Origin of the sequence: Candidatus Nitrospira nitrosa, assembly GCF_001458735.1 — a bacterium.
Classification (GTDB): Bacteria; Nitrospirota; Nitrospiria; order Nitrospirales; family Nitrospiraceae; genus Nitrospira_D; species Nitrospira_D nitrosa.
This window is the reverse complement of sequence record NZ_CZQA01000012.1, coordinates 1-115343: the sequence shown is the minus strand read 5'-3', so window position 1 is coordinate 115343 and position 115343 is coordinate 1. Positions and strand designations below refer to the sequence as shown.

Here is a 115343-nt window from a genome sequence, read left to right as displayed (position 1 = left end):
GAACCGACCGACTTCTGCCCCCACGAGCATGGCCGGGCGTTTGGCCGATGCCAGCATGATCCGGACTTCGCTGAGCGCTTCCTCCAGCGCGGCGGGGTCACTTGGTGTATCCTCGATACACATCGGTCTCATGCCGCCGGCCAGTGGACAATGGACCATGTCCCTTGGAATCTCGATATAAATGGGACGGCGATAGCGTAGGAGGGCGGCGAAGGCCTGGTCCATTTCGCGCTCGGCGGTCAAGGGATCATCCAGGGTGACCGCGGCAACGGTCATCCGCTCAAAGACCTCTCGTTGCGTTCCGAAGTCGCGGACCATATGATGCAGATAGGGGGTACGGGTACGTTCGGAGAGACCGGGCGAGCCGGTCAGGAGCACCACCGGCGACCGTTCCGCATAGGCGCAGGCAATGGCATTGACGGTATTGAGACCGCCGACGCAATAGGTGACACAGACGGCTCCGATCCCGTTGATGCGGGCGTAGGCGTCTGCCGCAAAGCCGGCGCAGTCTTCCCGCGTGGTGCCGACGTGTTTGATGGGCGAGGCTTCGATCAGTTGGTAGAGCGAGAGCACGTAGTCGCCGGGAATGCCGAAGATATGCCGGACACCAAGATGATGTAATCGATCTAAGACAGCTGATCCAATCGTTGGTTTGTGGCCCATAAAGTCGCTTTCTATAGAGAGTTGAAAGAGCTAGGAGCCTGTTCGACATTGCCTTCGTCGCGAGGCGAAGGAGAGACGGCGAGCTGCAAGGCCGCAGGCCATGAAAAACCGGAAGTGTATTCGCTGGAATACATTGAGGATTTTTCGAGGCCGAGAACGTTGCAGATGACCGTCGATCATTTGCCGCAGTAGAAAGGTCAATGTCGGACAGGCTCCTTATTCAAGAAAACATACTGATGTCCATTCGTCAAGAACAACCGGACGACCAGTGATGCATTGTGGTCGGTATGTGACCACCCACGTCCCAGCTTAGAGGTAACCATCGTTATGAAACATGATATGACACCGACGGCTCACGTTCGCCTCACGCCTGCACGCGGTTCAGAGAGTCGGCATCTGTGGCTCTATGCCGGGCATGTCGGACCGCTTGTCGGTGAGGCAATCGCCGGGGATTTGGTCGATGTCCTGACCCCCAGCGGACAATTCTACGGACGTGGCCTCTATAATCCTGCGTCCAAAATTCGTGTCCGCCTCCTGACATTCGAGGATGAATCTATCGATGAGACGTTCTGGCGAGGAAGAATCCAGCAAGCCATCCGCCTGCGGCAGCGAGTCGTCTCGCAGTCCAATGCTTATCGGCTTATTTATGCCGAAGGCGATCGACTGCCCGGGTTGATCGTGGATCGGTACGATCAGCTGCTGGTGATGCAGTGTCTCTCGTTTGGGATGGATAGCCGCAAGGAACTCATAGCGGACGTGCTGATGAAGGAATTGGGTCTGACACGAGTCTATCTACGGAACGAAGCCAAAAGTCGCCAACTTGAAGGGTTGCCACTCGAACGAGGATTTCTTCGAGGCAGTGGCCCGACGCAAGTTGAGATTCAGGAGGGGGGCGCGAAGTTTCTCGTCGATGTGGAGAAGGGGCAGAAGACCGGTTGGTTTTGCGATCAACGAGAGAACCGGCTGGCAGCAGCCAAGCTCACGGCAGGGGCCGATGTGCTGGAGGTGTTCTGCCATACCGGCGCATTTGGCATTCATGCCGCGCTCGCCGGAGCGGTATCAGTGGAGGGCCTCGATGTCAGTCAAGACACACTGGCCATGGCCCGAGCACATGCCGCAATGAACAAGGTGGAGGATCGATGCACTTATCGCCAAGCCGATGCCTTCGAGGAGATGCGTAAGCTGGTGAAAGCAGGGAAGCGTTACGATGTGGTGATGCTGGATCCCCCGGCATTTGCTCGCAGTCAACAGGCCCTGGCCGGCGCCTTGACCGGGTATAAAGACGTCAACCTCTTGGGAATGAAGCTGCTCAAGCCAGAAGGGTTTCTCGTCACCAGTTCCTGCTCCCATCCCGTCTCGGAAGAAGATCTCTGGAAGAGCATTCGCCTTGCCGCCCGCGACGCAAAACGCGATATTCGACTCATCGAACAGCGAGGCCAGAGCCCTGACCATCCCATCCTCGGCAGCATGCCGGAAACGCGGTATTTGAAGTGCTTCATTGTGCAGGTGTTGTAGTGGGTCTCGCTGCACTATCGGTTGAAGCCTGGGTCATCTTTCCCACTCCCACCAAGGCTACGAATTCTTGCATTCCTATGCAAAAGGGGGTATGCCTTTCCCCTGATTCTACTGTTTTGAGAGTAGGAGAGATTCTACGAATGTTTCAGATGAGCGACTAAAGATAGAATAGTGACGCAAATGTGGACTGGAGGCCGCGTTGTGACAAGTTGAAGCATTGACGCTGAGCATATCAGCGTTGCCACGCGGCAATTCTGAAGCTTCTCCCACTTTGTAGTGCGTAGCTATCGAAGTGTGTCTCAGGTGAGGTGCAGAGGTCTGTTTCTGAGGTAGTGAATGCTCAGTGCTTTACTTGCTTACGGGTACCTACCCCGGGAGTTGCCACCACTCTTTGGATCACAATCATTAGCAGGGCTTGGGAAAGTTTCTAGCAATCTACCCGTAAGCATGACAAAGGAAAAGGCAGATTGGACACAGCCAGCCTACCATAACCTAGCACGGGTTGGAGGCTTGAGACGACGATTGACCGTTCCAAATCCAGCAAACTTCTTCCGGCTGGGCAAAGTTTTTGACAGGTATAGTGATTTGCTGATGGCCGAATGGGAGAAGTCTCCATTCTCAAAGACTTTGCCAAGAATATCGCCGCAAGGCCCTCGTGGTATAGCTAATGAGCCAACTGATCGTGCCATTGCAAAAGCTAGTGCGAGAATCGGTGCTCGCTACCTGTTACGTGCTGATATCTCACAGTTTTACCCTTCTATTTACACGCATAGCATTTCTTGGGCGCTTCATACCAAAAAGGTAGCTAAGACTGCTTTCAATGATATGAGTCTTGCGGGAAATGTCTTGGATAAGGAACTGCAAGCCTGTCAATTTGGTCAGACAAAAGGCGTGGCTATAGGACCTGACACCTCGTTGGGTGTGGCAGAGCTTCTTCTTGCGCCGATTGATAGGCGTCTGGACGATGAGTGTCAGATCATGGGGGGTGCGAGGTTTATCGATGATATGGAATTCAGCTTTCAAAAGTTGGCGGATGCCGAAGCCACGCTAGCGCGACTTGAATCAATGCTTTATGAGTATGAATTGCAGCTCAATGGGAACAAAACGGAAATCCTTGAACTGCCTGAAACGCTTGAAAGTAAGTACGTAACAAAGCTTCGGTGCCATATCCCAACTTTAACTAGAGGGACTAAATCTCAGTGGATCGATTACTTCAATCATGCCTTTATGCTCGCTAAGGAACACCAATCCGATGGCGTACTTAGATATGCAATTGCTGCTCTTCAAGGTATCACGGCTACAGAGAAGTGCTGGTCTCTTGTTCAAACTCTCTTATGGCAAAGTGTTGCGCTTGATCCCGGCTGTCTAAGATTTGTGATTGATGTCTTATTGCTACACAAACATCGCGTGTCGTATGTGCCAGATGGTGAAATCGCAAGTTTGGCTATCGAATCCTTGATCATAAACAGTGCTCCAGTTGGGCATGGCAGTGAAATACTTTGGAGTATTTGGGCGGCAATGCAGCTGGGGATAACATTATCTCAGGATGCACAGCAGGCAATCGCGGGAATGGATGATGCCTTTGTTGCGGTAGCGGCTATGGTAGCAAAAAGGCGTAACGTTTTTGTGGGAGATTTTTCGTCTCCTATTTGGGAATCATGGTTAATTGAAGATTGCTTCCGACAGGAGCATTGGTTGTTTGGCTATGAGGCAAATAGGCGAGGCTGGTGTACAGATAGGGTTCGAGCAGCGAAACTCCATAATGAGCCAACCGTACAGGCTCTAACAGAGGCAGACGTCACCTTTCTCATAGACGATAAGGTAGACGGCTATGTGCCGAACAAGTTGAGAACTTATGATAGAGGTGGAGGCGGGTACCACTAGATTAGATTAAAGAAGGTCTGATTTATTCTCCATGTGCTATGAAAATATAAGGTGGCTGGAAGTATTGTTGACGTCCGCGCCTCGCTTTTGATTTGATACTCCTTACCCATGCCGTTTCTGGTTGGTTGATCAGAGGTAGGAGATGCGTTGGGAGTCTGTTATGGAGCTTACCGTGAAAGTTGCTTGTGTGCCACTGCGGTTCAGTCTTCCACACCCATACCGATCACAATGAGCACCGTATACTCCTGATTCCGCAGCCTTCCACCGGAGGCCTGGCTCCGCTTGGTGCAACCGGAACGGCAGGCCAGATGGGTCACGTCGTAGAGTATAGCGTGTTGGCAATAAAGAAAGACTCCCGATAATCATCTCGAAGGCTCCTCTCTTGAAGAGTAGAGTCGTTGCTAACGCGACGGGCTCATCCACTTTAACCGAGGAGGTTGCGATGATGTGTTATGCGGGCATTGATCTCCATGCCACGAATAGTGTGCTGGTCGTGATTGATGAAGCGGATCGAGTGCTGTATCAGAAACGCCTCCGCAATGACCTGGCCGTGATCTTCACGGCCTTAACACCGTATCAGACCACGCTGCAGGGCGTGGTCGTTGAGTCCACCTATAATTGGTACTGGTTAGTCGACGGGCTCATGGAAGCAGGGTACCGGGTCCACCTCGCTCATGCACCAGCCCTGCCGCAGTATAGTGGGCTCAAGCATGTTGACGATCAACACGATGCGCAGTGGTTAGCCCATTTACTCCGGCTAGGTTTGCTCCCTACCGGGTACATTTACCCCAAAGCGGAACGGGCCGTGCGGGACTTGTTGCGGAAGCGCAGTCAGTTGGTTCGGCACAAGACCATGGTCGTGCTGAGCCTACAAAGCCTGCTGACACGACTGACTGGCAATCGGCTCTCCCTCCCTCGGCTTCGACAGCTCACCCCAGAGGGCATTCAGGCACTTGTGCCATTTCCCGAACATGTGCAATCGGTCAGCAGTTCGTTGGCTGTGCTGCAATGTCTGGAGCACGAGATTCACACGATTGAGGGCACGGTTCGGGAAGCGGGGCGGACTCAGCCGGGCTATGTGCTCTTACAGACCGTCCCCGGCATCGGGCCGATCTTGGCGGGCACCATTCTCCTGGAAGCCGGTGACCTGCGGCGGTTTGCGACCGTGGGACACTTCGCCTCCTACTGTCGCTGTGTCGGCAGCGAACATGTGAGTAACGGCAAACGCAAAGGGGCTGGCAACACGAAGAACGGCAACAAGTATTTAAGCTGGGCGTTCATCGAGGCGGCGCACTTCGCCATTCGCTATGAGGCCGTGATTCGCACGTATTATCAGCGCAAGCAGGCACGGACGCATCCCCTTGTGGCGCTGAAGGCCGTGGCCCATAAATTGGCGCGGGCCTGCTATCACATGCTCCGTGCGCAGGTGCCATTCGATCTGTCCCGCGCTTTTGGCTAGGCGCGGCAGAGCTGGGGGGAGCTGGGAGCTCGCAAAGGGGTTGAGGCCACACCTCGCACTCCCGATTAGCCCCGGTCTTCCCCCTTCAACTCCCTCGCCACTGGCGTGGGGACTGAGACGCCTCGACCGTGAGCCATGATGGGGTTGGCGCCAGCCCGCTGGTAGCCAGACGTCCTGTGCGTAGGTATGCTGGACACGGCCGGGAACCGACGGTTGTCTGGGGCACGAGGTGCCAGGGGCTGGAGTGGATCCCCGACGGGGCTCGCTCCCACGCCTTGATCCTGATGGGTGACTGGTGCGGCTCAAATCCGAGCTGACACTGCTGACGACGACAACCGGGATGCGACGGAGTCACGCGACCACCATGGCGAGGGAAGACGTCGTCGGAGACCTCGCCCCGTTTGTAGGATACGGAGGGCATGATCGGCTGTGCCCTCTTGACCGGAGCCTTCGAGATGGGCGACCCCTTTGATTCAACTTCTCCAATTACGGATATGGCACGCTGACGCCACGGCGCACCGCCGTGGCGTCAGCAATCTGTCAGGCGTCAGGTTAGGAATGGCCTACATTGGCCAACCAACCGGAGCCATCTCTATCCTGCCCTTAATCATTTTCCTACTTTCAAGAGCCATCCGTCGCCGCGCTCACAGAGATTGGGGCCTTTCGCCGTAATAGCAACTCTGATGAAGGTGTCTTTGGCCGAGGCGGGGATCTTGCCGCTGACTAAAAACCCATCGAAGTGAGGCGTCACAGTGACCGGGACGATTTCGTCCTTGATCATCACTGTAATGGTTTTGGGAAACGTCCCCTTGGATGCCACAAACGAAAATGCCGATTGCGGCGCGACTTCTGTATTATTGTCTGTTTGTGAGTAGGGCTTCGGCATGAACGTGGAAAACGATACAACGCCGCAACCACCCGAGCTGCTGGAGCCGGGAGGGGGTGAATCATAGCCGGCCCCGACCTCGCCGATGTTGCCGAAGGCACTCAGTACCATAACGATCGCTAGGGCATATCGAATATTCACGATGACACCTCGTTGTTGATTGTTGATAGTGGCCGGGATGGCGGAGGCCAAGGAGTATGACTTATTGTGTAGTCCCGGAGAGACAAAAAGCAAACCTCTGATGACTCGCAAGGACCAGGGTGAGCGGCTTGCTCGTTGGGGTGGAGACCTCGCACGTGGCTGACGGGAGCATCGCGGGTCTGGCTGACTGTTTCCCTCGAACCAAGCCCCGACGGTGGCCAAGCTGCTGGCGAATGAAGCCGTGCCAGAGGATGCGACCTGTAGCTTCAGATGGATAAATATAGCGGGAGTCTTTTATTGCAGTCGCCGCGCAAGCTGTCGAGGCGCCACCGCAGTTCAGTTTTCCACGCCCATGCCGATCACGATGAGGACCGCATAGTCTTGCTTTGTGCAGCCCTCGACCGGAGGCATGGCACCTCCTGGCGCGACGGGAAAGGCCGACTGCTTCGCACTGGCCGGGGAGCAGGAGCCACCTGCTGCTTCCGGTGTATAGCGCGCGGAACGGCAGGCGAGGTGGGTGACATCATAGAGTGTCGCGCCTTGATTGAGCTCCCAGCGCCGGTCGCCATGGCTGTCGGCGGGATGAATCGTCAGCACGGCTGTCACCTTGCGGGCGCCCGTGACCACATATTTCCCGGGAGGGAGCGGAACGGTCGGTTGCTCCATGATCAACCCATGTTCTTCGAGCCACCAGTCTGTCTCGTCGAATTTCCAGCGTGCTGGTGCGATGCCACCGGCCTCCTTCAACGAGTGATAGCGGTTTAGCTTCACGCCTCGAGGCCCTGGATCCAGTGGCCACAGCCCCCACAATTGCGCGCCATTTCCGGAGGTCGCACTCGGGTCTCCCAATGCGGCGATGTACTGTGTCGGTATTCGCTTGAACTTCGTCTGGTTTCCATCCGCGGCGTGCACCGCCGGCGCCACGACCACGATCGTCAGCAGTAATGCCAGTACCAAACATGCGCGGCGGATTCCGATTGTGCTGAGGGTTGACATCATTGTGCGACATTCCTTTCAGGACGGTTCAGCAACAGTCCGATCACTCTTATCTTTTAGCAGGGCAGCTATCCCGATATCCAGGACGAGCTCACCTTCGTGATGTGGACCGATACTTCAGCGAGGACTTCTTGGAAAGCATGTAGAAATATTGTGTCACGGTAGAGGAAAGGGGTTTCAGCCCCGGTCTTCTGCTCACGGGGCTCACAGTTCTATCCATTCTTGACAGTCTGCCGAAATGCTGTGGTAAGGTGAATGACTTGTTACAGCCATTTACGGTCACGCAGGCCTAACTTATAGGAGGGGAACGATGATGATCAGCAAAATCTCTCGTGGTGTCCTTATGCTCGGTGCGCTTGGGATGTTGGTGAGTGTTCCGGTGCTCAATGCGCAGCCATCCCCAGCCGGGAACGTGTTAGATTCCATTGCGCACGCGAAGGAGGCGGTGGAGCATGGCAAACAGGGGCACGCTGATGCCGTAGTGGCCCATGCGGAAAAGTCACGGAATCATGCCGAGCGGGGAGGGAAAAATCCCCATTTGGGCGAAGGGATCAAGCATCTGACTGAAGCCATCGAGCATGGAAAGGCTGGTCATGCCGACGTCGCCACGCAGCATGCCGAAGCAGCTCTGACGCATTTGAACGAGGCGAAGTAAGCCTCCACGCGATTCGGTGAGGGTGAGTTGATGATGAACGGGCAGGGGAGCAGTCTCCTGCCCGTTTCTGTTTGAGGAGGATTGTGGCGAAGGCGTGATGGGGTAGATTCCAGGTCGGCTATTGTTAGGAAGAATCATTCAGCAACGCATTGTCGTTGGGGGAACAGGGCATGATTAAGGTGGTGGATGGTAAAGCTGAACGGTGTTTCCTTACAGGAGGGGGTGGGCGTGCCATTTTTCAGGGTTCTGCGATAGGGTTTCGATCACGCACCTCATCTTTAACAAAAGGAACCGAACATGAACCAGATTGAAAAACGAGGCCGAACCTTCGACGCCTTATTCAATCCAAAACACTACGCGCCGTTTCTTGGTATTGGTGATGCTGACAAGTTTCGAGCGGTGTGGGAAAACCATCCCGATTATGTTTTTGCGAACATGGCGCATGCCGCATATGTCGATGATGATTATAATCAGGCCCTGTTCGCAAAATTAGGGGTGACAGTTAAGTCCTACGCAAGCGGGCCAAATTCTTTCGGCATCATCAGAGGCCGGCAGGCGATACTGGCACATTGGGATAGGGTTGCGGTCTTGTCATTTCGTGGAACCGAAGGGTCGGAACCGCTCGCCGTTCGAACTCCGGAGTTTTTGCGAAGAGTGGCTGATGCCGTCGGTATCGAACTCCCAGAGAAGTTCAATACGTTTTTGGCGACGGACATTCTTGACGATCTGAACTTCCCTCAAGTCCCATACAATGGCGCCGAGGTTCACGGAGGCTTTCTTGCCGCGACGACGGAGTTGTGGCCGAAGATTGAAGCCGATCTGAAGTCATCGCCAATCGCAGATTGTGTGGAATTCTATGTCACGGGGCATAGCTTGGGGGCGGCCATGGCTCTCATTGCAGGGATGACCCACCAATTTACCCGTATTGTGACCTTTGGCGAGCCGCGTGTGGGAAGACACATCGACAAGAATGGCCTCGCCGCCTCAACCCCCCACATTCGCTATGTCAATGGCCGTGATCCTGTGACGGCAATTGTACCGACCGTGCCTCCTTTCTCCTTTGAACATCATGGTGAAGAGCGATGCATTTCAGACTCGAAGAAGGATGACGACAACAGGCTCTTTGATCATTCGATCATTAACTATGCGGAGATTCTCGGGGATAGAGTGATAGGGTAGCGGCGATTGGAACGCGTGAAACGGGCGAGACTCTCTTCCTGTTGCAATGTCTTGACAATAGATTCATAAATAGATTTGGAGCAGGGTTGCGAGACCACGCATTTTTTGCAAGCGGGGAGCAGGTCTCTCTAGGATGAATGCAAATAGTTCAGGGCTGGGTGGAGGAGAACGAGCGATGCGAGTGATTGTGGTCGGAGGAGCCGGCACGATTGGATCAGCCGTGGTGGTGGCGTTGTCGGCCCGGCATGAGGTGGTCGTCGTTGGACGGACATCAGGAACTGTGCATGTGGATGTAGCCTCGCCGGAGTCGATTCGCGCGATGTTTCAGTCGGTGGGAACATTTGATGCGGTAATCAGCGCAGCGGGGCAGGCGAAGTTTGGAAGTCTTGATGAGCTGACGGATGCTGACTATCTGTTCAGCTTCTCGAATAAGCTAATGGGACAAGCCAATCTCGTGCGGATCGGTCGACAGTTCATTGCCGACGGCGGGTCGTTTACACTGACGACCGGTGTGTTGAGTCAGGAGCCAATCAAGGGGAGTGCCTCTATCAGCATGGTGAATGCCGGCCTTGAAGGCTTTGTTCGAGCGGCCGCGCTGGAGCTGCCGCGTGGGATACGAGTCAATGTCGTGAGTCCACCCTGGGTGACGGAAACTCTCGTGGCACGAAAGATGGACCCAGCGCCGGGCATGCCGGCTGCGCGTGTGGCGCAAGCCTACCTCGCAAGCGTCGAAGGGACGATAACGGGACAGACGCTTGATCCGCGAAGACTCCCCGGTACATAAATCCCATCAGCAAACAGTGGGTGAGGAGTGTATGGGTAACCGTTCAAACGCCGGAGGTTCCAATCTGTTTTCAGCAGAATCCCGCCGGACGTTTTATGAAGCCCATCCTTCGATAGCCTTGTTCATGCTCTTAGTCGTGTTGGCGGCGCCGTTTGCGGGACTCTATGTGGCGGGGCTGCTGGGTGTGGTGATTGGGGTGTTGGTTTCTGCCGCAGCCTATGTCCTGACGCCATGTCTCTGGAAGTGGATCGGCGGCTGACTCTGTGAGTCAGCCGCCTTCTTGAGTCGATTATTGCTGCTGGATGGCCGACAAGAGCCAGTGACCATCACGCACACGCATGAAGGTCCAGACTTCGACGGATTCCGTTACCGTGTCTTCACTTCCCTCAACCAGATAGCCGGGTTCTCCACGTGGGATTGTTGTGGAGACGGTGTAGTCACGGGCATTCCAGCGGAGGTCCACCGTGGCATAGTCGGTCGTGTCTTCCGACCAGGCTTCGCGGACGTCTCCCTTGAGTAACACGACGTCTTCCACATGGTTCCGGACCCCTTGACGATTATCCTCGGCCAGTGCCTCGCTGAAATAGCTGAACATTTCAGGCGTCACACGCTGCTGTAGCCCTGCCAAATCCTGTGAGCTCCAGGCGGATTGAATATTGGTGAGGAGTTGCTGAAAGGTGGACTTATCGTCTGTCGTCACGCTGTAGGCCTTCGTGTCTGGCTCATTCGTCGTGCTGTTGGCCGAAACGTCGAGGAGGCTCCCTCGGGCTGATGTGCTACGTGAGAGTCCGGTAAAGACCGGTGCCGGTGTCTGTTTGGACCGTCTGAAGAAATAGAATGCGCCTGCTCCAAGAGCCATCAGGAGGAGGATGAACCCAAAGGAGTTCCCTGATGTGGGTGCTGATGCTGATCCTGATTCCGCATCCGTGGTCTTGGCGCTGCTCTCCGTCGCGCCGAAGAGCATATGGCCGAGCCAGGTTCCAGCTAGCCCGCCGGCGATCCCGGCAAGTAAGGGATTGCGTTGGAACCACGAAGGGGATGTAGCCGGGGTGGGTTGAGCCATCGGACTGTTCGCGGTCTGTGGTGGCGGTGTCGCTGAAGGTCTGGGAGCGGTGGATTGCTCAATGGGCTTGGCGCCGTTCTCCTGATAGGTTCGTGATCCACGGCTTCCAAAGCCCATTGAGGAGTTTCCGCCGCGAGCCCCACTCGAAAATCCTCCGCCACCTCCTCGTGCCTTGGCGAATGACAGGGTCGGTAGGCCGATAAGCGAGGCGATGATGCAGACGACTATAAGCTTTGAACTGGTTTGCATAGATGTCCTTTCGAAAGAGGGTGCCACGTTCTGACAGGCCGAACCCTATCCTAGCAGTTTTAGGAGAAGAAAACCCAATATTTGAGCCGTGACTTGACGGGATCCCTGAATCTCAGCAACTCGGTGTCGGCGTCCGGTGGAACTCGGCGACGGTAGGAAACACGAGTGCCGCAAAATCCCAGTAGCGCATTCGGATCGCTTCGGAGTGGGTTCCCCCCTCGAAGAGAATTTCTTCGTCCCCTATGAGCGATTGGTCGACATAGACGGGAAGGCCATAGAGTGTCCCGAGCGGCGGCATGGCCCCGACTTCGCAGTCAGGAAAGAGTTGGGCTAGTTCTTCCTCGGTCGCAAGTCGGACGCGGTGGGTTCCGAAAATCCCGCGCAGGCGTTGAAAATCGATCTTCGCCGTGGCCGGCAGAACCATGGTGACGAATCGCTCCTGTACTTTCACGATGACCACCTTGGCCATGGATTGTTCCGGGAGATGAAGGCTTTCGGCAACTGCGCGCGCGCGATTTGTGTGAGAGTGAGCCAAGATATCGTAATGGACATGTTCGCGATCAAGGCGTGACTTCACGGTGCGTGGAATAGGCATGGCCATACCTCCTGTGGTGGCCGATTTCCAGGAGGAAGTCGGCTGGTGGACAAGACAATACGGACGAGGAAACTGCAGGAAGAGAAAAACTGATAGTCGGGATCATTCTCATGACTACGACTCCACGTAGCTCATGACAACCGGTAGGTATAATCTGAGTATAGTCTTTTTAACGTTTTTAGTAAATCCTCTGTAGGCCAATTACGCCAACTTCTCCTCAGGCGATTCCGTCTCGTGGGATACCATTGTCTCCGGCCTGGTTCGAATTCTAATGAGATGGCGGGTGGTGCAGTTGGTTGAGTCCGTCCAGGGCTGCGGTACGATAGCACTCGGCCATGGTGGGGTAATTGAAGACGTTATGGACGAAGTACTCCACCGTTCCTCCATAGGTCAGGACTGATTGTCCGATGTGAATCAACTCCGTGGCTCCGGCTCCAATGATGTGGACGCCCAGCAACGCATGCGTCTCGCGGTGAAAGATCACCTTTAAGAGCCCGTGGAGATCGCCGCTGATGTGGCCACGCGCCATTTCTCGGAAAAAGGCTCTCCCGGTGGCGTACGGAACATGGGCGGCAGCGAGCTCCTCCTCATGAAGGCCCACCATCGAGACTTCAGGAATGCTGTAGATGCCATACGGAATTACTTTGGGTTTATGCATGTCCGGTAGCTGAAACGCATGGCAGGCCGCGAGTCGCCCCTGTTCCATTGCGGTTGCGGCAAGCGCGGGAAACCCAATGACATCACCCACGGCATAGATGTGCGGAATGGCTGTTTGGTAATGGGCGTTCACGGATAGCTGCCCCTGTTGGTCTGTCATCAGGCCGATTGTCGATAAATTCAGGGTTTCGGTGTTCCCGATCCGCCCCATGGTGTAAAGCAGCATGTCGGCGGTTGCGGTCTCTCCATTTTGAAGGTGGACTGTCGGGCGGCCGCTGGCGTTGACGGATATGTCCAAGTATTCCTGGCCGAGTCGCATCGTCACCCGGTTGTGCTGCATCTGCGCCTCAAGTGCCTGCGCGATTTCCAGGTCCAAGAACCGCAAAATCTGCGTCCGCCGATCGATCAGGGTGACATTGATCCCGAATGCAGCCAACATTGAGGCGTACTCAGCTCCGATGACACCCCCTCCGATCACGATGATGCTGGTCGGGTTCATGGTCGTACGGAGGAAGGAGTCAGAGTCGCAAATGATCAGATCGTCAAACGGAATGTCCGAGGGACGGCGGGGTCGTGAGCCTGTGGCCAGTACGATGGCAGAGGCCTGGACCTGATCGACAGATCCATCCGATCGCGTCACATTCAGGGTATGTGGGTCGAGAAAAGCAGCTGTGCCTGGAATGATGTCGATATGGTTACGTTGTAATTGATGAGTGATCACAACGACTTCGGTCTCGATGACCTGAGCTTTGCGGGTCATCAGGTCGGGGAGGGTCAGTTGCCTGGTGAGTGCTGTACCCAACTGGGCCAGCCCTCGTCGATGTAGGCCATGGATGTACTCAATGGTATCTTTGAGGGTTTTGCTGGGCAACGTGCCGGTATTGAGCGAGGCGCCACCAAGTTGCCGGGCCTTCTCAATGATGGCCACGCGCTTGGAAAGTTTCGCCGCTTGGACCGCCGCTTTCTGGCCTGCTGGTCCACTGCCGACGACCACCATGTCATAGAAACGCATAAAGATGGACCTGCATGAGTTCCGTAAGTCTGTCGCAGGTACGATATCGTGGACGCTTGTTCTCGCCAAGAAAATAAAGAAGATGTATGAACCCTATCCCTGAACGACCGTTTTACGAAGTTAACCCAAGAGGTCGTTGACGATTTTAGCGGGTGTCTGGGAGGGAGCGAAGGGTGCTGATGAAACACCATCGGCTGATTGCGAGACGCAGTAGAAAATAGGTTTCGCGACAGGGGCACCTTTGTCCCAATTGGTGCGATCCGTAATCATGAACAGGCGTTGTATGGCTTACGCGAGGCGACGGTTGCGCATCGCATCTGAGAGGCTGATCCGTTTCATGAAGCGGTCGGGTATTGGTTGTAGCACCCCGATGCTCGGCAGGTGCTGCGCTGTTTCAGCGTGCCACGTGGGGTGGCCGTGATGGCTGGCGGCACAGTGGAGCCGACAGCTACATCCGTTACACGTGTGGCGGAGGGCGGATCGGAGACCAACAGGATTTGTTCGAATCGGTTTCTCAAGAGGGAGTTCAAGACGGTACCCGATGAACCGACGGTGACGATTTGTGATCAGAATCGATTTCGCTATGCAGAGGATACGCAACTTCGTATGCCGGGTCGTCCGGATCTCCTCCACCACACGGATGAGAATACGCTCCTATGTGTCTCGACGTAATGTGGCTGCAAGGTGGGTATGGTGCCTCAATCCATGGTCTTGCAGTGTGACTTGCCGACCTCTTGCATGAAGGTCTGGCAGATTGTATGGTGAAACTTATGTTGCCGGTTCGTTTGATCAGAGGGGCTTCCGGAGTGGGCATCATGATCGCGTTGAGTCTGTGGGGGACGCTCTCCTATGCAGACACCACGAAACACGGATCCACTCCAATAGGACCAGCGCACGCTGGTCTAGAGGGACCATCTGCTCCTGCAAAGACAGGAGAAGTCGAATTGAGGCAGACCCCATCCGGTTCACTGGTAGGGGAGAGTGGCATGGCATTGCGGACAACCCCGGCCCTTTCGACAGAAATTTCGGTGAGTGGTCTGACGTTGGTTCCCTATGTCGCAGCAGGGTTTGGCGGCGGCTATGTCACGGAGCGTGATCGCGTGCTCCACACCGTACCGTCGGCCTCATCACTTTCCAGTCCAGCCACTGTAGGCGTGAGAAGCCTGTTCGGGCCGCACCTCGTTCCAAACGAAGTCCACCTCGGCATTCGCTTTCCATTTTGATCCAGCCCTAAGTCGGCGGCTCTTTGCCAGAAGTCCTTTTGATCTGACCCATTCAGAAGAAAGGTGTTTCATGAAACAGGGGTATCGTCTCGTTCTAGTCGATAAAGACGGTGTGCTCGTCAGTGAATTTCAATTGACGGAGAGTGCTCTCAGTCAGCCGGAGGTCTTTGTGGGGAAGTTGCGGGAGGCGATTGAGTCGGTCGAAGAGGAGGAGCCGTAAGGCTGGTCTTGGCAGACGGCAACCCACATGACGATGGGCAGGACAGCTGCCTGCCCACCGTGACCTAGATCACTTCGCAACTTTTAAGAGCCACCCGTCCGCACGCTGACAGAGGGTAAGCCCTTCAGCAAAAATGTCGACCCGGACATAAGATCCCGTCGCGCTGGCAGGCAGCTTCCCTTTGACCAGATACCCATTCCCTTGCGGTGTTATCGTGATCGGGACCTTTTCATCCTTGACAGTGACCTTCAGGCTGTCGATACGGGTTGCCTTCGATGCCAGGAACGAAAAGTCTGATTTTGGCGCCGTCTCGTTACCCTTCTCATAGGAGTATGGAGCTGGCGTAAAGGCAGAAAAGATCACATCCGCACAGGAGCCCTCTGCGGTGCCGATGTTCGGACTGGCATCGTACGCGAAGACCTGGCTCCCAATACCACTGAGACTTACGACCAACACGAACTGTACAAGATTACGCAGAGTCACGATTATGCCTCTCTAATAAGTAATGTGGATGGTTAGGCCTATAGTGATAGAGTCCCAGTATTTTCCACGTCTGAAAGGGAAAAAACAACCCCCTTCCTCTCGGCTTGGTCCGGAGGTTTGGTGGAGATGGGGAACCCATCTGCAGTGTTCAGAGAGGATGTGGATGGTGAGTTTACTGATGTCCTACTGGTCTTGGAAAAGGCTGCCTGGTCCATGAGAGAAAAGAAGGCTGTTTGTGGGACGGAAATGGGACAATGGTGACAGGAGGTTATATTGGTCCTCACCAGTGAGATCGATGAAACCGGCAAGACTTCGTTCCGAGGCCTCACCAAGTCCTGACGTGACTCGATAGGTGTCACGCCCGCCTTCGTCCACAAATACTGCCCAGCCGCTGTGGTCAGCTTTCCCAAGACCGGTTGTGCGATCGAAGGCATAGACGTCATGACTGGTTCCCGCGTCGATGGTCAGACTGATGCCATGGTCCCAGGCCACTCCCGCATTGTAATAAGGCCCGGTGGATCCATATCGATCATCTCCCTTCTGATCGATGAACAGTGCCACGCCATAATGGGCGGAGGCACCATGGCCGTAGCGGGCGGCTTGATACTCGTCCTCGCCATTGAGGTCGAGCAAGATTCCTGCGCCAAAAAAATATCCCATTCCCTGTGAAAAGTTTGCGCTTTGATATCGATCATGCCCGGTTAGATCTATCAACAGACCCATGCCACCGGCTAAGCTTTGGTCAACCCATTGAGAGTGTGTGGTCAGGACGCGTGAGCCGGCGCCTGTGCCGAGGCCAAAGCAGTCGTATTGAAACTCCTGATCGCCGGGTTTCGACTCCGGAGCCTCGTGGGCGTTGTAGGCGCTGGGAATGACCTCACCGCATTGGTACTGATCATCGCCTTCAGTATCAATGACGGCACCGAGCCCAAGAGGTCCTCCAAACCCGATGGCAAACCCATGGCTCCTATAGTGATCGCTGCCTGCCGTATCGATCAAGAGTCCCCATCCCCCAATCGCCGCTCCCTGCGTCAGTCGGTTGCCGTGGTACTGGTCATGTCCCTTAATATCGACCAAGATGCCTAGTCCGCCCAAGCCCACTCCACCTGATCCTAGAGAAAGTTCATAGTGGTCGTCACCGGATTGGTCGAATAGAAGTCCGACACCGAGTCGGCCTGTGGCTATTCCCAACGGAGATCCGGTGTAACGGTCATTGCCTGCAAGATCGATGACCACGGCATTCCCATAGCGGACGTCGTACGATGCACCGATGACACCGCGATATGAATCGTCCCCGCCAAGATCAACAATGAGCGCAACGGGCTCCTCCAATTGATAGCTGTTTGGACCTGGGCCTCCAATGACGATGAGCCCTTCGGATGTATCCTGCACCAATCTGACGTCGCCGGTGATGCCAGGGGGAATCTCTGTCGGAGAGACCGGCTCCGAGAATGCTACGGCCAGTTGTTCGAGCCACCGCGCATTGGTCAACTGTGCCAGTATTTGGCCTGCGGCAAGGAGGTGCTCGGACTTCACTCGCTCTTTCAAAAGCTCTGCAAACCGAGTGTTCGCGAGGACTTGAGGCATAGTGACGTCGGAGAGTACAGAGATTTGCGGCGTATAGGATTCTGCCAGTGTTCGTCCGTGTTCGAAGAGGAAGGTACGTTCCGGATCGGAAAGCCCAGCCAGTGCAATCTCCCGATGGAGCGCGGCTTGGTGAAAGGTTTCCAGAATGAAGTCCATTGTGTCACGACGATGTGAGCCGGTAGGGATGGGGAGCGGTGTCATCGGTGCAGAGGGCTGATGCATGCCGGTCGCGAGCCTATCGAGGAGGGCAGGAAGGTCAAGCGGACTAGTGGCTGCAAGTTCCGCGACGAGGAGTCCATGGTGTTCCAAATGCCTCATGCCTTTCCAGGGGTTTTTCAACGTGTCCGTGACCGCCTGCTGCTTGTACTTGGCTGATCGTGCGTCCACCGTTTGATGGGAGGCGGTGATGGTGTGGTGAGCCTCACGAGATGTGGATTGGAGGAGGTCTTGGACAACGGGACCAACTCGATCAATCACCGGCTCTCTGATGGCGGGTGAGGAGGTGGACAGGGAAAGGAGAGAAGAGGAGACTTGATTACTGCTGTTGCATCCGACCATGAAGAGCGGCAGGATCAGTATGAAGCACCTACGCATCAAATCCTCAATGCCGGATCATGTCTAAGTTTAACCAATACTGTCATGGCTGGAGTGTATCAATAGGGATTGCATAGGAACAGTTTGTTTCACGAAATGGATATGGCGCCTGGTTTCGGCTATCCGATTTCTCTCCGAGGTCTGAGAGTCGGTGTCGTCTTGGACTCTGAGTGGAGTGGGGATGGCTTGATCTGTCCGACCAATCCGATTAGTCGCTCGGTGGTTCGAAGTGGCCCGAAGGGCGTTGTTGCCAGGGGACGGTAGCTTGCCGCGATTGTTTGACGAGACTCCGGAGGCTCATCTCGGCCGCCCGCAACAATTTGGGATCGCCTGATTGCATGAGCGTTGTGAGGAGAATATAGAGTGACCGGTCTGCTCGTGAACCACACAGGATTCGATCTGTCACCGGATCACGCTGACTACGGTCAGGTTCCTCTCCCTCATCGTGGTCTGTGAATAGATGCTCAAAGGATCTGGGGCTGTCAAATAGCCAGGACGGGGGAACGCGGAGAGCACAGGCCAGTGCTTCGATCATACAGGTCGTCGGGTCCGCTTGATCCGCTTCGATCTGTTCCAGAAGGCTGGGAAAAATGCCGGCCGCGTCTGCGAGAGATTCGATCGACAGCTTTCGTTTGAGCCTCCAACCCTGAATGCATGGCCCTATCGGCATGGGGTGATAATACACAACCGAGCAAATCGCTTCAAGGAAGCGCTCAGGATACGGATTGATTAGCGTTTAAAAACAATGCCTTATAAGGCATTCCAGATTGGCTATGAGATCGGGTATAATGCGCGCTCTCGTTCCAGAGTATCTGTAAGGAGGTTGGATCCATGTTAGGAACCGATATTCGCGGGATCATGGCTGAGGAGGAAGAGGTGCAGCGTCGTCAAGAGGCGCTCAAATCACTCATGACGATGAGAGCCAGGCAGCTTCGAGAATCGCTAGATGATCGAATCAAGCGAGCCAGGAGCAGTGGGGATTGGACACAGTTGTCCAAACCAGAATGCGCGAGTCTGCATAAACAAGAGAAGGCACACCTGAAGTCTCAGCTTGAACAGCTTCAGTTTGAGCAGACTCGGACCAGGGGAAAACTCACGGCTCTGAAGCGTGCCAAGGCGAGGGCTCAGCGTATTCGTGCGGCGGAAGCGGCGTCTGAACGAAGGCGCCGGTGAGTGACGACCTCATCTGGTTAGGTCGGTTCCCTTTCGGCGCGCAGTCGGGGTCATCATAGTGGATACTGGGCCACACCCCAGGCCCTTGTCTCGTGCACAGGGCTCTTTCATCCGGCAGCTGCTGCGAGAAAAACAAGTCCGATCAACCGAGGGCGTCTTCGTGGTGGAAGGCGCCAAGCCGTGTTATGATCTGATCTCCCAACATCCCCAGGCGATACAGAGTCTCCTCGTATCGCCTCGTTACCTTCGTACTGAGACCGACGGGGATCGGAGCAGGCGCTCCAGCTTAGGGGCGCGACAGTTCGTGTGCTCGGATCCTGCCTTTGAAAAACTGACAGATGTGGAGATGCCTCAAGGGATCCTGGCCGTGGTCCGGCAACCTCAGTGGAACGAGGCGCAGGTACTTGGGCGATCACGCGTTCTGGGTATCTATGGAGATCACCTGCAAGATCCGGCGAACGTGGGAACGATTATCAGGACAGCCGCCGCGCTGAATCTATCCGGCGTCTGGTTGAGCCATGACTCCGCCGATCATTTCAGCCCCAAGGTTGTCCGTGCCACAGCTGGTACGCTCCTGAGGCTGCCCGTTTTTCGGACAGCGGATCTTCAGGCAGTGAGGTTGTCTGAATGTAGAATTTATTCAGCGGTCCTGTCGTCGGCTGATAAAGTTCCCATTAGGGAGATTCAAACCATACCCAGCCGACTCCTGGTCGCTGTTGGCAATGAGGGCGCGGGGCTATCATCCGAAATCATGAAGGCGTCTCAGGTCAGATTTTCCATTCCATTGGCCGAGGGGGTCGAGTCATTGAACGTGGCGGCGACCGTGGCGATCTCCGCTTTCTACTTCAGTGGATTGCCGACTGACTCCGGTGTACACCAAGAGAAGTCGCCACCGTCGGCGTAGACATTTGAAAGTCAGATACATTCAGCCTAGGATAGTGTGAGAAGGGGCGGGGGATGCTGAGACAAGGAATGAGAATGGCAAGAGGGTTTGCCCTAGTGGTTCTTTGTGCGGTGAATGTTGGATTGATTGCGACTTCGGTGTCTGCGGAATCCGGGAACCAGGTGTACGGTCTTGAGACAATTGTTGATCTGGCTTTGACGAAGAATCCGGTGGTCTCCATCGCGGAAGGCACGATTGAACAGCAAAAGGGTCAGCAGACAGCTGCCGGTGCCTATCCCAATCCGACTGTGTCCAGCAATGGCGGTCGTGGGAGGCTTAGAGACACGACCGTGGGACCCCCGGAGAATATTCAGTCGCTCACTGAATATAGCGTGACGGTCGGGCAGCCGGTCGAATGGCCGGCATTGCGTGCGGCACGGCAACGAGTGGCGGATCTTGGTTTGGCCACAGCCAGCGTCGGGATGTTGGAAACCCGGTTGAATCTGGCCTCGCAGGTCAAAGTCGCATTCTATGATCTGCTGTTGGCTCAACAGGAGGCTGATCTGGCTCGGCAGAATCTCGATACCGTTGAAGGTGTGGCCCGAATCGTCAAGGCACGCGTCAAATCCGGCGAAGCTCCACAGTTTGAGTCCATCAAAGCAGAGGTTGAAGTCCTAAAGGCCCGTCAACAACTCGCTCGTGCTGACAATTTCGTTCGGATCAACCGGGTTGCTGTTGATACCTTGACCGGCGGTGTGCTCGGCCCGGCGTATTCGGTCTATGGCGAGTTCAGAAACATTCCTCGAGAGTTGCAGATTGAAGGTCTCATGACTCGAATGATGGATCAACACCCCACGATCCAGCGCTTGTTGAAGTCTGTCGAGCAATCGGATTGGAAGATTCAATTTGAACGGCAGGCACGGGTACCAACCATCACGGTCAATGGGAGCTATTGGCGTGAAATCGGCCGGGAGGCGTTTCAAGGAGGTCTCTCGATACCGATGCCGCTATGGTATCGGCGTCAGGGAGAGATTGCCGCGTCATTAGGAGTGAAACGTCGGGATGAGGCAGAGCTGCTTCGGATGCGCAATGAGCTCGGGCGAGCCGTCTATCAGCATTATCAAGATGTCCAAACGACGGCCGAGTTGATCGATGTGTTTGACAAGGGCCTCTTGAAGCAAGCACAGGAAGCCTTGCGGCTCGCACGGTTTAGTTTTCAACAGGGGGCCTCAAGTCTCTTGGAAGTGCTTGACGCTCAGCGGGTCCAGCGACAAATTTTACTCGACTATGCCCTGGCGCGGCATGACCTTTCCGTCTCGTTGGCCAGGCTGGAACAAGCTGTAGGGGGAACGTTGTGAACGCTCGGTTTCATGCTATCCAACCTCGGTCGTCGTATCTCAATCGAGGACTATGGAGTGTGTTGTTCAGCGTGATGATACTGGATGCAGGCTGTGATGGAACACCGAGTGATGTGGTGGCCAGTAAAGAGCCGGCTGCCGTTTCCACGCCAGGGCGCATCACGTTGTCAGCGGAAGAATCGTTACGGGTGGGGGTAGTGGTTCAGCCGGTTGTCCGCAGTGACTTCCGGACACACCGAGACTTTCCAGCGATCGTGCAGCCTAATCAGCGGAACATGGCGGAGATCACCACCTTGGTCCGTGGTAGAGTGGTCGAAGTGTACGCTGACCTTGGGCAGGAAGTGAAAGCGAACGCGCCGCTGGCGATCTTGTACAGCAGCGAGCTGGGGCTGGCGCAGTCTTCGTATCTCAAGGCCAAGGCCAAGCTCCATGTTGCTGAGCAAGCCTTCAATCGTGCGCAATTTCTCTTGCAGGAGCAGGTGATCGGTGAGGCCGAGCTGCAACGGCGTCAAGCGGAATTGTTGAGCGCTCAAGCCGAGGGCAATGAATCGCATGACCGGCTTAAGTTGCTCGGCATGAACGAGGAAGAATTTAACCGGCTTGATCGTAGCCGGAAGATCCGCTCGGTCGTTCCGATTGTGGCGCCGTTCGGCGGTCGGATCATCGGGCGCAAGTTGACACGTGGTGAGGTCGTTGAGACAACGGAGAACTTGTTCGTGATCGCGGATCTCTCGGAGGTCTGGGTGCTCGCGAACATTCCGGAAAAAGACATTCCATTCGTCCATTCCGTCCATGCTTCCGGTGGCACCCAGGTTGACGTCCGGATCAATGCCTATCCGAAAGAGGTGTTCAAAGGGATGATTACGTATGTCGGCGATGTGTTGGATCCGATCACACGGACCATGCAACTGAGGATTGAATTGCCGAACCAAGATGGGAGGCTCAAGCCGGAAATGTTCTCCACCATTCGCCTCTTTTCCGAGTCACAGCCGGATCGCTTGGCAGTGCCGGAGGCGGCGTTGCAACGAGATCAGGGCCGGACCTTCGTCTTTGTGCAACGCGGGGCGAATGAGTATGAAATGCGAGAGGTGCACATCGGTGAGTCGAATGGTACGCTGACGTCCATTCTTAGCGGACTGAACGAAGGAGAGCCGGTGGTGACGCACGGTGCCTTTATCTTAAAGTCTGAGTTGTTGAAGAAACCCGTCTGATGGTCTCACGCCTCCTTGACATTTCTCTCCGTCAACGCCTCCTCATCATTATTTGCGCGGTCTTGCTCGGAGCGGGCGGGGTCTATGCCTTTCGGACAATTCCGATCGATGCCTTTCCGGACGTCACCAGTGTTTTAGTGCAGGTCGTGACCAAGGCGCCAGGTCTTTCGCCGACGGAAGTCGAGCGTCTCGTGACCTATCCGATCGAGTTGCAACTCACGGGTGTCCCCTCCCTCACGGAGATGCGTTCTCTGACAAAGGTAGGGCTGTCGCTCATTACGATCGTGTTTGACGACTCCATGGATATCAACTTGGCACGGCAATTGGTGTTGGAACGATTGCTTGAAGTGGAGGAACAACTTCCTCCCGGTGCTGAACCGATGCTGGTGCCGAACAGCACTGGCTTGGGTGAGGTGTTTCAGTATTACTTGGACTCGCCTCGAGGGGCTACAGCCGATGCCGAAGCGGAACATCAAAACTTAATCGCGCAGCGTACGATCCAAGACTGGGTCATTCGCCCCATTCTGAAAAGTACGCCGGAGGTGATCGACGTCAACTCGATGGGTGGGTACGTCAAGCAGTATCAGGTGTTGGTTGAGCCTGGGCTCTTGCGAAAATATAACTTGACGCTCCGAGACGTCTTTGATGCCGTGGCAAAGAATAATGCGAACGCCGGTGGAAATATTCTGGAGAAACACGCGGAAAAATACATTGTGCGGGGGACTGGGCTGATTCGCTCAATTGAAGATATCGAGCGCATCGTGGTGCGGGAAACCGGAGGGACTCCGGTCTATGTCTCGGATGTAGCGCAAGTGGTGATTAACCATGCGGTTCGGCACGGTGCCACGGTGCTGAATGGGGACCGTGAGGTGGTGAGCGGCATCGTCCTCATGCTGAGGGGCGGGAATGCTCGGGATGTCGTCCAAGGCTTGAAGGCTCGTGTGGAGGAGATTCATTCAAAAGGTCTGTTGCCGAATGGATTGCGGATTGTTCCGTTCTACGATCGGATTGAACTGATTACCGAAGCGTTGAACACCGTCTATAAATCACTGGCGGAAGGGGTTGTGCTGGTTGTTGTCGTTTTATTCCTCTTTCTTGGCAATATCCGTAGTGCGCTCATCGTTGTCGGAACGCTCGTCTTGGCGCCGCTTGCCACATTTATCGTCATGGGACAGATTGGGCTGACTGCCAATCTGATGTCGCTCGGAGGACTCGCGATTGCGATCGGAATGATTGTCGACGGCTCGGTCGTCGTCGTGGAAAACGTCTACCGCCACCTCTCGCACCATTCGGCCGCCACAATGCCGAGGTTGCAGCTTGTCACCAGTGCTGTGAAGGAAGTCGGGCAACCGGTTGTGTTCGGCATTCTGATCATTATCCTGGTGTTTCTCCCGCTCCTGTCGCTCCACGGCATGGAAGGCAAGATGTTCAAGCCGCTGGCCTATACTATTATGATCGCGCTCCTAGTATCCCTTCTCCTCTCGCTCACGCTGTCGCCGGTCCTCTGTTCGCTCGCCTTGAGGCATGGCAGTGAAGAGGATCCGTGGATTGTGAGAATGGCGAAGGCGATCTATGCGCCTGCTCTTCATTGGGCGCTTGGACATCGAGTAGCTGTGTTGGCGATGGCCATTGGGGCTCTCATCGGTGCTTTGTCGTTGGTGCCGTCACTTGGAACGGAATTTATCCCAACTCTGAACGAGGGATCGGTGGCGCCACAGACGATTCGGCTTCCCAGTGTATCGCTACCCGCCTCCATCGAAATCGAGAAACGGATGCAGCAGGCGATCATGGAGTTTCCGGAAGTGGAGATGGTCGTCTCCAAGATCGGTCGAACGGAACTGGGCAACGACCCGCAAGAACCGAATGAGAGCGATCCCGTCGTTCGGCTCAAGCCATTGGATCAATGGACGACGGCCAGGACCATGCCTGAGCTCATGCAGAAGTTCCGTGAACGGTTGACATCGGTCTCCGGGGCGACATTTTTGATCAGTCAGCCGATCCAGCAGCGAGTCGATGAATTGATTTCTGGCGTGCGTACGGAAGCCACAGTGAAGCTGTTTGGCGACGATCTGGAAACCCTTCGGAATAAAGCGCAAGAGATTGCCGAAGTACTTGAAGCCGTCCGAGGTGTACGAGACATCAAGGTGGAGCAGTTGTACGGACAACCTTATCTCACCATCGATATCGACCGCAGCAAGATTGCCCGCCATGGAATCAATGTCGCCGATGTGCGGGAAATCATCTCCACAGCCATTGGGGGAGACGTTGCGACCCGCGTCTATGAAGGCCAGCAACGGTTCGATCTTGTCGTGCGGTTTCCAAAAGCGTACCGAGATAGCGTCGAAACGATCAGTAATATTAAAGTGAGCGACCGGGCCGGTGCACTCATTCCCCTGGCCGATCTTGGCACTGTCCAGTTGGGAGAGGGACCTGGCCGCATCAGCCGAGAGCAGCTGCAACGGTACGTCTCGATCGGATTCAATACCCTTGGACGGGACATCGGGAGTCTTGTAGCCGAAGCGCAACAAAAGATTGATGAGCGCGTGACGCTGCCGACTGGGTATCGAGTGACGTGGGGCGGATCATTTGAAAATATGGAGCGGGCGATGGCGAAGCTACGAGTCATCGTGCCGATCACTATCGTACTGATTTTCTTTCTCTTGTATTCCACCTTCAACTCTCTTCGGCAAGCGACGCTGATCATCTTGAACCTGCCCTTTGCCTTGATCGGTGGGATTGTGGCACTCTGGCTGACAAAAGAATATCTTAGCGTGCCGGCCTCTATCGGATTCATTAATCTGTTCGGTGTGGCTGTGCTGAACGGCATCGTGCTTGTCTCGTATATGAATAAGCTGCGGGAAGATGGGCACAGTCTTGATGAAGCCGTGACATCTGGGGCGTTGCTCCGATTGCGCCCGGTCTTAATGACTGCGCTGGTTGCGCTATTGGGGCTTGTCCCGCTCGCATTTGCACGAGGAATTGGGTCAGAGGTTCAGCGTCCATTGGCGATCGTCGTTATCGGCGGACTTGTGAGTTCAACCCTGCTGACTTTGATCATGTTGCCGGTTCTCTATCGGTGGCTGGAAGGTCGAGTACAGGATCCGAGGCAGGCGGGAGGGCCACCGACCGGATCGGGGGGTGAGCTGTCCCATACAGTGGGTGACCAGCACCATGGAAACGGCGAACCAGGGTTCACGCGCCCTCCTGGTGAGATCTCATCGGCGTGATGGATAACTCATCAGAAAAGGTCGGTCTTGCTATGTGGAAGGTACTCATTCAAATGGTTGCTGCGGTAGGAGCCATCATCGTGGGCAGCCAGCTCGCGATAGCAGCGCCGAAGGAGACGAGCCAGCCGAATGTTGATCAGATCAACGGGAGAAAGATTTTCTCCAAACATTGTGCTGGTTGCCATGGGCCAGAGGGAAAAGGCGACGGATACCTGTTACTGGGGCCTGACCCAGCCAATCTGACGAGACCTGCCACTAAGAACAAGTCTGATGCGCTATTACTGGAGACAATTCATGAAGGCAAACCTAATATGCCATCATGGAAAGGCCGCTTGTCTGAAAACGAGAGTCGAGCAGTCCTGGCTTACCTCCGGGCGTTGAAGAAATAATCCTCAAAGCAGTTTCCGTACAGCTCGCAAGAGTTCTTTCAACCGCCTCAGATTCATGCGACGTGGTGAGGAGCTGCGAGTTTCCTGCAAGTGCCGCCGCCACATGGATTGTGATATGCCAATAAAAATGATTCTAGCGGGTAGGCGGAATGTGGTGCCGAGGGACAGAATCGAACTGTCGACACCAGCCTTTTCAGGGCTGTGCTCTGCCAACTGAGCTACCTCGGCACGGTACAGATGATGAACGCGACGGCATCATACCAAGGTCACACCCCAGACTTCCACATCTTTTGTAAGCCATCATGTTCAGGCCGGTAAGGCGCTGCTACAGCTGACTACGGGCCCGCTGTTACGAGCAAGACTCTGTTGAACGGACTGATGAAGTGATAGCGGGCTGTTAGATGGGAGAGATGTGAAGCTGATGAGCGTGTGCCATGAGTTTCTGGCGATTTGGGACACCCACCTTGTCAAAAATGTTTGTCAGATGGTGTCGGACGGTGCTGTCGGAAATAGATAACTGGTGGGCAATATCCTTGTTAGATAGACCTTGTTTAACAAGTCCGATCACTTCTCGTTCGCGCTCCGTCAATGCATCAGGCCAACCTGTTTGCCGTAGGATTGGTTTTAACGGCGCCTCAAAAGGATTTGGGGAATCTCGATAGGTTGTCGTATGGTCTTCAGTGTCAGGAGAGCGATGTGATGGTGGGAAGAGCGCCTGGATTGCGGCAATAATAACAGCGGGTGGGTGGATCTTGAGGATCACTCCGTCAATGCCGTATTCAAGTGCTTCGCGTACCGGATCTTTTTGTTCAAATCCGCTCAATAGCATTATCTTGCTGTGGGGGATGGAATCGCGGAGCTGTTTGATTCCATCTATGGCATCCCGCTCAGTTTCCGTGTCGACAATGATGACATCTGGTTGACAGTCGGCAATAATCTCAGGGGCAGTCAGGCGTTGAATGGGTGTTCCTACGATCCGGAAGTTGTGGGTGCTCTCGAGAATCGTCCGCAATCCTACCCAGATAAGCGACTGACCGCTGAGAATGGCGACCTTCGTGAAAGAACCAGCGCTTATGGCCATGATACATCCCTCCCGACTCTGGTCAACCGCTTGGTGCCCCATGCGGACCTAGATTAAATACCTATATCATGTCGGTAGCAGATATTGCCGTATGTGCCACTGTTGATGGTCGGCATTTACAAATTCTTCAGAAAAACGTTGAGATGCTAGCTAAGGGCCCTCTTGCTCTGTACGCGCGCAGATTTGCAAGATACGGAGCATCTGCCAGTTGAGCAAGCCGAGAACCTTGTGACAATTGAAATTGAGCCGCGCGTGATCCGAAGCCGTTCGAATTCCACATCTGAGCTCCTTGCTTTGTCACTAGGAGCTAGAGTGGAGCATTTTGCTTTTTATCATAATGCCTGCCAGATAGCCAGATCCAAAGTACTAGATCGCTAGATCTAAATTACTAGATAGCCAGATCTGAATTACTAGATAGCAGAATCTAAGTTGCGTACAAACGGATCTAATTAAATATTTACTTGATAGGTATTTGAATTTAAAAATAAAAATATTTCATTGAAGAGGATCGGCAATTTCAGAAGTCGAGAGAGGCACGTGTCATAAGTGTTTCACAATGAAACACTTATTGGCGTATAGCAATCACGTTCTGATCCAATTCAGGTGATAGAAGTCCTTGTTTCTTGAGGTTTAGAGAGTCGAGTGAGCAGATGAAGAGATGTCCTCCATCCCATGAGTGTTAGTTATCTCCCACCGCTCAGCGAGGCATTAGGCTTAGTAGGACAAACGTGCTAGCGGGAAGTATGTGATCGCACATAAACCAGACATATGTCCGATGGTCATGAGGCAGATGCCCCTGTATAGCTGTCAAATTGGTTTGGGGTGGATGGGACTCACAGGGCGAAGCTATGTCCGCATTCAATTCGCGACAGGAATCGATGAAACAAGAAGAAGGGGTCATCCCAAGGGACGAGTCTCTCTGGTATGCCCTTCAAACCCGCGCTCGTCATGAAAAACAGGTTCGCGACCGGTTAGCGGCAGCTGGGATGGAGCCATTGCTGCCGTTGAGTCGGCAATACCGTCAGTGGTCTGATCGGAAAATGTTGACGACTGTGCCGCTCTTCGGCGGGTACTGTTTCGCAAATTTTTCAGTAGCCAGGATTCGGAATGTCCTTCAGATACCCGGTGTGTCCAGAATAGTTGGCCCCACAAAACCAGAGCCTATCCCTGATGAGGAAATTGCTGCTTTCCAGCGGCTCTCCTGTGTCGATCGGATGGTAGAACCCTGTGACTACTTGATTGAAGGTGCATGGGTAGAAGTTGTGCGAGGGCCGCTCACCGGACTTCGTGGCCAATTTGTCAGACCAAATAAGCATCATGGGTTGGTGATTCGCGCCACACTCATTCAGCAAGCTGCGCTGATTCACATAGAAGCTGATGAGGTTGTGCCGATGCGGTGAGTTTCTTACCCCCGTAGCGAACTATTAGCTAGCACTAGAACAGACCCTGGTGGTGGCCGAGATGGCCAAGTGCACATTGACTCGAGAGCAGAAGAAGGAAGCACTACTCAAGCTTGATGCCGGGTGCAAGGCCAGAGATGTCTCTCGTGAGCATGGGGTATCCGTGCGGACGCTGTATCGGTGGCGTGCGAATGTGATGCGGAACCGGCAACGCGTCGATGGTAATGAACGGTTGCGGACGCTGGAAATCGAACATCGACGATTACGACAGCGATTTGCCGAACTGACGCTCGATTACGCCACGCTCAGGGCGGCATTGATGAAAGATGTCAAAGGAGACTGTTAGCGTATGAAAACTGCGGATGGGATCTATCACATACAGGGGAACGTCATTGGGATCATGAAATCTATGAGGCATTTGGTGGTCCTCGTGATGGCCTTGGAGCTTGTTGCTTGTGCTGGATCACTGCCATCGTCGGATATTGTTACTGAGGCCAATAGTGCGACCATGAAACAATTTCTCTTGGGGCCTGAGGATATCCTCGAAATTGCGGTGTGGAAAAGCGAGGAACTGACCCAAAAGGAAGTGGTGGTGAGGCCTGATGGAAAGATTGGAATTCCGTTGATCGGAGATGTGGATGCCAGCGGTCGGACGGCCGATGAACTTGCAAGTCATATTGCAGGATTGCTCAAGAAGTTTAAGGAAAATCCGTCGGTCTCGGTGAAGGTCAGAGAGGTCAATAGCTACTATGTATATGTCCTGGGAGATGTGGCAAAGCCGGGCAAGTATCAGCTGAAGTCTCAGGCAACCGTATTGCAAGCTCTCGCAATGGCGGGGGGGTTCACACTCTATGCAGCAAAGAACAAGATGCAAGTCCGGCGCACGATCGTTGGTCAAGATGGTGTCTCCAAAGATTTCACGATTCCTGCCCGGTATGATGACTTGATGTCAGGAAATGGAGTGATCAAAGACTTTGTCCTGAAGACAGGAGATCTTGTGGTGGTACCGACTAGAGCGTGGTAACGAGGCATGGGATGGACACGAGACGCGCTCAAAAGTTGCTTCACTCTGGCTACTGCCTGTGGAATGGTGCTGGTGGGTTTCTCTCTGGGGTATGCACAACACTCTCCCGTACCGGCTGCAGAGACGCGCGCGATCGCGGAGCCTGAGGGAAGAACGACGGGTGAATCGGCGACGACAATTATTCCGTCGCTTCGATTGGCCGAGCGGTACGATAGCAATGTCTTTTTCGTGAAAGGACAGAGTCTTGAAGACTACGTGACGACGGTTTCGCCTCAGCTAACGGTAGCTCATCAAAACCCATGGGTGGAGGTGAGGGTCAGAGGAGGAGCGACGGGTGAAGTCTATGCCAAGAACCCTGGGCTGAATTATGTGGGTGCGAATGGGATGGTCGATCTCAACTTAGATAATGCAATGAATGCACTGTTGCCTGGGTTGGGGTTGCATATCTCTAACGGCATATTTTACACACCACAGCCACCAGCATTTGCCGCCCCAACAAGCGGCAATCAAATCTCCGACACGTTTGTGCAGGGGCTTCAGGCCAGACGTGCGAATTCTTTTTCAAACATGGCCAGCGTAGAGGCATCGTATTTCTTTCTTCCACATATCGGAGTTTCCTCAACGTATACGGATAGTCGATTGCGATTCGGGAAAGCATTTGCTGCGCCAACGGGACTCGTGCAAAGCGGGGAGTTTATCAATACGAATTTTCAAACGTTGACTTCGGGGTTCGTTGTGAGACCGTCGCCGGCTGATACGATTTCGCTTTCTCATCAGTACAGAAGGGCAACCTTTTCTGATCCTGATAGACCAGATAGAGGTTTCTCGACCCAGGGAGCGATTGCGAGCTGGTCCAAATCCATTACTCCAGAGCTAAAGGTGATTGGTCATGGAGGGTTTTCCATGTTGAGCCAACGCAACGGCATATACCCAGTAGGTGGAGCGTCGTTGGAGTGGCAGGGGGTGTATACGACCGTACGAGTGTCCTATTCGAGGGCCATCAGCCCCAGCTTTTTGTTTGTATCCGGAGCATTGGTAAGCGAAGTGGTAACAGGGGCGGTGACACGTCAGATGGCTGAGCCCTTTACATTGTCGCTGAGTGCCAACTATGCCATCAATCGATCCATACCGGACAGTTCGGCTGTGCGGTTTGAGTCCTATTCGGTGACACCGAGTGTTACCTATAAAATCGGACCAAGCCTCACGGCATCGCTCAGCTACACGCATAGCGAGTTTCAACGAGCATTCTCGGGACAAGCCATCGAGTTTAACCGAAACATGGTCATGCTTAATTTGCTGGCCGAATGGAGATGAGTATGTACAAAACCATCCAACCTGCGAGATCGGGTGCGCAGGCTGAACCGATTTCCGTGAAGATGCAGGAATATTGGGGAATCATCGTTCGAAGGAAATGGATAGTGATCGTCTCCATTCTTGCTGGCATTGCCGTTGGTGTGGGGCTTTGCCTCATACTACCGAAGAGTTATCGTTCGAGTACGGAAATTTTGATTGAGAATCAAAAGATTCCCGATGAGTATGTCAAAGGTATTGGGGTGGGTAACATTGAAGCGCGACTGGTGATGATTCAGCAACAGGTGATGAGTCGTGGGCTTCTCGGCCAGATTCTCGAGGAGCACAGCCTGTATGAAGGGCTCATTCAACGTGACGGCCTTGAATCAGCCATTGAGAAGTTGCGTAAGGGTATCAAGGTAGAAATGGTTCGATCTCCAGACCTCAGAAAACAGACAGTTGAGGCGGTCAACATATCCTTTGCGGACGAAAATCCGATGACGGCCATGAAGGTGACCGCAAAGTTGGCGTCATTGTTCATCGAGGAGAATCTCAAGAACAAGGAACAGCTTGTGACAGGCGTTTCCGCGTTTCTGGAGCAAGAATTGGAAGATGCCAAGAAGGCTTTGGAGGGGCAAGAACAAGCCATTAGTCAGTATAAAACCAAATATGCGGGACTTCTGCCCGAACAGATTGAAGGCAATCTGAGAGCGCTCGATCGCCTTCAGATGGAATTGAGTGCGGCGACTGATTTGCTTCATTCCCGGACCGACAAGGTCAGTTCACTGGAACGGTCGATTGCTGAATATCAGGCCAGCGTCGCGCCGGGTGTGGAATCCGATGGTCCTAAGTTTATTCGAAAAGATCTCGATCCTCTGATCACGAGGCTGCGTCAACTTGAGCAACGGCTGACCACGCTCCGAGCCGAATGGAAGGAGACGTATCCCGACATTACGGACACAAAACAGGAAATCCTCAGTTTAAAAGAACAACTCGGGGAAAAGTACGGAACTGCATTCGTGGATGATGCTGCCGTGGTGAATCAGGACAGTGAGCCGACGGGACGGAAGGACTTACCCCCGGACTTCTATATCTATCTCAGGGAACTGAAGACACAACGCAATGATCTGCTGACGGAGCTTTCCTCGCTCAAGAGTCGCCGCGAGAGACTGTTGCAGCTCATTAAGGAAACGGAGCGACGTGTTGAGCAGACGCCGGTACGTGAGCAAGAGCTCATGATTCTTGTCCGAGACTATGAAAATAGACGAAAAAACTATCAAGCATTGCTGGATAAACGACTCAACGCCCATGTGGCCGTCAATATGGAGAAGCGACAGAAGGGAGAGCAGTTTCGGATCCTCGACCCGGCAAATCTTCCCAGTAAACCAGAGAGCCCCAATCATCTGCAGATTATGATGGCGGGGTTGTTGGGAGGATGTGGGTTGGGTACCGTGTTAGCGTTTGGACTTGACCATGTGAATCCGACGTTTCGGCGTCGGGAGGATCTGGAGCAGATTCCTGGCGTACGGGTATTGGCGACGGTGCCGTTGTTCACGGCAACGTCTGATCATGTTCCGGTGAAGAGACGTGCCGAATTGTCGGCAAGCAAGAACGATAGTGTGGTTCGTACGTCGTCCACTAAATCTGTTCCACACGGGGGGCTGGTTGCGAAGTGGCAGCCAGGGTCAATTGCGGCCGAGCAATATCGTATGGCTGCGACGAGAATGGTCCTGTCGATCGAGAAACGTCTGTCGACCGTCATTGAAATCACCAGTGCATTGGAAGGTGAAGGCAAGACAACAACGGTTGTAAATTTGGGATATACGATCGCTCGGGACCTTGGAAGACAAACGCTGTTGATCGACTGTGATTTTCGCCGCCCAGCACTTCACCATTATGTCAGTCTATCGGCCCGTGCGGGACTGTTGGATCTGTTGGATGGAGGAGCGGCTATCGAGGAGTGTGTCTCGATGGTCGACGAAGCGTCGTGTTCCATTATGACGGTGGGTCGGTCAAGAGGCGAGTTGAATGAGTTGGGGAGAATTGAGCAGCTCAGGGAGCTCTTGCCCGAGCTACGTACCCGGTTTCAGTATATCATCATCAATACTCCCCCGGTCCTGGCCAGTGCCACAATGGGGAGTCTGGTGAGCTTGGCCGATGAGGTGGTGATGGTCATCAAAGCGGGCTCGTCTCCGCAGCACGTCGTACAGAAAGCGTTTGCACTGCTTGGACTGACGGGAGAGAAGTACGCGGTGCTGAACGGAGTCGATGAGCATAGCCTTCCCCACTACTTATATGGGTACAGCATGCCATATGGTGGCGACCCAGTCGTTGAAGAGACGGTAGCGAGGTAGTTTGTGCGTAGATCGATGTATGTCTGGCCTGTTCTGGTGAGTGTGTTGCCGGTTCGGCTCCGGACCGGTGCGATTTCAATTTATCCCCTTGAGTCTCTCCTGGTTGTCCCGTAAAGCAATCAGGCCTGCAAGACGACCATAACAGTGTTTCACGAACCATCCTCTTCCACAACGGTCATTGCGAAATCATAGTCGGCTCATGTCGAGGGTTGTAGAATCGTGGTCGTTCCACAGCGCCGTATCGTTCCTTGTCTGGGCGTGTCAGGGGTTTGACGTTGTAAGTGGTCCATGGCCGAAGGACTTACGCAGGAGCACGAATGATGGATGCGATTGTTGATACCAGACCGTCAGCCGCACCGCCTCGAGTCACGCTGCATCCCGTCACCGCAGAGGAGTTGAAAAGTCGGCGGCAAGTATTAATCCTGGGTCAGGGAGAATTCGCACTGACTTGTCAGCAAGTACTCATGAGCGAATCGCGCATGGCTGGACGGGTCATTGGATTTGTCAATCATTCTGACAGTGAACCCACCGGATATCCTGTGCTTGGAACCTTTGCCGATCTTCCTGAACTGGTTGAGCGATATAAAGTTGGACTTATCGTCGTCTGCCTGGATGATCAACGGGCTACTCTTCCAGTGGATCTTCTACTTGATCTCAAGGTTGCCGGGATTGAGGTCATTGATGGCCATCGCTTATTTGAAAAAGTGACGGGTCGACTCTCCATTGATTCTCTCAGGCCCAGTGCGTTGATTTTCTCTCCTGGCTTTAAGCGTCATGCAGCCACTGCAGCGGCGAAACGTGTGGTGGACGTTATGATTGCCTCAGTGAGTCTGCTGACGATGGCCCCATTCTTGCTGATTGTGGCCATGCTTATCAAACTGGACTCTCCTGGACCGATCTTTTACCGTCAAAAACGAGTCGGATTCCACTCCCGTCCATTCATGATTATCAAATTTCGATCAATGGTGGATGGCGCAGAGACGTCAGGACCTCGTTGGGCGCAGGAAAACGACCATCGAGTGTCGCGCGTAGGGCGCTGGTTGAGAAAAGCGAGGATCGATGAAATCCCACAATTCATCAACGTGCTGAAGGGAGAGATGAGTGTCATCGGGCCTCGGCCTGAGCGTCCAATCTTCGTAGAGGAATTGCGTACGCAAATTCCCTATTACGACATTCGACATACCGTGAGGCCTGGCATTACGGGATGGGCTCAGGTCATGTTCGGCTATGCCGCCTCGCAAGAAGACTCGCATCTCAAGTTTCAATACGATTTATATTACATCAAGAACCGGTCGTTTTGGTTGGACCTCAAGACGTTGGGAAAAACCGTGCGGGTTCTCATGAAGGGCGAGGGAGCCCGGTAACGAAGTGATAGTCCTGAGGCAGCACTGTGAGCGACTCGGTTAGGCCATGAAGGAGCGTATTGCGAAGTCAGTATTTTGGATTGTCTGGACCCGCGGCGGCGTACAGGTGTTGTCCTTCCTGAGTACCCTTCTCGTGATTCGCCTATTAAGCCCGTCTGACTATGGGCTGATGGCGTTAGCGGGTATGTGGACGGCAACATTATCCCTCCTAACCGAAATGGGCCTGGGCGCCGCTATCATACAATTTAGAGAAATAGACGATCGCGATCTCAATGCGTGTTTTTGGATCACGCTTGGACTGGGAGTGTTCGGCTACGGAATACTTTATGCGATCGCGCCGCTAAGTGCTGAATGGTTTAAGAGCCCGGAGTTGACGGCGGTCCTGCGGGTCAGTGGTTTGTCATTGCCATTAATTGCGTTACGAACTGTACCGGATAGCCTTCTGCGCAAGCGATTGTTGCTGGATAAAATCTCGATAGCTGAGTTGATTGCCATGATCGCGACGTTTCCGTTGGTTCTGGGGTTAGCCTGGCAAGGGGCGGGGGTCTGGGCACTTGTGGCAGGCTCGTTGGTGACGCCTCTCATGCAGATGATGGTCACGGGATGGTATGTGCGGTGGTGGCCGGGGTTGCACATCGGGGGAGGCGCACAATTGAAGGAGATGGTGCGGTATAGCTTGGCCACGTTAGGCTCTCGGTTATCGTGGGCGTTGTATCAACAAGCTGATGTATTCGTACTTGGACGATTGGGCGGAGACTATGTACTGGGGCTCTATACGATGGCAAAACAGTTGGCCACACTGCCTGTGAGCAAAATAACTCCGATGGTCAATCAACTTGCGTTTCCCGTCATGGCCGAGCTGCAAGGCAATGATTACGCATTACGATCAGGTTTCTTGAAAGGTGTGCGATTGGTCAGCGCAGTAGTGTTCCCTATCAGTATGGGGCTGATGATGGTCTCTGATTACATTGTGATGTTGGTGCTTGACGTCAAGTGGGCAGCGATTACGCCGATGTTCAAAATATTATGCGGCTACGCCATGGCTTCTGCGATCGCCACTCTGTTGTTCCCACCGTTGATGGTGAAACGACGTCTTGATCTGCAACTGACTTATACAACAGCTCAACTCGTCATTATGCCACTAGGATTTTGGGCCGGGGCATCTGCTGCCGCAGGGATCGGAGTGTCGCTCGTGTGGGTCATCCTGTATCCGTTGCAGTTGCTGTGGCTGACTAAGTGGGCTTTGAGAGAGTTGGGAGTCAGTTGGTGCGAATTTGGACGGCAGCTATGGCCCCAAACCCTCGCAGCGGGAGTCATGACGGCAGTCGCTGCCTTGATACAGCAGATACCTACCATGACTGCTGCATCGGCTTGGATGCAAATGATCCTCATTGTTCTGATGGGGATAAGCATATATGTAGCCGTGTTAAGAACCTCTGGACCCCAATTATTTTCGGAACTAACCGAGATTGCATCCTGGGTACTGGGGTACAAGCCGGTACTGACTCCCCGCCCAAATCCTATTTAGCACACGCGCAGGCTCTGTAGGAGCGAAAGGAGTTGCTGAGAGGCACAGGATGCCTTGTCCGCAACGTGGGAAGTTGATCACGGTGCGTGGTCATGGCGAAGGACGGTTGTGAATGATAGCGCAAAATCAACTCAGCCAATATGAATTTCTGCAGATCGATGAAGAGCCATATTTCCTGGCCAACTTCCAGGACGATAGGGTGGTATCTCGAGGGATATCGCAAGTGATGCTTGGTCATAAGATCAACACCCCCGGATCGCCTGGCCAAGATGGGGTGTTTGTGGAGTGGCAATGGGATGGGAATACACTAGTCGTACGAAATGATGTCAGTGGTATGTATCCCTGCTACTACGCCACATGGGATAACACCATTGCAATTTCTCCCTCTATTCCACGGCTCCTTCTCCTCGGTGCGCCGTCAGAACTTGATGGAGCTGCACTAGCGGTCTTTTTCAGGCTTGGGAATTTTGTTGGCGAAGACACACCCTTCCGCGCCATTCGTGCCTTACCACCCAATGCGGTCCTTGAATGGAAAGACAAGCGGCTCTCGGTTCGTGGCCGGCGCAGTATTGGTGTTGAGGCAAAGATATCACGATCGGCGGCGATCGATGGGTATGTGTCGTGCTTTCGCGATGCGGTTCGGAGGCGAATTCCTGAAGGAACGGCAGCCGTCACCCTGAGCGGTGGGAGGGACTCACGACATATTTTGCTAGAACTCTGTGAGGCAGGGCATCCTCCCGCGTTGGGTGTCACGGTAGGCGAATACTTGTACAACCATAGCAATGAGGCTGAAATTGCCGCGCAACTGGCACAACTGGTAGGCGTTTCCCATGTGATTGTGTCTCAAACTGAGTCGCCGTTTCTGCTGGAACTCAAAAAGAATGTCTTGACCAACTTCTGCAGCGATGAGCATGCATGGTTTTTCTCCGTAGCTGATTATCTGAGAGGTAAGGTAGAGGTTGTCTACGATGGGTTAGGGGGGAGCCTGTTTTGCGACGGATTCGCATTGACGGAGGAACGTCTGCATCTGTGTCGTGCGGGAAAGTGGCGAGCGTTGGGGGAAGATCTCTTAGGCTCGGATGTCACCATGCACTTCCTGAACGAGGACGTGCGCCGGCAATGGTCTCGTGAGTTGGCTGTAGAACGGCTGCTTGAGGAGCTTGAACAACACGGTAGTGCCCCCAACCCAGTCAGCTCGTTCTACTATTGGAATCGGAGTCGGAGAGAAGTGGCGTTAAGCCCGTATCGATTGTTGAGAGGGTTTAATGCCGTCGTAAGCCCTTTCTGCGACTATGGCGTGTATCAGCACCTCGCCAGTTTGCCGGCCGCTATGGTGCTCGACCATACGTTTCACAACGACACGATCTCGAAGGCGTTCCCAGCGGCGGGAGCAATACCATATGCGTACAAGCCGAAGTTTCGAGAGAATGACGGCAAGGAACTCGTCCAATTATCGCATGAGCTCCTGACGTATTGTTATCGTCAGTGGCAGTCATCACTGGTATCGTTTTCTTATGTTGTGCCAAGAGCGATGCGTTGCCTGATTGATCGCGCGTACTCTTCGACCATGCTGTGGTTAGCTCCTCCGGCAATCTACCTCCTACAACTCGAGTCCGTGATACGCCGTGCAAAACGCGTCTCCATCGTCCCCTGACGAGCAGCGTCTCATCCTGTTTATGGTCTCCCAATATCGACAGAAAAGGTAAGGATTGACCGGGGTATGTGCCAGAAGCTTCTGATGGTCACTCACAGTTGGCCGCCGGATGCCTGTGTCGGAGCAGTGCGTCCCGTGAATATTGTGCGTGCAACGAAGGCCCATGGTTGGCAAGCAACAATTCTCACCGTGCAAGCCAGATACTATCACTATCGCCAGCAACAGGATGACACTGAGTCTGCCTTGGCTCAGGTGACCAGGACTCGTTGTGTTCCTCATCCATTGGAACTGTACCGGGCGGTGAAGAAATGGATACCGGGTGCTTCACGTTCGGCACCCCCTACGCATGTATGCCAGGAAGGCGGCCCTAGATCTCCGTCCATTTCGCGAACGGATGTGCAATCGATCACGAGTCGTATTCGGCAAATGATTGTATCCATGTTGAATGTGCCGGACGAGCAACTGGGGTGGCTACCCTTTGCGGTCTGGAGAGGCCGTCGATTGATTCTACGACAGCACATCCCTTGCATGATTACGACGGGGCCTCCGTTTTCCGCCCATCTTGTTGGTTTGTGTCTACGGCTGGTATGTCCGGTTCGCTGGATCGCAGAGTTTCGGGACCCTTGGGTGGGAAATGTCCAAAAAGATCTATCCATGAGATCTGCGTTGGCAGATCGCTGTGACCAATGGCTGGAAGCATTGGTCATTCGACATGCAGATCGTGTGTTCTGTGTGACGGAATCAATGACCAAGCTGCTCCAGCAACGATACCCGGGGGAACCGAGAAGCAAGTGGGTGACGATGCCCAATGGTTTCGATGAAGAGGAGTTCAAGACACTCGGCCCTATTATCCGGGAGGAGCGCTTTACCATTACGTATGTGGGAGGATTTAACTATACAAGAAGTCCTCGAACGTTGCTGCTGGCGCTCCAACAGGTGCTGAGTGGCGGGGCGATTAGCAGAATCGATCTGCGGGTGCGATTCATCGGGGTGTGCCGGTCTGCCGGTGGTCGTTCCGTGGAGGAGATGATCAAAGAGTCCGGGTTATCGGGTCTGATCGAAATTGTGGATCTCTTGCCGAGGAAGAAGGCGCTCAAGGCCATGCAGGAGGCCCATGTGTTGCTATTGTTGGCGAACGAGCAGCCGTTGCAGATTCCTGGCAAGGCATACGAGTATCTTGCAGCCGGACGATGGATATTGGCTGAGGCGGAAGAAAAAAGTGCTACAGCGGACTTGATCCGGGATACGCAGTGTGGAGAGGTTGTCGAGCCGGGTGATGTCGAGCGGATGGCTCAAGCGGTTGTCCGGGCGTATAAGGTCGCTCGTGCGTATGACTCGGCGGGGTCTATGGAGATGACGGACAGACGGCCACTGTATTCGTGGGAGACACTTGGGGCAAGGTATGCGGAATACTTGGAACAATTGGTGGGAGCACCGGTCTCATGAGTTTTTCTTCTGAACAGACGGCGCCCGTGGCGTCGCTCCGTGAAGCCCTGTGTCTTGTGCATAGTGAGAAATCGATGAAACTGGCGGTTTTGGCACTGCTACGAGGCCCTGGTGGGTGTGTCCGGCCGGAAACTCTTGAGAGCCAGTCCGTTGTAGAGCCCTATTATGAGCGACTGGCTGAGGCTGGTTTAGTGGCCTCTCATGGAGAGGGAGGATGGGTCCTTACCGCGAGTGGTCGTCAAGTAGGGACGTACCTAGCCCAGTGTGAGGCTGATGACGAACTTGATCTCATGTTTGACCGGCTCAACTGTCAGGATACGTCAGTCTTTCTGGATTTGGGTTGCGGAGCTGGTCCGGCGTTAATCAAAGCGTCTGAGTTGCCTAGTCCGCCCAAACTACTGATCGGGATCGATATCGATCGGTCGTCCTTGACGGCTGCGGGTGCCGCATTAGGACAGCATCGATCACGATGCCTATTGATCCAGGCTGATCTGTCTGCCTTACCTATTCAGGATGAGGCGGTGACCCATGTGTCATCGAGATTGTCCTTGCCGTATGTGGATCAGCGGGCATCACTGGCCGAGTTGGGGCGTGTTATGGCGTCAGATAGCAGGCTATTCCTTCAAGTGCATTCTGTTGGATTTTATCTCCGGTTATTGTGGGATGAGCGATACCAGTGGAAGCGTGTGGTGATGAATGGGTTTTGTCTGGTGAACGGCTTCATGTTTGCATTATTCGGAGTGCAACTCAAGATTCCTAGTCGTCATGGCCTGTATCAGGAACTGTATCAGACTCACGCTGGGATGGCCAAAATTCTCCGGCAACAGGGCATTACAATTCTGTGGTCTGAATGCGATCGGTTATTTCGAATATTCGGGAAGAAAAAGGGAGCATGAGCGGAGCCACGGCTGAACTTCAGGATAATCTTGGCTTGTCGGAGCGAGTGCTGGAATCCTCGGATGCGATTGAGCCGATCACCGTTCGCGAGATTACGGGATGGGAGGCGCTCCAGCATGCCCTCACCGATGATCAGTTGGAAGCGCGATGGGAAGAATTACTGGCAAAGGATCAGACGGCATCCTTTTATCAGACTCCCTTGTGGTGCCTGACGTGGTATCGCTGCTATCAAGATGAATACGAGCCGGTCGTGCTCACCGTGTGGAACGGGAATCAGCTTCGCGGTGTTGCGCCGTGCGCCCAGGCAAGGATGAGCGGACAGCTGATCTTTGCCGGAGCAGGGATGGCCGATTACCGGGATGTCATCAGTGCGTGGGCCGATCGGGCCGCAGTTCTCGACGTGATCATTCCCCGGATGCTGGTGTACGCAGGAAGGCATCCCATCGCGTTCGGCCAGACACAACCAGACTCACCGACTCCGACCCTCGTTGAAGCGTGGTCACGACGGCATGCCGGACACGGAATCATGCACGTGAGCCATCCGTGCTATCGGTTTGAGTTTGGTCAGCACTGCTCTCAGCAGATAGAGGAATTACACAAGAAGAAAACCATTCGCCAGGCCTTTGCCTACTATCAGCGGCGTGACGGGTTGCATCTGCAGATCGTCGATACCGTTGCGGACTGGGTCAGGCTCAGCGCGGAATATTTTACACAGCATGGCTTACGGCAGGTTGGTTCTGATCGGGCAGAGGCCTTTGAGGATCCTCGAAAGCAGCAGTTATATGCGGAACTCTTTGCCAGTGGTTCTCCCGCGATTCACTTTTCATGTTTGTGGACCGGAGGCAAACCTCTGGCATTTGCCTTCTGCTTTATCTTCCGCAAAGTCCTGTACTATGGCGCCCCATCTTTTGACATTCTCGAAACCAAGCATTCGCCGGGGATGTTACACATCATTGAATTAGTAAAGTCCTGTCATCGTGAACAGTATGCTGAAGTGGATCTAACCATTGGGTCTGCCGCATTCAAGGGGCGGATCGGGAATCGATGTGTGCAATTACCAACAGTGTACCTCTATCAGGAGAAGAGAGGCTATTGGAAAGCAAGAGCGCGTGGAGTTGTAATCGATCGGTTCAAATGGGCGCTCAGAGCAATTGCCCCAGAAAGAGATATCTGGGGGAAATTAAAAGAATATGCAGACCACATCACCTGGTATCGAGTGCGATATCGACAGTCAACATGGCGTCGAATGTTACGGTTCGGAGTAGAGCGGGCAACAAAGCTCGTTTATTGGAACTATTGTGCCGATGTCTATGCGTTATCCCCTGATAGGTTTCAGTGTACGAGTAGGCCTGATCTAGCAGATTCCATGGTTCTGTTTCATACGAATCGATTAGCCGATTTCCTTGCATTGGATGGGCCGGAGCGTCGTGACCGAGCATTTTATGTTCAAGATGCGGTGCGGCAGCTTGGTCAAGGACGGACCTTGCATACGGTCATGGTAGACGGAAAACTTGCGCAGTTTGGGTGGTCGTTCAGGCCAGTGGGAGTCGTGGCGATGCCGGAGACTGAATCGGAGATCATCGTGCCGGAGCAGACTGTCTCGCTGTATCAGTTTTATACCTGTGAAGCGTTTCGTGGGAGGAAATTGTACCAGGCGAATCTTGCGAAGATTGTGAGCCAAGAATTTGCCGACGGCGCGATGATGGCGGTGATTGTCTGTGAACGTCGAAATGTCACCTCGAGGTCGGGGATTCTTAAGTTGGGATTCGTACTGCGCGAAACGCACCGGCTTATTCGATGGGGGTGGTGGGAGCGGAAGGGTATCGACCAAAGAGAAAAAGGCCGGTCGTAGTTCGGATGGCCGTGGTGCGGAGAAGATCCAGAGGGTGAGTTTGATGGCGATTGCTGCCTTGTTGATAACCATGGTGGGGTTGGTGGTGGGGGTGATCTTCCGCGAGTTGCGGAAAAAACACGTGCATCTCTGGATTGGTTCGTATTGCACGCAACGTCTTGCAGGATGGCGAGCACGACGGGAAGCAGAACGTCAACCACTGATTCATGTCCTGTTCTGCATGGTGGATCATTTTGAGCCGATTTCGGCTGGCTCCACGCCGGAAGTGGAACGTGACCGTATGAAGGATTGGTTGGTTCGCTATCCTGCTCTTGCCCGCCGTCATCGAGACTCCAATGGTCGTCCGGTGCAACACTCGTGGTTTTATCCCGGCGAGGCATATCATCAGGAATATCTGGATAACTTGACGGACTTATGCAGGCAGGGCTTCGGCGAGATTGAGCTGCATCTGCACCATGGCCATGACAACGAAGAGACCCTGGCGAGAAAAATCACCCATGCGGTGGAGTTATTCGGCCAACATGGCGCATTGCGGACGCAGTGGGGGCAGGGCCGCCCTGTCTATGGATTTATTCATGGCAACATGGCTCTGGATAATTCTCGACATGATCCTCAGTATTGTGGGGTCAATGGGGAACTCACGGTATTACGGGACACCGGATGCTATGCAGATTTTAGCCTGCCGACGGCCCCGTGTGACAGCCAGTCGTCCATGGTGAATACGATATTTTATGCCACGGATGATCCCCACAAGGCCAAGTCGTTTGATTGTGGTGAGGAAGTCGTTGTCAATGGAGAGAGTTCTGGTGATCTCATGATCGTGCCTGGTCCGTTGACATTCAATTGGGCTAGCCGAAAATGGGGACTCATTCCCCGAATCGAGAACGGTGAGATTCAGGGTTCGAATCCGCCGACCCGTGGTCGTGTGCGTCTTTGGGTAGAGACGCATATACATGTAAAAGGACGGCCTGAATGGGTCTTTGTCAAAGTCTCCTGCCATGGAGCCGAAGACCGAAGCCGTGATGCTCTACTGGGCGAGGCTGCCGACGTCATGTATGAGGAGTTAGAATGCCGCTATCGTGAAGGACGGTATCGGTTGCACTACGTCACGTCTCGAGAGATGTACAACATTATCAAATCGGCGGAAGCTGGAAAAACTGGGGATCCCCGACAGTACTACGACTTTGAGATTGCACCGTACAGGACGCATCGTCTCGCAGTTCCAAAAGAGGTCTCAGGGCTCTAGAATCCCATGGCGACGGCTTCTTCAAATCTCTGGGCCTTGTCCGAGCCTCACGGAGAGGTTTCAAGGAATGCTTTCGAACCTGAGTTTGAAGATGAAGGTTCTCCGCTGGCGTTCGGAGCTCTGTTGCTGCTGATATTCGTTATTTATATAGCCCCACAAGTAATCTTTCCAGTCCTTGAGCCGCTCCATCTCGCAAAGGTTTCAGCCGCTTTGGCCGTGGTCGCGTATGTGACCTGGGTGTGGCGAAACGGCGCCGGGTGGACGTTCATGAGTCGGGAAGTGCGCTTGATGCTGATTCTCATCGGCATTGCCTTAATCTCTATCCCGTTCTCACTGTGGCCCGGGGGAAGCCTGCAGTATTTAATCGATCAATATTCCAAGTCCATTATCATCTTCTTCTTGGTCGCAAACGTGCTGACGTCTTTTCGACGTTATCGAATCCTTGTCTGGGCGATGTCAGTCTTCGCGGCCTTTAACGCCTTCCAAGGGACGAAGCATTATGTCGCTGGCGAGGTCTGGAAGTATGGGCGGGTGTTGGGCGGTGCGTCCAGCATCGCCGGAAATCCAAATGATCTCGCTCTCGTCCTCAACCTTTCCCTTCCATTTCTCTTCTACCTCTACGAGACAGCGAGGAGCATGAGACAGCGCGTACTGGTTGTTCTGTTGATCGGCATCGACCTGGGTGGAATTATCACTAGTTTTTCTCGTGGCGGATTTCTGACTCTGGTCGCCATTGTGTTGTGGACCGCTTGGGTCGTCGGAAAGCGCAAGGGGACGGGAGTGTTCGTGAAGACCTGTGCGGTGGTGCTGGTATGTGGACTGGTATTAGCTGTTGCGGGGCCTAGCGGGTATGGGGATAGAGTGGCATCCATCGGGGACATGTCAAAAGATCAGACGGGATCTTCGAATGCACGATGGAATCTGATGGTTGGGACGGCTCAGGGCATGTTGCTGCATCCGCTTGGGGTTGGGCTGCACATGAATAATGTCTTGCTTCACGAGACAGGCTATGGGTGGGAAGGGGTCCACAATGTCTACCTCGAGTTGGGAACGGAGATCGGGATTCCGGGGCTTGCTGTATTGCTCTGGTTGCTCTATCGCTTGATCAGTTCCATGAAGGAGATACGGCTCGGATATGAGCAGGTGCCGGAGCTTTCAGCTCTCGCGCAAGCCGCCGGAGGGGCGATGGTGGCGTTTGTCACGGCGGGGATGTTCCATCCTGTGGCGTTCCATTTTTACTTGTACATCGTTGCCGGATTAGTTATCGCGTGCCAGCAGCTGGCACTTCGAGTTGACCGTGCCATGGAACTGGAAGCTGGCCGCGCCGAGTTCGGTTGATTGTCCTCGGATACCCACCCTGTGAGTTGCTGTCCGAAGACAGCATCGTTTCCATCCATTCGCTGCCTGTCACGCCTGTCCAGCAACCGGAATACACTTTCAGCAGGTCATTGCCGGTGGTTTGACCAAGAGAGAATCGGTCGAGATTGTCTTAGGAAACTGTGACCATGTGTGGAATTGTCGGATACAGCCATGTGAGTCCATCAGAGCACGCGGATCCCGTTATTCTGGCGGATATGTGCGGGACGATTATTCATAGAGGGCCGGACGACCAGGGAATTTACACGCATGGTCAGACTGGTTTGGCAATGCGTCGCCTCAGCATCATCGACCTCCATACAGGTCACCAGCCGATCGCCAATGAGACGGAAACGGTGTGGATCGTCCAGAACGGAGAGATCTACAACTATCAAGAACTAGCTCAATGGCTTCTGCAGCGCGGCCACCGATTGAGAACCGCTTCCGACACTGAAGTCATCGTCCATCTCTACGAGGAGCTCGGAGAACGGTGTCTTGATCGGTTGAGAGGGATGTTTGCCTTTGCTATTTGGGATCAAGTTCAGTCTTCCCTTTTTCTTGCTCGGGACCGTCTTGGTGTGAAACCGCTCTATTACTATTGGGATGAAGCGCGACTCGTCTTTGGGTCTGAGCTGAAGACGTTGTTGGCCCACCCTGAGGTGGATGCCTCCGTCGACGTCACCGCGATAGAGACGTTTCTACGGTATTCCTACATTCCAGACCCACAGACAATTTTCACACGTATCAAGAAGTTGCCACCCGCGCACTATTTGGTCCTCAAAAACGGGACTCTTTCTCTTGAGTGCTACTGGCATGGATTGAGACCTCACCCAGCTGAACCGACGGCATTGCCGGAGCCTGAAGCGCTTGCCAGGCTCGAACAGTTGCTGGAAGAGGCCGTGAAATTACGCATGGTCAGTGATGTGCCGGTGGGGGCGTTTCTCAGTGGGGGGCTAGACTCCAGTCTCGTTGCCGCATTGATGGCGCGTCACACCTCCCGTCCGGTGAAAACCTTTTCCATCGGTTTTTCTGAATCGGCGTATAACGAACTGCCCTTTGCGAGGCAGATGGCAATGCATCTGGGGACCGACCATCAAGAATTCGTCGTCGAGCCTCAAAACTGTGACGTGATTGAGCGCTTGGTCTCGCATTTTGATGAGCCGTTTGGCGATGTGTCCGCTCTTCCCATGTACTTCCTCTGTCAGATGGCGGCGCAATCAGTCAAGGTTGCATTAAGCGGTGATGGCGGTGATGAGCTGTTCGCGGGGTACGACAGGTATCACGTGGCCTTGCGGCAACAGCGTCGAGCACGGATTCCCACTGTTTTGCGCCAAGCTTGCGGTTGGGTTGGCACGCAGCTCCAGGATGGCGCAACAGGAAAGCGGTTTCTTCAGAACATGGCTCTTTCAGGACCCGATCAATATCGAGAGGCTGTGACGTATACGCCCGAGACGCTTGCCTACAGACTTCTGGCGCCGGATATCGTCGAAACCCTCAGAGTGTCGTCCGGCGGTGATCAATTGTTCCACCACTTTGCGATGGTTGCAAACCAGCCGTGGCTTGCTCAACTGCAGTATGTCGATGGGCAGTGCTACTTACCCGCCGACATCATGACGAAGGTGGACCGGATGAGTATGGCGCACTCCATTGAGGCCCGAGAGCCGCTGCTTGACCATAAGCTCGTCGAGTTCGCAATGCGCCTCCCGATGGAGTTTCGAATTCGGAACGGCTCAGGGAAATATCTCCTGAAACGAGTGGCGGAGCGCTATCTTCCTAAGGCCATTATCTATCGTAAGAAGCAAGGGTTTGGGGTTCCACTTGCGTATTGGTTTAAAGGTGACCTGCGTGACTATGTGAGAAGCGTGTTGTTCGATCACCAAGCGAAACAACGGGGGCTTTTTAATTTCAATGGGCTCGAGGATCTCGTGGCGCGGTACGAGTCAGGTCGTTCCGAGTATGCGCACACCATTTGGCTGCTGCTGATACTCGAAGTGTGGTGCCGACTCTATCTCACGCGTTCGAACGTTCAACCCGTTGGCTAGCGTCTCAGTGACGATTGGAGACCGTAGGATAGGGTATGGGACGATTGCGAGTGCTTGTCTTCGCCAACAGTTTTCGGCGAGGAGGATCAGAGCGTCAGGCATTGGAACTGTTCAGAAACCTGGACCGTTCGAAATACGATGCTCGCTTAGCGACTGCGAGCACGGATGGGCCGCTCCAGGCGCTGTTGCCCTGTCACGTGGAGGATGTACAGGTCTATCCCCTCGTGAGCTTTAAGGATGCATCCTTTGTGGAGTCTGCGGTTCGGTTCTATCGGTATCTTCGGCGCGAGCAGATTGATGTGGTGCAATGTTTTGATTTCTATTCAAATCTCTTCGCTATCCCCGTGGCACGGATGGCGCAAGTGCCGATTGTTCTTGGTGCACGGCGTGAAGAATCAACGCTTAAGACTCCCATGCAGCGGCGGATTCAGCGATGGGTGTACCGATTGGCGAAGGGAGTCGTCGCCAATGCAGGCTCAATCCGAGACCTACTGATCAAGGATGAACAGCTTCCGCCTCCTTCTGTGTGGGCAATCCCGAATGGCTTGGATCTAGAAGTCTTTGACAACGCTGTTACGCAATCACGGTGCCAACGAAATGAGAAGCTTGTTCAGTTCGCAGTCATCGCTAATCTTCGACCTGAAAAGGGGCATCAGATATTTCTTGAGGCGGTTGCGAGGATAGCCGCACAGCACCCTGAGTCTCGGTTCCTCATTGCCGGTGAAGGTCCGATGAGAGGAGCGATTGAAACGACCATCAGACGATTGCGTTTGGAGCAAACAGTTGAATTGGTTGGAGAGGTTCAAAACGTTCCGGCGTTCTTGACCGCAATCGATGGGGTGGTTCTGCCGTCGATCTCAAATGAAGGTTTTCCAAATGCGGTGATGGAGGCGATGGCCGCGTCCTTGCCCGTCGTGGCGACTGATAGTGGTGGAACTCGTGACTTGGTGGTTGAGGGGGAAACCGGATTTGTTGTGCCGACGAACAACGTCGGGGCGCTCGCGTCCAAGATCGAGATGCTCTGTCGGGACAAGGAACTACGGAGAAAGATGGGAGAGGCTGGGCGATGGAGGATTGCGACCTGTTTCACCACCCGGCATATGGCCAGGCAGTATGAGGCCCTCTATGAAATGCTACGCGCGAAATCGATGATTCACTCTTCATGAGACAGGGAAGTGTAACGCAATCATGTGTGGCATAGCTGGAAAGTTGGGATTTCACCCCGCTGCATTTCCGACGCACGCGTTGCTGGCCGCTATGTGTAACAAGATTGCGCATCGGGGACCCGATGACGCCGGATATTTCATCCAAGGTCCGATCGCGCTAGGACATCGTCGTCTATCGGTCATCGATGTGATGTCAGGGCATCAGCCCTTGGGGAATGAAGACGAGACCATTTGGGTCGTCTTGAATGGAGAGATCTATAACTATGTGGAGCTGCGTAAGCAGCTCGAACAGAAGGGGCATCGATTCCGGACCAGGTCTGATACGGAGGTGATCGTTCATCTCTATGAAGAGTACGGAGAGAGGTTTATTGAACACCTCCGCGGTATGTTTGCCATTGCGCTCTGGGATACGCGTTGCCGGCGATTAGTGTTGGTGCGAGACCGACTGGGAAAGAAGCCGCTCTATTACGCGGTGGTTCCCAATCATGGCATTGTGTTCGCCTCGGAAATCAAGGCTATTTTGGAAGACTCAAACGTCCCACGAACCCTGAACTACGAGGCGTTCGATGCGTATATGAGTCTCCTCTATGTGCCGAGTCCGATGAGTATGTTTCAGGGGATACAGAAACTTCCGGCCGGCCATCTCCTAACCTGGTGCGATGACAAGATTGAGCTTACGCAATATTGGGATCTGGTCTTTCAGGCCCGCACAGAGTTGAGCGAACGCGCGGCGTTAGAAGAGCTAGAAGCCACGATTCGGGAGGCTGTTCGGATCCGTCTACGGAGTGATGTTCCACTCGGAGCCTTCTTGAGTGGGGGCATCGATTCATCGCTGGTCGTACGGCATATGGCGGATCAAGTGTCGAGGCCGGTTCTTACCTGTTCCGTCGGGTTTGATGGACATGACGAGAACGAGTTGGAGTACGCAAAAGAAGTCGCAGAGTTTCTACAGTGTGCGCATCATGAGCACACAATTGTTCCTCGGGTCGAAGATATTGTGGGGAAGTTGACGCGATTGTTCGATGAGCCGTTTGCCGACTCTTCGGCAGTCCCCACTTACTATGTATCCGAAATGGCCCGACGCCACGTCACGGTGGCCCTCTCAGGGGATGGAGGGGATGAGGTATTTGCCGGCTATGCCCGTCACTATCTGCATCGTATCGACGGGGTACTGAGGAAATACCTTGGACCAGCGGGATGCCAGGCGGTGAGTCGAGTCGCGCATCTGTTGCCTCCGTTCAAAGGGCAAAAGATCCTCGCACGGCTGGGTATGAGCCCAGGCGTCGCCTGCGCCAAGCCGCATACCGATATTTTGTTTGGGGCCGAATTAAAGCGCCGAGTGTATTCGACGGACTGTGCGGAACACTGCCGGCGGTTTGAGATTGATAACCTGTTCACACGTCTCTATGACCAGTGTACGGCAAGCGATCCTTTGGACAAGGCCCTGTACGTCGATATGAAGACGTACCTGGTCGACGATATTCTGGTCAAGGTCGACCGGATGAGCATGGCTCATGCACTCGAAGTTCGGGCCCCACTGCTCGACCATAAGCTTGTCGAGCTCAGCGCGACGTTGCCGTCTGCCATGAAATTGAGCGGGCATACGACCAAGTATCTTCTGCGACAAAGCTTACAAGGACAGGTTCCAAATAGCGTGCTCAATCGGAAAAAACAAGGATTTACCATGCCGTTGGCAGGATGGTTGCGTGGACCACTTCGTCCAATGGTCGAGGACACGGTATTGAGCCAGCGGGCTATCCAGCGTGGACTCTTTCATGGACAGGCTCTCAAGGATTTGTGGAGCGCTCATCTTCATCAGCGAGCGGACTATTCGCATCAGCTCTGGCAATTGTTCATGCTTGAACTCTGGCATCAGGAGTATCTGGACCCTGTTACCTCATGAGAAAAGTTCTGCTGATTGGGCCGTATCCCCCTCCGTTCGGAGGATTGGCCGTACAGCTGTGCCAATGGCAACGCTACCTGGCATCGAGCAACGAGTACCAGTGCGAGGTGCTGAACATTGGAGAGGGGCGAACCACACCTCTCGACGGCTGTCGTCCTGTCACAAGCGAATGGCATTTTGTTCAACAAGTCACGCGGTATAGTCGTCAGGGGTATCTGCTTCACCTGTTGACCAATGGGCACAATCGAAAAAGTTGGCTCTCCTGTCTGGTCTGCGCAGCAGCAGGACTGCTGAACGGCCGACGAACGGTTCTTGTCCTTGGGTCCGGAAATACGGCGAACTATCTCTCACGCACAGGGTTTGCGGATGGGAGGATTGCTCGCTTAGCGATCAAGTTGGCAGGCCATATGATTTGTCGTAATGAATCAGCAAGAAGGGTATTGATGGAAATGGGGGCTCAAGACAGCCGGATCTCGATCATGCCGGGCTTCTTGGGTGTGGGGGACGCCTCCGATCAAACGGTACCGTCGCACGTGCGACAGTTCATGAACGATCATGCTCCGGTGTTAGGGGCGACGGCGAGTAGTGATCCCGAGTACGGCATCCCCTTGATGATCGACGCTCTTGCCAGTCTCCGAGACCACCATCCGAAGGCAGGACTCGTCTTGATGGGGCCGCACCGAGGGCAGGTTGAACAACAGTACGGCCCTCTTCCAGACCATATTCTCGTCACCGGAGGGCTTCCGCATGATGCCGTCATGGCGACAATGCAGCATCTCCATATTTTCCTTCGCCCAACCTCGTTCGATGGAGATTCGATCTCTGTGCGTGAGGCCCTGTCGATGGGGATACCGGTTGTCGCAAGTAACGTTGGGTTTCGGCCAGAAGGGGTGGTGTTGTTTCCGTCGGGCGAGTTGTCGGGGTTCGTGAAGTCGATTCTCAGGTTGCTGAGCCATCCTCTGCGTCGATTCGACGGTCGACCTCATCAGCAGTCCGAGACAGGGGATCGGCTGCTCGCCCTGTACGACCAGCTATTCGTGTCAGGCTCAAAAAACGACCGGACAGATGTTGCAATGGAGCGTATCTAGCATGCCTGAGAAGGACGATGTGGTGTCAGCGATGCAGAGGGTGTTCTCTCGCTGGTGGGGGTGGGATACGCTGCTGGTGCTCTTGTTTGTGATGATAGGTGCTGTCCTGAGGCTGTACCGCGTGGTTGATTGGCAAGCGGGGACGGTAGAACCGTGCGATTTTCCATTTGTGGATGAAATCACGCCTCTCGTTCAGGCGAGAAACCTGCTTCATTTTGACGTATTCTTCTATCCTCCGGTAGCGCCGATCCTAGTCGGCGCCTTGTCACTCCCTGGGGCGATCCTGATGCCTGAGAGTTTCAATGTGGGGGCGTTTTGTCGAGGTATCACGATCATGGCGAGTTTGGCCACGGTCCCCGTTGTCTATCTCATCGGACGATTTTGGGGAGCGCGTGTCGGCTTGGTTGGGGCGGGGCTATTTTCCGTCAACATGATTGCGGTCAATAGTACCGGAAACGTGCAAGTCTATTCGGCGCTGTTCGTCAGCCTTGCGATGTATTGGGCCCTCCGAGCTTATCAACGGCTTACGATCGAGGCCTTGTGTTGGGTCGGAGCGCTATTAGGGTTTGCTGTCGCGACGAAGTACTTTCCAGCCTTTCTTTTCCTCTTACTCTTTGTGGGATTAGTCGCGAATCGGACACCGGAGTTCAAGATCGACCTCGGAGCGTATGCGGAGCGGCAGACGATCAAAACAATCTGGATCGCGACGCTGGTCGGAGTAGTGGTGCTTGCCGGGATGACGCTGGTTATCGGACTGGTGGCACAGGAGTCTGTGTTGACGCTCGCTCAGCGGATCTACGATGGGCATCCGCACGACCATCCGTTCAGCTACCATCTTCCATCGATAATCAAGCTGTTGCATCTCGGGTTGCTGGGGGGCGCGGCTGTGGCAGTCTGTGCCAGCTGTTTGCTGGTGGTGCCGATCCTCCAAGGTTGTCATCCATGGAAATGGGCCATACATCAGTTTAATCGCCATGCGATATGGCTTATCCCAATGAGTGCTGCAGGTCTGGCCATAGTCGTGACCTTCGTTCTTCCGGTGGCAGCCAATCTCAATAATTTTGCCAAGTATGCCGTATGGACGCTCAAGGCCTATGCCTCCACCGACGGAGGGATGTTTCCGGCGGCTAAACCGGCTCCGTCATATCTTCTCGCCTACCTTCCTGAGAACTTTGGATTGCCCGGGTATGTGTTGGCGCTCTGTGGGGTGATGTTAGCCGTAGTTCGCCGTGACAAGAAGTTGCTGTTGTTACTCCTCGCGGCTCTCCCTTTATGGGTCATGTTGGAGAGAAGTTCAGTGAAGGTGAACCGGTATATTCTGGAATTGACACCGATTCTCTGCGTGGCGGCAGGTTTTGCCTTTGAGTGGTTGTGGACTGTGGCTCGGCAATATAAGAGCCAGTGGATGGCACCCTGGATTTTTGCAGGGATTTACCTTTTTACAAGCGTCTATTCGCTCGCATGGGCGGAATTTTTTCGTCCAGGTCAGGACATTCCCCAACAAGCGGCCTCATGGGTGCAGACCAGCGTGCCACGCGGTGCAATGGTCGGTCTCCGTTCTTCCGTCATTGTGGACCATATCTCTCCGTATTTACCAGATGACCAGCAGCTGGAGGGGTACCGACTGGTGCGGTACAACGAAGATCCTGATTACATTTTGCTTCCCAGGCTCGTGTACGAGGTTGTTCGCCAGCATCTTGAGTTGTCCCGTCAGGGAAGAGGGTACCAAGATACCGATTGGTTTCCCTATCCTCCCCCGACACCGGAGGACTTGCGGTTTATGGAGGAGTTGGTCTCCAGTGGCCGCTATGAGGTTCTTAAGGAAATCACCAAGGTCCCGGTGTTTGGCGGGTATGTACCAGGAGCGCAGGCCATTCGTGGATATACCTGGCTGCGTGAGCACAGCTCCTACAGCATCCTTATTTACCGCCGAGTATCGTCGTCTGAGAGGGTGGATGAGCGAGATCCTACCCCAAAAAGTACGGCGCCGAATTAAAGGATACCAATGTATAAGAATCGTCGTATCGGCCTGGTGATTCCTGCGTATAACGTGGTTCATCACATTGAAGATGTAGTGAAGACATTGCCGCAGTTTGTCGATCGAGTGGTGCTGGTTGATGATTGTGGAACAGACGGAACCACCCAGTTGTTGGAAATGCTGGAGGACGCTCGAACGGTGGTGGTGCGACACTCGGTGAATCAGGGGGTCGGCGGCGCGATGGTCAGCGGCTTCACGAGAGCCTTACGGGAGGATGTCGATATCGTTGTGAAAATGGATGGTGATGGGCAGATGGATCCAACGTATCTCCCGTTGCTGTTGGATCCTATTATTGAGCAGCAATATAGCTATGCCAAAGGGAATCGCTTCCTGAACAATCGCGCGTTGGAAGCGATGCCGGCATTACGGTTGATTGGAAACTATGGGCTGACGTTCCTAACGAAGCTGGCTTCCGGGTATTGGCATGTGTTCGACCCGCAGAACGGGTATTTGGCAATTCATGCAGATACCTTGCAACAGATGGACCTTGACCATTTAGCAAAACGGTATTTCTTTGAGAACGACATGCTCGTGCATCTCAACATTCTCGGAGCCCGCATTAAGGATGTATCAATTCCTGCTCGATATGGGGATGAGCAGTCTTCGATGCGAATGTCCGAGATATGTCTCACGTTTCCACGCTATCTCTTTGGTCGATTTTGGTACCGCGTGTATCAGAAGCATATCCTTAGAGACTTTTCCCCTATCGCGCTTTTTTGGGTGTCTGGGATCCCCATGTTGGTCTGGGGAGGGGTGTTTGGTGCTTACACGTGGGCGAAATCGTTTTTGACGGGCCAGGTTGCGACTACTGGTACCGTCATGCTCAGTGTATTGCCGTTTCTGTTGGGCTTTCAGCTCATGCTTCAGGCCATCCTTCTCGAAATTGCTGAGTCTCCTAAGTAGTACACAAAATGACAACCCGAGAGTCGTGCATTCCGGCGCAATCACAAATGGAAAATAGAGTGTGCCCAATCTGTAGGCGAAGTCTTTCTCGAGGACTCACATCGTGGCACGAAGCATGTGACACCTGTGCCTATGAATCAGCAGCTCTGATCCCAAACATCAATCTGGAATCCGCCCATGCTCATATCGATGAAATCTCCAGAAAGTCCGGATTGATGAAACTACGCATCAGAAATTTTGACAAACTGATCAATGAAATTCGGTTCTTGAAGGGGAAGGGCGCATTGCTTGAAATAGGTTGTGCCCACGGGTGGTTTCTCGAGGGAGCGCAATCGTTTTTTGACGTCTACGGAATAGAACCGGATCAGAACATTTATGCTGGGACTTGCATGAAGGGGTTGAACGTCAGGTTAGGGTACTTTCCGGATGTTTTGAAGACCGACGAGGTCTTTGATGTGATCGTGTTCAATGATGTGCTTGAGCATATTCCGGATGTGAAGGGGGTACTCTCTGCTTGTCATCGGCATTTGTCAGATAAAGGCCTTCTGGTGATTAATCTCCCGAATAGCAAAGGAGTGTTTTATCAAGTCTCCAAGTTGCTGTGTAAGCTGTCTTTGACCAGTTTCTTTGAGCGATTGTGGCAGAAGGAGTTGCCTTCACCTCACGTGCACTATTTCAATAGTGCAAACCTGACTCGACTTCTTCGCTCGCATGATCTGGTCGTCAGAAAGACCGGGAGGCTTTCGACGGTTGACGCCTCCGGTTTGTACAGCAGAATTGCATACACAGGCGGTGGGAACGTCGTCCGCAATCTCGCCGTTTGCCTAGGAGTGATACTGTTGCTTCCGATCTTATCGATTCTTCCGAGCGATATCGTTTACCTCATTGCGGAGAAGAAGGAATGAGGAGCTTTGGCGGTAGCATATTAGTCGTGAATGCTTTCGTTGACTTCATCGAGGTGCTGCTGCCGACAGAAGTCTAACAGTGAGAGTTTCTGGACCCTTCCTTCCCCGTGGAGCGGACAATCTGTCCTGCTCTATGGTTGCCATGCAAGCCGGTACCGTATCACTCGCTGTACATCGCTTGCCCCACTGTATGTGTAGTTTACAGGTCGGTGTTTGCCAGACCGGCTAGGAAATCAGTGCTTACCTAAGATCTTGTGTAAGAGGTGGGGTATTCATGAACGCGATTACGTTGTATCGAATTGGCCGTCGATCGCGGCAATTAGGCATTCCATTTGTTCCACGCATCGTTGATAAACTTGTTGTCGTGTTATGCCGTTGTGTTGTACCAAGTCGTTGTGAGATCGGGATAGGGACAGAATTAGGCTATGGTGGCATCGCAGTGGTTCTTCATGAACGAGTGCGTGTTGGGAAAAATGTAATGATCGGGCCTTGTGTGACCCTGGGTGGGCGTTCGGGGATCGTCGGTGTTCCGGTGATCGGTGATGATGTCTTTATTGGAACTGGTGCGAAAGTGTTGGGTGATGTCCGTATTGGGAACCGAGCTGTTATTGGGGCCAATGCCGTGGTGCTGCAATCCGTTCCTGATGATGCGGTGGTTGCCGGCGTACCTGCGAAAATCATTAGGCTTCAGGTTCGAGATCCTGAGAAGCGTCCCGTAGAGATGCTGTCGGTAATGCAGGCTGAGTGATGGACATGGAAATCGCTGCAAGACTTATTCTATGGGGATCTTTTATAGGATTGTTCTTCGCATACATTGGGTTTCCTGTCGTCATCTTCATCTGTTCGCGGCTGTTCGGTCATCGTCCTGTGCCTCCTCCATATCGGCTTCGTCAACACCTGCCGACGGTCACCATCCTCATTTCAGCGTTAAATGAGGAGGCTGTTATTCGAGAACGTCTCGAAAACGTTCTGTCGATCGATTATCCGCCGGACAAACTGGAAACCGTTATCGCTTCAGATGGGAGTACTGATCGAACCTGTGCACTGGCCCGGCAGTACGCCGAAACGTATCCTGGACGTGTGCGACTGCTTGAGTATCGGGAACGAAGGGGGAAAGCAACGGTCCTCAATTCAGTCGTGCAGCAATTACAGTCGGATATAGTCGTGTTTTCAGATGCGAACACGATGTTTCATTCCCAAGCAGTCCTGAATCTCATACGGTGGTTTCAAGATCCTACTGTCGGAGCAGTATGCGGGCAACTGCGTTTGCAGGATGCTGCGACAGGGAAAAATGTGGATGGACTCTACTGGCGATATGAAAACCTGTTGAAGGATTGTGAGGGGCGGTTGGGTGCTCTGCTCGGTGCAAACGGCGCGATCTATGCCATGCGTCGCACCGTGTTTGTACCGATTCCCGGTGACACGATCGTGGACGATTTTGTGATTCCTCTGTTCTCAAAGCTACGCTTCAAGCACCGCACTATTTATGACACAGAGGCCATCGCAACTGAGGAAACGGCGCCGGATATTGAAGGCGAATTCCGTCGGCGATGCCGCATCGGAGCCGGGAATTTCCAAAGCCTCTCTCGATTATGGCCGCTGTTGTTTCCGACACAAGGCTGGATCAGCTTTGTTTTCTTTTCACACAAAATACTTCGTTGGTTCTGTCCGGCATTTCTCCTCCTTGCGCTTATGAGCAACATCTGGCTATCGGATCAGTCCATGTACCAGTGGTTGCTGTTGGCTCAGACCGTCTTTTATGTGGCCGCCTACCTTGGGCATCGACTTGCGAAAGGAACATTGGGTAATCGAGTCGTTCGATTGGTTACGATGTTTGTCGCTATGAATATAGCTCTTGCGGTAGGGTTCTGGTGTTGGGTCACAGGACAACAACAAGGAACGTGGCAGCGTACCATTCGCTAAAATACTAAGGTATAAAGAAGAAGGGTATGAAGCGATGGTGTTTGCTCGTTAGGAAGATGAGGACGGGACGCTTCTGATCCGAACGACCTTTGCCGGTATGCCGACTGCCGTGGCTCCATTGGGGATATCGCTCAGTACTACGGCATTGGCCCCGATGTTGACATCGTTTCCAATGGTCACCGCCCCCACGATTTTCGCTCCAGCTCCGATGAAGATACGATCTCCGAGGATGGGGCTCGCCCTTCGTTGCGCGCCTATCGTTACCTGATGTTCAAGATAGATATGGGACCCTCCGCGTACCTGACCATTGATCACGATCCCGGTCGAGTGGATGAATACCAGACCTGGGCCAAACTCTGCTCCACGACCGATAATGCAATTGCAACAGATCACATTCAGTTTGTTGAAAAGTAGTTCAAGCGGGGTCAGTTGCCATCGCCGAGACCATTGCATGAGACGATACCACATCATTGCCGCTGTTCCGTCCGTCAGCAGAGTTTTGAGGATCGATCGCCAGGCGGTGCTGTCGTAGCACCAACGTGCTTTTGCTCGGATGTCTTCAGCGAGTAGACGGAGAAGGGTTTCCTGTCGGTTTGAGGTCTTCATGTTCGTGGTATGTATCGAAGGCATTGCCAGATTACTTAATATGCACAGGCTTTTACTATCGGTGTTTTAGTTGATTTAGAATCAGGAATGCAATGTAAGGTAGTCGCGATGTCCCCTGTAGGTAAATACAGCCAGCATGCATACAGGAGCCTTCAGGTTGTGACGAAGGTTAATAGTAATGAGTGCGAAATAGTAGGACAACGGACAAAGACTTGACGGTGGGTGTGAGGCATGAGCTTTGCTCTCAGGTCAATCCAAGCGGGTTTGGTCCCTGCATGGATTGTCTGGGAGGAACGTATGCATGTCTGTCGACACAAAAGGATCGCAAAAGGGGTCGCCCATCTCGAAGGCTCCGGTCAAGAGGGCACAGCCGATCATGCCCTCCGTATCCTACAAACGGGGCGAGGTCTCCGACGACGTCTTCCCTCGCCATGGTGGTCGCGTGACTCCGTCGCATCCCGGTTGTCGTCGTCAGCAGTGTCAGCTCGGATTTGAGCCGCACCAGTCACCCATCAGGATCAAGGCGTGGGAGCGAGCCCCGTCGGGGATCCACTCCAGCCCCTGGCACCTCGTGCCCCAGACAACCGTCGGTTCCCGGCCGTGTCCAGCATACCTACGCACAGGACGTCTGGCTACCAGCGGGCTGGCGCCAACCCCATCATGGCTCACGGTCGAGGCGTCTCAGTCCCCACGCCAGTGGCGAGGGAGTTGAAGGGGGAAGACCGGGGCTAATCGGGAGTGCGAGGTGTGGCCTCAACCCCTTTGCGAGCTCCCAGCTCCCCCCAGCTCTGCCGCGCCTAGCCAAAAGCGCGGGACAGATCGAATGGCACCTGCGCACGGAGCATGTGATAGCAGGCCCGCGCCAATTTATGGGCCACGGCCTTCAGCGCCACAAGGGGATGCGTCCGTGCCTGCTTGCGCTGATAATACGTGCGAATCACGGCCTCATAGCGAATGGCGAAGTGCGCCGCCTCGATGAACGCCCAGCTTAAATACTTGTTGCCGTTCTTCGTGTTGCCAGCCCCTTTGCGTTTGCCGTTACTCACATGTTCGCTGCCGACACAGCGACAGTAGGAGGCGAAGTGTCCCACGGTCGCAAACCGCCGCAGGTCACCGGCTTCCAGGAGAATGGTGCCCGCCAAGATCGGCCCGATTCCGGGGACGGTCTGTAAGAGCACATAGCCCGGCTGAGTCCGCCCCGCTTCCCGAACCGTGCCCTCAATCGTGTGAATCTCGTGCTCCAGACATTGCAGCACAGCCAACGAACTGCTGACCGATTGCACATGTTCGGGAAATGGCACAAGTGCCTGAATGCCCTCTGGGGTGAGCTGTCGAAGCCGAGGGAGGGAGAGCCGATTGCCAGTCAGTCGTGTCAGCAGGCTTTGTAGGCTCAGCACGACCATGGTCTTGTGCCGAACCAACTGACTGCGCTTCCGCAACAAGTCCCGCACGGCCCGTTCCGCTTTGGGGTAAATGTACCCGGTAGGGAGCAAACCTAGCCGGAGTAAATGGGCTAACCACTGCGCATCGTGTTGATCGTCAACATGCTTGAGCCCACTATACTGCGGCAGGGCTGGTGCATGAGCGAGGTGGACCCGGTACCCTGCTTCCATGAGCCCGTCGACTAACCAGTACCAATTATAGGTGGACTCAACGACCACGCCCTGCAGCGTGGTCTGATACGGTGTTAAGGCCGTGAAGATCACGGCCAGGTCATTGCGGAGGCGTTTCTGATACAGCACTCGATCCGCTTCATCAATCACGACCAGCACACTATTCGTGGCATGGAGATCAATGCCCGCATAACACATCATCGCAACCTCCTCGGTTAAAGTGGATGAGCCCGTCGCGTTAGCAACGACTCTACTCTTCAAGAGAGGAGCCTTCGAGATGATTATCGGGAGGAAGATTCGATTCATCAATCTGGTCGCCGCTTCGTTGATCGTCGCTTGTATCGCTACAAGATTGCCCACCAATGAATCCCTTGCGGCAGTCGCAGTGCTCCCCCAGTCAACTGTTGATGTGACGATGCCCGCCGCACCGGCTCTCATCACGGTCTGTAGCTCCGGCTGTACCTATAAGAATTCGCAACTACAGATGGCCATTGACGCGGCGCTACCAGGTACGACCATACAGTTGAAAGCCGGTGAAATCTATCAGTCACCTCCAGATGATAAGGGCTTTATTCTACGCAATAAGGCGGGGTCTGGCTGGATCGTTATTCGAACCAGTACACCGGATAGTCAGTTCGCTCCGCCAGGCGAACGTCTGACTGCCAGTGATGCGCCAAAACTCCCGAAGCTTGAACGAACTGGAACGTATGGGATGACCTGTGAGCCGGATGCACACAACTATCGCCTTATCGGCTTGGAGTTCCGCAATCCAGGTAACAGTGCTACTGGCCATTCTTCCGGCGCCCTTATTCATTGCGGGCGATTTGAAACAACTGTGGACGACCAGCCCCACCATATTGTTTTTGATCGCGTGTATGTTCATGGCCCATCACTTGCCGGGCAAGATGTTCGGTTTGGCGTGATCCTGCAGGGGCGACATCAGGCGGTCATTGACTCATGGATCTCGGATATCAAGCACAACTACTCTGAGGCAAACGCCATAGCGAGTTGGGGAGCTGCAGGCCCATTACGGATCGAAGACAATTACATCGAAGGATCTTCGATCAACATTCTTATCGGAGGGGCAGATCCGCTTGTGCCGAATCTCACACCGTCCGATATCACGATTGTCAAGAATACGATTGCCAAGCCGCTCCGTTGGAAGAATGCAGAATTTGCACTCTTGAGCATCAAGAATCTGCTTGAGCTCAAACATGCTCAACGGGTGTTGATCGAGGGCAATACGTTTGAAGGTGTGTGGCCTGATGCGCAGGCGGGTTTTGCGTTCATGCTCACTCCGAGGCAAGGTTCGGGAGTCGGTGCAAAGTGTGGTCCAGCTGGTTCCCCGGGTTGTGCTCCATGGACGATCGTCCAAGACGTCACGATTCGGAATAATAAGGTGAAAGCTGCTTCAAACGGTGTTGCTATTTCCGGCCGTGATCCTGGTGGGCCCTATACGTATGCAACTCGTTCAGGAAGCCGGTTCACAATTCGGAATAACATCTTGGAAGGGCTTGGAGGGTATTCAGGGGGCGGTATTGTTTTTGCCGTTGGCAATGGCCCTAGCGATGTCACGATCACTCACAATACGGTTGCAAAGTTCAATGCGGCCAACCTTGATGGAAAAGGATTAGAGCTGCAGGGCGGCTCGCCATCCACCTCAGCCAGGCTTGTATTTCAGGATAATATTCTCCCTGCTCGAAAGTATCCGTTGTTTGGATCCGTCGGAGGTTGTTCCACTACCGCACTCGCCACATATGCTCCAGGATTTCTATGGACCCATAATGCGATCGCTGGCCCATGGCCAACTCCCGCCGGCTGTACGACGGGAATTCTTCCTGGGTGGAGTGCAGAGAACGCATTCCCTGCGAGTGAGTCAGCCCTCGGATATGAAAATTACGCATCGGGGATTTATCGGCTAACAAGTGCCAGCCCATTTAGGCTTGCGGGATCAGACGGGAAGGATCTTGGTGTCGACTACGTTGAATATGTCGCGGCTCATGGCTTGTGGCCGTAGCATGTGCAACACGGCTCGGCGATGACGCAACGACCCTGTCGCCCCCTCGGCATTTGCACGCCGAGGGTGTAGTCGTGAAGTATGTGTGCGTAAGGCAGGTTGGGTGATGTTCCATGGTTCGTTCTCATTTCCGACTAGGGACCGATGGTTAGAGCTGGGGCGGCTAAATGGCTATCGGAGTGAGATGAGATGTTGCCTGTCTCTACACGGAGTGCCGCTTGCAGTTGTGACCAATTAATGCCGATGTCGGTATTATCGGTACCTTTTTGGGAATAAGGGCTGGTCGGGTTGAGGCTGTAGTTGCCGGTCGCAACGTTTGTAAATCCGACGGCAGTAACTCCCGCCGAGTTGAAATTGTCCGACGGATAATTCTTGGGAAATGGATTCGAGATCAGGACATTCGTGCTGAACTTGAACTCTGGGAAGTACTTGTTCAGCGTGGCTAGACCGACGCCTGCTCCGTCACCGAACACTCCGTAGGCGTTGTGAGGCGCGATGTTGTCGCGGAAGATAAAGTTTAGACCCGGTATACTCCCCGCCGCGTACAGTATTTGGCCTGTCTGAAATCCGGTATTGTGTTCGATCGTGACATCCGAGGGACCGTTGGAAATCTGAAACAACCGACCGCCGCCACCCCATTGTGGATTGCCGATATCCAGGAAGAGATTATTTTTAATCAACACGCGCTTCGTGGGTTGACTGGCATAGTTGCTGTCAAGGCCAGAGAGGGCAAAGCCATTAGCCGTATGCTTCACAATATTGTTTGTGAAGGTGATGTCCTCAGTTACGGACCAGGGTGCTCGGTTACTCTGGTTGCGAACGGTGATCATAATGCCGTAGCCAACCTGAGCGTGTACCCAGCTATATTCGAAGATATTCCCATCAATCAAAACCCGTCGAGCATTCTTCAGTTCAAACAGATTCTTGATTTGCCATGGGATTCCCGCATAGGATGCGTCTCCAATTTTCCACCGTAACGGCTTCGTGAAGAGGTTCTTGCGGATCTCGATGTCCGATGGAACGAGATTCGGAATGCGTGGGTCCGCTCCACCGAACATGACATTTTCTCCCGCTCCCTCCAGATAGTTGTTGAGAATCACAAACGGGCCAGGGCCGGTCCACCCTCCAATGGCTTGGGAGTCGAAACCACGTTCCTTGCAATCGGCGATGTACGAGTTCTTGACTGTGGAGGAAGCGCTGTTGAGCAGTATGCAAAACTTGAGCGCCGATGTCGGCAACCCGTGGACGTACATTCTGTCCAGCTCAATGTGGTGTGGGACTTGTGAGAGCTCGGTCATTAGCCCGTCACCCAGCTCAATCAGCTGGGAGACGAATGCGTCGTTGTTCTGCTTTGTGACTTCGAGACCCAGCAGTCGATAGTGATGCGCACCATATTCGGTTTTAATTGCGTGCTGATTCAATCCTGGTGACACAATTTTCGCCATCACGTTGGCATACGCCGGAGAGATACGCTCGCCAGTCGGCGGCAGGGCAGAGTCTGGAGCGGAGGTGCGGATGGTGATGCAGCCGGTGCCCGGTTTCACTTTTAGGGTAATAGGACCGACGAATGTCGCACCGGCTTCAAGCAGGATTCTATCTCCAGGAGAGGCCGCATCGATTGCGGCTTGTAGTTTGCCTCCACTAGGAACCACTGTGGTCTTGCCGGACGAAGTCCCGCAACTAATATCCGGGATCACCGGCAGCTGAGGAAGCGTCTCGCTGAAGGCCAGGACTGGCCACCCCATTGAGAGGCACAGTCCAGCTGAAATCGCATGGTGATTGAATCGCGTGAGATGGATCATCGTAAATCTCCAGGTTATCTGCCCAGTGGGATGAATTCTCCTAATCGAAGCGCTGTATCAATCTTGTCAAGGGAGCATCCGTTGATGCTTCCGGTGGCACAGACTTTCCTTCAAGGCAGGCAATAGGCGTGCCACCCGACTAGTTCTGCAGTTGAGAAAAACCACCCCCAACTGCTCCAAATCACGAAAGTGGTGTGAGCACCGTAGCTTGTTGTGAACGTGAGACGCAACAACGTCGTTCACATTTATCCAAGGCGTTAAGACGATGATTACGCACTGCATGGCATCCGTCGCCATGATCTATTTGTGCACCTGGCAATGCGGAGAACATGTTAGGTAACACGATGAGTGGGAAACGGACAGTGTCTCAACTTCAGCATGCGTTACGCGCGCTGAAGCGCGAAGCGGTCGGATTCACCTTCTCGTTTCCGTTACAGGCGCGCGTGCACGCGGCGTGTGCAGGGGCACTGGAGTACTACATTGTCAGCGATGTTCTCTTTTTAGATGATATGCGCTTCGATGCGCAAGGCGTGGTGCAGAAAGTGTATCGAGCGCAGGGTCCACAATACAATCCTCTGTTTATTGCGTGGTGGGGGTTGCATCGGCTAGGGGTCTTTCATGCCACCGGGGACTCGGACGCGTTAAAGGATTTCTGGGTGCAAATCGAGTGGCTGCGATTGCATGCCCTGCGACGACAGGATGAGGCGGTTGTCTGGCCCTGTGCCTTTGATTGGCAAGAAGGAGCCGCGCGACTGAAGTCCCCCTGGATCTCCGCGATGTATCAAAGCGTCGTGATCAGCGCGCTTGTGCGGGCCTATCGCTTGAAGAAGGATTCCGAGTTGATCGACCTGTGTCTCAAGGCCACAAAAGTATTTTCCCTCTCGATTGAAGATGGAGGAGTACGTACTGTGATGGGGCGCGGCGCGCTGTACGAGGAGTATCCAGTGTATCCACTTCCTCGGGTCTTAGATGGGTTCTTATTCAGCTTGTTGGGGCTGTACGATTTGGCGGTCGAAACGGGCGCGCCACAGATTCATGGTCTCTTTGCGGATGGTGTGTGCGGTCTGCGCGAGGCCCTTGGTATGTGGGACTATCGCGGGAAGTGGAGCTGGTATGGGACGCATGGGTATCTTTGTCCGCCTCATTATCATCAATTGAATGCGTGTTTGCTCGAGTTGGTTGGGACGCTGGTAGGTGATGAGGAGCTGGTGGTCCGTGCGCACCGATGGTTTCCACCGAAACGATCCTGGCTCGACCAGGCCGAAATTTATAGTGCTTTTCTGCTCACCAAGAATCTGGCGCGGCTTCGCCTTCCGAGGAACTAGTCCATGTGTGGAATCGCGGGAATTGTACATCTAAACAGAGCGGGGACTGTTCGACAGGAGCAGCTTCACGCGATGGCGAATACCCTTGTGCATCGGGGGCCTGATGATGAGGGGTTTTTTATTGACGGACCCGTGGGGTTGGCGCATCGACGGTTGAGCATTATTGATGTCAGTCAGGGGCATCAACCCATGTTTAACGAAGACGATCGCCTCGCAATCGTCTTCAACGGAGAGATTTACAATCACGCTCAATTACGGAGTCGATTGGAGGTCGCCGGCCATCGGTATCGGACACATTCCGATACGGAATCCATCCTGCATGCCTATGAAGAATTTGGAGACGAGTTTGAGTCTCAGCTGACGGGCATGTTTGCCTTTGCCATTTGGGATCGAGTGCGGAAGCGATTGGTATTGTCCAGAGACAGACTCGGGATTAAGCCACTCTACTATGCCATCGTTGGCAATCAGCTGGTGTTTGCTTCGGAGATCAAGGCGCTGCTCACCATTGAGGAGATCGAGCGTCAGGTCGATTACGACGCACTCGATGCGTACCTGAGTTTACGGTATGTGCCGGGAGAGAAGACGCTATTTCGGGGGATCTTTAAACTATTGCCGGGACATACCCTGGTGGTGGAAGAGGGGATGTGGACGGTCCGACAATATTGGGATCTTACTTTCCATCCGGAACCTCGAGATGAGTCTCAGCTCAAAGCGGAGTTGGAAAAACTACTCTTCGAAGTCTGTCAAGATCATTTGATGAGTGAAGTGCCGTATGGCGTATTTCTTAGCGGCGGGATTGATTCCAGTACTGTTGTGGCTGTGCTGCATCGCATCCTGAAGGATCCGGTTCGGACATTTACCGTTGGGTATGAGCAGGCTGCAGATGTGAATGAATTCGACTATGCCGGGCTCGTCAGTCGGGCTACGGGATCTGAGCATCATGAGTTGCGCCTATCGGCTCAAGACTTTGCCGAATGGATCCCTCAGCTCGTGTGGCACCTTGATGAGCCTGTGGGAGATGCTGCCTGTATCCCATTGTATTTCTTGGCGCGGTATGCCAAGCCGCGTGCCACAGTTCTTGAATCAGGAGAAGGGGCCGACGAGATTTTTGGAGGGTACTCGATCTATCACAAGATGCTCACCATGGCACGGACGCGAGCGTTAATGCCTGCGTCTGTATCCACTTTGCTCAGTCGGCTTGGAGAGACTGTCGGTGGAGGGGGGAAACTATCTCGGTATTGTCGCCTCTTTGGGAAACCACTTTCGCAGGCCTATCGTGGCGTCTCCGGGCATTTTCTCGAAGGTATGCGGCATACGTTGATCAGACCAGAGTGGGGAGTCTCTGAGGGAGGGTACAACTATCTCTCCCACACGCTCTCATCATGTTTCGCCCGTGTGCGGAATTGCGATCCACTCAATCAAATGCTCTACATCGATTCGAAGACGTGGCTGCCGGATGATCTGTTAATTAAGGCAGATAAGATGACGATGGCTGCATCCGTCGAGTTGCGGGTGCCGTTTCTTGATCACCGGCTCGTGGAATTTGCCGCAGGGCTTCCCACCGATTATAAGATCAAAGGCCGAATAACCAAATATTTGCTGAAGCAAGTTGTCGAGCCGTATCTGCCGCGTGAAATTGTGCATCGTCCGAAGAGGGGGTTTCCTGTTCCTGTGGCTGATTGGTTTCGAGGAGGGTTATATGACGTGGCGCATGATGTATTGCTGGGACGGAATAGCCGCATCGTTGACTATCTTCACAGAGCCGAAATAGCCGCTCTTTTGCAGCGGCATAAGGCAGGTGGCGTTGATTTCTCGAATGAACTCTGGGGGTTGTTGGTCTTGGAGTATTGGTTTCAACGATTTGGAGTACGGACATGATGCATGGGCAGAATATTATCTGTTTTGCGAATGATTGGGATGCGGATCCGACCAGCAAACATCAGGTTATGAAGATTCTTGCGAGAAGCAATCGTGTGCTGTGGGTGAATTCTATCGGATTGCGGCGGCCAGGGGCATCTGCGGGAGATGCATCGAGAATGCTGCAAAAGCTCAAGAAGTTCCTGCAAGGGCCTGTGAGTGTCATGCCCAATTTACATGTCGTGACTCCTCTGGTGATTCCCTTTCACGACATCAAGGGAGTTCCGACATTTAATGCGTGGTTTCTCGCTCGGTATATACGATATCAGGCCACCCGCTTAGGGATGAGCGACTTTCAAGTCTGGACGTTTATGCCGACGATGGCTTCGGTGATTGCCCACTTACGACCTCAAAAAGTTATTTATTATTGTGTGGACGAGTGGTCTGCCTTCAGCTTCCTCAATGCGAAGCTGATGGCAGACATGGAAGCTGAGGTGATTCGACAGAGCGATCTTGTCATTACATCAGCAGAGACGCTCTACGAGAGTAAGCGGGCCCTTCACCCGCAGACCTACCTGGTCTCACATGGGGTTGATAGCGAGCATTTTGGGAAAGCCACTTCTGCTGATACCGCTGTTCCGAGAGAGGTGGCAACACTGCCGCATCCTGTGATCGGGTTTTGGGGACTGATTCATGAGTGGATCGATCTCGAACTGATCGCAGAGGTTGCGGCGAAGCGACCGCAGTGGTCTTTTGTGCTGATCGGAAAGAGCGGCGTCGATTGCAGTGTGCTCGAGCAGGTACCCAATGTGCACCTCTTGGGTGTTCGGTCGTATGACACATTACCGGCATTTGCAAAGGGGTTTACGGTCGGCATCATGCCGTTCAGGATTAATCGGCTAACCGACAATGTGAATCCTATCAAGCTGCGTGAATATTTGGCCGCCGGGCTCCCGGTCGTCTCCACGCCCTTGCGAGAGGCGAGAGCGTACCAGCATGTGGTGAGGTTTGGCTCGACGGCAACGGAGTTTACTGCCGCATTGGACGAGGCGGTCGGAATTCGTCAGGGGTTGGACTCCCGGGTCTTTCTGGATGCCGTAGCCGATGAAACGTGGGTTTCTAAGGTTCAGTACATCTCAGAATTGGTCGACGGGTTGAACAGTTCCACGCTCTCTAAGAGCCGGGGGCGGTAGGATGCTTGATCGCGGAAGGATGGCACCATGAAAGAAGCAGATCATCTCTCTCGACCGATGAGAGAGCCCATCGGGTCCAATGCCATGGTGACCGGAAGTTTGCTGGTCGGCCTCGTGGGATTGCTGGCGATACTCTACTATCCTGTTCTTTATCACATGGTCGTGCAGTGGAATGATGACCCGGACTATTCTCATGGATTCTTGATTCCATTCATTGTGGCCTACTTTATTTGGGAACGACGTCAGCATATTCTTGCCTGCCCGCCTCAACTCGATCGTCTCGGTGTACCTCTGATCGGGCTTGGACTGTGTATGTTGCTGGTCGGCCTTGTCGGAGCCGAGTTGTATATGCAGCGGGTGTCGCTGCTGATTGTCCTTGCTGGCGGAGTGCTTCTGATTCTCGGGCGTGAAGCGCTCAAAGTTCTCGCGTTTCCAATCGGGTTTTTGCTGTTCATGATCCCGCTTCCTGCCATCGTGATCAATGCAATCGCCTTCCCGCTGCAGTTGTTTGCGGCCAAGACGGCCACATACTGTCTCGATACGTTCGGTATTCCCGTGTTGCGGGAGGGAAATGTCATCGTGTTGGCGAGCACGCGGCTTGAAGTGGCTGAGGCCTGCAGCGGAATTCGTTCTCTGCAGGCTTTAGTAGCCTTAGGGACAGTGTTTGCATACTTTTCCCAGGCCCTGCTGTGGAAACGGTGGGTCTTGGTGATGCTCTCTGTTCCCATCGCGATTGCGGCGAATGCGGTGCGAGTGAGTGGCACAGGGGTCTTGGCCCACTACTGGGGCCCTGAAGCGGCTCAAGGGTTTTACCATACCTTTGAGGGCTGGTTGATCTTTCTGGTGGCGTTTGTGTTTCTCCTCCTGGGAGGTTTCGTACTCTCGAAGTTAGGCCGAGATCAGGTTGGCGCAGGCCACCATGATATGCCCACTGTTCCACGCCCACAGCCGTTTGCACTGCAGAAGAAACCGATCGGGATTGCGATGGGCTTCCTGTGCTGTGCGCTCCTTGCTGTGCAGTCACTATCCCAAGGAGAACGCATTCCCACAAAACAGTCCCTTCAGAACTTCCCACTCACCATTGCCGAGCGTTGGGTTGGAACAGAACTGGGTTTAGAGGAAGAGGTCCTGAAGGTGCTCCGACTCTCTGAATACATCATGCGGGTGTATGTCCCGAGTTCTCCCATGGCACCTGAAGCACGACCGATTTCATCAACGGCGCGCACGCCAGGACCTGTCGTCCGGGCAATCGCTGATCGCTCATCGTCGAACGGGCCGGTGTGGCTCTATGTGGGTTATTATGAGTCACAACGAACCGGTGCTACGTATCACTCACCGAAGAACTGTCTTCCCGGGGCCGGATGGCAATTTGTCGAGTCTACGGAGATGGTGGTTCCGGTGAATGATCGTTCCATCACGGTGAACGAGGTGACGATACAGAAAGGGCTTGATAAGCAGGTGATTGTGTATTGGTATCATGATCGTGGGCGGGTGATTGCCAGTGAGTATTGGGCCAAAGCGTATTTGATTTGGGATGCCGCAACCAAACATCGATCAGATGGCGCATTGGTTCGGATTTCAGTGCCTGTGACGACGACGGTGGAAGCGGCACAAGCGCAGGCGCGCATGTTCCTTCAAGACTCATGGTCGTTGATCGTTGATTTCATGCCAGCAAGCTGAAGCACTCTCATGGCGTACGACCACCGAGGTTCCGCACGATCCGCTGCCGTTCACTCTGTCAGTTCAGTATCGATACGTATAAAAGGTGTCCTCCTTTCACTGGTGTTACGCTGCCGTTTCATAGGCTACAGGGTCTTCGGGTTTCACAATGATTGACATCATCGTCCTGCTCGCGGTTGCGACCTGTTTGGCGTTGACTCTCACCACTGTTCTCAAGGGGTGGGCAAGCCGCTTTCATCGGAGCGTTGCCGGCGTGTTGTTGGGTACAGCAGGTGTCTGTGTCGGCGAGTGGCTGGTGAGCGTTCCTGAGGCAGTGCCGGGACTCGGGTCTGTCCTGTGTTTTCTCAGTGAACTGCTACTGGTGGTGATGTTGTTTCATGCGGCGACCGCGTTCGACCTGGGGCTGGACGAAGATGTAACTCGCACTCGTTGGCTGCAATACCTCTCAACTGCTGCGTCTGTTGGTTTGGGCATATGGGTTGTCGTGGCGATGTTGGATGTCGATGCATCCAGGGACAGGCTCGGGAATGAAGTGGGGCTGAGTGGAAATATCACCTACCTGTTCCTCATCATCATGTATGTCGTGAGCATTGCCTACATCGAAGGGCTTCTACGCACGTTGAAAGACCCCTTCCTCTATCAACTGAAGTTTGTGCTGGTTGGGTTGGTTGCGTTGGCCGGATTCCGGATTTTTGCATTGAGCCAAACAGTCTTTCCGCAGGGACAGCGGCTTGATGCTGCCACACATGGGCTTGCGATTCTTATGGTGCTAGGCCTCATGGCCTATGGATTCATGCGAGCGAGGTTTCAGTCGTTTACGGAACGGATCTATATCTCGCCGAAAGTGCTGTCCGGGTCACTGACATTTCTCGTGGTAGGACTGTACTTGTTTGGCGTTGGTGTCGTCAGTCAAGTTGTCCGCTCCATGGGGGTATCGTTCGGAGTCGCCTTGAGCGTGCTCTTTGTGTTGTTGGCCTTGATAGCATTGGCGATATTGGTGCTGTCTCGCAGTACCAGGACAGCGTTGCGGACCACTGTGACGCGCAATTTTTACCGGTCGAAGTATGATTACCGGGCGCAGTGGCTGGAAGTCACGGAAGTGTTTCGGGGCAGAGATTCCGTAGATGCGATTTGGGATGGGCTGCTGGGGCTGCTGAGCCGCACATTTTCTGCAGGTCGAATTTCACTCTGGCACAACATTGAGGCGGAAGGACGATTTCATCAAGTGCGGTCTACGAACACCGAGTCTCCACCTGAACCGCTAGAAGTCTTTCATTGTTTGATTCGCTCTCTGGCAGAGACAGATAGGCCGTTGGCTGTGGACATGGTCGAATTGTTGCCGCAAGATCCGTTCGTAAAGGCGACCGGTGCGGTCTTGTGTGTGCCGATTCGCTCTGAGTCAGAACTAATCGGTTTTATTGCCCTGAGCGGGGATGTGGCTGGGGTACCGTATGGGCAGGATGATCATGATTTATTGAGGGCCATGGCACATCATGCCGGGGTGTTGTTGGCCCATGCACGGTTGGCGGAGGAGCGCCAGGGTTCGGCTGAGCTGGAAGCGCTGCATCGGTTTTCTGCGTTCTGTCTGCATGACTTGAAGAATCTAGCGGCTCGTCTGTCCTTGGTCGCACAGAACGCCGATCTGCATGGTCAGGATCCTGCGTTTCAGGTGTCCGCCATGAAGACCGTGAGTGATACCGCGAAGAAAATGACAGCACTGATGTCGAAGCTCTCACTCAAAGCATTCCAGGCACCTACCATCGCCGCACCGGAGCCGGTGGATATGCTCCCGATGATTGAAGACATCGTCGCTTCCTTGAGGGAGAGGAGGCAGTGCTGGCGGATCACGGTGGAAGCAGTTCCACCGATCATGATCGTCCGAGAAGAGATCCAACAAGTGTTGCTCAACGTCCTGTTGAATGCCAAGCAAGCCGTCGGTGAAGAGGGAGAGATTCGAATCGCGCTCATGCACCTCAAGAGGGCTGTTGTGCTGACGGTCGAAGACACCGGATGTGGTATTGCACCGGAGAGACTGCGATCAATGTTTCGTCCGGTGCAATCGAGTCGGCCAGGCGGTCTTGGGATCGGGTTGTATCACTGTCGGCGAATCGTCGAGGGCTATGGCGGCATGATTCAGATTCGGAGTGCTGTGGGACAGGGAACTACCGTGCGAATCGAACTTCCTCTCCCATCCCTGTCCATGGCACAGTCCTCCAATACTCGAGGGCAATCGGTTGTTTCGTCATAATATTCAGATGGAGCCGCATACTGCTATGAGCACACTCTCCACCATTTTAGTTGTCGATGACGATTCTGATATTCGTGACCAGATGAAATGGGCGCTGATGTCCGACTACCAGGTGCTTCAGGCAGAGGACCGCGCAACCGCGGTGACGCAGATCCGATCGGCGATGCCGCCGGTGGTCCTCTTGGATCTTGGTCTGCCTCCGGATGTGGATGGGGCCTCGGAAGGATTGGCCATTTTGCGTGAAGTTCTGAACCTGAATCCATTAGCCAAGATCATTGTCGTGACCGGTAACAGTGATCGTGCGAATGCTGTGACGGCCATTGAAAGCGGTGCGTATGATTTCATTGAGAAGCCGATTCAACTTGATGTCTTACGGGTGGTGCTGCAGCGGGCGCTGTATCGCTATGGTGTGGAGCAAGACCGCCGCGCGCATTATGCGTCGGTGGAAGGGGAAGAGTTTGAAGGGATAGTGGGGGTGAGTGAGCCGATGCAGGAGGTCTTTCAATCGATTCGTCAGGTTGGCCCAACCGCCATGCCCGTGTTGATCATGGGGGACAGTGGCACCGGCAAAGAGCTGGTGGCACAGGCGATTCATCGCCAGAGTACGCGTCGCGAACAGCCTTTTGTGGCTATCAACTGCGGCGCCATCCCCGACAACCTCCTGGAGAGCGAGCTGTTCGGCTATGAAAAGGGAGCCTTTACCGGAGCGGCTCAACAAAAGAAAGGGCGAATTGAGTATGCGGATGGTGGCACGCTCTTTTTGGATGAGATCGGTGATATTCCCCTTGGCTTACAGGTCAAGCTCTTGCGGTTTTTGCAGGATCATAAAGTACAGCGGCTTGGTGGGAAGGATGCGATTTCCGTCGACGTCCGGATCCTTGCGGCTACCAATGCTGACCTTCACAAGGCCATTGAGGAGGGGCGGTTTCGGGAAGACCTGTTCTATCGCCTTTGCGTGATCGAAATTGCGGTGCCTCAGCTGAATGAACGCGGTGCCGACATTGCTCTGCTCGCACGCCGATTCATGATGCGATTTGCAACGGAGCAACGCAAACCGCTGAAGGGGTTTTCTCCTGAGGCGATCGTGACCTTACAGGCGTATGGGTGGCCCGGGAATGTGCGGGAATTGGAAAATCGAATGAATCGGGCGGTTTTGATGGCTGAGGGGGCTTATATCACCCCTGGAAATCTTGGACTCTGTGGCCCGGCTATGGGAGGCGATGAAGCGTTGAGCTTAAAAACCTCTCGTCAGCGGCACGAGAAGGATCTGGTTCGGTTAGCGTTGGATAAGCATGAGGGGAATGTATCCAAGACGGCTGCTGAGTTGGGGATCAGTCGTCCCACTCTCTATCAATTGTTGGACCGCTATGGGTTGAAGAAGACAAAGGCCGAAGGCCAAACGGAAAACGCTTAATCTCACCTGAACACGACTTCGCGATGAATCCAAATAGCCTGTCAAGACGTTGTTAGATCGGTTTACAGTGTTAAAAATTATTACAAGCCGTTCAGTGCTCGTAAGATTTTGAATTAATGAATTATTAATGAATATGGCGCATGGTTATCTATTTTAGAGTGTAAAGAAACTTAACAGTTAGCTTCGCTATCGCCTTCGATAGAGTGTGAATCGTGGTATGAAAGATATAGTTTGCAATCGTCAATAATTTGGCACGGCACATGCTTAGACTCAGATATGTCCATGTTTGAAGCAGATAGAAGATAATCGACGACACGCGTCGTCGATCACAGAATAACCAGGGGAAAGGAAAGGTGTTCAGAGTGAAACTATCGATTATTAAATCAATGGTGTGCTCCTTAGCCGTTTTGATGGCAGGAGTGAGTTGGGTCGGTGGAGCTCAAGCTACTCTTGTCGCTTGCACCGCCGACATGGCCGATAACTTTTCTGGGAGCGATGGCTGCCAGTATGTGACCCCTTTTACAGGTCCAGGTAACGACTCACAGAATTTGGTAAATAACCAAGGTTTTTTTGGGTCAAGTGACTGGACTCTCAATGGGTCGGTGGGAAACTCCTCACTATTATCAGGCACTCAGAGCGGGCAGAGCGGAACCTTTAGCATTACTGGTTTGGCAGCGGACCTGGATGCGTTAGTCATCATTAAAGGTGGCCAGGGTAGTACTCTTGTGGGATATCTGTATGAGGCAGATGCGAATGGGACCTATTCCTGGACCTCACCTTATATCGGTATCTTTGCTCAAAATGGCAATCCTAAGGATGTTTCTCATTTTAGCCTCTATACTCGAGAGAGTCCTGGGATTGGAAATGATCCGGTTCCCGAGCCGGCATCCATGCTGTTGCTCGGTTCAGGGTTAGTCGCCCTTGGCTTGTGGAGACGGAGTTCTGGCAAGTCCTAATCGGTAGCGTTCACAAGTAAGAACAACCGTGAAGAGGGTCGGTCCTCAACCAGAGGGCCGGCCCTTTGTTTTTTCCCGTTATGCTCTCCTGTGCATCACGATCAATGGATTGTTCCCTCACGCAGGTGTTCTCTTCGGATCATATGCAGCTGGACCGAACCTCTCGGAGCATGATGCTTCCAAGAAAACTAGCCATCGGGCTCCTGCTTCTCGCGCTCTGTGTCCTGGGCGCCTGTTCAAGCCTCTACGATGTTCGAAAAACCCCACCTCCAAATGATCTGGAAGTACTGCAACGCCGTCTGCATGATGTCGGCTTGCTCCTCCTAGCTGCAGCCGTCGGTTGGTGTCCGTTCGAACAAGAGGCGACGTATGGGTTCTTCCTTGAGAACCATCCGAGAAAGGGGGGGACCACAAGTCGAGGCGTGACAGGTCCGATCGTCTCCTATGTGCATCCGCGCCTGCCAGCGGCCCAGGCTGGGCTTGTTCTGGGGGATCATATCATTGAAGTCAATACGGCGAATGTCGAAGCGCACGACGCGCACACGATTATGCAGCTGGTGTCTCGACTGACGGCGGCCCGCATTCAACCGTTGCAGCTTGAAGTCCAACGTGGGGCTGCGCGTCGAACCGTGACGATGCGGGCGCTTCCGGTCTGCAAATTCTCGTTGGGACTGATTGAAAGCAACCTCATCAACGGGGTGTCTAATGGCCGGGTCATTGCGGTGACGACGGGAGCGATGCAATCATTCGTCAGGGATGATGAATTGGCCTGGATTCTCGCGCATGAGGTTGCGCACAACATCCTCAATCATGCCCAGAATGCTCAGCTGAGGGTGATGCTGAACGCTTTTCTCCGCGCGGCAGTCGGGCCTGCGACACCAGATACGCCTCAACCAGAGGCTCGCATGCTCGAAGCACAGGCCGATCATGTCGGGGCGTATCTCATGGCCCGGGCAGGCTATGATCTGGATGCGGTTCGACGGGTATGGGAACGGCTACGGCAGCTCGAACGGGCACAATCCACGTCTGGGCATGCGATAAGTCGTACTCATCCCACCACTGTGGAACGCCTGGCTGCATTTCAGCAAACCTTCAAGGAAATCCAACATAAACGTCAACGTGGTGAATCGTTGCAGTTTCAGTTTGCCCCGCTTGACTGATCACGTTCCGTTACAGCCCTGAAAGAGTCTTCTTCGCGTCCTCAGCTCCGGTAAAATGCTGGTTGAGCTTCAATGCGGTCTGCAGCGCCTGTTTGGCTGCCGCAGCCTCACCGCTCCTGGCTTGTGCCATTCCGAGGTGGTAGTGCACGAGCGGCTCATTGGGTAATTTATCTGCGGCCTCCTTCAGCAGGCTCACAGCGAGGAGTGAGGCGTTTTTCTTATAGTAAATCCATCCCAACGTATCGGCAATATTGGGGTCTTCCGGTCTCTGCTCTCGGGCGGTCTGGGCATGAGAGAGAGCCACGTCAAGATTACCCCCCTGCTCAGCGATCAACCAGGCTAGGTTATTGGCGGCCGGCGCGAAGCGGGGATTGAGTTTGAGGATCTGGTCGTATCGTTCTTTGGCCTTGTCGTACTCTTTGCGGCCTTCATGGATGATACCCAACATCATCAGCGCGGCGGGGGCGTTGGGGGTCTTGGCGAGGATGGTTTCATACTCTATGATCGATTGATCGACCTTCCCGGTTTGGTAGTAGAGTTGCGCCAAGTTCAAATATGGAGCCAGCGCTGAACCGTCGATTTCAATCGCGGTCTTGAATGATTGCTCTGCCTGGGCCGGATCCTTGGCATTCAGCCAGAGTCGTCCGAGCAGATTATGGAGCAAGGGACTGTTCGGCACGGTCTCCAACTGCTTGATCACTCGATCCCGTGCCTCTTGCGTCTTGCCCTGGGCGCTCTTGATGGCGACGATTTGGAGAATCGGCTCGATGGCCGTCGCGCGCTTGGCCAGGGCCTCTTCAAAATAGGCCAGGGCCTTCGTCGTATTCTTTTCCGCTTGGGCGACCAAGCCGAGGTTGTAGGGGCCGATCGGTTCTTTAGGAGCGGCTTGCGCGATGGCTTCAAACACCTTCCGGCTTTTCGTCAGATCGCCTTTCCGGAGGTAGGCGGTGCCAGCGACGATGGCAGCCTGCACATTACGAGGGTTGATCTGAATGGCTGCTTGTGCCTGCTCAAGCGCCAAGTCGAGAGACCCTTCCGCCAGATGAATCTGTGCCAGTGCCGTTCGGGCGTCGCTCAACTGGGGGTTGAACTTCACGGCATCAGCAATCGCGGCTTTGGCTTGGGCGAGTTGCTGCTTTTGCAGATAGGCCATCCCGAGAAAATGGTGAGCTCCGGCAAATTGAGGACTGTCCTTCAGAACAGCCTGGAGCAGCGTGAGAGCTTCATCGGGTTTTGCATGGGCAAGCTTCAGCCGCGCATCAAAGAACCGACCCATAAGGTCGTGTTTGTCTTTGTCCCGGAGAGCGTTCACGAGCGGCTCGGCCTCCGCGATCTTTCCTGTATCCAGATAGTGGCCGATCAACTTATCTCGCGCGGTGGACGACGACGGGACGACTTCTGTGGCCCGCCGGTAGTTGACGAGGGCTTTCTCTGGTTGCCCCAGGGCGGTGAAATAGTCCCCGAGATGGATGAGCGGAGTGTCCGCTTGGGGCTTACGCGCCACCAACTTCTGCAGAGTGGCTTCTGCGTCAACCGGCTTGGCGTGACGTTGATAGTGGCTTGCCAAGTGAAGGTAGACCGCCTCATTCTCGGGGTCGGCTTCCATAGCTTGCTGGTAGTGCGTCTCAGCCCGCGCTGATTGTCCCACGACATCGTAATAGTCGGCCAACGCCAGGAGCGCCGGAAGCGCGTGAGGATCGACGGACAAGGCTTGGCGGAGCGTGGCCTCCGCTGCCGGCTTATCGTTCAGGAGGAAATGGACTCGGGCCAGGTCAATATAGACCTGGATATTCTTAGGGTCTTGCTCGAGCGCTTTCTTGAGCTCAGCAATACCGTCCTTATACTGTTTTTCATTGATCAAGCTCCGTCCATGGAGGATCAGTCCATCGAGGTGTTGAGGAGCGGACGCCAACACGATCTCAGCACGTTCACGGGCTTTGCCTGAATCCTGCGCCAGCAGGTAGAGTTCACCGAGCTTGAGTTGGGCATCCTGATTCGCCTTGTCCAAGGCCACTGTTCTCGTGAGCTCAGAGAAGGCGGCCTGGAGGCTGGGAATCGTACCGTGTTTCAGGTAGGCCAGGGCTAATCGGTAATGTGTGTCAGAGCTATTAGGCTCTGACTGGATCACGTTTTGATATTCGATGATCGCTTCTGGATATTGGCCATTCTTCATATAGGTTTCTGCTCGTTCGCGATGTTTGGCCGTCTTCTCCCCCGGTGTCTTCGAATCACACCCGAGATGGCCAACTATGATGAGAGCGAACAGAAGATTCCGGATGATCATCATGGAACGAAAAGACATGGATAACCTTTCTGGTCAGGAGGTGCGAGCCATCCAAGCAGGGACTATCTTACGACAGCCCTTGCACAAATTCATAGCTGCCAAGCGTAGAGAAAGATCAGTCCAGTGGGGGGCGATGTGGAGTCGTTCGAGTCGACGTACGTTGGTGAGACCGATGATGCAGGGTTGCGACCGGATCCATGGAAAGAGTGAGATGACGACTTCCCAGGATAGAGCGATCTGTCATGCTGTCTAGTGCGTAGCGAGGTTTCAAACGGGGCAATCTGAGGAATGGTTCTGAGGAACGGATCGAGTAGCGTTCTGAACAGGAGCGTTACCAGATGGCTCTATATCTAGCCAGAAGACAGGGTTAAACCAGGAAACATGTGAGTGTAAAAATATTTTACAGTACGAACTGGCGCGATTCTCTATCGTGAACAAACTATAACTAATTGAAGTGAAAAGCCTATCTATAACATTCGTACTAACAGAATATCGTCATATTTCAGGTTTCTCCTGGTGGGGGTGTAAAATTATCTGACGAAATGAGTCATGGATCTGGTAGCTGTATTTTTAACTATCTAGCATTTTCAACATCTTAAATGGCATGGCAAGTATATTGCTCACCGAATCTGACTATATTGAGGACTTCATGGCCTTATCGAAGAGCGATCATGAAGTTCACAACGTAGTCATTCAATAATTGAGAAGGGGGTGAATGTATATGAAGCGAATGGTATATGCCGCAATGTTTGTTCTATTGGCGGGAAGCATGGTTGTTCCTCAACCAGCTTCAGCTTTGAGGCTCTCGCTGAATGCTGGAGGAGGGGCTGTTGAAATTGATCTCACCGACAATGGCGCAGGAGATGCCAATGGGGCCCTTGATGCGATCACATTCATTGGTTCCGTGAGTAACTGGCGCATTAATGTCGCCACAGGAATTAACATTGGGAGTTCAACTCAACCACGTCTGGATTTGAATAGCGTCAATGTCTCTGACGGTGGTGGTGGGACCATGCAACTCATGCTAACCGAGACGGGTTTTACCACTCCGCCCGCGTTTAGTTTCCTGGCTGCAATAGGTGGGACTGCATCGAACCGGGTTCAATATCAGACTTACTGGGATGCCGGGAATAATGCATTCGCAACAACCACGCCGTTGACGAGTTCTGGGCTTTTGGGGCCTGGGGCGTTTGCAGATACGAGAGGTGGTCTTGGTGGTGGAGTCGGCCCATTTTCTGTGACACAAGTGGTGACGATTACTCACCTGTCTGGAAATAACGTGACGAGTTCGTTCGATGCGGAGATTTCGACGGTGCCGGAGCCTGCGTCTATGCTTCTACTGGGTTCAGGACTCTTGGGTCTTGGGCTGTGGGGTCGGAAGATGCGTAAGAGCGCGTAGCTCGTCGGCATTCTCCATACAGCTCAGCTCTTCGTCAAGACGGCCATCCCGATGACTATCGGGATGGCCGTCTTGTTTTGTGAACTACTCCTTTCTCGGATCTCTCTTACGGTGACTTTGTGCCTGTGATCATGTCTCGCTGTATCCGGATGATCTCTCTACCAGCCGTATGCACAGTCCTTGATTTCCCTCACCCGTGCTGTACAAGGCCTAAATATCTATTCAGATGGGCATGTCTCAGGTATGATTTCTCGGAGCGATTCCCAACCACGCAGACGAAGACTTTAGTTTCATTGAGCAGGGAGGGGCGGGATAGTGAACAGATTTGCATCTACCAAGTTGTTGATCGCGCTGACAGTTCTTCTTTCAGGGCCTTGTAGCATGGTGACTTACGGATTTGCCCAAGAGTCACCTCTAGCTTTCCAGAAGCGAGTGGATCTCACGCTCGGGACCTGGATCAGCGTGGGAGACACTCGGTGGAGCCACAATGCTTCGTCGCAGGGACTATTGGGTAACCCGACCTCGAGGCTGACCTATGCCGATCATTCCACGAATATTGTAGAGCTGACTGCCAAGGTCTATCTCAGACCTCATTTCTTCGGACGACTCCAGGTTGGAGGGGCTCATATCGGAGGCGGTCGGCTAACCGACGATGATTTTCTCGCAGCCGACGGAGGAAACCCCTCTTTGCGAACCCATAGCGACATCAGTGGATCGGGACTCTGGTTTGTAAATGCCGATCTGGGCGGAGCCTTGATAACCTTTACCAATAGTCGTGGTCATCTGGATGGCTTTCTTGGCTTTCAATACTGGCGTCAGAAGCACAACGCCTATGGAGTTCGGCAGATCCATTGTTCGGCGGCAGGGGCCTCAACCGATTTGGATGGGGGCACCCCTGGATTAGACCCGTTATGTGTTCCAGGCGATCCTGGCCTTAATCAGAATGTGCTGGTCATTTCCAACAGTAGCTCGTGGTACTCGCTTCGAGTCGGTGCGACAAGCGAGTATCACCTGCTACGATGGTTGAGCCTCTATGGGTCGATCGTGCTGAAACCCATCAACCTCTTTACTAATGAAGATACCCATCATTTGAGGGTGGCGGGTGGTGAGTTGAGTGCCCCCAGTTTTACCATGCGCGGCATCGGGTTCGGGGCAGATGCTGACATTGGCCTACGGGTGCACCTCACGCGGTGGCTTGCAGCTCAGGTCGGCTACCGGGTCTGGTGGAATCGCTTGATCGATGGCACATGGGAAAGTCATCTCGCCGATGGTCGCTCTGCGTCCTTTCCGCTGACGGAGTTTCAATCCCTCCGACATGGTCTGACGGCTGGGTTGACCGCCTCGTTCTAACAGGATACTGAAAAAGTTCACCAGCGGCGTTCTCGCATCGCTTAGAGGCTCAACGTACGGCACGGAGTACGATTCTCTGCAGCCTTACCGGACAGCCTTATTGCGCATCCTGCTGGGCTGTTCAGAGTCATCTCACCCCTCGATATCTGTGACAGCGACAGAGGTCGAAACGAGTTTTTCCGTAGCCTGCTAGGTGTCGGGCGTCCTGGAGCGACTACCGTCTCGATCGTCCGGAGGGCAAGGTCTCCTCTTCGTATTCTATAAAGAGGTGTTTCGCTTCGGGATGGAGGTGGCCGGGATGTCCCTGTGGAATACCCAGCGTGCGAAACAAGGGAGTGAGTTTCCCATTGGGGTGCAGATAGCCGGCTCTCAGAGGGACGGTGCGTTTGCTATGCCGCACCAGTCGACAGGGGGTTACGCGAATCGACGTGAGCCAATCGGCGATATCTTGTGGATTGCCTATAGAGGCCGAGAGTAACAAGAGTCTGGCCTGGGAGGGACAGAAGATAATCGTTTCTTCCCACACAACACCGCGTTCGGGATCAGCCAGGTACTGTGATTCGTCCAGGATGACCAAGCCGAGCGTATCCAATCTGACATCGATCTCACCACTCGCGGCATCGTAGAGCAGATTGCGGAGAATCTCCGTGGTCATGACGAGTAACGGGGCCTGCCCGTTTTCTTGGCGATCCCCGGTGAGAATACCGACCTTATCTGGTCCAAAGATCTTCGAAAACTCCGCGTACTTGGTGTTCGACAAGGCTTTGAGTGGGGAGGTGTAGATGACGCTGCGATTGGTCTCCATGGCCCGTCGTGCCGCTTCTACGGCCACATAGGTCTTTCCACTTCCGGTCGGGACGCTAATGACAACATCGGTTTCACTCACCGCAGCCAAGGCTTCCACCTGCCAGGGATCCTGGACGAAGGGTTGTGGCGTTGGCACGCCAATACCTTGCAGCCATTCGGTGAGCGAGATAGGGGGCTCCGACGGCTCTGAGTCCGAGGACCTGATCGCGGCTTTCTTGTGAGCGATCGAGGGAGCCTCGTGGCGACGTGGTGATCCGGATATGGATCCGGCCTGACGTTCTCCAATCAGCGTCAGCAGATCGGACTCAAAGCCGGCACGATTTTGGCTCGAATGTTGGAGCAGCAGCTCGATCAGGCGGCGTTTCCCGGCGCGAAAGTGGCGCTGCACACGTCCACGGGCCAAGCGATGCAGTACTGCCACGGGTTGTTGAGCTAAGAGCTGTTCGAGTTCGTCGGTGGTCATGTTTTGAAGTGCTGAGGACTGGGTGCTGAGGGCAGAGTTTCAGCCACACTCAGTCCTGAAGCCTCGGTCCTTAGTCCTACAGGGTTCATGGGAGTTCCTCCAACACACCGCGTCGAATCGCCGTAATCGCTTGGGACGCGGATTCGGCGAGGCCGGGGTGGGTTCCCTTGAGGGTTTGCACCTGCGAGAGATACTCCAAGGTTCTGGCCAGCAGTCGATAGATATCGCCTTCAGCCATGGTGGTCAATCGACAGAGTCCGATCCAGGTGAGGGTCTGGTCGGCGACCCAACGCTCCACGAGGGCGGCCACATCCGCGCGGAGGAGCGGAGGATCTTCGTAGGGCGATAAGCTCTCCGCGAGTTTGCGCACTTGCCCGAGCAAGGAACTCAGTCCTGGACTGATGCGAGGAAAGGCACCGGGGCGATCGTCATCATGGGCTAGACTGGCCAGAATACCGGCGAGGAGGGACGGATCTGCGCCGGTGAAGGCCTCCGCGCGGATCAGTTCGGTGATGAGCAACGAATGGTCGATGCGGATCAGTCGTGCCCATTCCCCCTCAGCCGTCAGTTGGGTCGCCAGAGTGAGGTAGCCGAATTTCTGCAAGACTTCGACGCGCTCTTGGAATCGATGCCATAAACTGGTACGCAAGGCCTGAATGGATTTGGTATGCCGCTGTTGTTCCTGCCGGAGGCGTGATGCGGTGAGAAAGTCCTTTTGGCAAGCGGATCGCGATGGACAGGTCGGACAAGAGAAGTCTTCTAACGATTGGACGATGGCGTCGGGAAGAGGCTCGTTATGGCTGGATACTAGAATGGGGAGCAGGGGTAAACGGAGCGGCAGTTCGTCCAGCTGATGACTGAGTCGATCGAACGTGTCGGTCGAACACCAGGGATAGGCTGATGTTTCCGGACAGTCGTATGTGCGGTCGTAGACTTCTTTCACGCTGGTGACCGGACATTCCGTGACGGCGCTTTCCGGCCTCAACACGGTGAGCATCGAATTCCTCTGGCCTTTGCTCTGATATTGGCGAAGCACGATTCCTCGTCCTCTACTGAACCCAACGACCCGCCCCGGCGTGAGAAACGGTAGTCGTGCTGAAATTTCCGGTGGTTCAGCGCGATAGGTCGGATGGCGCGTGTGACGGTGTCTTCGCGCATGATCGAAGGTGTGCCATTGGGTGATCCAGTCCGTACAGACGCGAGGGCCGAATGGTTCCATCTTGATGTGGAGGGCGTCGAGCTTCTGCTCGAGGACTTCGGCTCGCTGATTCAACTGAAACTGAGCAAAACTCTTGGCTAGGATGCCTTGGATGTGTTCATGAGGATGGGCTTTTAAGAGATTCAAGACCATCGGATAGCTGATTGTAAACTGGCTGTCGATGGCTTCCGGCTGTCCGGTCAGCCCTTTGGTCAGCACCGACAGATCGATATACGGCGAAGGGGTAATCACGGCAAATCCGACGTGATCCTTTCCTCGGCGTCCGGCTCGTCCCGCAATCTGCTGCACCTCGCCGGCCGTCAAGTCGGTGAAGTCGCGGGATTTGCGGATGCTGGACTGCGTGATCACGACCGTACGTGCGGGAAAATCGACGCCGGCGGCTAAGGTCGTCGTGGCAAAGACCGCATCGAGATGCCCTTGTCGCATCAATTCTTCGATGGCGATTTTCCAGGTCGGCAGATGCCCGGCATGATGGGCGGCCACGCCGATTCGTTGGACGATGGGAATCAGTGGGTGCTCGGCAATGCTGGGGTGATGAGCCATGACCTGCTCGAGTGCCTTCGCAATTGCCTCTTGGCGTGTCGTCGGCAAGACACAGTTCGCGTGGTCAAAGGCTTCCATGGCTTCGTCACAGGCTCGCCGTGAGGTGAGAAAGACGATCGCAGGCGTGAGATGTTTCTGACGGAGTGCAGAGATCAGATCAACCGGATGGATCGACGGAGGCATGCAGCTTCATTCCTTTTGAGATGACCACGAGGCCAGACTCCGTGACGGTAAACCGCTGCGCGTCGGCCTCTCGGTTGTACCCGATCTCTGTCTGAGGAGGGATCGTCACATCCTTGTCGATGATCGCGCGTCTGATACGACTCTGTGCTCCGATGGTGACGTTTTCCATGACGACGGAGTCACGGATATCGGCATGGTCGTGCACGTGCACGTTCGGGGAGAGGACGGAATTCTGGACCCTCCCGCCCGAGATGATGCAGCCGCCGCACACGATCGAGTCAAGCGCGACACCCATGCGGCCTCCCTGAAAATCCTGGGCGAAGACGAACTTAGCCGGAGGAAACTGTCCCTGATAGGTTCGGATCGGCCACTCGGCGTCGTAGAAATTGAACTGGGGGTCCACGGAGACCAAATCCATATTCGCTTCCCAGTAGGCATCAAGCGTTCCGATATCACGCCAATACTTGACCGCTTTCTTGTTCGCGTCTTGAAATTTGAAGGCATACACCCGTTTCTCCGCGATCATTTTCGGGATGATGTTTTTCCCGAAGTCGTGGGCGCTGCCTTCTTTCGCATCGGCGAGTAGGTATTCGCGGATCACTTTGGTGCGGAAGAGATAGATACCCATCGAGGCAAAGGCATGGTCCGGATCGTTGGGCAGCGAAATGGGATGCGCCGGTTTTTCATCGAATCGGGTAATCCGGTAATCTTCGTTCACGGCGATGACGCCGAAGCGAGAGGCTTCTTGGATGGGGATGTCGATGGCTCCCACGACCGCATCCGCGCTCGTGGCGATGAGCCAGTGATACATCTCCGCGTAGTTCATCTTGTAGATGTGGTCACCCGCGAGAATCAGCAGGAACTCGGGGTGTTCATCATCGATCAAGAACATGTTCTGATAGACCGCGTCGGCTGTGCCGCGGTACCAATCTTCGCTGATGCGCTGCTGGGGAGGAACCGAGGCGATGTATTCGTCGAGGTCGGCGCTGAGAATGTTCCAGCCTGCTCGAATATGACGGTCTAGCGAATGGGATTTATATTGGATGAGGACGGCGATCTTGCGAAGCCCTGAGTTCAAACAGTTACTGAGTGTAAAGTCGATGATGCGGTATTTCCCGCCGAATGGCACCGCAGGTTTGGCCCGTTGCGCCGTGAGGGGATTGAGCCGCTCTCCTTTTCCACCGGCTAAGACCATGGTGAAAATATTCTTCATTATGCGGATTCTAGCAGGACCGTCTTGAAATAGAAAGAAAAGGGAATCGTTGACTTCCCGTGCTATGCGGATAATACTAGCCACCAGAACGCCGGATTGAGCCATGCGGTTCGATCGGCCATGAATAAAGGAGTGAGCATGAAGCGAGATGTCGTAGTCGCGGCTTTGCCGCGAGTCGATTCAAGGCGAGTCACGAAGCTGGAGGAGAGAACCTCCGACTCACTCGAGAACATGGCCTGGCGACTGGAGAAATTAGAGGAGCAGATCCAGAAGTTGTCTGAACTGGTGCGTGACCATGCGGAAGATATGGATCGACTGGTTCGGATCGTGGCTGAGAACCAGGATGTGGTTCGCCGGCAGTTGCTTCGAAAGCATCATGAGAAGGTCCGGGTGCGGAAGCATCTTCGAGCACTCAGTTCATAAGGTCGCCGCAGATCGCTGCTCTCACACCGACAGTTGGGTTGAGTGACCCCAATACGCTCCGGTCCAAAACTCGCCGCCGACACGAGCCCCGTTAGCCACACGTCCTGGGCATATCGATGAACATCTCGATGCATGAAAAGGGGATGCATTGAACCAGCGAAAGAGGAGTCTCACTATCGTGAACCAATCGCATGTGTTTCGGCTGGGCGTGATTGGGTTGCTCGCTGTGATGGGTGGGGCAGACCCTCTGTACGCAGGGGAGGAGCCGGGTAGAGCTTGGAGCGTTCAGGTTCCCTATGAGGGGCCACCAGCCAACCCAGATGTGCCGGATGTTTCGATTCCTCCCAATACGACACCACTCGGCCCGGAAGAGCTTAAGCGAGCCGAGGCCTTGCTGCCGTTGTTGGAAGGGAAACAAGAGTTCTGGGCGATGGGAGAATTCGTGCATTTGGGTGAATCGTCGGTTCCGGTGTTGATCAAGGCCTTGACCATGCCCAGCCCTAGAATCCGGTACAACGCAATTGAAACGCTGTTGATGATGAAGGGAGTGGCGGGCGTGCCCGCTCTCATCGAGACCGCGAAGGAGCCAAGCGAACTGTCACGCGTGCGGGAACATGCGTTACGGGTGGCCGTTCGTCTGGATGCGGCCAAAGCCTCCGAAGCCCTCGACGTCATGGCCAAGGATCCCAATTCATCAGTAAGAAAGGCAGCCGCGTTCGAAGCGCGGTATATCCGTCAAAAGGCTGTCATCCCGATCCTGATTTCCATGGTCGGCGATGAGGAACGGTTTGTGGCGCTGTCAGCGCTGCAATCGCTCTGGATTTTGACTCGCCATGAAACTGAATTTCACGATTGGGATACCTCGAATAAACAGGATCGTGCGGCCTGGTCGAGCGAATGGGTCGAGTGGTGGGATATCAACAAAGAGACCTTTGAGATTCCGGAACCTCGCCGACCAAAACGGCGTCTGTGACGGGACGCTGAGGAGGTTGCGAGCGCGAAGACGGCTATGTTACGAATATCGCATACGTTATGAAATTGAAGACAGGAACCATGCTGAAGATTGCGAAGCTCGGAAATCCGATCCTCCGGAAAATTTCGGCACCAATTGATCCACGAGAGATCAAGTCGTCTGAAATCCAGCGCTTGATCGATGACATGTTTGAGGCGATGTATGATGAGCCCGGGATCGGGTTGGCGGCACCGCAAGTCTCACGGTCTATTCAATTGGTTGTCATGGGTTGCAAAGGGGAAGGCGGCTTCCCCGAAACGGTCCTCATCAATCCGTCGATCGTCTATTATGGACCAGAACAGGTCGAAAACTGGGAAGGGTGTTTGAGTGTCGATGGGTTGAGGGGGAAAGTCACCAGACCTTCACTGGTGCGAGTCAAGGCGTTGGACCGGAAGGGCAAGCCCTTGGATTTTGAGGCGACGGACCTGTACGCGGTTTGTATCCAACACGAGCTTGACCACCTGATTGGTAAAGTCTTTCTCGACCGGATGGCCGATATGTCCACTCTCACGCAACTCGAAGAATTTTCTCAGTACTGGCAGAAAGAACCCACGAACGTAATTTGAGACCTGCCTTGTTGAACCATTTGTGAAAGTCCTTCTTCGTGTCCTGCAATATCTTCGACCCCATCGTACGCTTGCCGTTCTGACTTTGCTTTGTGCCGCCGGTGCGACGGCGATGGAGTTGGTGCCGCCCTGGGTCATCAAGATCATCATCGACGATGTGATTCAGGCAAAGCAGGCCTCGTTATTGCCGGGGGTGATCGGGCTTCTGGTCGGTGCTTATCTGCTCAAGAACCTCTTTGCTTCGTTGCGCATCCGGCTCAATAATCAACTTGAGCAGACGGTGGTGCACGATCTTCGCCGTCATATCTTCGCCGCACTGCAACGCCTGTCGATCACCTATTTTGAGAATCGCTCGACGGGCGAAATTATGTCCCGCGTAACGAATGATACCGAACATGTCGAGCGGATCTTTATCGATGGACTTGAGGGGATGATGACGGCCTCGTTGACCCTGGTCGGCATCACGGGACTCTTGTTCATACTGAATTGGAAACTGGCGGCACTCGCGCTCCTCCCAATCCCGCTGCTCGCTCTGTCGGCCAGTTGGTTCACCTCCAAAGTGCATGGCTACTACCGGGAGACTCGTCAGAGCGCGGCAGAGCTGAACGGCTACCTGCAAGATGCCTTGTCTGGGATCCGGGAAACGATGGGATTCGGGCGTCACGGTCATGAGCAGGCTCGCTTCGACCGACTCAGCCAAACCTATAGCGACAAGAATCTTCAGGCCATGGTGCTGTGGTCGATCTATTCGCCTGCCATGATCTTGGTTGGGGCCTTCGGGACGGTCTTGATCCTCTGGTATGGGGCCGGTGAAGTGATGGACGGGCGATTGACGCTCGGCGAGTTGGTACTGTTTCTATCGTATTTGGCGATGTTCTATGTGCCCATTAATCAGATCCACTCCGTCAATCACATGTTGCAGCATGCCTTGGCCGCGAGCGAGCGGGTGTTCGATGTGTTGGATACGGTTCCCGACGTGGCCGATCGTCCAGGCGTACTCGCTCCAGGTCATCGTGCACAGGGCGACGTGCGATTCGAGCACGTGCGGTTCCACTATCGGTCGGATGTGCCGGTCCTTAAAGGATTCTCAGTCAAGGTTCCAGCGGGAGAGCGTGTGGCCTTGGTTGGAATGAGCGGAGCAGGGAAGAGCACGCTTGTGAAGTTGTTGATGCGGTTCTATGACGTCACAGAGGGGGCGGTCTGTATCGATGGGACGGATGTCCGCGATCTACCGATTGCGTATTTGCGACAGCAGATTGGGTTTGTCCAACAGGAACCATTCTTGTTCAACGGCACCGTTCGGGACAACCTGCTCTACGGCGATCTCCAAGCAGATCAGAATCGACTGGAGATGGCGGCACGAGCCGCTCGGGCGCACGAGTTTATCGCTGCGTTGCCGGAAGGCTATGAGACCTGGATCGGGGAACGGGGGGTGAAACTCTCCGTTGGACAAAAACAGCGAGTGTCGATCGCCCGGGTCTTGCTCAAAGATCCGCCCATTGTTATTTTCGATGAGGCGACATCCAATATTGATACAGAGACGGAGGTCAAGATCCGGGAGGCCTTAAACGAACTGACCGCCGGACGCACCACCTTCATCATTGCCCATCGTTTATCGACATTACACGATGTGGATAGGATTCTCGTGCTCGACCATGGTCAGTTAGTTGAAGATGGTCGGCATGAAGAATTGCTGACCCGAGGCGGGGTGTATGCAGGTCTTTATGAAGCCCAGTTCCAAGTGTGACCGGATGCTGAAAAAGTCCGCCGGCATCGTTCTCCCTTCGCTCAAGGCCTCACATACCAACCGCGTATGCCTAGGCCTTTTGCTCGCTGCGGCCTTGTTGGACGGTCTTTTTGAGCATCCTGTGAGGCTTCTCTGGGGTGTCAAGATCTTCCAGCGTCTCGTATAAGAACCCGTTGAGGATAGCGTCTGCTTGGTCGGAGTACGCGCGGGTGTGAACTGGTCGTGACCTCTGTGGTTGCGGCCAGAAATCAAGAGTCGTTATACTTCCGAAGAAGAACAAGGGAATGGGGAAGATTTATGGTGCTGGTATACGAGAGTGATCCGCTGGATGACGAGCATGCTCGTGGGCGGTTTTACCATGTCTGCCGAGGGCGCATCGATCGAACGCCGTTAGAAGTGCCTCCCGAAGATCGCCCGCATGAATGTCAGCAATGCGGCATTGACCTCGAAGCCGAAGATTTCTTTATGGCTCTTCAGAAAGGATCGGTATAGACCTCATGGCTACAAGTACAGGACGAAAAACCGTCGGAGTGTCACGCGGCTTGATGATGCTCTGCGACATCTGCTATGCCCAGGTCATTGCGGATAAACTCACGGACGAAAAGAATTTTGTCGCAGACGCGGACACGCTCTTCGATACCATCTGTTGCGGGTGCACCGATATCAACCGTCCTCTCATTGATGATATGGCTGGCAGCGGGGAGTGATGGATGCTGGTGAAGCGTGGTTCGCCTTTCGATAGAACCCAGGTCCATGAGTTTATCGAATGGTGAGAGGTGAAGCGATGAAATGAATCGGAGAAAACTATCGCTCTTTACATTCCTTCCCATTAAAGTATATACAGGTCGACTCACCTGATTTCACTTTCCAGGTTTTAATCAACGGCGGTTTGTCCTCGCCTCGCATCTCAACGACAAAATCTACGAGACTGGAAATGGGAAGCTTGTCCATATGCGGTTTCGCGGCATCCGGGACTTCAATATAAAACACCGTGGCACTGGTTGAGATAAGGATCTGACTCTTTTCCTTATCGATGTAGATCACCGGGCTGTAAAAGCTACGGTCCTCGGCAAAGGCAGGTACAACCGCTATGGGCAGTAAGAACAGCGAGAGGCTGAAGTTTAATGGCTTCATGAGCGAGGCTCCTCGTCTAGATGCTTGAGGAACATTAGTATATTTCGAAGTGGAATGTGAACCAGAAAAGTCGGTCTAGCGGATGAGGATATCGGCAGGGGTGACGTGACCGGACTTGATCCAATAGGTCTTCGTATCTGGTTCCGTATTCATGAGCGAGACGATGAGATAAGCCGGCAGCGGGAGATTGATCTTAGGCCAAATCTCTTCATAGTCGGTGGCGATTTTGATGTCGGTGATCGAGGGACGGGCCGGGTCATGTGGGTGGGAGTGATAGACCACTTGGAGATCGAGTCCGTTGTTCCGCATATCTTTCTTCGCCGACGAGAAGTCCTGCATGTCCATGACGAAGGCAATCTCTGCTCGTTCTTCCGGAGAGAGCCGCTCGAGGTGCGCTGCCTTAGCTGAATCGAACGACGAGAGGTTCTGTGCGCCTTCCATTGCCACGATGTTTTTGATGCGATAGAGATGGCTGACCACGCCGTTATTTCCAGCCAGGAGTCCACAACATTCGTAGGGAGTCAGTTCTTTCGCATGCGCGATGATGTCTTCGCGGATTGACTTGGGAATGACGAGGTCTGCCATGGTTAATTGACTCTGAATGAGCCAAGATGCAAAGGGCTCAATATTGGGTGGATTTGCAAGATGCTCAAAATGGTTGTCCAGCGAGGCCGCAGTGAGCGAGAGTCCGAGGCGTACATTCGGAGGTACGTTGAGGGTCCGAGCGATGCGAGAACGAAGCTGGCAGACGTTTTCAGCATCTTGCTAGATGGTGCAGCTGACGGTGTAGTCGAGACTCAAGTCCTTGATCTTCGGATTGGGGCCGCACAGTGGACAGGCCGGATCTTTGGGTCGACCGACCTTGCGGAACTTCATCTCGAGCGCGTCGTAGATCACCAGCTTATCCGCGATCGTTTCGCCGATGCCAAGGATCTCCTTGATCGCTTCGGACGCTTGCAAGATTCCCATCGTGCCGGCTAGGACACCAAGTACGCCGGCCTCCTGACAATTTGGTACGAGTCCGGCTGGTGGAGGTTCTGGATAAAGGCAGCGGTAGCACGGATAGCCTTGGTGTGGCTTGATTGCCGTGAGTTGCCCCTCGAACCGGAACATGCTGGCGGAGATCAGGGTCTTTTTGGCGAAGAAACAGGCGTCATTCACCAGAAAGCGGGTGGTGAAATTATCCGAGCCATCGAGCACGATATCGTATTGCGAGATGAGCGGGATAATATTGTCGGCATCGACTAATTGGTGATACGCGTTAACGGTAATTTCCGGATTGATGGCCGAGAGCGTCTGCTTGCCGGACTCAACTTTCGGTTTTCCGAGCGTGGCCGTTGAGTGCATGATTTGCCGCTGAAGATTCGAAAGATCGACGACATCTCCGTCGACGAGACCGATGGTTCCGATACCAGCCGCAGCGAGATATAGACCAGCTGGAGACCCCAGACCACCTGCACCAATCAAGAGGACCTTCGCTCGCTTGAGCTTGAGTTGGCCCTTGCCACCCACATCTTGAAGAATAATGTGCCGGCTGTAGCGTTGAATTTCTGATTCGGAGAGTTCCATGGTCATTTTGTAAAAGGTGCTATTGACGTCCGAACGTTATCTTTTACTTCGTGCTTCTCACATTTTGCCATCTGTTATTCGACGACATTCAATTCAATCGGATCGACGCTGCAGCCTTTTTTACGCAGGCCTTCGAGTGCGCGCTCGATCTCTGCGGTGTCACCTGAAAACTCGACATCCGCCCAGCCTGTCGTGTCGCGCACATCGGCCCGTCGGACGTCGGTCACGACGTTGTACTCACGGCCAATCTGATAGATGATCGGCTGTCGAATGCCCTCTTCAGGAAAGCGAATATGGAATCGCAAGTGCGCCATGATTACCCTCCCGCGATTGCCGGGACGATCGAGACTTCGTCGCCGGTTTTCAGAGCGGTATCTTTGCCCTTGAGAAAACGGATGTCTTCTTCATTGACGTAGATGTTGACGAATCGGCGCAGCTCACCGCTCTCGTCGCAGAGGCGGGACTTAATGCCGGGATAGGAGGCTTCCAGCGTATTGACCAGATCAGTGATCGATCCGGCGGCGACGTCGACCTCTCCCTGGTTCTTGGTCAACGGTCTCAGCGGAGTTGGGATACGGACTTTAATCATGACTCACCACCACCATTTTTCCCGAGTTTGAAGTTTTTCTCAAAGGCGACGAGACTGGGTTGAATACGGGTCGGCCGACCAACGGCATCAATCACCGCTTCCTGCGTCTTGAGCCCATTGCCCGTAATATAGGCGACCGTCACCTCATTTTTCTTGATGAGCCCTTGCTTGACCAGCTTCTTGAGTACGCCGATCGTGACCCCACCGGCTGTTTCTGCGAAGATGCCCTCGGTCTGGGCCAACAGCTGGATGCCTTCCACGACTTCTTCATCCGTCACCATGTCCATGGCCCCTTTACTCTCAGCCGTAGCCTTGAGCGCGTAGTAGCCATCCGCCGGATTGCCGATCGCGAGCGATTTGGCGATCGTCTTCGGCTTGACCGGCTTGAAGAAGTCACGACCAGCCTTAAAAGCCGTCGAGATCGGTGAACAACCTTCGGCCTGGGCGCCGTTGATCTTGGTGCGTACGTCGTCGATCAACCCCACATACTTCATTTCATGCAGGCCCTTCCAGATTTTCGTCAGCAATGAACCTGAAGCCATGGGAATGACGACTTGATCTGGTGTCTTCCATCCCAATTGTTCGACTGTCTCAAAGGCCAGGGTCTTGGAGCCTTCGGCGTAGTAGGGACGGATGTTGATATTTACAAAGGCCCAGCCATGTTCGCCCGCGATCTCACTGCACAGCCGGTTGACGTCATCATAGTTCCCTTCCACTTCAACGACATGCGGCTTATAGATGAGGTTGCCGAGGACCTTGGCTGCCTCCAGGTCGCCTGGGATGAATACATAGCAATGCAGATTCGCGGAGGCTGCGTGGGCCGACACCGAGTTGGCTAGGTTACCGGTCGAGGCACAGGCCACGGTTTCAAAGCCGAGCTCACGCGCCCTGGTGAGAGCCACGGCAACGACCCGATCTTTGAACGAGAGCGTCGGATGATTGACGGTATCGTTTTTAATGTAGAGTTCATCGATGCCGAGATACGCACCGAGGTTTTTTGCGCGGACCAATGGGGTAAATCCCGCATGCGGACCCACGAAGTTGGTGCCTTCTACCGGTAGCAGGTCGAGGTAGCGCCACATGCTGTCCGGTCCATCCTCGATCTTCTTGCGCGAAATCGCCTGCTTGATCTCGTCATAGTTGTACTTCACTTCCAGCGGACCGAAGCACATTTCACAGACGTGGATCGCCTTGGTCGGATATTCCTTCCCGCATTCGCGGCACACTAGCGCTTTCATCTTGCTCATCGTGGTACCACCTTCTCAAATCCTATGCAGAGGGACGCACGGCACATCCCGCATAGGGATCCCCATCGTCAAACAGCTCGGTAATCGTCGGATGTTCTCCGCAAAGAGCACAATTCGGATTGCGGCGAACTTTAATTTCTCGGAACTGTGTTTTCTTGGCATCGAAGTCCAGCATACGGTCGGTCAATGGCTGTCCAATGCCAAGGACCAGTTTCAAGGCTTCCGTGGCCTGGATCGTTCCGATAATGCCGGCCAAGACGCCAATCACGCCGGCTTCCTGGCAGGAGGCGACAAGGCCCGGCGGCGGAGGCGCTTTGAACACGCAGCGATAGCAGGCCGACTTCTTCGGGATGATTGTCGTGACACGTCCGTCGAATCGGAGAATACCGCCATGAACGAGCGGTTTGTTCGCGAAAAAACAGGCATCGTTGATCAGAAATTTGGCCGGAAAATTATCCACGCCGTCGATGACGACGTCATAATCGGTAAAGATTTTGATCGCGTTCCCGGCGGTGAGGCGCTCTTCGTACATTGAGACGGACACATCAGGATTCAATGCCTGGATCTTTTCCTTACCGGAGAGCACCTTGGGACGTCCCACGTCGGGAGTATAGTGCAGCACCTGACGCTGCAGGTTGGTGAGATCCACCACATCGCTGTCGATCAGTCCGATCGTCCCAACGCCGGCGGCAGCCAAATACAACGCAGCCGGTGAGCCCAGACCTCCGGCACCGACGAGCAGAATGCGCGACTTGGCAATCTTTTTCTGCCCCTTCCCCCCGACCTCGGGCAGGAGAATGTGCCGGCTGTAACGGTTTATTTGCTCGTCAGTAAATTCCATCTTAATCAGCGTTCTTATATATTAAAATACTTTTCGATACTGATATATCGCTCGCCGGTGTCGCAGAGGATAGTGACGACGTTTTTCCCGGGTCCCAGTTCCTCGGCGATCTTCTGTGCCGCGCATACATTAGCCCCGGCCGAGATGCCCACCAGCAGGCCTTCTTTCTTCGAGAGCTGTTTGGCGGTCTGATAGGCCTCGTCATCCGTGACGGTGACCACGCGGTCGAGAATCTTTCGATTGAGGACCTTGGGCACAAAGCCGGCTCCGATCCCTTGAATCTTATGCGGTCCTGGATCGCCGCCGGACAACACTGGTGACGTCGCCGGTTCCACGGCAATGACTTTGACCTGTGGGTTCTTTTCTTTCAAGAATTCTCCGCATCCGGTAATAGTCCCACCGGTGCCGACTGCGGCGACGAAGGCGTCGATCTTTCCTCCGAGTGCGTCCCAAATCTCCACAGCTGTCGTCATCTTATGCATCGCCGGGTTGGCTGGGTTCGAGAATTGATCCGGCATGAAGTACGAGGGATTTTGTGCCAAGATGCTTTCCGCTTCCTTGATAGATCCCTTCATACCCTCCCAGGCCGGTGTTAGGACAAGCTGTGCGCCATACGACGACAATAAGCTAGCCCGCTCCATGCTCATGCTTTCCGGCATGACAAGGATCAACTTGTACCCGCGCACTGCTGCGACAAGGGCCAGTCCGATCCCCGTGTTCCCGCTGGTCGGTTCCACGATGGTTCCGCCAGGCTTGAGTTTCCCTTGCCGCTCCGCCTCATTGATCATGTTGAGGCAGATCCGGTCCTTGACGCTACCCCCGGGATTAAAAAATTCGACTTTCCCGTAGATCGTGGCGGAACCCTCTTTCGAGAGACGGTTCAGTCGCACGAGCGGAGTCTTGCCGATCAGTTCGGTGATATCGTGGTGTAAGGTCGTGCTCACCGACCGCCTCCCATGTAGAAGAGGAACTCAACATGATCCCCTTCATTGAGGTGGGTCGTGGCCAGATGGTCACGGTCCAGCACTTTGTCGTTCACTTCAACGGCGACCATCTGCGGTTCGATGTTCTTGGTCTTGAGTAAATCGAGGACGGTTCCGCCCGTGACCTCTTCAGGCTTTCCATTGATTTTGACCTGCACGGATTCTCCCAAGTTGGCTTAGAGATTAAAGAATTTCGAAAATAACAAAGGCAGGCGCTGATTGTCAAGGCTGCGCATTGTTGCCGTAAATATCCGACAGTCCAGAGTAGACTCTGGACATGGACACAAGAACTCGGATCATTCTTGCAGCGGAACTGGCGACTCAAGGGCTCTCCGTTTCCGCGATCGCGGGCCAACTTGAGCGCCATCGAGAAACCATAGGACTCTGGCTGAAGGCAGTTCGAATCGAAGGACTCTCTGTCTTTCTGGATCGCTATGCTGCGGCCAAGACGGGGCCACGTCCGGCACGACAGGTCCCGGGAGCGGTCAAACGCCTTGTCTGGGCGATTCGCGCCCGTGAATACGACTGCTGTGGGCAGAAGATTCAGTACTTTCTGGCTCATGAACAGCATATCCATCTCTCTGTTCCCAAGATCTATGAAATCTTGGCTGAACGATACGTCTTACGGCCTCGGGGCCGGACCAATCAGCCACGCGGCGTTGTGCCGATTGCCACGGCTCCCCGCGCGGTCATTCAGATGGATACCGTGGTTTTTGGCGAGGTCTTCGCCTTTACCGGGGTGGACATCTATACGAAGGAAGCGGATGTCGTTCTGCGGACCGGACTAACAAGCGAGGATGGGGCCATGTTTTTGCGCACAGCCATGACTCGCCGCTTTACCGGGCCTGTGCAGATCATCCAGACCGATGGGGGCTCAGAGTTCAAAGGCGTGTTTGCCCAACAGGTGCTCCAGTATTGTACACGACATCGCATCGCCCGTCCCTATAAGAAGAACGAGCAGGCGTATATTGAGAGCTTCAATCGAACCCTGCGCAAGGAATGCTTGGGGTGGATCTCCTATCGAGTAGAAGAACTGCCCACACTCCAGGGCGAGGTGCGTGCATTTCTGGACCGGTATCACTATCATCGGCCGCATCTTGGATTCACCCCGATGCGACCGCCGTTATCGCCAAGCCGTGAAGGACCTGACGGACTGTCGGATATTTACGGAGAATAGTGCGGGCTGCGTCACGCGGATGAGAGACCGGAACCAGCAAAAGGATTCATCCGTCTACGCAGGAAGCCATCTCCTCCCTTTGGCCAGTGAGAAACAAGCGATCATCCTGAGCAGATTGCTTGACTTTAGATCCGCCTCATCGCCACTATGCCGCTTGCAGGAATACGGGGATGTGGAAAAAAAATTTTCTATTTCGCGCCGCAGAGTCAACACCGCTCGCCGAGTCTGAGAACGAGCTGTTCCATGATACGGAACCAGCCCTGGACAGCGCCGGCCTGGTTCTGGACAAGTTCCTCTCTGTGTGGGTTCAGGGTGATGGGACCGAGGAGCAGCCGTCGGCCTATACGAGCCTCTATGTGCGAACCGCGATGCTGGATGTGAAGAAACACATCAGTCTTTTGCAACCGCTTCAAGGGCGCTCCCATCAGATCAAACAATTGCTCACGCCGGACCAAAAACAGTTTCTTCGCCAGTGGCTTCAGGTTCAAGCCCCACAGGCCTGGGAGTCAGCAGACGATCACTTTCGCGATCTCTTTGAGATGGAATGATCCGGCCGTCACCGTTCCCTGTATTCACGTGGTGCTGCCGGTTGGTCACCGTCGGGCTACTGGCCGCAGTTCTGTTTGGGCCAGGGAGAACGGTTTCAGCCGCAACAGTAGAGGTCTGGTATGGCCCCGAGGATAGGCCACTTGAACATCTTGTCCGAGAGTATGATCGTGCCAAACACTATATCTATGTCGCGAGCTATGGGTTCACGTCGCCGCTCTCGGTGAAGGCATTGGCCGAGGCCACCAGACGGGGTGTCGACGTTCGGATCTTGACGGACAGAGAACGTCTCAACGATCCGAAGCAACGAGTGGCCCTCTCAGCGTTGCGTGAGGCCGGGATCCCAATCAAGATCAATCAACACGACAGCCTCATGCATCTGAAGCAGGTCGTGGTCGATGATGAGGTCAATACGAGCGGGTCGATGAATCAGACGACCAGTGGCAATCAGTACAACGACGAACGCCTGGACATTATCAGAGACCATGCCATCACCGTGAAGGCCCGGGAAAAGTTTCTTTCTTTGTGGAAAGACCAGGACCGATTCCGGGAGTGGAAATAGCATGAACGTTGGCGGTAAGGTGGCTCCGTACCTGCATCGTTGAGGAACTATGGTCGAAGAAACCGACATTGCGGTTGTGGGAGCCGGGGGCGGTGGAGCCGTGCTGGCTCTTGCGCTGGCGCAGAAGGGGATCAAGACGATTGTTCTGGAACAGGCGCCGGGACCACCGCTGGGATTGCGCGGAGAAATTCTTCAGCCGAACGGGCAACAAGTCCTCGATCGGTTGGGACTGCTGAACAAGCTGCCGGTATCCTCTACGCGGACGGTGCATCAGTTTCATTTCTGCCGAGTAGGTGGTCAACGGCTCTGCACCATAGACTATCGCGACTTGCCGCCGCCGTATAATCAGGCGGTGGTGACGCTGCCGAATGTCGCGCACCATGCCATTGTGGATGCAGTCGAGCGAGAACCCTCGGTCTCCTTACGGTATCGAGCGACCTTTACCGGATTGCTTCGCGAAAACGGGCGTGTGGTTGGTTTGACTGCCAAGCAGGGAGACCAGGAGCGGACGATCAAGGCGAAGGTGGTGGTGGGGGCCGATGGAGCCTTCTCGAAAGTTCGCGAGGCGTTGCAGATCCCGGCTGATCTCTACCTCTATCCGCAAGGGTACTTGATTGCGCTGTTGGATGCGGCGATTCCCATGGATGAAGCGAAGTATTTTGTCGGCAAGCGAACGATTCTTGGGTTGTTTCCTGCCGCTGGAGACAAGGTCTATGCGTTCTACATGATCAAGACCGGTTCGTATGACCAGGTCAAAGCGCAAGGCCTCTCCAGTCTGCAGAACGCGTGGATCGCGATCGATCCATCGAGTGAGCCGATATTCCGGACCTTGATCGATTGGAAGCAGACGGCCTTTTTACCGACTGGGCGGGTTCGTACTCCGACCTGGGTCGCTGATGGGGCAGTGCTAGTCGGCGATGCCGCGCATGCCATGAATCCGCACGCGTCTCAGGGACGCATGCAGGCCATGGTGGATGCCATGACGCTGGCCGATCTGTTACCGGAATGTCTCGCGACGGACGACTATTCAGCCGCCACGCTCAAGCGTTATGAAGAATCACGACGACCTCACGTTGCGATGCTGCAAAAACTGGCAGACGAGCAGGTGCTCTTTTGGAACACGGCCAATCCTCTCATTGGTTTTCTTCGGGACCGGGTCTTCAGCACCTTGGATCGCAATGCGCGCCTCCGCTATCGAGTCTTGTCGACGACAGCGGGGCTTCGTAAGGATCCTCCGTTCGGCATGCTGGACCGCCTGATGGCGGCGGGATTTCTTCCAGACCCTTCTGGTCGCGACATGGCGGTGGGAGGCGTCCGGTAAGGATATGCAGTCGGTTGATTGGACCATCGATGGATTGCCGGAAGAGACGCAAAAGCTCTTGCGGACCTATGTGAAGGATGTCACCAAGGTTTATGGATCTGAACTGGAAGGCATCATCCTCTACGGCAGCGCGGTGCGAGGGGAGTTTTTACCTGGCCGCTCTAATTTCAATCTCGTTTTGGTCATGTCGTCCTACGACCTTGCCACGTTAAAAAAGTATGACAGTCTGCACAAGCGTTGGAGTAAGGATCATGTGGTCGTGCCCTTGTTCCTAACGGTCGACGATATTCAATCCGCCTCCATGGCCTTCCCGCTGGAGTACCAAGACATCCATGATTGCCGGCGGTTGCTGTGGGGGCAAGATCCCTTCGTGGGGCTCAAGATCGATGCTCGTTACTTGCCCGCTGAAGTGCTTCAGGCCTTGCGTGGAAATCTGCTTCGGCTCCGGCAGCGCTTGGTGGAAGGCCGAAGCACCGAAGAGGCCATCACCATTCTCTTGGCACTCTCGCTTACCGCACTCCTTCCGGCCCTGCGCGGCGTGCAGCGGGTGCTTGGGCGACCGGTGCTTGCTCATGGAGAGCCGCTGCTCAACGACATTGAGGCTGCTCTTTCGATCGACCTTACGGGGCTTCGTGATGCGTTGCTCCTCAAGCGTGGGGAAATTTCTCCAGGGCAGAAGGAAACTCCGCGACTCATGGATCGGTACCTTGATGGCCTGACCAGACTTGTCACAGCCGCAGAGGCACGGATCACGTGACCGGGACACTCTCGAGAAAAACGTGGTTTGGGATTGTCTGGTTGGGCCCGCTTATCGGACTCATGGCACCTCTCGCACATGCCGCTCTCTATGATCGGCCTAAAGAGCGGGTACCGCTTCCGGACCCGATTGGTTACGTCAGCGATCACGCGCAAGTCGTTGAACGGGAGTGGAAAGACCGTATCCGATCCGTCTGCACCGACCTTGAAAAGAAGAGCGGCGTCGAGATGGTGATCGTGACGGTGCCCAGCATTAAGCCGTATCCCTCTGCGAAGGAATATGCGGATGCCCTGTACGCAAAGTGGCAAATCGGCTCGACACAGCAGGAGCATGGGCTGATGGTGTTGGTGGCGGTGCAGGAGCGCCAGGCGGCGATGACCTTGGGGCGCCAAATGTTACCGGCGGTCACTCCGGAAATTCGGCATGAAGTGAGTCGTCAGTATCTTCAGCCTGCGATCGAACGGGGCCATTTCGGTGAGGGGCTGTATCGCACTGCGGTGGCTCTGGCGACACCGGCGCAAGAAGTGAGGCTTGAAACTCCGTCACGACGCCGCATCAAAGGACTTGGGATCTGGATTACTCTTGGGACCACTGGCGCCATCGTGGGGTTCTTCTGGTGGCTCAGCCGTCCTGATCTGCGGCATCCCTATCGGCGGATTCAGCAGGGCGAGTATTGGGGAACCGGCCAAGGTGGATTCGGTGGCAACTGGGGCGGCTTCGGCGGCGGGACGAGCGGGGAAAGTTGGCGGTGAGGACTTTGTTCGCCTGTTGCCATGAAGTTACCGGCTGAAACAGTCATTTCGGTGGAGAAGCTCGTACGCTATCTCTTGGTGCCACAACTTCGATGGGACAAGTCGTCGTTTTTACGCCAAGCGGGCTATGAATTGAATAACGCCGTTCATCACTTACGTGACTTACGCGAGCAGATTTTGCCGTTAGATGTAGCGCTTCTTGAGAGGAACCAGTTCGGGCAGTACTATGAAATCAGGGGTGCATTGACGGGCCCTAATGGGAATATTCTCTCTGTTCGAACAATTTGGATGACAGAACACTTGTCGGGAATAACAAAGTTTATTACACTGATTCCTGATAGTCGGAGGGCATTGTGAGATTTGATCTTTATACAGATGCAGCTTTGGCTTGCGACCTACCGGTGCATAAGCTCCGTCGGGGTGATATCGTCAAGCTTGTTGAGCATCACGTGGCGCCGGATGGGACCGAAGGCTACTCGATCGAAGTCTTTACTGCCCTTGGAAGTACGCTTACCGTGACGACTGTTCCTGCTACTGCACTCGAAGCACTTCGCCAAGATGAAGTGCTTTGTGCCCGGACGCTGTAGAGAACTCATTCCCCACTATTCTCAGCGGCCTTTCTTTTTGATCATCCTTAGATCAGGAGTCAAATTCTATGCGTGGTCCAAACATCCAGAATGAGTTTTTTCTCTCGCTGACCATCCTTGCAGGCTTGGCCCTGTTCGCCGCTGGTTGTTCTGCAACGGCGAAGGATACCAAGGGTGTACCAACTTCTGCTCCGGATGTCGCTGATGCTGCGATTGAGCGCTACATTCGTGCCCATCCTGAAGTGATCGAGCAATCGCTGCAGGCGATGGAAGCCAAACGAGAAGCGGAACAGAAGGAACGTCAAAAAGTAGCCCTCAAAACGAAGCAGGATGAGTTGCTGCACGATCCTCTGTCACCGGTCAGCGGCAACCCAAAAGGCGAGATCACCGTGGTGGAGTTCTATGACTATCGTTGTGGGTTCTGTAAGAAGGCGGCATCCGCCGTCACGGAATTGCAGAAAGTCGATCCTCGAGTGCGGGTCGTCTATAAAGATTTCCCCATTCTGGGTGAACCGTCTGAGCTTGCGGCGAAGGCTGCACTCGCCTCATATGCGCAAGGGAAGCACCAGGCCTTTCATGAAGCGCTGCTCGAGTCGCACGCTGACATGACGAAGGAATCGATTCTAAAGATCGCGGCGAAGGTCGGTCTTGACGCGAAGCGGTTGGAAGCCGACATGGCCGATCCCAAATGGCAGTCTGTCATTGCGAAGAACCGGGCTCTTGCCCGCGAACTCGGCATCTCAGGGACGCCAGGCTTCATCGTGGGGAAGGAACTAGTGCCAGGGTGGTTGGATTTGAATGGGCTAAAGGAGCTAATCGCACGGGCAGGGTATGGAAGATGACAGAGCGTTGGAATGCGTGGAGACGGTACCGACTCCTAGAATGAATGTGACTCTATACAATGAAGGATGTACGCCGGTCCTCAGACAAACTTGTGCTCAATAGCTGACAGGATGCCGCTGATTGGACCGATAACGGATATGGAGTATCGTTCGCGAAGCACAGAAGCGTATTAAACGGATGGGAACTAGAAGGTCTGATTCTATACGAAGGTCTTCCTAAACGTTGTTGGGCAATATGAAGCACATCCAGCTATTGGCTTTAGTTATTGCAGTGTCAACTGCGATGGCTGATGATCCAGTGGCGACCCTTCGAAATGAATTGGTTGGCTTGAATGTTGCTGCCCCCGAGGCCGATGCCGAGCGGGATATCGCTCAAGACCAGATAGCGTGCTTCAGCATTAACGGCTTCGCAAAATACTTTCCGGGTGTGCCTGAGAAAGATCGCAAATATTGCGAAGCGAGAGAAAAGAATTTTAGGGGAACCTCCGATGTGGTCCTGACTAAAGAGCATGAAGATCTCACCTCTCAAGCGATAAAATATGCAGGGAGATACAATGCGTATGGCCTTCGTCATAGAAGATAGCGCTTAACAATGTGCTTGAACTAACTTGCCACGTCGACAACCGCCTGGTCTGACCCGAGCATTAAACCGTGTACTATGCTCTCTCGCACCAACATGCGAACAAGCAACCAATCTGGATATAAGCAAGGACGCAAGTCGATACAGCTTCTGTTGCAAACAAATGGGTTTAGCCATTTTTGTAGTTCCTCTACTTTAGGTGCTGCAATGAAACACGGTGATGGTGTTTGCCTGAGCGTTCTCATCGTGACTTTCCTATTTTGCTTGGCTGGAGTGCAGGCCACGTACGGGGACCCTGGTTCCCAGATTCAGACAAGCGAGGCGGCTCAGGTGCCGCTCTATGACAACCTGGGTACGCTGCACTATCCGATCACCACCACGGTGCCGCTTGCGCAGCGGTACTTCGATCAGGGATTACGGCTCTACTACGCGTTCAACCATCAAGAGGCTATTCGGTCCTTTCAAGAGGGTACGCGACTCGATCCGGACTGTGCCATGTGCTACTGGGGTATCGCGCTTGCCTATGGGCCCAACATCAATGCGCCGATGGATGCTACGAACGGTCGTCTGGCTTATTCCGCGATTCAGCAAGCCGTTCAGCGTGTACCAGGGGTGAGCGATCGAGAGCAAGCCATGATCCAAGCGCTTGCCATGCGGTACGTAGCCGAGCCATCAACAGACCGGGCTGAATTGGATGCCGCCTATTCGCGTGCGATGGCGGATGTGGTGCAGCGTTTCACGGATGACTTCGAGGCCAAGACGCTGTATGCAGAGTCACTGATGGACTTGAGCCCGTGGAACTATTGGACGGCTGAGGGTAACCCTAGGCCCAATACGGAATTGCTCTTGTCACGGCTCGAACAAGTCCTAGCTGCCGAACCTGGTCATCCGGGTGCGAACCATTTTTACATCCATGCGGTTGAGGCGGTCCAACCAGAACGGGCACTCGCGGCTGCCGAACGTCTCGCAGGCCTGATGCCTGGCGCGGGGCATCTGGTGCACATGCCGGGCCATATCTACATTCGGGTGGGCCGGTACGAGGATGCGATCAAGGCCAACGAGCATGCCGTGCATGCGGATGAAACCTACTTCCGAGACCATAACCCAGCGGTCGGCATCTATGTGCTTGGGTATTATCCACATAACTACGACTTTCTCGCGTTTGCCGTGAGCATGATCGGCCGAGAAGCGCAGGCCATCGCTGCGGTAGACAAGGTTGCGGCCTTAGTTCCCCAGGAATTGTTACACGAGCCCGGAATGGCTTTTCTTCAGCATCACCAGACGCGCAAGTTGCAGATGCGCGTGCGTTTCGGTCGATGGGACGAGCTGTTGAGTGCGGAGGGGCCAGCTGAGGATCTGCTACATGCCCGTGCTATATGGCTGTACGCGCATGGGCGAGCGTTGGTGGCACGTGGTCACCTCAAGGCGGCCGATGCCACGTTGGTGCAGTTGCGCGCCATCGCTCAGGATCGTCAGGTGAGGCCTCTGCGGCTTGAATTCAACAGCTCCGGCCTCGTGCTGGATATTGCCGTTGAAGTGCTTGCCGGCCACATCGACGCGGCGAAAGGTGATTTGCCTGGCGCGATCACTCATCTCCGGGAGGCCGTGCGGCGAGAAGATGCGCTCGTCTACGGGGAGCCACCCGAGTGGACGGTACCTGTGAGAGAAGAGCTTGGTATGCTTCTGCTCAAGGCGGGGCGCGCCGTAGAAGCGGAGCAGGTATTTCGTGAAGATTTGAAGCGATTTCCGAAGAATTCCTGGTCTCAGCAAGGCCTTACGGACGCTCTCCGCTTACTGGATGGCGAGATGAAAACCGAATGATGACATGGCGTGGGATACTCTGACGTGCGTGGATCATTTCACAAGTGGCTTTGGCATGATCGCCGTCAGTAGCAATCATCCTCAGTACATCATCAGAATCCTTCTATCGTCGTCTTGCTCTTTCACTGCCCTACGTATGATCGGCCCCCCAAATCCTTGAGGAGATTTCATGGCCAAGATCACTGAGATCGCTCCGGACCTATTCCGTCTTACCACGTTCGTTGAACCGTTCAATATTCAGTTCAGTCAGTTTTTGGTGCGCGACGATCAGCCGCTGCTGTTCCACACCGGTCCGCGGGCACTCTTTCAGGAGGTCAAATCTGCCGTGGCGTCGCTTATTAATCCGCAGACCTTGCGCTGGATCGGGTTCAGCCATTTCGAGTCTGACGAATGCGCGACAGTGCCGGAGTGGCAGCAGCTGGCTCCGCAGTCGGAAGTTCTGTGCAGTGTGGTCGGCAAGATGGTGAGCGTCGACGACTGTCTGGCGCTTCGTCCCGCCAAAGGGATGGTTGATGGTGACGTACTCGAAACCGGACGATATCGCTTTCGTTTTCTCGCCACGCCGCATGTACCCCATTGTTGGGAAGCGGGACTGCTGTTCGAGGAGACCCAACGGACGCTCCTCTGCTCGGACCTTTTTCACCAAGATGGGGATGTTGAACCAATGACGGAATCGGATGTCATCGGCCGATGTCGGGAGACGCTGCTGGAGTATCAGCGAGGTCCGTTGGCGAATTATGTGCCCTATTGCTCCTTGACGGAGGTGACGCTGAACCGACTGGCGGCACTCCAGCCGAAACGGCTCGCGACGATGCACGGCTCAGTCTATGTTGGTGATGGAAGTACAGCACTTCGCGATCTTGCCGTGATGTGGCGAGAGGTCCTCACGACATAATCCGGATAGACCCGCTCAGTCCCCTCAGGAATCACATTTTTCTTGGGAATAACGCCCGCCACGGCGATACTGCGAAAGCAGCACGTCAGGCCTTTGCGAATGAGGGAGGGTGTATGACCGGTCCAGCCAAGATCGTTGTGCGGTATCAGAATGGATCAATGTTGAAGGGCTATGCCCAAGACTTCTCTCCCGGGGCCCAATATTTTCACGTGAAGGCAGAGGGAGCTAAGACATCGGCCCCGCCCACGCGCGTGATCATGCAGGAGCTGAAGGCGGTGTTTTTCGTGCGCGACTTTGTGGGAAATGGAAGTTACAAGGAGGGTAAGTCATTCGTTCCAGGCAAGCCCTTGTCCGGGAGAAAAGTAGAGGTCACGTTCCAGGACGGCGAACTTTTAGTGGGCACGACGACTGGCTACGATTCAACTCGGCCCGGCTTCTTCCTCTTTCCGGCGGACGATCGAAGTAACAATATTCGGATGTACGTTGTCGCCAAAGCGGTCAAGGGCGTACGGTTCCTCTAGCACTATCCGTTTTTATCCCACCAGGTGTGAGTTCCTTACAGACAGTCACAACACAGTTGTTCATTGTTCTGTCGTCTATTTTAGCGGATCAGTCTATAGGGCATGGTGGACGATGCGAGCCTCATAAGGCGGCGCAGCGGCGCAGGCGGTCCATGATCGCTACCCCCAGCCCTTCTTCCTGACAAGGGTCCACATAGATTCGATCCAAACCTTGCGCGTCCAGCCGCCGAAGAGCCGCAAAGAGATGGCGTGCGGCTTCCCGAAGATCGCCGGTTGCCGAGAGGGCCTCAACCGCTGCAAAACGCTCGTCCGTTGCATTGGCTTCCGAGAAGATCAACAATCCAGCCCGTTCGTTTTTGGTGGGTGTCGGTCGTGTCTTGGCGGAGGTCAGGATTGTGACGGGAGTTTGGGTTGCGTAATGGCGAGCCAGTTGTCCTGGGGCGGTCGGCTGATCGACCACGGAAGACGATCGGCTGAGTGGGCCGATGGCGGCGCTGAGTTGTTCAAGCGTGATACTCCCAGGTCGCAACAATTCAGCCTGGGGGCCTATCAGTGAGACGATGGTCGACTCAACGCCGACGGGACAAGGTCCTCCGTCGAGGATGAGATCGATCGTACGTCCAAGCCCGTCTGCCACATGTTGAGCCGTTGTAGGACTGACGTAGCCAAAGAGATTGGCGCTCGGTGCGGCAATCGGTGTGCCTGCCTCTCGAATCAGTGCCTGTGCTACCGGATGGTTCGGCATTCTGACGGCGACGGTATCCAGGCCAGCGGTGACCAGATCCGGAATGGTCGGCTGTTTCGGCAAGACCAACGTCAGTGGTCCCGGCCAAAACTGATCGATGAGCTGCCGGGCTGTTGTTGTAAGAGCTCTCACCACATTGTCCAGTTGCCTCCGATCGGCAATATGGACGATGAGCGGATCGAATTGCGGCCGTTGCTTGGCTTCAAACACTTTCGCCGCTGCATCAGGATTCAACGCGTCACAGCCGAGTCCATAGACCGTTTCGGTTGGAAAGGCCACGAGCCCCCCTCGCCGGATGGTGTTGCCGGCCAGGCGAATGGATTCTGGATCTGAGGCTGGAAGGGTTTGAGCGTTCACCGGATTGATGGTGGTGTTGAACGAGGGTTTGTTCCTGTCGACCGGCTATTCTTTGACGGTCATGGTCATTCTGATTGGATCGAGGGGATTGTCATATTGATCTCGTGGCGCCGCGACGATCTTGTCGACCACGTCGATCCCGCGAAAGACCTCTCCAAACACCGTATAGCGCCGGTCCAATCCGCTGTTGTCGTCCACACAGATGAAAAATTGTGAGCCGTTATCGTTGAAGTCGCGTGTGCTGTTGCTCTCACGCGGCATCTTGGCCATGGAGAGTGCGCCCCGCTTGTGGGGATAATCGTTCGGTTCAGGAGAGAGAAAGTACCCGGGGCCACCGGTGCCATGGAGCATACGATCCGGCTGCTTGCTCAAGGGATCGCCACCTTGGATGAGAAATCCAGGTACCACCCGATGGAATGCTGTGCCGTCGTAGAACCCCATCTTCACCAGGTTGATGATGTTTTCGACATGCCGAGGTGCAGCATCAGGGTACAGGCGGATCTTGATCTCCCCCAGCTGAGTGGTAATGGTGATCCGAGGATCCTTTTTCTGAAATTGGAGCGTCATGGTGCTGACTGTAACAAGGGCATCCTCTTGGTGACAAGGAGTACTGCAGTGCCGAGTTCTAAACGCTGAACTCTGAGATGGCTGAGCACTTAGGTCTCAACACCATCTTCCGTGAGCCGTTCTTCCGGATTGATACGGAGCCACATGAATCCACCGAGCAGCGCCATGAACGCTGCCAGGCCGAGCGAAGCAGGCCATCCCCACTGTTGCGCGATCCATGGCGTGAGGGTTGGGGAGATTGCCCCACCAAGATTGGCTCCCATGTTCATCAAGCCGGACAGGCTTCCGGCATGGGCAGGAGACAAGTCGCTGATGGAGGACCAATAGGCGCCTATGGTGAAATAGAGCCATCCTGCTCCTAATGAGAGACAGGTAATGGCGAGGTAGGGTGATTCGACCAGGGCGCCAATGGCAATGGACAGAGCGGCTAGACCCATCCCGGCCATGCCGACCATCCGACGCCCTCGCGTGACGCCATGTCGGGCCGCCAGTTGATCCGTGACCCATCCGCCAAGGGGGCATGACAGGAGAATGGCCAGGAATGGAGCGGCGGCAAAGAGTCCACCGCGTAAGATGCTGAAGCCTCGTTCATTGACGAGGTACAGATAGAACCAGGACATATAGACGTACGCGACATAGCCAAGGCATCCATAACTCAGCATGAGCCACCAGACCGTGGAGGTGTGTCTGAGCCGACCCCAGGGCATCAAAGTCTGGGAAGTCGGCGTGGGTGCCGTGGCGATCGGGGCTACGGAAGGAGTGAACCCGGGGTGGTTCGTGGGGCGGTCAGCCGCAAGCAGCCACCAGATGACGGCCAGACCTAGACCAAGACCACTTGAAAGATAAAATGCCGTCTGCCACCCATAGTTGACCATGATCCAAGCGGTGATTGGAGGGGTGATGGCCGCACCGACGCCGATTCCTCCAATGGCAATGCCGATACCGAGTCCTCGTTCGTGGCGTGGAAGCCAGTCCGTGACCGCTCGGTTAAAGGTCGGCAAGGCTGCTGCCTCTCCAACCCCAAGGAAGAAGCGAATCAAGGCAAGTGCGCTCACGATTCCCAATGGTCCAGCGAGGAACGATGTGGCAGCCACGGCCGTCCAGGCCGTAAAACAGGACCACCAGATGAGGGCGATAGTGAGGACGATGCGCACTCCCCAGCGGTCGCTTAACCATCCCCCAGGAATTTGGAAGAGGGCGTACCCCACGACAAACGCGGAGAAAATCCAGCCCATTTCCTGGTCGGTCAGTCCCAGAGCCGGCATCATCTGACGAGCGGTGACGGAAATGTTGACCCGATCGATATAGGTGACGACGCTGATGGAGAAGAGTAAGCCGAGGATGAGCCAACGCATTGGTGAGGGGGAGGCCGATTCGGTGCGAGGAAGAGAGTCCCTGTCACTCACGGCAGTCTTGAGGGGTGGTGTTCAGCGGGGCTGGTTTGCACGATTGGTCAGTGGATAGAAAGCTGAATGGAGTGCCGCCTCGCAGAGGAGGCGGCACTCTCGCGGTTATTTTGCAGGCACGATCTCGAGCAGTTCCACTTCAAATATTAAGGTGGATCCTGGCTTGATGGGTGAACCAGGCGGGCTTGCATCACCATACGCCAGACTAGACGGACAGATCAGCCGACTCTTGCCACCGACCTTAATCTGTTGGACCCCTTCTGTCCAACACTTGATGACTTTGTCGAGGGGGAACGTGGCAGGCTCTCCACGCTTGATGGAACTGTCGAATACGGTCCCATCGGTGAGGGTGCCGTGATAGTGGACCTTGACGGTATCGGTTGCCTTCGGAGTTGCGCCGGTTCCGGGCTTGATCGGGGTGATCACAATACCGGACTCAGTCTTAATGGAGCCCTTTTCTGTCGCTGCTTTGGCGGTGAATGCGGCTCCAGCTTTTTTCTCACCCTCGGCGACGAGGGCCAGACGGGCTTGCTGAAGTTGCTGGATCTTTGGCCCGAAGGTCTGGAGATCGACTTTGGGCGAGCGCTTGAGCACGCCATCGGTCATCCCATTCTTGACCATGTCCAGTTCAGCCTCGGTCAGGGAGAATGTCCCGATTGATTGGCTGAGAGCCAAGCCAAGGGCATACAAGGTTTTTTGGTCATCGTTGGCTGGGTCCGATGCTGCCCATAAAGGGGCTGCAAGAAGGAAAAGCCCTGCCGCAAGAGTCAGTGTACGGGTTCGCATAGAGTGTCGGGTCCTTTCTTATAAGAGGCCAAAGAAGCTTGTAAGCATACGACACGCATCTTGGTCCTACAACACATATTTCACAGGGTGGAGATCGGAGGGCTTGGCTAAAAGCGATGGATTACCCGAGAAAATTCATGATAGCAACAGTGGCGGAGAGGGAGGGATTTGAACCCTCGGTAGAGATTTTGTCCCTACGGCGGTTTAGCAAACCGCTGCCTTCGGCCACTCGGCCACCTCTCCACGTCACAACTGTAGGGATCGGGCCGCATCCACAGCGGAAATTATCGCCAGGGCGGAGCATCACCGACGCGGAGGCATCTTACCTCAGCTCAAGGGAGAGGCACAAGGGATGATTCGCATTCGGACTTGGCTAAAGTGCGCAAGCACATTCTCGAGGTTGCCACACGGCGAGGCTTGAACAGGCTGTGTTCCTAGTGCGTTGGTTCTAGCGGGATCAGCTGTGTGATTCGTCTCTGTAGTGATTGGAGAAATTGATGGAGATAGTCCGATGCGTGAGCAGGAGAAAGCGCGCTATTCTGGGAACTATTACTCTCCTCTTCAGCCTGTGAGAGCAGCGTTGTATATCGTAGTTCAGTGTGGCTGGGCCGCACCACTCCGCTGAGTATCAGCATGTGAAGCGCTTTACGTTTCCGTTCGGTACGGCCAAGATACATTTTGAGTCTGGTAATTGCCATTGTGTACCCTCCTCGGTGATCGATCATGTTATCCGGCGGCGGTGACATGCGCTCAGATCCACAAGATGTGCTTGAAGTCCGTCTCGAGACTTTTGGGGTGACCACAGTGACGGCATCGAGCAGAGAGGACTGACTGGTCTGCAATGCCTGTCGTGCGAAGCACCAGGTGATACGTCCTCCCTCCGCAGAAAGGACAGGCCTTCCCACGTAGTTCCCGTCGAATAGCTCCTCTAGAATTCGGTTGTTTTTCCACGTGTGGTTCTCCTGCTCACCCTGAGGCTTTGTATGGAACATTCATAGGAATATGAGTGAAGGGAGGTTTCTTCGGGAGGGAGAAGAAACCGTCGTTGCCTGCGGGTGGGCATCCGCACACAACGTCCTTCACCCACGTGCTCTGTACGCCCTCCCATGCTGGCGCATCACGCTATCCATGTTTTCCGACCAATCGCTCGACCTTCATGCGCGAATCACAATCTGTTCCCACATTCGGTGGGGAACCGGTTGCGCCTGGTTTGCCGGTGCGATGAACTGCCTGAGCCGGGCTTGATCTTTGGACGAGGTGAGGAGCAAGTCGAGCTTGACCCACTGGTGTTTGACCCACTGGACCTCGGCGAGGTCTATCTGGATAGCTGAACCCTCATCGTTGGGTAACCACAGGCGTAATTTGACATAGTCACCAGGGTGCAACTGTTCAGGGCCTGTGATCGAAGGAGGGGAGGAGGAGAGTGCATAAATACATCCTTCGCCCTGTAACCCTTCGCTTCCTTCCGACAGGATGCAGTCGATTGCGATCTTTGAGACCATTGCCTGGGGCATCATCATTACGCCTCCTTGAGAAGTCTCGATGGTCATTGCACGGTAATACGAGAACGGAAATGCGACTACTACCCTCGTAGGTGGCAAGACCCATCAAACGGGGGTGTCGCTGTGATTTGGCTGGTATCCAGCGGGATGGGACAGTGGGCCATGGGTAGCCCACTCTGTTCAAAGAAGTGCAAAGGGAAGACGGGTACGAGTGCTTCAGGATCTGAGGCCGGTACTGTCAACAAGGCACTGCATCCGTATGAGACAGTTTTGATGAGAACTGAAGTAGAGCTCCGGTCGTGGGTTTAGGCTCTTCTGAGATTTACAGCACCGGGACAAAACGGGTAGGTGCTACCCACTATCCGCACCGGAAGGCAGCTTCTGTGGCACCCTGCCTGTCGTCAGGTCACGGAAGGCGTTTCGATTCAACGATGGGTCGTCTCTGCGTGGTTAAAGCCATTGCCGTGTCGCGAAATAGCTGAAGGCAAGGACACACAGGACTCCCATAATACACAGCACGGCTGCTCTCGCAAGAGGATTGTGAAGCCACTGGAGTGAGCTTTGAAATGGGTTGAGAGAGACTGCCATAGGTCACCTCTCTTCTCACAAGGTGTGGGCTGGATCGTACGGTCATAAGGCTACGCTTGGTGGATAAGTCTGTAAAGAGGAGTTTAATGGCTCCTGGAGCCGGTTGCCCGGTATCCTCGATCAAAAATCGTGGCATCAAGCCCGATCGGATCCTTCCAATTCAGTTTCCCTTCTCCCTCGCTTGTGCTTGTCCTAACAGTAGGCTTCGACTGTGACGGTCTTTGAAAAACTCAAGCTCGATGTTGCTTGCTTCGCCCGCTGCTCGAACGCCTGGGCCTTTTCCAGGCAGTCTATCCCCTGCAGGCGGATATGTTCGGCTTTCTTATGATGTAAGACCACAACAATGTCAGCATTGAGGGCTGAGATCACCGGCCTTGTGAAGTCCGCACAGGCCGCGCTCGTCATAATCAGAAGAACAGAGGTAGCAAGCGTGGTTCTACCGTGTACCAAGTCACTCTCTTAGAACTTTTTTAAAACAGTCACCTGCGTTGATAGCCTTCAGCGTTGCACAGCTGAGGATCTTGGATGACCCTTTGGCGTCGTTATAGATCAGGACGGCAAACATCTGGCCGTCACGACAGGTCACATTCCAAACGGCATCATCCGACTTCGTTGCCCCCTGGAAGAAGCTTCGTGTCACGGAGTCGCAGCGTTGTCCACTGCCTTGAAGAAACTTGGCAAAGAGCGTGTTTCGGTCTCCCGATGTCATCTGCTGTATACGGCCATGGGCGGGGTTCGCTGATACCTCTTGTGTCCAGATTCCCCCGAGCAAGAGAACAATAATAAGCAACTGAACCATCTGTTATCCTTCCTGTTGCGTATTCTATTAGGCGAGGCAGACCCAGGACTACTGTCGGTCCTAGTTAATATGTCGTTCCCCGTGTCATTTGCATGCCTATCTCAATAATCCGCCCGATGTGCTCCAACAACTTCACCGACTGCTTGGAGTCCATCCCGTTCTGATTCAAGCCCTCGAGAATGTGATTCACGACTTTTTCTTCGATCTGAGCCATCACGGACAGCAATGGGGGCATGGTCTCAGGGAGTCGAGCTCGTAGATTCTTCGTTCGTAAGACCCGATCAGTCTTTGACCGGTATAACCTCACGCGTGAGGATGATCTTCGTAAGGCCGCGAAGCGGCTCAACCGGTATATCGACACTTGGGAGAGTTGAGCGGGAAGGTAGTTTGGATGAAAGTTCACAGCCTGCTGAAATATGGCGGAGGGGGCGAGATTTGAACTCGCGGATGAGTTACCCCATCTCCGGTTTTCAAGACCGGCACGTTCGGCCGCTCCGTCACCCCTCCGGCCTTGCGCTTTAGGCAGGTATGAGATCGCGCAGTATACGGTGTTCCGATGGGGTTGGTAAACACCTTCCTTCGTTTTCTTTCGGAATCGATTCTGACGACTCACACAGCCCAGGACCCGGCTGTGAATTGGGCTCTCGCCTCTGAGCCGGAAGTTGGATAAGCTGCACGAAGCAGTGTTGTCTATCTTTGAACCACCGACCGGAGGGAGTATCTATGAAGTGTCCACAATGTTTTATGGAAAACGATGCTTCGGCCACGAAGTGCTCCGTGTGTGAGCAGGCCTTGAATGCACCACGAGCAAAATCGGTGAAATACATGAGCTTCTACGCGGAGTATTTTGCCTTTCGAGAATTAGTGACGCCGCAGCTCATTAAAGTCATCTACTTTATTGGAGCGTGCTTCATCACCGCTGGCGGGCTGTTGTCGATCTTGTCGCCTGATGCGCTGGATGAGTATGCGGCTGGTCCGATTTTCACTCGCCTTGGGGGGGTTGCAGCCCTTGTGATGGGCAATCTGGTCTGGCGCATCATGTGTGAAGGGGCCATTCTGCTCTTTAGTCTTCATGAGCTGCTGGTCAGCATTGATACGCGGACAGGGCTGCTGGTGCGGCAGGGGAAACGCATTGAACCCTGAGACAGCTCAATCGGGGAATATACAGAAGAGCTTCTCTCGCAGGCAGGCGCTGCAAATCCTGAAGTCTTGGGAAATGCAATGATGTGCTTGTTGGTCCAACCACAGGCCTTGCTCTATTGGTGGTTGAAAGGATCTGATCTATCCAGCATGAGTATTGTAAGTCCATTCGCGTCGGTTCTATGTTCGAAATTGGCTTGGTTTCGGCTCAGGCAAATATCAAGATCTTTGAAATCCGCAATGCCACGCTTAAGGTCGACCACTTGATTGACGCGTCCTTGATATAAAAACACGAGCGCATTGACGGAATCTGAAAAATGTATCTCACTGCGCTCCTCGATATTCCAATTCATGTGTAGTACGGATCTAGCTTTTGCATTATTCGTGTAAGGTCCAAAAATACAGACCCTATCCCATGCAAAGGTCACGTCAAGATCAGAGAAGATAATTGCCTTTTGGTTTTCCTTTTGTAGCTGTACGGAAAGCTTGTTTGGGAATGACGCGCGTTCCTTGAAAAACGCGTAAGGGGTCGCTCCAGTAGCATACGTAAAAGTTGTTCCAACGAGGTCCATGAAGGTATCAGGGAGCTTTCGGAGGCCTGGTACGAGTAAGGACATGAAGAATGCCATCAGTAACGCTGAAACAATTTTGGGGAGATAGTCCATGCGCCACGTTGAGTGGGGGGATGCTTTTATTCTTCGACTTAACATCAATGCGCAGAACAGCAATATCGACATGGCGGGGATAGAAAACACGAACACCAGGGCGCCCTGTCCATCAGTAAGGGTGATCACACAAGATGCCAAGAAAATGAGTAGCGTGAGGAGGGTAAGAACTAGAACACCAACGGATAAAAGTGTGTTCATGATGATAAGGATGCTAAAACAGACCTCTCGTTTTGTCTGCAAATAAGTGCATCATGTGAAGTGGCTCTCGGGGTCTTCAGGGAAATTGGCTTTGCACGTCCTAAGTGGCGCCTGCTCCCTTTGTCAGGTCACAATCTGCTGGTGGATATCGATACACGGACAGGGTTGCTGGTGCGGCAGGTCAAACGCACTGAGCCGTGAAACGGCTCGATTGGGCGTTACGGGGAAGAACGCTTCTCAGCGCATGAAACACCCGCCGAACCGATAGATGAGACGGGTGGCGCTGCTGATAACAGGCTTCAGCCAGCCGTGGATCCTCACAGTGGACCACCGACATCAACTCGGCTATGCTGAGCCCAACAAACTTTAACCGGGAGGTCGATTATGCCTGGAATGTTTGGCGACAACCCTCCTCTTCTCCTGATCACAATTGCCGTTGCAGTCGTCGCCATTATTGTTTTTGCCTTCATGACCGCAGGTTTCTAGCATTGGATGCTTTGGACCTTCCAAGGTCGCCTGACTGGTTTGATTTCTTATCAACGCTAGCCACTGCCTAGTCATGCAGGGTGGATGAGGTGGCTCCGGTCTGTTGGGCAGCCTTTGCCCGTCATACGTGGTGCCAGGCGGTTGAGGCCTACGCAGCAGGTTGTGCGAGCCAGTTTTCCCAGTACACGCGATCGTGCGTGCATTCGTCAAGCGCCTGTAATAAACGGGGTCTGACCCGAATGGCACTTACTTAAGCTTCTCAGGGTGGCCATATTTGCGGATGTCCTCTCTGGCGATCGCACGTGGTTTGGTGAGCAGCGGATAGGGTTTTGGTCGGCGCTTGATAGCTCGGGGTTCGATGCGGCCAGGCCTGTTGCCGACCCGCTGTTGAGCGATCAGGACTAACAGGCCATCGTGCATTGGATCGCCGTTGAGGCCGTGGCTATGCTGCTCCCAGGCGATCCAGAGCTGGAGGGTGTGTTTGAAACTCAGCTGGCGCGGTCGCGCGTCGGCGTGGAGTGCCGCCTGAGCCATCAGCAGCCGAATGAGATTGTAAGCCAGGAGATGGACCCAAATTTCCTTGAGGGCCATCGCGGGGGTCTGACAGCTTAACTGCTCCATGCCCAAGGTGCTCTTGATACTGCGCAAATCCAGTTCGACGTGCCATCGGCTTCGAAACAATGCCTTCAGGGCGGCCTTGTGCGTGGCCTTAGGGCAGAGCAGTGTTGTTACCAGAGTCTTCCCGCCAGTGCGCAGTTCCCGTACCAACAGCGTATCGGGCGCCTGATCATAGTCAGCCTGACTCATCCAGTCAGGTTTGTTGGTTGGCTTGCGGAGCACGATCAGGTGGTCGCGTGGGCCTAACCGTTGCCCACACCGAAAGTCGGTCCGGCGCTGGCGGGCTCCGTACTGCTCAAAGACCGCATCAATGCCCAGCGTACGCAACGTGCACAGCAGAAAATACGTGGCGTAAAAGGCATCACCAACCAGCAGGTCCCCACATTCCAACGTGTCGAGTATCGAGCGCAGCAGGGTCTGTTCATCGCCGCCCTTCCCCTGATAGCGGCCAATCGCGGCATTGAGCACCGCCCCGCTCTCAAGACACAGCAGGCCCACGATCCGGCACAAGGGGAACCCCAGCCCGGGCTTCTGACTCCGCGAGTGTGGATAGGTCGCCTGATTCGCTGGTGTGTCCGGCATCACCACGGTTGTGCCATCGACCAACCGAACCGGACGTCCCCGCCACTGCCATAACTCGGGAGCCTGTGAGGTGATCCGTCGCCCTGTCTGGCGCACCAGGCTCGAAAGCATTTCCATCGGCAAGCGTTGTCGCGCACGACAGTACGCGCCGGTATGTGTACTGCACGGTGGCAGCCCTCTGGCTACGCGTTTGACTGCCGTGTCGTTCACGGCTTTCTGGCACGAGCGATCGGCACTGAGTGCCTGCGCCAGAAACATCGACAACGTCTCGGTGGGTGGGAACACCCGGTCCCGATGCGGCGGGACCAGCGATTCGATGTCGCTCAACAACGCTGGGCCGGTCAGCAGGTTGAAGAACGTGTACGCATCGCTGTGGTGGACGTGACGACGAATCCGCTGTTGTTGCTGTGTGCACAAGCTACGCTTCGGATACATTCAGCTTCGCTCCTCGGGTGAAAGATGGTGGGGTAGCAACCCTACCGTATCACTCGAGGCAGCCGTTTGGTACCTCGCATCCGCCACGGAGTCGTTAAGTAAGTACCATTCGGGTC

At 54.3% G+C, this 115343-nt stretch carries 107 protein-coding genes and 3 tRNA genes (1 of these 110 running past the window's edge); 70 read left to right on the top strand and 40 right to left on the bottom strand.

Annotation, left to right across the window (positions count from 1 at the left end; genetic code table 11):
* Positions 1-663, bottom strand: the beginning of a protein-coding gene (locus tag COMA1_RS18285) for an alpha-keto acid decarboxylase family protein (RefSeq protein WP_090750975.1). The gene continues 999 nt to the left of window position 1, outside the view; 663 of the gene's 1662 nt are visible here — the first part of the coding sequence; its start codon is at positions 661-663; its stop codon lies beyond the left edge, outside the window.
* A gap of 327 nt (positions 664-990) precedes the next feature.
* Here COMA1_RS18285 and COMA1_RS18275 point away from each other — a divergent pair, with 327 nt between their 5' ends.
* The 3 genes from COMA1_RS18275 (at position 991) to COMA1_RS18265 (ending at position 5521) form a co-directional block, all read left to right on the top strand.
* Entirely contained in the window at positions 991-2178 is a 1188-nt protein-coding gene (locus COMA1_RS18275) for a class I SAM-dependent rRNA methyltransferase (protein ID WP_090750973.1), read from the top strand.
* 447 nt (positions 2179-2625) lie between these two features.
* Positions 2626-4062, top strand: a complete 1437-nt coding sequence (locus COMA1_RS18270) for an RNA-directed DNA polymerase (protein ID WP_176698166.1) — start codon at positions 2626-2628, stop codon at positions 4060-4062.
* A gap of 442 nt (positions 4063-4504) precedes the next feature.
* Positions 4505-5521, top strand: a complete 1017-nt coding sequence (locus tag COMA1_RS18265) for an IS110 family RNA-guided transposase (RefSeq protein WP_090742717.1) — start codon at positions 4505-4507, stop codon at positions 5519-5521.
* Positions 5522-6128: 607 nt separating this feature from the next.
* Here COMA1_RS18265 and COMA1_RS18260 read toward each other — a convergent pair.
* Both COMA1_RS18260 and COMA1_RS18255 read right to left on the bottom strand, forming a co-directional pair.
* Entirely contained in the window at positions 6129-6548 is a 420-nt protein-coding gene (locus COMA1_RS18260; protein WP_141654415.1) for a hypothetical protein, read from the bottom strand.
* Positions 6549-6884: 336 nt separating this feature from the next.
* Positions 6885-7547 carry a hypothetical protein gene (locus tag COMA1_RS18255; RefSeq protein WP_090750970.1) on the bottom strand — a complete coding sequence of 221 codons (663 nt, stop codon included), beginning with the start codon at positions 7545-7547 and terminating at the stop codon, positions 6885-6887.
* Positions 7548-7854: 307 nt separating this feature from the next.
* On the opposite strand from COMA1_RS18255, the gene smbP reads away from it, so the two are divergent.
* The 4 genes from smbP (at position 7855) to COMA1_RS18235 (ending at position 10421) form a co-directional block, all read left to right on the top strand.
* Positions 7855-8199: a small metal-binding protein SmbP gene (gene smbP, locus COMA1_RS18250; RefSeq protein WP_245631152.1), complete on the top strand. Its 345-nt coding sequence runs from the start codon at positions 7855-7857 to the stop codon at positions 8197-8199.
* Positions 8200-8496: 297 nt separating this feature from the next.
* Positions 8497-9378 (top strand): lipase family protein, encoded by an 882-nt coding sequence (locus COMA1_RS18245; protein ID WP_090750969.1) that lies wholly within the window; start codon positions 8497-8499, stop codon positions 9376-9378.
* A 175-nt stretch (positions 9379-9553) separates the two neighbouring features.
* Complete coding sequence (locus tag COMA1_RS18240) at positions 9554-10162, top strand: short chain dehydrogenase (protein WP_090750968.1); 609 nt, start codon at positions 9554-9556, stop codon at positions 10160-10162.
* Between the two features lie 31 nt (positions 10163-10193).
* Positions 10194-10421, top strand: coding sequence for a hypothetical protein (locus COMA1_RS18235; protein WP_090750967.1), 228 nt, complete (start codon positions 10194-10196; stop codon positions 10419-10421).
* 30 nt (positions 10422-10451) lie between these two features.
* On the opposite strand, the gene COMA1_RS18230 is transcribed toward COMA1_RS18235, so the two are convergent.
* The 3 genes from COMA1_RS18230 to sthA all read right to left on the bottom strand — a co-directional run bounded on the left by COMA1_RS18230 (position 10452) and on the right by sthA (position 13738).
* Positions 10452-11474 (bottom strand): Tim44 domain-containing protein, encoded by a 1023-nt coding sequence (locus COMA1_RS18230; protein WP_090750966.1) that lies wholly within the window; start codon positions 11472-11474, stop codon positions 10452-10454.
* Between the two features lie 112 nt (positions 11475-11586).
* Positions 11587-12069 carry an aminoacyl-tRNA deacylase gene (locus COMA1_RS18225; RefSeq protein ID WP_176698165.1) on the bottom strand — a complete coding sequence of 161 codons (483 nt, stop codon included), beginning with the start codon at positions 12067-12069 and terminating at the stop codon, positions 11587-11589.
* A gap of 268 nt (positions 12070-12337) precedes the next feature.
* Positions 12338-13738 (bottom strand): Si-specific NAD(P)(+) transhydrogenase, encoded by a 1401-nt coding sequence (sthA, locus tag COMA1_RS18220; protein WP_090750964.1) that lies wholly within the window; start codon positions 13736-13738, stop codon positions 12338-12340.
* A 420-nt stretch (positions 13739-14158) separates the two neighbouring features.
* On the opposite strand from sthA, the gene COMA1_RS21425 reads away from it, so the two are divergent.
* The 3 genes from COMA1_RS21425 to COMA1_RS21215 all read left to right on the top strand — a co-directional run bounded on the left by COMA1_RS21425 (position 14159) and on the right by COMA1_RS21215 (position 15181).
* Positions 14159-14410, top strand: a complete 252-nt coding sequence (locus COMA1_RS21425; RefSeq protein WP_218055424.1) for a hypothetical protein — start codon at positions 14159-14161, stop codon at positions 14408-14410.
* 86 nt (positions 14411-14496) lie between these two features.
* Complete coding sequence (locus COMA1_RS18210) at positions 14497-14961, top strand: hypothetical protein (RefSeq protein WP_090750963.1); 465 nt, start codon at positions 14497-14499, stop codon at positions 14959-14961.
* Positions 14962-15031: 70 nt separating this feature from the next.
* Complete coding sequence (locus COMA1_RS21215) at positions 15032-15181, top strand: hypothetical protein (protein ID WP_176698164.1); 150 nt, start codon at positions 15032-15034, stop codon at positions 15179-15181.
* Positions 15182-15250: 69 nt separating this feature from the next.
* Here the strand turns inward: COMA1_RS21215 and COMA1_RS18205 are convergent, their stop codons facing one another.
* From COMA1_RS18205 to COMA1_RS18195, 3 genes are all read right to left on the bottom strand, one after another.
* Positions 15251-15664, bottom strand: coding sequence for a hypothetical protein (locus tag COMA1_RS18205; RefSeq protein WP_090750962.1), 414 nt, complete (start codon positions 15662-15664; stop codon positions 15251-15253).
* A gap of 183 nt (positions 15665-15847) precedes the next feature.
* A complete protein-coding gene (locus COMA1_RS18200) occupies positions 15848-17845 on the bottom strand; it encodes a hypothetical protein (protein WP_090750961.1) in 1998 nt (665 codons plus the stop codon).
* 208 nt (positions 17846-18053) lie between these two features.
* Entirely contained in the window at positions 18054-18515 is a 462-nt protein-coding gene (locus COMA1_RS18195) for a helix-turn-helix domain-containing protein (RefSeq protein WP_090750960.1), read from the bottom strand.
* A gap of 161 nt (positions 18516-18676) precedes the next feature.
* Between COMA1_RS18195 and COMA1_RS18190 the strand changes: the two genes are divergently transcribed.
* The 6 genes from COMA1_RS18190 (at position 18677) to COMA1_RS18165 (ending at position 26086) form a co-directional block, all read left to right on the top strand.
* Positions 18677-19018, top strand: coding sequence for a hypothetical protein (locus tag COMA1_RS18190; RefSeq protein WP_090750959.1), 342 nt, complete (start codon positions 18677-18679; stop codon positions 19016-19018).
* 58 nt (positions 19019-19076) lie between these two features.
* Positions 19077-19922, top strand: coding sequence for a TrmH family RNA methyltransferase (locus COMA1_RS18185; RefSeq protein ID WP_407921324.1), 846 nt, complete (start codon positions 19077-19079; stop codon positions 19920-19922).
* Positions 19923-19996: 74 nt separating this feature from the next.
* Positions 19997-21259, top strand: a complete 1263-nt coding sequence (locus COMA1_RS18180) for a TolC family protein (RefSeq protein ID WP_176698163.1) — start codon at positions 19997-19999, stop codon at positions 21257-21259.
* Between the two features lie 74 nt (positions 21260-21333).
* Positions 21334-22470, top strand: a complete 1137-nt coding sequence (locus COMA1_RS18175) for an efflux RND transporter periplasmic adaptor subunit (protein ID WP_090750956.1) — start codon at positions 21334-21336, stop codon at positions 22468-22470.
* A complete protein-coding gene (locus COMA1_RS18170; RefSeq protein WP_090750955.1) occupies positions 22470-25697 on the top strand; it encodes an efflux RND transporter permease subunit in 3228 nt (1075 codons plus the stop codon). The genes COMA1_RS18175 and COMA1_RS18170 overlap by 1 nt, the downstream gene beginning before the upstream one ends.
* The gene (locus tag COMA1_RS18165) at positions 25697-26086 is read left to right on the top strand and encodes a c-type cytochrome (protein ID WP_090750954.1); all 390 of its coding nucleotides are present in this window, start codon (positions 25697-25699) and stop codon (positions 26084-26086) included. The genes COMA1_RS18170 and COMA1_RS18165 overlap by 1 nt, the downstream gene beginning before the upstream one ends.
* Before the next feature lie 152 nt (positions 26087-26238).
* On the opposite strand, the gene COMA1_RS18160 is transcribed toward COMA1_RS18165, so the two are convergent.
* Both COMA1_RS18160 and COMA1_RS21890 read right to left on the bottom strand, forming a co-directional pair.
* A tRNA-Phe gene (locus tag COMA1_RS18160) sits at positions 26239-26314 on the bottom strand.
* Positions 26315-26483: 169 nt separating this feature from the next.
* A complete protein-coding gene (locus tag COMA1_RS21890) occupies positions 26484-27167 on the bottom strand; it encodes a LuxR C-terminal-related transcriptional regulator (protein WP_281176274.1) in 684 nt (227 codons plus the stop codon).
* 878 nt (positions 27168-28045) lie between these two features.
* Here COMA1_RS21890 and nusG point away from each other — a divergent pair.
* The 22 genes from nusG (at position 28046) to COMA1_RS18045 (ending at position 56546) form a co-directional block, all read left to right on the top strand.
* Positions 28046-28567: a transcription termination/antitermination protein NusG gene (gene nusG, locus COMA1_RS18150; protein ID WP_176698162.1), complete on the top strand. Its 522-nt coding sequence runs from the start codon at positions 28046-28048 to the stop codon at positions 28565-28567.
* Between the two features lie 61 nt (positions 28568-28628).
* Positions 28629-28913 carry a transposase gene (locus COMA1_RS18145; protein WP_141654412.1) on the top strand — a complete coding sequence of 95 codons (285 nt, stop codon included), beginning with the start codon at positions 28629-28631 and terminating at the stop codon, positions 28911-28913.
* A 3-nt stretch (positions 28914-28916) separates the two neighbouring features.
* Positions 28917-29591, top strand: coding sequence for a polysaccharide biosynthesis/export family protein (locus COMA1_RS18140; RefSeq protein WP_090750950.1), 675 nt, complete (start codon positions 28917-28919; stop codon positions 29589-29591).
* A 6-nt stretch (positions 29592-29597) separates the two neighbouring features.
* Entirely contained in the window at positions 29598-30905 is a 1308-nt protein-coding gene (locus tag COMA1_RS18135; RefSeq protein WP_090750949.1) for an outer membrane beta-barrel protein, read from the top strand.
* A 2-nt stretch (positions 30906-30907) separates the two neighbouring features.
* A complete protein-coding gene (locus COMA1_RS18130; RefSeq protein WP_176698161.1) occupies positions 30908-33235 on the top strand; it encodes an XrtA system polysaccharide chain length determinant in 2328 nt (775 codons plus the stop codon).
* A gap of 317 nt (positions 33236-33552) precedes the next feature.
* Positions 33553-34599: a TIGR03013 family XrtA/PEP-CTERM system glycosyltransferase gene (locus COMA1_RS18125; protein WP_090750947.1), complete on the top strand. Its 1047-nt coding sequence runs from the start codon at positions 33553-33555 to the stop codon at positions 34597-34599.
* Positions 34600-34645: 46 nt separating this feature from the next.
* A complete protein-coding gene (locus tag COMA1_RS18120) occupies positions 34646-36127 on the top strand; it encodes a lipopolysaccharide biosynthesis protein (RefSeq protein WP_090750946.1) in 1482 nt (493 codons plus the stop codon).
* A gap of 112 nt (positions 36128-36239) precedes the next feature.
* Complete coding sequence (locus COMA1_RS18115) at positions 36240-37781, top strand: asparagine synthase-related protein (protein ID WP_090750945.1); 1542 nt, start codon at positions 36240-36242, stop codon at positions 37779-37781.
* A 66-nt stretch (positions 37782-37847) separates the two neighbouring features.
* A complete protein-coding gene (locus COMA1_RS18110) occupies positions 37848-39227 on the top strand; it encodes a glycosyltransferase (RefSeq protein WP_090750944.1) in 1380 nt (459 codons plus the stop codon).
* Positions 39224-40123, top strand: coding sequence for a class I SAM-dependent methyltransferase (locus COMA1_RS18105; RefSeq protein ID WP_090750943.1), 900 nt, complete (start codon positions 39224-39226; stop codon positions 40121-40123). Before COMA1_RS18110 ends, COMA1_RS18105 begins: the two co-directional genes overlap by 4 nt.
* Positions 40120-41976 (top strand): GNAT family N-acetyltransferase, encoded by a 1857-nt coding sequence (locus COMA1_RS18100; protein WP_176698160.1) that lies wholly within the window; start codon positions 40120-40122, stop codon positions 41974-41976. The genes COMA1_RS18105 and COMA1_RS18100 overlap by 4 nt, the downstream gene beginning before the upstream one ends.
* A gap of 43 nt (positions 41977-42019) precedes the next feature.
* Positions 42020-43222, top strand: coding sequence for a hypothetical protein (locus COMA1_RS18095; protein ID WP_218055423.1), 1203 nt, complete (start codon positions 42020-42022; stop codon positions 43220-43222).
* Between the two features lie 6 nt (positions 43223-43228).
* On the top strand, positions 43229-44560 hold the full coding sequence (locus COMA1_RS18090; RefSeq protein WP_090750940.1) for an O-antigen ligase family protein: 1332 nt from the start codon (positions 43229-43231) through the stop codon (positions 44558-44560).
* A 167-nt stretch (positions 44561-44727) separates the two neighbouring features.
* Positions 44728-46620, top strand: coding sequence for an asparagine synthase (glutamine-hydrolyzing) (gene asnB / locus COMA1_RS18085; protein ID WP_090750939.1), 1893 nt, complete (start codon positions 44728-44730; stop codon positions 46618-46620).
* Between the two features lie 35 nt (positions 46621-46655).
* The gene (locus COMA1_RS18080) at positions 46656-47786 is read left to right on the top strand and encodes a glycosyltransferase (protein WP_090750938.1); all 1131 of its coding nucleotides are present in this window, start codon (positions 46656-46658) and stop codon (positions 47784-47786) included.
* A gap of 22 nt (positions 47787-47808) precedes the next feature.
* A complete protein-coding gene (asnB, locus tag COMA1_RS18075; protein ID WP_090750937.1) occupies positions 47809-49689 on the top strand; it encodes an asparagine synthase (glutamine-hydrolyzing) in 1881 nt (626 codons plus the stop codon).
* On the top strand, positions 49686-50777 hold the full coding sequence (locus tag COMA1_RS18070) for a glycosyltransferase family 4 protein (protein ID WP_090750936.1): 1092 nt from the start codon (positions 49686-49688) through the stop codon (positions 50775-50777). Before asnB (COMA1_RS18075) ends, COMA1_RS18070 begins: the two co-directional genes overlap by 4 nt.
* A 1-nt stretch (position 50778) precedes the next feature.
* Positions 50779-52773, top strand: a complete 1995-nt coding sequence (locus COMA1_RS18065; RefSeq protein ID WP_090750935.1) for an ArnT family glycosyltransferase — start codon at positions 50779-50781, stop codon at positions 52771-52773.
* A gap of 9 nt (positions 52774-52782) precedes the next feature.
* Entirely contained in the window at positions 52783-53718 is a 936-nt protein-coding gene (locus tag COMA1_RS18060) for a glycosyltransferase family 2 protein (protein ID WP_090750934.1), read from the top strand.
* Between the two features lie 215 nt (positions 53719-53933).
* The gene (locus tag COMA1_RS18055; RefSeq protein WP_176698159.1) at positions 53934-54623 is read left to right on the top strand and encodes a class I SAM-dependent methyltransferase; all 690 of its coding nucleotides are present in this window, start codon (positions 53934-53936) and stop codon (positions 54621-54623) included.
* A 283-nt stretch (positions 54624-54906) separates the two neighbouring features.
* On the top strand, positions 54907-55371 hold the full coding sequence (locus COMA1_RS18050; protein ID WP_090751048.1) for a DapH/DapD/GlmU-related protein: 465 nt from the start codon (positions 54907-54909) through the stop codon (positions 55369-55371).
* Complete coding sequence (locus COMA1_RS18045; RefSeq protein WP_090750932.1) at positions 55371-56546, top strand: glycosyltransferase family 2 protein; 1176 nt, start codon at positions 55371-55373, stop codon at positions 56544-56546. The genes COMA1_RS18050 and COMA1_RS18045 overlap by 1 nt, the downstream gene beginning before the upstream one ends.
* 48 nt (positions 56547-56594) lie before the next feature.
* On the opposite strand, the gene COMA1_RS18040 is transcribed toward COMA1_RS18045, so the two are convergent.
* Positions 56595-57152 carry a serine O-acetyltransferase gene (locus COMA1_RS18040; RefSeq protein ID WP_090750931.1) on the bottom strand — a complete coding sequence of 186 codons (558 nt, stop codon included), beginning with the start codon at positions 57150-57152 and terminating at the stop codon, positions 56595-56597.
* A 301-nt stretch (positions 57153-57453) separates the two neighbouring features.
* Here COMA1_RS18040 and COMA1_RS20825 point away from each other — a divergent pair, with 301 nt between their 5' ends.
* On the top strand, positions 57454-57864 hold the full coding sequence (locus tag COMA1_RS20825; protein WP_141654410.1) for a hypothetical protein: 411 nt from the start codon (positions 57454-57456) through the stop codon (positions 57862-57864).
* An 85-nt stretch (positions 57865-57949) separates the two neighbouring features.
* Here COMA1_RS20825 and COMA1_RS18035 read toward each other — a convergent pair whose 3' ends face one another.
* Positions 57950-58966, bottom strand: a complete 1017-nt coding sequence (locus COMA1_RS18035) for an IS110 family RNA-guided transposase (RefSeq protein ID WP_090742717.1) — start codon at positions 58964-58966, stop codon at positions 57950-57952.
* Between the two features lie 76 nt (positions 58967-59042).
* Here COMA1_RS18035 and COMA1_RS18030 point away from each other — a divergent pair, with 76 nt between their 5' ends.
* A complete protein-coding gene (locus COMA1_RS18030) occupies positions 59043-60782 on the top strand; it encodes a right-handed parallel beta-helix repeat-containing protein (protein ID WP_090750930.1) in 1740 nt (579 codons plus the stop codon).
* Between the two features lie 134 nt (positions 60783-60916).
* Here COMA1_RS18030 and COMA1_RS18025 read toward each other — a convergent pair whose 3' ends face one another.
* Complete coding sequence (locus COMA1_RS18025; RefSeq protein ID WP_090750929.1) at positions 60917-62584, bottom strand: right-handed parallel beta-helix repeat-containing protein; 1668 nt, start codon at positions 62582-62584, stop codon at positions 60917-60919.
* A gap of 344 nt (positions 62585-62928) precedes the next feature.
* On the opposite strand from COMA1_RS18025, the gene COMA1_RS18020 reads away from it, so the two are divergent.
* The 8 genes from COMA1_RS18020 (at position 62929) to COMA1_RS17985 (ending at position 74417) form a co-directional block, all read left to right on the top strand.
* Positions 62929-63909: a D-glucuronyl C5-epimerase family protein gene (locus COMA1_RS18020; protein ID WP_176698158.1), complete on the top strand. Its 981-nt coding sequence runs from the start codon at positions 62929-62931 to the stop codon at positions 63907-63909.
* A gap of 3 nt (positions 63910-63912) precedes the next feature.
* Positions 63913-65787, top strand: a complete 1875-nt coding sequence (asnB, locus tag COMA1_RS18015; RefSeq protein ID WP_090750927.1) for an asparagine synthase (glutamine-hydrolyzing) — start codon at positions 63913-63915, stop codon at positions 65785-65787.
* Complete coding sequence (locus COMA1_RS18010; RefSeq protein WP_090750926.1) at positions 65784-66959, top strand: glycosyltransferase; 1176 nt, start codon at positions 65784-65786, stop codon at positions 66957-66959. Before asnB (COMA1_RS18015) ends, COMA1_RS18010 begins: the two co-directional genes overlap by 4 nt.
* Positions 66960-66986: 27 nt before the next feature.
* Complete coding sequence (gene xrtA, locus COMA1_RS18005; protein ID WP_090750925.1) at positions 66987-68639, top strand: exosortase A; 1653 nt, start codon at positions 66987-66989, stop codon at positions 68637-68639.
* 148 nt (positions 68640-68787) lie between these two features.
* Positions 68788-70887, top strand: coding sequence for an XrtA/PEP-CTERM system histidine kinase PrsK (gene prsK, locus COMA1_RS18000; protein WP_090750924.1), 2100 nt, complete (start codon positions 68788-68790; stop codon positions 70885-70887).
* Between the two features lie 25 nt (positions 70888-70912).
* Positions 70913-72301 (top strand): PEP-CTERM-box response regulator transcription factor, encoded by a 1389-nt coding sequence (prsR, locus tag COMA1_RS17995; protein ID WP_090750923.1) that lies wholly within the window; start codon positions 70913-70915, stop codon positions 72299-72301.
* Between the two features lie 362 nt (positions 72302-72663).
* The gene (locus tag COMA1_RS17990) at positions 72664-73257 is read left to right on the top strand and encodes a PEP-CTERM sorting domain-containing protein (RefSeq protein ID WP_141654409.1); all 594 of its coding nucleotides are present in this window, start codon (positions 72664-72666) and stop codon (positions 73255-73257) included.
* 170 nt (positions 73258-73427) lie between these two features.
* Positions 73428-74417 carry a M48 family metalloprotease gene (locus COMA1_RS17985; protein WP_176698157.1) on the top strand — a complete coding sequence of 330 codons (990 nt, stop codon included), beginning with the start codon at positions 73428-73430 and terminating at the stop codon, positions 74415-74417.
* A 10-nt stretch (positions 74418-74427) separates the two neighbouring features.
* Here COMA1_RS17985 and COMA1_RS17980 read toward each other — a convergent pair whose 3' ends face one another.
* Entirely contained in the window at positions 74428-76719 is a 2292-nt protein-coding gene (locus tag COMA1_RS17980; RefSeq protein ID WP_090750920.1) for a tetratricopeptide repeat protein, read from the bottom strand.
* A 703-nt stretch (positions 76720-77422) separates the two neighbouring features.
* Here COMA1_RS17980 and COMA1_RS17970 point away from each other — a divergent pair.
* Positions 77423-78100: a PEP-CTERM sorting domain-containing protein gene (locus COMA1_RS17970; protein WP_176698156.1), complete on the top strand. Its 678-nt coding sequence runs from the start codon at positions 77423-77425 to the stop codon at positions 78098-78100.
* Between the two features lie 381 nt (positions 78101-78481).
* Entirely contained in the window at positions 78482-79450 is a 969-nt protein-coding gene (locus COMA1_RS17965; RefSeq protein ID WP_141654407.1) for a hypothetical protein, read from the top strand.
* Positions 79451-79664: 214 nt separating this feature from the next.
* On the opposite strand, the gene COMA1_RS17960 is transcribed toward COMA1_RS17965, so the two are convergent.
* From COMA1_RS17960 to glgC, 3 genes are all read right to left on the bottom strand, one after another.
* Positions 79665-80720, bottom strand: a complete 1056-nt coding sequence (locus COMA1_RS17960; protein WP_090750916.1) for a DEAD/DEAH box helicase — start codon at positions 80718-80720, stop codon at positions 79665-79667.
* Positions 80721-80805: 85 nt separating this feature from the next.
* On the bottom strand, positions 80806-82665 hold the full coding sequence (locus COMA1_RS17955) for a helicase-related protein (RefSeq protein ID WP_090750915.1): 1860 nt from the start codon (positions 82663-82665) through the stop codon (positions 80806-80808).
* The gene (glgC, locus tag COMA1_RS17950) at positions 82640-83878 is read right to left on the bottom strand and encodes a glucose-1-phosphate adenylyltransferase (protein ID WP_090750914.1); all 1239 of its coding nucleotides are present in this window, start codon (positions 83876-83878) and stop codon (positions 82640-82642) included. Before glgC ends, COMA1_RS17955 begins: the two co-directional genes overlap by 26 nt.
* Before the next feature lie 138 nt (positions 83879-84016).
* Here glgC and COMA1_RS17945 point away from each other — a divergent pair, with 138 nt between their 5' ends.
* The 6 genes from COMA1_RS17945 to COMA1_RS17920 all read left to right on the top strand — a co-directional run bounded on the left by COMA1_RS17945 (position 84017) and on the right by COMA1_RS17920 (position 88333).
* Positions 84017-84301 (top strand): hypothetical protein, encoded by a 285-nt coding sequence (locus COMA1_RS17945; RefSeq protein ID WP_090750913.1) that lies wholly within the window; start codon positions 84017-84019, stop codon positions 84299-84301.
* A gap of 178 nt (positions 84302-84479) precedes the next feature.
* Positions 84480-85274, top strand: coding sequence for a HEAT repeat domain-containing protein (locus COMA1_RS17940; RefSeq protein WP_245631150.1), 795 nt, complete (start codon positions 84480-84482; stop codon positions 85272-85274).
* Between the two features lie 80 nt (positions 85275-85354).
* Positions 85355-85879: a peptide deformylase gene (def, locus tag COMA1_RS17935; protein WP_218055422.1), complete on the top strand. Its 525-nt coding sequence runs from the start codon at positions 85355-85357 to the stop codon at positions 85877-85879.
* A gap of 22 nt (positions 85880-85901) precedes the next feature.
* Positions 85902-87626, top strand: coding sequence for an ABC transporter ATP-binding protein (locus COMA1_RS17930; RefSeq protein WP_090750911.1), 1725 nt, complete (start codon positions 85902-85904; stop codon positions 87624-87626).
* A gap of 297 nt (positions 87627-87923) precedes the next feature.
* Complete coding sequence (locus COMA1_RS17925; RefSeq protein WP_090750910.1) at positions 87924-88118, top strand: hypothetical protein; 195 nt, start codon at positions 87924-87926, stop codon at positions 88116-88118.
* A gap of 5 nt (positions 88119-88123) precedes the next feature.
* Positions 88124-88333, top strand: coding sequence for a hypothetical protein (locus COMA1_RS17920; protein ID WP_090750909.1), 210 nt, complete (start codon positions 88124-88126; stop codon positions 88331-88333).
* A gap of 97 nt (positions 88334-88430) precedes the next feature.
* Here the strand turns inward: COMA1_RS17920 and COMA1_RS17915 are convergent, their stop codons facing one another.
* The 9 genes from COMA1_RS17915 to thiS form a co-directional block, all read right to left on the bottom strand.
* Entirely contained in the window at positions 88431-88760 is a 330-nt protein-coding gene (locus COMA1_RS17915) for a hypothetical protein (protein ID WP_090750908.1), read from the bottom strand.
* A gap of 75 nt (positions 88761-88835) precedes the next feature.
* Complete coding sequence (locus COMA1_RS17910; RefSeq protein WP_090750907.1) at positions 88836-89345, bottom strand: M67 family metallopeptidase; 510 nt, start codon at positions 89343-89345, stop codon at positions 88836-88838.
* A gap of 180 nt (positions 89346-89525) precedes the next feature.
* Positions 89526-90329 carry a molybdopterin-synthase adenylyltransferase MoeB gene (gene moeB / locus COMA1_RS17905; protein WP_090751046.1) on the bottom strand — a complete coding sequence of 268 codons (804 nt, stop codon included), beginning with the start codon at positions 90327-90329 and terminating at the stop codon, positions 89526-89528.
* Positions 90330-90403: 74 nt separating this feature from the next.
* Positions 90404-90643, bottom strand: coding sequence for an NIL domain-containing protein (locus COMA1_RS17900; protein ID WP_090750906.1), 240 nt, complete (start codon positions 90641-90643; stop codon positions 90404-90406).
* Positions 90644-90645: 2 nt separating this feature from the next.
* The gene (locus COMA1_RS17895) at positions 90646-90918 is read right to left on the bottom strand and encodes a MoaD/ThiS family protein (protein ID WP_090750905.1); all 273 of its coding nucleotides are present in this window, start codon (positions 90916-90918) and stop codon (positions 90646-90648) included.
* Positions 90915-92165 carry a threonine synthase gene (thrC, locus tag COMA1_RS17890; protein WP_090750904.1) on the bottom strand — a complete coding sequence of 417 codons (1251 nt, stop codon included), beginning with the start codon at positions 92163-92165 and terminating at the stop codon, positions 90915-90917. The genes COMA1_RS17895 and thrC overlap by 4 nt, the downstream gene beginning before the upstream one ends.
* Positions 92166-92187: 22 nt before the next feature.
* Positions 92188-93006, bottom strand: a complete 819-nt coding sequence (locus COMA1_RS17885) for a HesA/MoeB/ThiF family protein (protein ID WP_090750903.1) — start codon at positions 93004-93006, stop codon at positions 92188-92190.
* 14 nt (positions 93007-93020) lie between these two features.
* A complete protein-coding gene (gene cysK / locus COMA1_RS17880; protein WP_090750902.1) occupies positions 93021-93950 on the bottom strand; it encodes a cysteine synthase A in 930 nt (309 codons plus the stop codon).
* Complete coding sequence (thiS, locus tag COMA1_RS17875) at positions 93947-94147, bottom strand: sulfur carrier protein ThiS (protein ID WP_090750901.1); 201 nt, start codon at positions 94145-94147, stop codon at positions 93947-93949. Before thiS ends, cysK begins: the two co-directional genes overlap by 4 nt.
* 119 nt (positions 94148-94266) lie before the next feature.
* Here thiS and COMA1_RS17870 point away from each other — a divergent pair, with 119 nt between their 5' ends.
* The 13 genes from COMA1_RS17870 (at position 94267) to COMA1_RS17810 (ending at position 104350) form a co-directional block, all read left to right on the top strand.
* Positions 94267-95166 (top strand): integrase core domain-containing protein, encoded by a 900-nt coding sequence (locus COMA1_RS17870; protein WP_090742504.1) that lies wholly within the window; start codon positions 94267-94269, stop codon positions 95164-95166.
* 170 nt (positions 95167-95336) lie between these two features.
* A complete protein-coding gene (locus COMA1_RS17865; RefSeq protein WP_090750900.1) occupies positions 95337-95714 on the top strand; it encodes a hypothetical protein in 378 nt (125 codons plus the stop codon).
* Positions 95711-96274, top strand: coding sequence for a phospholipase D-like domain-containing protein (locus tag COMA1_RS17860; RefSeq protein WP_090750899.1), 564 nt, complete (start codon positions 95711-95713; stop codon positions 96272-96274). The genes COMA1_RS17865 and COMA1_RS17860 overlap by 4 nt, the downstream gene beginning before the upstream one ends.
* 49 nt (positions 96275-96323) lie before the next feature.
* Positions 96324-97595 (top strand): FAD-dependent monooxygenase, encoded by a 1272-nt coding sequence (locus COMA1_RS17855; protein ID WP_090750898.1) that lies wholly within the window; start codon positions 96324-96326, stop codon positions 97593-97595.
* Positions 97596-97599: 4 nt separating this feature from the next.
* Positions 97600-98352: a hypothetical protein gene (locus COMA1_RS17850; protein WP_090750897.1), complete on the top strand. Its 753-nt coding sequence runs from the start codon at positions 97600-97602 to the stop codon at positions 98350-98352.
* Positions 98349-99104, top strand: a complete 756-nt coding sequence (locus COMA1_RS17845) for a TPM domain-containing protein (protein ID WP_090750896.1) — start codon at positions 98349-98351, stop codon at positions 99102-99104. The genes COMA1_RS17850 and COMA1_RS17845 overlap by 4 nt, the downstream gene beginning before the upstream one ends.
* A 51-nt stretch (positions 99105-99155) precedes the next feature.
* Positions 99156-99461 carry a DUF6883 domain-containing protein gene (locus tag COMA1_RS17840; RefSeq protein WP_218055421.1) on the top strand — a complete coding sequence of 102 codons (306 nt, stop codon included), beginning with the start codon at positions 99156-99158 and terminating at the stop codon, positions 99459-99461.
* Positions 99458-99691 carry a DUF4926 domain-containing protein gene (locus COMA1_RS17835; protein WP_090750894.1) on the top strand — a complete coding sequence of 78 codons (234 nt, stop codon included), beginning with the start codon at positions 99458-99460 and terminating at the stop codon, positions 99689-99691. The genes COMA1_RS17840 and COMA1_RS17835 overlap by 4 nt, the downstream gene beginning before the upstream one ends.
* A 68-nt stretch (positions 99692-99759) precedes the next feature.
* Positions 99760-100533, top strand: a complete 774-nt coding sequence (locus COMA1_RS17830; protein ID WP_090750893.1) for a DsbA family protein — start codon at positions 99760-99762, stop codon at positions 100531-100533.
* Between the two features lie 235 nt (positions 100534-100768).
* Positions 100769-101116 (top strand): hypothetical protein, encoded by a 348-nt coding sequence (locus COMA1_RS17825; protein ID WP_090750892.1) that lies wholly within the window; start codon positions 100769-100771, stop codon positions 101114-101116.
* 204 nt (positions 101117-101320) lie between these two features.
* Positions 101321-102934 carry a tetratricopeptide repeat protein gene (locus tag COMA1_RS17820; protein WP_090750891.1) on the top strand — a complete coding sequence of 538 codons (1614 nt, stop codon included), beginning with the start codon at positions 101321-101323 and terminating at the stop codon, positions 102932-102934.
* Positions 102935-103103: 169 nt separating this feature from the next.
* A complete protein-coding gene (locus tag COMA1_RS17815) occupies positions 103104-103829 on the top strand; it encodes an oxygen-binding di-iron domain-containing protein (protein ID WP_090750890.1) in 726 nt (241 codons plus the stop codon).
* 113 nt (positions 103830-103942) lie between these two features.
* Complete coding sequence (locus COMA1_RS17810) at positions 103943-104350, top strand: DUF6982 domain-containing protein (protein ID WP_090750889.1); 408 nt, start codon at positions 103943-103945, stop codon at positions 104348-104350.
* A 121-nt stretch (positions 104351-104471) separates the two neighbouring features.
* Here the strand turns inward: COMA1_RS17810 and COMA1_RS17805 are convergent, their stop codons facing one another.
* From COMA1_RS17805 to COMA1_RS17760, 11 genes are all read right to left on the bottom strand, one after another.
* A complete protein-coding gene (locus COMA1_RS17805; RefSeq protein WP_090750888.1) occupies positions 104472-105452 on the bottom strand; it encodes an L-threonylcarbamoyladenylate synthase in 981 nt (326 codons plus the stop codon).
* A 45-nt stretch (positions 105453-105497) separates the two neighbouring features.
* Positions 105498-106019 carry a peptidylprolyl isomerase gene (locus COMA1_RS17800; RefSeq protein ID WP_090750887.1) on the bottom strand — a complete coding sequence of 174 codons (522 nt, stop codon included), beginning with the start codon at positions 106017-106019 and terminating at the stop codon, positions 105498-105500.
* An 89-nt stretch (positions 106020-106108) separates the two neighbouring features.
* Positions 106109-107374, bottom strand: coding sequence for an MFS transporter (locus tag COMA1_RS17795; protein WP_090750886.1), 1266 nt, complete (start codon positions 107372-107374; stop codon positions 106109-106111).
* 156 nt (positions 107375-107530) lie between these two features.
* The gene (locus tag COMA1_RS17790) at positions 107531-108211 is read right to left on the bottom strand and encodes an FKBP-type peptidyl-prolyl cis-trans isomerase (RefSeq protein ID WP_090750885.1); all 681 of its coding nucleotides are present in this window, start codon (positions 108209-108211) and stop codon (positions 107531-107533) included.
* Positions 108212-108361: 150 nt separating this feature from the next.
* Positions 108362-108454, bottom strand: a tRNA-Ser gene (locus COMA1_RS17785).
* A 191-nt stretch (positions 108455-108645) separates the two neighbouring features.
* Complete coding sequence (locus COMA1_RS17780) at positions 108646-108909, bottom strand: hypothetical protein (protein ID WP_090750884.1); 264 nt, start codon at positions 108907-108909, stop codon at positions 108646-108648.
* A 456-nt stretch (positions 108910-109365) separates the two neighbouring features.
* Complete coding sequence (locus COMA1_RS17775; RefSeq protein WP_090750883.1) at positions 109366-109731, bottom strand: hypothetical protein; 366 nt, start codon at positions 109729-109731, stop codon at positions 109366-109368.
* Between the two features lie 762 nt (positions 109732-110493).
* On the bottom strand, positions 110494-110751 hold the full coding sequence (locus tag COMA1_RS17770; protein WP_090750882.1) for a thermonuclease family protein: 258 nt from the start codon (positions 110749-110751) through the stop codon (positions 110494-110496).
* Position 110752: 1 nt separating this feature from the next.
* Positions 110753-111100 carry a hypothetical protein gene (locus COMA1_RS17765; protein WP_090750881.1) on the bottom strand — a complete coding sequence of 116 codons (348 nt, stop codon included), beginning with the start codon at positions 111098-111100 and terminating at the stop codon, positions 110753-110755.
* A 64-nt stretch (positions 111101-111164) separates the two neighbouring features.
* Positions 111165-111335 (bottom strand): hypothetical protein, encoded by a 171-nt coding sequence (locus COMA1_RS21205; RefSeq protein ID WP_176698155.1) that lies wholly within the window; start codon positions 111333-111335, stop codon positions 111165-111167.
* 182 nt (positions 111336-111517) lie between these two features.
* Positions 111518-111607 (bottom strand) — tRNA-Ser (locus COMA1_RS17760).
* A 216-nt stretch (positions 111608-111823) separates the two neighbouring features.
* Between COMA1_RS17760 and COMA1_RS17755 the strand changes: the two genes are divergently transcribed.
* The gene (locus COMA1_RS17755; RefSeq protein ID WP_090750880.1) at positions 111824-112243 is read left to right on the top strand and encodes a DUF4282 domain-containing protein; all 420 of its coding nucleotides are present in this window, start codon (positions 111824-111826) and stop codon (positions 112241-112243) included.
* Positions 112244-112356: 113 nt separating this feature from the next.
* On the opposite strand, the gene COMA1_RS17750 is transcribed toward COMA1_RS17755, so the two are convergent.
* Both COMA1_RS17750 and COMA1_RS17745 read right to left on the bottom strand, forming a co-directional pair.
* On the bottom strand, positions 112357-113106 hold the full coding sequence (locus tag COMA1_RS17750) for a hypothetical protein (protein WP_090750879.1): 750 nt from the start codon (positions 113104-113106) through the stop codon (positions 112357-112359).
* A gap of 732 nt (positions 113107-113838) precedes the next feature.
* Entirely contained in the window at positions 113839-115227 is a 1389-nt protein-coding gene (locus tag COMA1_RS17745) for an IS4 family transposase (RefSeq protein WP_090750878.1), read from the bottom strand.
* Positions 115228-115343 lie beyond the last annotated feature (116 nt).

Bases quoted from the DNA above. Each gene is read 5' to 3' on its own strand.
- COMA1_RS18115 (WP_090750945.1), top strand. From the start codon at position 36,240: ATGATAGCGCAAAATCAACTCAGCCAATATGAATTTCTGCAGATCGAT.
- COMA1_RS17915 (WP_090750908.1), bottom strand. From the start codon at position 88,760: ATGAAGCCATTAAACTTCAGCCTCTCGCTGTTCTTACTGCCCATAGCG.
- COMA1_RS18060 (WP_090750934.1), top strand. From the start codon at position 52,783: ATGTATAAGAATCGTCGTATCGGCCTGGTGATTCCTGCGTATAACGTG.
- COMA1_RS17980 (WP_090750920.1), bottom strand. From the start codon at position 76,719: ATGTCTTTTCGTTCCATGATGATCATCCGGAATCTTCTGTTCGCTCTC.
- COMA1_RS18165 (WP_090750954.1), top strand. From the start codon at position 25,697: ATGGATAACTCATCAGAAAAGGTCGGTCTTGCTATGTGGAAGGTACTC.
- def (WP_218055422.1), top strand. From the start codon at position 85,355: ATGCTGAAGATTGCGAAGCTCGGAAATCCGATCCTCCGGAAAATTTCG.
- COMA1_RS18270 (WP_176698166.1), top strand. From the start codon at position 2,626: ATGACAAAGGAAAAGGCAGATTGGACACAGCCAGCCTACCATAACCTA.
- COMA1_RS21215 (WP_176698164.1), top strand. From the start codon at position 15,032: ATGAAACAGGGGTATCGTCTCGTTCTAGTCGATAAAGACGGTGTGCTC.
- nusG (WP_176698162.1), top strand. From the start codon at position 28,046: ATGAAACAAGAAGAAGGGGTCATCCCAAGGGACGAGTCTCTCTGGTAT.
- COMA1_RS17755 (WP_090750880.1), top strand. From the start codon at position 111,824: ATGAAGTGTCCACAATGTTTTATGGAAAACGATGCTTCGGCCACGAAG.
- COMA1_RS18255 (WP_090750970.1), bottom strand. From the start codon at position 7,547: ATGATGTCAACCCTCAGCACAATCGGAATCCGCCGCGCATGTTTGGTA.
- prsK (WP_090750924.1), top strand. From the start codon at position 68,788: ATGATTGACATCATCGTCCTGCTCGCGGTTGCGACCTGTTTGGCGTTG.
- moeB (WP_090751046.1), bottom strand. From the start codon at position 90,329: ATGGAACTCTCCGAATCAGAAATTCAACGCTACAGCCGGCACATTATT.
- COMA1_RS17830 (WP_090750893.1), top strand. From the start codon at position 99,760: ATGCGTGGTCCAAACATCCAGAATGAGTTTTTTCTCTCGCTGACCATC.
- COMA1_RS18210 (WP_090750963.1), top strand. From the start codon at position 14,497: ATGGTGAAACTTATGTTGCCGGTTCGTTTGATCAGAGGGGCTTCCGGA.
- COMA1_RS18170 (WP_090750955.1), top strand. From the start codon at position 22,470: ATGGTCTCACGCCTCCTTGACATTTCTCTCCGTCAACGCCTCCTCATC.
- COMA1_RS21205 (WP_176698155.1), bottom strand. From the start codon at position 111,335: ATGCCCCCATTGCTGTCCGTGATGGCTCAGATCGAAGAAAAAGTCGTG.
- COMA1_RS18110 (WP_090750944.1), top strand. From the start codon at position 37,848: ATGTGCCAGAAGCTTCTGATGGTCACTCACAGTTGGCCGCCGGATGCC.
- asnB (WP_090750939.1), top strand. From the start codon at position 44,728: ATGTGTGGAATTGTCGGATACAGCCATGTGAGTCCATCAGAGCACGCG.
- COMA1_RS20825 (WP_141654410.1), top strand. From the start codon at position 57,454: ATGTCTGTCGACACAAAAGGATCGCAAAAGGGGTCGCCCATCTCGAAG.
- COMA1_RS17970 (WP_176698156.1), top strand. From the start codon at position 77,423: ATGAAGCGAATGGTATATGCCGCAATGTTTGTTCTATTGGCGGGAAGC.
- COMA1_RS18200 (WP_090750961.1), bottom strand. From the start codon at position 17,845: ATGCGTAGGTGCTTCATACTGATCCTGCCGCTCTTCATGGTCGGATGC.
- COMA1_RS17920 (WP_090750909.1), top strand. From the start codon at position 88,124: ATGGCTACAAGTACAGGACGAAAAACCGTCGGAGTGTCACGCGGCTTG.
- smbP (WP_245631152.1), top strand. From the start codon at position 7,855: ATGATGATCAGCAAAATCTCTCGTGGTGTCCTTATGCTCGGTGCGCTT.
- COMA1_RS17870 (WP_090742504.1), top strand. From the start codon at position 94,267: ATGGACACAAGAACTCGGATCATTCTTGCAGCGGAACTGGCGACTCAA.
- COMA1_RS18055 (WP_176698159.1), top strand. From the start codon at position 53,934: ATGAAACTACGCATCAGAAATTTTGACAAACTGATCAATGAAATTCGG.
- COMA1_RS18175 (WP_090750956.1), top strand. From the start codon at position 21,334: ATGATACTGGATGCAGGCTGTGATGGAACACCGAGTGATGTGGTGGCC.
- COMA1_RS18010 (WP_090750926.1), top strand. From the start codon at position 65,784: ATGATGCATGGGCAGAATATTATCTGTTTTGCGAATGATTGGGATGCG.
- COMA1_RS17960 (WP_090750916.1), bottom strand. From the start codon at position 80,720: ATGACCACCGACGAACTCGAACAGCTCTTAGCTCAACAACCCGTGGCA.
- COMA1_RS17895 (WP_090750905.1), bottom strand. From the start codon at position 90,918: ATGATTAAAGTCCGTATCCCAACTCCGCTGAGACCGTTGACCAAGAAC.
- COMA1_RS17855 (WP_090750898.1), top strand. From the start codon at position 96,324: ATGGTCGAAGAAACCGACATTGCGGTTGTGGGAGCCGGGGGCGGTGGA.
- COMA1_RS18235 (WP_090750967.1), top strand. From the start codon at position 10,194: ATGGGTAACCGTTCAAACGCCGGAGGTTCCAATCTGTTTTCAGCAGAA.
- COMA1_RS18105 (WP_090750943.1), top strand. From the start codon at position 39,224: ATGAGTTTTTCTTCTGAACAGACGGCGCCCGTGGCGTCGCTCCGTGAA.
- thrC (WP_090750904.1), bottom strand. From the start codon at position 92,165: ATGAGCAAGATGAAAGCGCTAGTGTGCCGCGAATGCGGGAAGGAATAT.
- COMA1_RS17775 (WP_090750883.1), bottom strand. From the start codon at position 109,731: ATGATGATGCCCCAGGCAATGGTCTCAAAGATCGCAATCGACTGCATC.
- COMA1_RS18135 (WP_090750949.1), top strand. From the start codon at position 29,598: ATGGGATGGACACGAGACGCGCTCAAAAGTTGCTTCACTCTGGCTACT.
- COMA1_RS21890 (WP_281176274.1), bottom strand. From the start codon at position 27,167: ATGGCCATAAGCGCTGGTTCTTTCACGAAGGTCGCCATTCTCAGCGGT.
- COMA1_RS17780 (WP_090750884.1), bottom strand. From the start codon at position 108,909: ATGGCAATTACCAGACTCAAAATGTATCTTGGCCGTACCGAACGGAAA.
- COMA1_RS18145 (WP_141654412.1), top strand. From the start codon at position 28,629: ATGGCCAAGTGCACATTGACTCGAGAGCAGAAGAAGGAAGCACTACTC.
- asnB (WP_090750937.1), top strand. From the start codon at position 47,809: ATGTGTGGCATAGCTGGAAAGTTGGGATTTCACCCCGCTGCATTTCCG.
- COMA1_RS18195 (WP_090750960.1), bottom strand. From the start codon at position 18,515: ATGCCGATAGGGCCATGCATTCAGGGTTGGAGGCTCAAACGAAAGCTG.
- COMA1_RS18095 (WP_218055423.1), top strand. From the start codon at position 42,020: ATGGCGATTGCTGCCTTGTTGATAACCATGGTGGGGTTGGTGGTGGGG.
- COMA1_RS17745 (WP_090750878.1), bottom strand. From the start codon at position 115,227: ATGTATCCGAAGCGTAGCTTGTGCACACAGCAACAACAGCGGATTCGT.
- COMA1_RS18180 (WP_176698163.1), top strand. From the start codon at position 19,997: ATGGCAAGAGGGTTTGCCCTAGTGGTTCTTTGTGCGGTGAATGTTGGA.
- COMA1_RS18245 (WP_090750969.1), top strand. From the start codon at position 8,497: ATGAACCAGATTGAAAAACGAGGCCGAACCTTCGACGCCTTATTCAAT.
- COMA1_RS17750 (WP_090750879.1), bottom strand. From the start codon at position 113,106: ATGAACACACTTTTATCCGTTGGTGTTCTAGTTCTTACCCTCCTCACG.
- COMA1_RS17860 (WP_090750899.1), top strand. From the start codon at position 95,711: ATGATCCGGCCGTCACCGTTCCCTGTATTCACGTGGTGCTGCCGGTTG.
- COMA1_RS17825 (WP_090750892.1), top strand. From the start codon at position 100,769: ATGAAGCACATCCAGCTATTGGCTTTAGTTATTGCAGTGTCAACTGCG.
- COMA1_RS17865 (WP_090750900.1), top strand. From the start codon at position 95,337: ATGTGGAAAAAAAATTTTCTATTTCGCGCCGCAGAGTCAACACCGCTC.
- COMA1_RS18040 (WP_090750931.1), bottom strand. From the start codon at position 57,152: ATGAAGACCTCAAACCGACAGGAAACCCTTCTCCGTCTACTCGCTGAA.
- COMA1_RS18240 (WP_090750968.1), top strand. From the start codon at position 9,554: ATGCGAGTGATTGTGGTCGGAGGAGCCGGCACGATTGGATCAGCCGTG.
- COMA1_RS17985 (WP_176698157.1), top strand. From the start codon at position 73,428: ATGATGCTTCCAAGAAAACTAGCCATCGGGCTCCTGCTTCTCGCGCTC.
- COMA1_RS17955 (WP_090750915.1), bottom strand. From the start codon at position 82,665: ATGCCTCCGTCGATCCATCCGGTTGATCTGATCTCTGCACTCCGTCAG.
- COMA1_RS18035 (WP_090742717.1), bottom strand. From the start codon at position 58,966: ATGATGTGTTATGCGGGCATTGATCTCCATGCCACGAATAGTGTGCTG.
- COMA1_RS18020 (WP_176698158.1), top strand. From the start codon at position 62,929: ATGAGTGGGAAACGGACAGTGTCTCAACTTCAGCATGCGTTACGCGCG.
- glgC (WP_090750914.1), bottom strand. From the start codon at position 83,878: ATGAAGAATATTTTCACCATGGTCTTAGCCGGTGGAAAAGGAGAGCGG.
- COMA1_RS17800 (WP_090750887.1), bottom strand. From the start codon at position 106,019: ATGACGCTCCAATTTCAGAAAAAGGATCCTCGGATCACCATTACCACT.
- COMA1_RS18130 (WP_176698161.1), top strand. From the start codon at position 30,908: ATGTACAAAACCATCCAACCTGCGAGATCGGGTGCGCAGGCTGAACCG.
- prsR (WP_090750923.1), top strand. From the start codon at position 70,913: ATGAGCACACTCTCCACCATTTTAGTTGTCGATGACGATTCTGATATT.
- COMA1_RS18100 (WP_176698160.1), top strand. From the start codon at position 40,120: ATGAGCGGAGCCACGGCTGAACTTCAGGATAATCTTGGCTTGTCGGAG.
- COMA1_RS18070 (WP_090750936.1), top strand. From the start codon at position 49,686: ATGAGAAAAGTTCTGCTGATTGGGCCGTATCCCCCTCCGTTCGGAGGA.
- COMA1_RS18140 (WP_090750950.1), top strand. From the start codon at position 28,917: ATGAAAACTGCGGATGGGATCTATCACATACAGGGGAACGTCATTGGG.
- COMA1_RS18045 (WP_090750932.1), top strand. From the start codon at position 55,371: ATGGACATGGAAATCGCTGCAAGACTTATTCTATGGGGATCTTTTATA.
- COMA1_RS17820 (WP_090750891.1), top strand. From the start codon at position 101,321: ATGAAACACGGTGATGGTGTTTGCCTGAGCGTTCTCATCGTGACTTTC.
- xrtA (WP_090750925.1), top strand. From the start codon at position 66,987: ATGAAAGAAGCAGATCATCTCTCTCGACCGATGAGAGAGCCCATCGGG.
- COMA1_RS18120 (WP_090750946.1), top strand. From the start codon at position 34,646: ATGAAGGAGCGTATTGCGAAGTCAGTATTTTGGATTGTCTGGACCCGC.
- COMA1_RS17965 (WP_141654407.1), top strand. From the start codon at position 78,482: ATGGTGACTTACGGATTTGCCCAAGAGTCACCTCTAGCTTTCCAGAAG.
- COMA1_RS17765 (WP_090750881.1), bottom strand. From the start codon at position 111,100: ATGGTTCAGTTGCTTATTATTGTTCTCTTGCTCGGGGGAATCTGGACA.
- COMA1_RS17810 (WP_090750889.1), top strand. From the start codon at position 103,943: ATGACCGGTCCAGCCAAGATCGTTGTGCGGTATCAGAATGGATCAATG.
- COMA1_RS18025 (WP_090750929.1), bottom strand. From the start codon at position 62,584: ATGATCCATCTCACGCGATTCAATCACCATGCGATTTCAGCTGGACTG.
- COMA1_RS17900 (WP_090750906.1), bottom strand. From the start codon at position 90,643: ATGGCGCACTTGCGATTCCATATTCGCTTTCCTGAAGAGGGCATTCGA.
- COMA1_RS18125 (WP_090750947.1), top strand. From the start codon at position 33,553: ATGATGGATGCGATTGTTGATACCAGACCGTCAGCCGCACCGCCTCGA.
- COMA1_RS17885 (WP_090750903.1), bottom strand. From the start codon at position 93,006: ATGGAATTTACTGACGAGCAAATAAACCGTTACAGCCGGCACATTCTC.
- asnB (WP_090750927.1), top strand. From the start codon at position 63,913: ATGTGTGGAATCGCGGGAATTGTACATCTAAACAGAGCGGGGACTGTT.
- COMA1_RS17850 (WP_090750897.1), top strand. From the start codon at position 97,600: ATGCAGTCGGTTGATTGGACCATCGATGGATTGCCGGAAGAGACGCAA.
- COMA1_RS18265 (WP_090742717.1), top strand. From the start codon at position 4,505: ATGATGTGTTATGCGGGCATTGATCTCCATGCCACGAATAGTGTGCTG.
- COMA1_RS18065 (WP_090750935.1), top strand. From the start codon at position 50,779: ATGCCTGAGAAGGACGATGTGGTGTCAGCGATGCAGAGGGTGTTCTCT.
- COMA1_RS17815 (WP_090750890.1), top strand. From the start codon at position 103,104: ATGGCCAAGATCACTGAGATCGCTCCGGACCTATTCCGTCTTACCACG.
- COMA1_RS18230 (WP_090750966.1), bottom strand. From the start codon at position 11,474: ATGCAAACCAGTTCAAAGCTTATAGTCGTCTGCATCATCGCCTCGCTT.
- COMA1_RS18275 (WP_090750973.1), top strand. From the start codon at position 991: ATGAAACATGATATGACACCGACGGCTCACGTTCGCCTCACGCCTGCA.
- COMA1_RS18225 (WP_176698165.1), bottom strand. From the start codon at position 12,069: ATGCCTATTCCACGCACCGTGAAGTCACGCCTTGATCGCGAACATGTC.
- COMA1_RS18080 (WP_090750938.1), top strand. From the start codon at position 46,656: ATGGGACGATTGCGAGTGCTTGTCTTCGCCAACAGTTTTCGGCGAGGA.
- COMA1_RS18090 (WP_090750940.1), top strand. From the start codon at position 43,229: ATGGCGACGGCTTCTTCAAATCTCTGGGCCTTGTCCGAGCCTCACGGA.
- COMA1_RS17790 (WP_090750885.1), bottom strand. From the start codon at position 108,211: ATGCGAACCCGTACACTGACTCTTGCGGCAGGGCTTTTCCTTCTTGCA.
- COMA1_RS17910 (WP_090750907.1), bottom strand. From the start codon at position 89,345: ATGGCAGACCTCGTCATTCCCAAGTCAATCCGCGAAGACATCATCGCG.
- COMA1_RS17945 (WP_090750913.1), top strand. From the start codon at position 84,017: ATGAAGCGAGATGTCGTAGTCGCGGCTTTGCCGCGAGTCGATTCAAGG.
- COMA1_RS18030 (WP_090750930.1), top strand. From the start codon at position 59,043: ATGATTATCGGGAGGAAGATTCGATTCATCAATCTGGTCGCCGCTTCG.
- COMA1_RS18190 (WP_090750959.1), top strand. From the start codon at position 18,677: ATGTTAGGAACCGATATTCGCGGGATCATGGCTGAGGAGGAAGAGGTG.
- COMA1_RS21425 (WP_218055424.1), top strand. From the start codon at position 14,159: ATGGCTGGCGGCACAGTGGAGCCGACAGCTACATCCGTTACACGTGTG.
- COMA1_RS17795 (WP_090750886.1), bottom strand. From the start codon at position 107,374: ATGCGTTGGCTCATCCTCGGCTTACTCTTCTCCATCAGCGTCGTCACC.
- sthA (WP_090750964.1), bottom strand. From the start codon at position 13,738: ATGCGTTTCTATGACATGGTGGTCGTCGGCAGTGGACCAGCAGGCCAG.
- COMA1_RS17925 (WP_090750910.1), top strand. From the start codon at position 87,924: ATGGTGCTGGTATACGAGAGTGATCCGCTGGATGACGAGCATGCTCGT.